The organism is Mesorhizobium sp. M1295, from assembly GCF_040318135.1.
Taxonomy (GTDB): domain Bacteria; phylum Pseudomonadota; class Alphaproteobacteria; order Rhizobiales; family Rhizobiaceae; genus Mesorhizobium.
In genome coordinates, this window is record NZ_JAMYLU010000002.1 from 168036 (window position 1) to 279254 (window position 111219).

Annotated in this window: 119 protein-coding genes, 1 tRNA gene, 1 other RNA gene and 1 pseudogene (2 of these 122 running past the window's edge); 82 read left to right on the top strand and 40 right to left on the bottom strand. The window is 63.0% G+C overall.

The genetic code is table 11. The annotated features are described in order from the left end of the window. Positions 1-145, top strand: partial view of an LPS assembly lipoprotein LptE gene (locus tag NKH29_RS03825; protein WP_023719713.1) — the end only. 437 nt of this gene lie to the left of the window's left edge; 145 of the gene's 582 nt are visible here — the last part of the coding sequence; the start codon falls outside the window, past its left edge; its stop codon occupies positions 143-145. 101 nt (positions 146-246) lie between these two features. Here the strand turns inward: NKH29_RS03825 and fsa are convergent, their stop codons facing one another. Further along, positions 247-900 carry a fructose-6-phosphate aldolase gene (gene fsa / locus NKH29_RS03830; protein ID WP_023719712.1) on the bottom strand — a complete coding sequence of 218 codons (654 nt, stop codon included), beginning with the start codon at positions 898-900 and terminating at the stop codon, positions 247-249. Between the two features lie 90 nt (positions 901-990). Here fsa and NKH29_RS03835 point away from each other — a divergent pair, with 90 nt between their 5' ends. Continuing rightward, positions 991-3174 carry a primosomal protein N' gene (locus NKH29_RS03835; protein ID WP_352999066.1) on the top strand — a complete coding sequence of 728 codons (2184 nt, stop codon included), beginning with the start codon at positions 991-993 and terminating at the stop codon, positions 3172-3174. Between the two features lie 8 nt (positions 3175-3182). Here the strand turns inward: NKH29_RS03835 and NKH29_RS03840 are convergent, their stop codons facing one another. After that, positions 3183-3638, bottom strand: a complete 456-nt coding sequence (locus tag NKH29_RS03840; RefSeq protein WP_023719710.1) for a type II toxin-antitoxin system VapC family toxin — start codon at positions 3636-3638, stop codon at positions 3183-3185. Beyond that, positions 3635-3880, bottom strand: a complete 246-nt coding sequence (locus NKH29_RS03845; RefSeq protein ID WP_023719709.1) for a type II toxin-antitoxin system Phd/YefM family antitoxin — start codon at positions 3878-3880, stop codon at positions 3635-3637. Before NKH29_RS03845 ends, NKH29_RS03840 begins: the two co-directional genes overlap by 4 nt. Positions 3881-4095: 215 nt before the next feature. Here NKH29_RS03845 and NKH29_RS03850 point away from each other — a divergent pair, with 215 nt between their 5' ends. From NKH29_RS03850 to lepB, 7 genes are all read left to right on the top strand, one after another. Then, the gene (locus tag NKH29_RS03850; protein WP_352999068.1) at positions 4096-4491 is read left to right on the top strand and encodes an AGROH133_08824 family phage infection protein; all 396 of its coding nucleotides are present in this window, start codon (positions 4096-4098) and stop codon (positions 4489-4491) included. A 246-nt stretch (positions 4492-4737) separates the two neighbouring features. Beyond that, complete coding sequence (locus NKH29_RS03855; protein ID WP_352999070.1) at positions 4738-5298, top strand: F0F1 ATP synthase subunit delta; 561 nt, start codon at positions 4738-4740, stop codon at positions 5296-5298. Next, positions 5298-6827, top strand: a complete 1530-nt coding sequence (gene atpA, locus NKH29_RS03860) for a F0F1 ATP synthase subunit alpha (RefSeq protein WP_023719706.1) — start codon at positions 5298-5300, stop codon at positions 6825-6827. The genes NKH29_RS03855 and atpA overlap by 1 nt, the downstream gene beginning before the upstream one ends. Positions 6828-6855: 28 nt before the next feature. Continuing rightward, positions 6856-7740, top strand: a complete 885-nt coding sequence (locus NKH29_RS03865; RefSeq protein WP_352999071.1) for a F0F1 ATP synthase subunit gamma — start codon at positions 6856-6858, stop codon at positions 7738-7740. 67 nt (positions 7741-7807) lie between these two features. Continuing rightward, positions 7808-9373 carry a F0F1 ATP synthase subunit beta gene (atpD, locus tag NKH29_RS03870; protein WP_352494126.1) on the top strand — a complete coding sequence of 522 codons (1566 nt, stop codon included), beginning with the start codon at positions 7808-7810 and terminating at the stop codon, positions 9371-9373. Positions 9374-9475: 102 nt separating this feature from the next. Continuing rightward, complete coding sequence (locus NKH29_RS03875) at positions 9476-9883, top strand: F0F1 ATP synthase subunit epsilon (RefSeq protein ID WP_352856411.1); 408 nt, start codon at positions 9476-9478, stop codon at positions 9881-9883. 89 nt (positions 9884-9972) lie between these two features. Continuing rightward, positions 9973-10950: a signal peptidase I gene (gene lepB / locus NKH29_RS03880; protein WP_502911204.1), complete on the top strand. Its 978-nt coding sequence runs from the start codon at positions 9973-9975 to the stop codon at positions 10948-10950. Position 10951: 1 nt separating this feature from the next. Here lepB and uxuA read toward each other — a convergent pair whose 3' ends face one another. Both uxuA and NKH29_RS03890 read right to left on the bottom strand, forming a co-directional pair. Then, complete coding sequence (gene uxuA, locus NKH29_RS03885; protein ID WP_023719701.1) at positions 10952-12130, bottom strand: mannonate dehydratase; 1179 nt, start codon at positions 12128-12130, stop codon at positions 10952-10954. Further along, positions 12127-13629 (bottom strand): mannitol dehydrogenase family protein, encoded by a 1503-nt coding sequence (locus NKH29_RS03890; RefSeq protein ID WP_023719700.1) that lies wholly within the window; start codon positions 13627-13629, stop codon positions 12127-12129. The genes uxuA and NKH29_RS03890 overlap by 4 nt, the downstream gene beginning before the upstream one ends. Positions 13630-13804: 175 nt before the next feature. Here NKH29_RS03890 and uxaC point away from each other — a divergent pair, with 175 nt between their 5' ends. The 9 genes from uxaC to recQ all read left to right on the top strand — a co-directional run bounded on the left by uxaC (position 13805) and on the right by recQ (position 23143). Beyond that, positions 13805-15214, top strand: a complete 1410-nt coding sequence (gene uxaC, locus NKH29_RS03895; RefSeq protein WP_023719699.1) for a glucuronate isomerase — start codon at positions 13805-13807, stop codon at positions 15212-15214. A gap of 37 nt (positions 15215-15251) precedes the next feature. Then, the gene (locus tag NKH29_RS03900; RefSeq protein ID WP_023719698.1) at positions 15252-16229 is read left to right on the top strand and encodes a TRAP transporter substrate-binding protein; all 978 of its coding nucleotides are present in this window, start codon (positions 15252-15254) and stop codon (positions 16227-16229) included. 103 nt (positions 16230-16332) lie between these two features. Next, positions 16333-16860: a TRAP transporter small permease gene (locus tag NKH29_RS03905; protein ID WP_023719697.1), complete on the top strand. Its 528-nt coding sequence runs from the start codon at positions 16333-16335 to the stop codon at positions 16858-16860. 4 nt (positions 16861-16864) lie between these two features. Continuing rightward, on the top strand, positions 16865-18145 hold the full coding sequence (locus tag NKH29_RS03910) for a TRAP transporter large permease (RefSeq protein WP_023719696.1): 1281 nt from the start codon (positions 16865-16867) through the stop codon (positions 18143-18145). 10 nt (positions 18146-18155) lie between these two features. Beyond that, positions 18156-18932: a FadR/GntR family transcriptional regulator gene (locus tag NKH29_RS03915; protein ID WP_023719695.1), complete on the top strand. Its 777-nt coding sequence runs from the start codon at positions 18156-18158 to the stop codon at positions 18930-18932. Positions 18933-18960: 28 nt separating this feature from the next. Then, positions 18961-19818: a 5-dehydro-4-deoxy-D-glucuronate isomerase gene (kduI, locus tag NKH29_RS03920; protein ID WP_023719694.1), complete on the top strand. Its 858-nt coding sequence runs from the start codon at positions 18961-18963 to the stop codon at positions 19816-19818. Continuing rightward, positions 19815-20582, top strand: coding sequence for a 2-dehydro-3-deoxy-D-gluconate 5-dehydrogenase KduD (gene kduD / locus NKH29_RS03925; RefSeq protein WP_023719693.1), 768 nt, complete (start codon positions 19815-19817; stop codon positions 20580-20582). The genes kduI and kduD overlap by 4 nt, the downstream gene beginning before the upstream one ends. 24 nt (positions 20583-20606) lie before the next feature. Next, positions 20607-20945, top strand: coding sequence for a cupin domain-containing protein (locus NKH29_RS03930; protein ID WP_023719692.1), 339 nt, complete (start codon positions 20607-20609; stop codon positions 20943-20945). Positions 20946-21307: 362 nt separating this feature from the next. Then, positions 21308-23143, top strand: coding sequence for a DNA helicase RecQ (recQ, locus tag NKH29_RS03935; RefSeq protein WP_023719691.1), 1836 nt, complete (start codon positions 21308-21310; stop codon positions 23141-23143). Positions 23144-23164: 21 nt separating this feature from the next. Here recQ and NKH29_RS03940 read toward each other — a convergent pair whose 3' ends face one another. Together NKH29_RS03940 and NKH29_RS03945 are read right to left on the bottom strand one after the other, a co-directional pair. Then, on the bottom strand, positions 23165-23419 hold the full coding sequence (locus NKH29_RS03940) for a hypothetical protein (protein WP_245278615.1): 255 nt from the start codon (positions 23417-23419) through the stop codon (positions 23165-23167). 197 nt (positions 23420-23616) lie between these two features. Next, positions 23617-24510, bottom strand: coding sequence for an alpha/beta fold hydrolase (locus NKH29_RS03945; protein ID WP_023719689.1), 894 nt, complete (start codon positions 24508-24510; stop codon positions 23617-23619). A gap of 741 nt (positions 24511-25251) precedes the next feature. On the opposite strand from NKH29_RS03945, the gene NKH29_RS03950 reads away from it, so the two are divergent. Both NKH29_RS03950 and NKH29_RS03955 read left to right on the top strand, forming a co-directional pair. Further along, positions 25252-25851, top strand: coding sequence for a TetR/AcrR family transcriptional regulator (locus NKH29_RS03950; protein ID WP_023719688.1), 600 nt, complete (start codon positions 25252-25254; stop codon positions 25849-25851). Positions 25852-25927: 76 nt separating this feature from the next. Further along, positions 25928-26503 carry a DUF308 domain-containing protein gene (locus NKH29_RS03955; protein ID WP_023719687.1) on the top strand — a complete coding sequence of 192 codons (576 nt, stop codon included), beginning with the start codon at positions 25928-25930 and terminating at the stop codon, positions 26501-26503. A gap of 128 nt (positions 26504-26631) precedes the next feature. On the opposite strand, the gene NKH29_RS03960 is transcribed toward NKH29_RS03955, so the two are convergent. The 3 genes from NKH29_RS03960 to NKH29_RS03970 form a co-directional block, all read right to left on the bottom strand. Beyond that, on the bottom strand, positions 26632-27429 hold the full coding sequence (locus NKH29_RS03960) for a DUF2182 domain-containing protein (protein ID WP_352999073.1): 798 nt from the start codon (positions 27427-27429) through the stop codon (positions 26632-26634). Between the two features lie 61 nt (positions 27430-27490). Then, entirely contained in the window at positions 27491-28129 is a 639-nt protein-coding gene (locus NKH29_RS03965) for a DUF1326 domain-containing protein (RefSeq protein WP_352588206.1), read from the bottom strand. A 430-nt stretch (positions 28130-28559) separates the two neighbouring features. Continuing rightward, positions 28560-28649, bottom strand: a tRNA-Ser gene (locus tag NKH29_RS03970). Between the two features lie 338 nt (positions 28650-28987). Between NKH29_RS03970 and NKH29_RS03975 the strand changes: the two genes are divergently transcribed. From NKH29_RS03975 to NKH29_RS03985, 3 genes are all read left to right on the top strand, one after another. Beyond that, positions 28988-29680: a 50S ribosomal protein L21 gene (locus NKH29_RS03975; RefSeq protein ID WP_352999075.1), complete on the top strand. Its 693-nt coding sequence runs from the start codon at positions 28988-28990 to the stop codon at positions 29678-29680. Between the two features lie 98 nt (positions 29681-29778). Next, on the top strand, positions 29779-30048 hold the full coding sequence (rpmA, locus tag NKH29_RS03980; protein WP_023678077.1) for a 50S ribosomal protein L27: 270 nt from the start codon (positions 29779-29781) through the stop codon (positions 30046-30048). Positions 30049-30163: 115 nt separating this feature from the next. Further along, positions 30164-30751 carry a GNAT family N-acetyltransferase gene (locus tag NKH29_RS03985; protein ID WP_352999077.1) on the top strand — a complete coding sequence of 196 codons (588 nt, stop codon included), beginning with the start codon at positions 30164-30166 and terminating at the stop codon, positions 30749-30751. A 10-nt stretch (positions 30752-30761) separates the two neighbouring features. Here the strand turns inward: NKH29_RS03985 and NKH29_RS03990 are convergent, their stop codons facing one another. After that, positions 30762-31631 carry an endonuclease/exonuclease/phosphatase family protein gene (locus NKH29_RS03990; RefSeq protein WP_352588214.1) on the bottom strand — a complete coding sequence of 290 codons (870 nt, stop codon included), beginning with the start codon at positions 31629-31631 and terminating at the stop codon, positions 30762-30764. A gap of 171 nt (positions 31632-31802) precedes the next feature. Between NKH29_RS03990 and obgE the strand changes: the two genes are divergently transcribed. From obgE to NKH29_RS04015, 5 genes are all read left to right on the top strand, one after another. Then, positions 31803-32834 (top strand): GTPase ObgE, encoded by a 1032-nt coding sequence (gene obgE, locus NKH29_RS03995; protein ID WP_023719681.1) that lies wholly within the window; start codon positions 31803-31805, stop codon positions 32832-32834. A gap of 2 nt (positions 32835-32836) precedes the next feature. Beyond that, the gene (gene proB, locus NKH29_RS04000) at positions 32837-33991 is read left to right on the top strand and encodes a glutamate 5-kinase (RefSeq protein ID WP_023719680.1); all 1155 of its coding nucleotides are present in this window, start codon (positions 32837-32839) and stop codon (positions 33989-33991) included. Positions 33992-34004: 13 nt separating this feature from the next. Continuing rightward, on the top strand, positions 34005-35291 hold the full coding sequence (locus NKH29_RS04005; protein WP_352480953.1) for a glutamate-5-semialdehyde dehydrogenase: 1287 nt from the start codon (positions 34005-34007) through the stop codon (positions 35289-35291). A 249-nt stretch (positions 35292-35540) separates the two neighbouring features. After that, the gene (locus NKH29_RS04010) at positions 35541-36128 is read left to right on the top strand and encodes a nicotinate-nucleotide adenylyltransferase (RefSeq protein WP_031194203.1); all 588 of its coding nucleotides are present in this window, start codon (positions 35541-35543) and stop codon (positions 36126-36128) included. 72 nt (positions 36129-36200) lie between these two features. After that, complete coding sequence (locus tag NKH29_RS04015) at positions 36201-37490, top strand: MFS transporter (RefSeq protein WP_023719677.1); 1290 nt, start codon at positions 36201-36203, stop codon at positions 37488-37490. A gap of 29 nt (positions 37491-37519) precedes the next feature. On the opposite strand, the gene NKH29_RS04020 is transcribed toward NKH29_RS04015, so the two are convergent. Next, complete coding sequence (locus tag NKH29_RS04020) at positions 37520-38377, bottom strand: mechanosensitive ion channel family protein (RefSeq protein ID WP_352999079.1); 858 nt, start codon at positions 38375-38377, stop codon at positions 37520-37522. Between the two features lie 240 nt (positions 38378-38617). On the opposite strand from NKH29_RS04020, the gene rsfS reads away from it, so the two are divergent. The 8 genes from rsfS to NKH29_RS04060 all read left to right on the top strand — a co-directional run bounded on the left by rsfS (position 38618) and on the right by NKH29_RS04060 (position 46887). Continuing rightward, complete coding sequence (gene rsfS / locus NKH29_RS04025) at positions 38618-38995, top strand: ribosome silencing factor (RefSeq protein ID WP_023678068.1); 378 nt, start codon at positions 38618-38620, stop codon at positions 38993-38995. 61 nt (positions 38996-39056) lie between these two features. Continuing rightward, on the top strand, positions 39057-39539 hold the full coding sequence (rlmH, locus tag NKH29_RS04030) for a 23S rRNA (pseudouridine(1915)-N(3))-methyltransferase RlmH (protein WP_352999081.1): 483 nt from the start codon (positions 39057-39059) through the stop codon (positions 39537-39539). A 151-nt stretch (positions 39540-39690) separates the two neighbouring features. Next, complete coding sequence (locus NKH29_RS04035; protein WP_352494137.1) at positions 39691-41034, top strand: murein hydrolase activator EnvC family protein; 1344 nt, start codon at positions 39691-39693, stop codon at positions 41032-41034. Beyond that, entirely contained in the window at positions 41035-42360 is a 1326-nt protein-coding gene (locus tag NKH29_RS04040; RefSeq protein ID WP_352494138.1) for a S41 family peptidase, read from the top strand. It abuts the gene before it with no gap. A 198-nt stretch (positions 42361-42558) separates the two neighbouring features. After that, positions 42559-43770, top strand: a complete 1212-nt coding sequence (locus NKH29_RS04045) for a divergent polysaccharide deacetylase family protein (RefSeq protein WP_352999083.1) — start codon at positions 42559-42561, stop codon at positions 43768-43770. 1 nt (position 43771) lies between these two features. Continuing rightward, positions 43772-44293: an RNA pyrophosphohydrolase gene (locus NKH29_RS04050; RefSeq protein ID WP_352480951.1), complete on the top strand. Its 522-nt coding sequence runs from the start codon at positions 43772-43774 to the stop codon at positions 44291-44293. Positions 44294-44322: 29 nt separating this feature from the next. After that, positions 44323-45492, top strand: a complete 1170-nt coding sequence (gene alr / locus NKH29_RS04055; RefSeq protein ID WP_352917744.1) for an alanine racemase — start codon at positions 44323-44325, stop codon at positions 45490-45492. A gap of 138 nt (positions 45493-45630) precedes the next feature. After that, positions 45631-46887, top strand: a complete 1257-nt coding sequence (locus tag NKH29_RS04060) for a D-amino acid dehydrogenase (protein ID WP_352494141.1) — start codon at positions 45631-45633, stop codon at positions 46885-46887. A gap of 38 nt (positions 46888-46925) precedes the next feature. Here NKH29_RS04060 and NKH29_RS04065 read toward each other — a convergent pair whose 3' ends face one another. Continuing rightward, positions 46926-47807 (bottom strand): LysR family transcriptional regulator, encoded by an 882-nt coding sequence (locus NKH29_RS04065; protein ID WP_352480948.1) that lies wholly within the window; start codon positions 47805-47807, stop codon positions 46926-46928. A 375-nt stretch (positions 47808-48182) separates the two neighbouring features. Between NKH29_RS04065 and NKH29_RS04070 the strand changes: the two genes are divergently transcribed. From NKH29_RS04070 to NKH29_RS04080, 3 genes are all read left to right on the top strand, one after another. Beyond that, the gene (locus tag NKH29_RS04070; protein ID WP_023719667.1) at positions 48183-49679 is read left to right on the top strand and encodes a CoA-acylating methylmalonate-semialdehyde dehydrogenase; all 1497 of its coding nucleotides are present in this window, start codon (positions 48183-48185) and stop codon (positions 49677-49679) included. Positions 49680-49986: 307 nt separating this feature from the next. Next, on the top strand, positions 49987-50286 hold the full coding sequence (locus NKH29_RS04075) for a hypothetical protein (RefSeq protein WP_023719666.1): 300 nt from the start codon (positions 49987-49989) through the stop codon (positions 50284-50286). Positions 50287-50590: 304 nt separating this feature from the next. Next, positions 50591-50905: a hypothetical protein gene (locus NKH29_RS04080; protein WP_023719665.1), complete on the top strand. Its 315-nt coding sequence runs from the start codon at positions 50591-50593 to the stop codon at positions 50903-50905. A gap of 14 nt (positions 50906-50919) precedes the next feature. Here the strand turns inward: NKH29_RS04080 and NKH29_RS04085 are convergent, their stop codons facing one another. Further along, positions 50920-51573 (bottom strand): GntR family transcriptional regulator, encoded by a 654-nt coding sequence (locus tag NKH29_RS04085; RefSeq protein WP_023719664.1) that lies wholly within the window; start codon positions 51571-51573, stop codon positions 50920-50922. A 103-nt stretch (positions 51574-51676) separates the two neighbouring features. Between NKH29_RS04085 and NKH29_RS04090 the strand changes: the two genes are divergently transcribed. The 13 genes from NKH29_RS04090 (at position 51677) to NKH29_RS04150 (ending at position 66530) form a co-directional block, all read left to right on the top strand. After that, positions 51677-52570 carry a dihydrodipicolinate synthase family protein gene (locus NKH29_RS04090; RefSeq protein ID WP_352999084.1) on the top strand — a complete coding sequence of 298 codons (894 nt, stop codon included), beginning with the start codon at positions 51677-51679 and terminating at the stop codon, positions 52568-52570. A gap of 48 nt (positions 52571-52618) precedes the next feature. After that, entirely contained in the window at positions 52619-53869 is a 1251-nt protein-coding gene (locus NKH29_RS04095; RefSeq protein ID WP_352815015.1) for an NAD(P)/FAD-dependent oxidoreductase, read from the top strand. A gap of 28 nt (positions 53870-53897) precedes the next feature. Then, complete coding sequence (locus tag NKH29_RS04100; protein WP_352480944.1) at positions 53898-54899, top strand: 4-hydroxyproline epimerase; 1002 nt, start codon at positions 53898-53900, stop codon at positions 54897-54899. A 334-nt stretch (positions 54900-55233) separates the two neighbouring features. Further along, positions 55234-56136 (top strand): branched-chain amino acid ABC transporter permease, encoded by a 903-nt coding sequence (locus NKH29_RS04105; RefSeq protein WP_023719660.1) that lies wholly within the window; start codon positions 55234-55236, stop codon positions 56134-56136. A gap of 4 nt (positions 56137-56140) precedes the next feature. After that, complete coding sequence (livM, locus tag NKH29_RS04110) at positions 56141-57736, top strand: high-affinity branched-chain amino acid ABC transporter permease LivM (RefSeq protein WP_352999085.1); 1596 nt, start codon at positions 56141-56143, stop codon at positions 57734-57736. Next, on the top strand, positions 57736-59247 hold the full coding sequence (locus NKH29_RS04115; protein WP_352999087.1) for an ATP-binding cassette domain-containing protein: 1512 nt from the start codon (positions 57736-57738) through the stop codon (positions 59245-59247). Before livM ends, NKH29_RS04115 begins: the two co-directional genes overlap by 1 nt. Further along, positions 59247-59975: an ABC transporter ATP-binding protein gene (locus tag NKH29_RS04120; protein WP_023719657.1), complete on the top strand. Its 729-nt coding sequence runs from the start codon at positions 59247-59249 to the stop codon at positions 59973-59975. The genes NKH29_RS04115 and NKH29_RS04120 overlap by 1 nt, the downstream gene beginning before the upstream one ends. Positions 59976-59992: 17 nt before the next feature. Beyond that, on the top strand, positions 59993-60340 hold the full coding sequence (locus tag NKH29_RS04125) for a DUF6867 family protein (RefSeq protein ID WP_023719656.1): 348 nt from the start codon (positions 59993-59995) through the stop codon (positions 60338-60340). Between the two features lie 140 nt (positions 60341-60480). Then, complete coding sequence (locus tag NKH29_RS04130; protein WP_023719655.1) at positions 60481-61599, top strand: branched-chain amino acid ABC transporter substrate-binding protein; 1119 nt, start codon at positions 60481-60483, stop codon at positions 61597-61599. 174 nt (positions 61600-61773) lie between these two features. Further along, positions 61774-65232 carry a pyruvate carboxylase gene (gene pyc, locus NKH29_RS04135; protein WP_352480942.1) on the top strand — a complete coding sequence of 1153 codons (3459 nt, stop codon included), beginning with the start codon at positions 61774-61776 and terminating at the stop codon, positions 65230-65232. A gap of 161 nt (positions 65233-65393) precedes the next feature. After that, a complete protein-coding gene (locus NKH29_RS04140) occupies positions 65394-65654 on the top strand; it encodes a DUF2312 domain-containing protein (protein ID WP_023719653.1) in 261 nt (86 codons plus the stop codon). A gap of 50 nt (positions 65655-65704) precedes the next feature. Further along, a complete protein-coding gene (locus NKH29_RS04145) occupies positions 65705-66145 on the top strand; it encodes a hypothetical protein (RefSeq protein ID WP_023719652.1) in 441 nt (146 codons plus the stop codon). A gap of 70 nt (positions 66146-66215) precedes the next feature. Next, positions 66216-66530: a hypothetical protein gene (locus NKH29_RS04150; RefSeq protein WP_023719651.1), complete on the top strand. Its 315-nt coding sequence runs from the start codon at positions 66216-66218 to the stop codon at positions 66528-66530. A gap of 3 nt (positions 66531-66533) precedes the next feature. On the opposite strand, the gene msrB is transcribed toward NKH29_RS04150, so the two are convergent. From msrB to NKH29_RS04175, 5 genes are all read right to left on the bottom strand, one after another. After that, positions 66534-66938, bottom strand: a complete 405-nt coding sequence (msrB, locus tag NKH29_RS04155; protein WP_023719650.1) for a peptide-methionine (R)-S-oxide reductase MsrB — start codon at positions 66936-66938, stop codon at positions 66534-66536. Between the two features lie 108 nt (positions 66939-67046). Beyond that, positions 67047-67868, bottom strand: coding sequence for an MBL fold metallo-hydrolase (locus tag NKH29_RS04160; RefSeq protein ID WP_352480939.1), 822 nt, complete (start codon positions 67866-67868; stop codon positions 67047-67049). After that, a complete protein-coding gene (locus tag NKH29_RS04165; protein ID WP_023719648.1) occupies positions 67869-69059 on the bottom strand; it encodes a vWA domain-containing protein in 1191 nt (396 codons plus the stop codon). Between the two features lie 8 nt (positions 69060-69067). Further along, entirely contained in the window at positions 69068-69514 is a 447-nt protein-coding gene (locus NKH29_RS04170) for a GNAT family N-acetyltransferase (protein WP_023719647.1), read from the bottom strand. Between the two features lie 118 nt (positions 69515-69632). After that, positions 69633-70472, bottom strand: coding sequence for an AAA family ATPase (locus NKH29_RS04175; protein WP_352999089.1), 840 nt, complete (start codon positions 70470-70472; stop codon positions 69633-69635). Between the two features lie 176 nt (positions 70473-70648). Between NKH29_RS04175 and ssrS the strand changes: the two genes are divergently transcribed. The 4 genes from ssrS to NKH29_RS04195 all read left to right on the top strand — a co-directional run bounded on the left by ssrS (position 70649) and on the right by NKH29_RS04195 (position 73213). Further along, a non-coding RNA gene (ssrS, locus tag NKH29_RS04180) (6S RNA) lies at positions 70649-70804 on the top strand. 80 nt (positions 70805-70884) lie between these two features. After that, on the top strand, positions 70885-71472 hold the full coding sequence (locus NKH29_RS04185; RefSeq protein WP_352640126.1) for a 5-formyltetrahydrofolate cyclo-ligase: 588 nt from the start codon (positions 70885-70887) through the stop codon (positions 71470-71472). An 81-nt stretch (positions 71473-71553) separates the two neighbouring features. Continuing rightward, positions 71554-72378, top strand: a complete 825-nt coding sequence (locus NKH29_RS04190) for a TIGR00282 family metallophosphoesterase (protein ID WP_023678036.1) — start codon at positions 71554-71556, stop codon at positions 72376-72378. 70 nt (positions 72379-72448) lie between these two features. Continuing rightward, the gene (locus NKH29_RS04195; protein WP_352494148.1) at positions 72449-73213 is read left to right on the top strand and encodes a TerC family protein; all 765 of its coding nucleotides are present in this window, start codon (positions 72449-72451) and stop codon (positions 73211-73213) included. A gap of 21 nt (positions 73214-73234) precedes the next feature. Here NKH29_RS04195 and NKH29_RS04200 read toward each other — a convergent pair whose 3' ends face one another. From NKH29_RS04200 to NKH29_RS04215, 4 genes and pseudogenes are all read right to left on the bottom strand, one after another. Then, positions 73235-73702, bottom strand: a complete 468-nt coding sequence (locus NKH29_RS04200) for an SRPBCC family protein (protein ID WP_352999090.1) — start codon at positions 73700-73702, stop codon at positions 73235-73237. 31 nt (positions 73703-73733) lie between these two features. Next, positions 73734-74096, bottom strand: a complete 363-nt coding sequence (locus tag NKH29_RS04205; protein ID WP_352640128.1) for a hypothetical protein — start codon at positions 74094-74096, stop codon at positions 73734-73736. Positions 74097-74151: 55 nt separating this feature from the next. Further along, entirely contained in the window at positions 74152-74544 is a 393-nt protein-coding gene (locus tag NKH29_RS04210; RefSeq protein WP_352640129.1) for a VOC family protein, read from the bottom strand. Between the two features lie 28 nt (positions 74545-74572). Then, positions 74573-75054, bottom strand: a pseudogene (locus tag NKH29_RS04215) (SRPBCC domain-containing protein). 51 nt (positions 75055-75105) lie between these two features. Between NKH29_RS04215 and NKH29_RS04220 the strand changes: the two are divergent. From NKH29_RS04220 to NKH29_RS04230, 3 genes are all read left to right on the top strand, one after another. Next, positions 75106-75429 (top strand): ArsR/SmtB family transcription factor, encoded by a 324-nt coding sequence (locus NKH29_RS04220; protein WP_352640131.1) that lies wholly within the window; start codon positions 75106-75108, stop codon positions 75427-75429. Between the two features lie 232 nt (positions 75430-75661). Beyond that, entirely contained in the window at positions 75662-76411 is a 750-nt protein-coding gene (locus NKH29_RS04225; protein ID WP_023678028.1) for a YebC/PmpR family DNA-binding transcriptional regulator, read from the top strand. Continuing rightward, the gene (locus NKH29_RS04230) at positions 76408-76719 is read left to right on the top strand and encodes an Rdx family protein (RefSeq protein WP_023719638.1); all 312 of its coding nucleotides are present in this window, start codon (positions 76408-76410) and stop codon (positions 76717-76719) included. The genes NKH29_RS04225 and NKH29_RS04230 overlap by 4 nt, the downstream gene beginning before the upstream one ends. 20 nt (positions 76720-76739) lie before the next feature. Here the strand turns inward: NKH29_RS04230 and NKH29_RS04235 are convergent, their stop codons facing one another. Next, positions 76740-77219: an anthrone oxygenase family protein gene (locus NKH29_RS04235; protein WP_352999091.1), complete on the bottom strand. Its 480-nt coding sequence runs from the start codon at positions 77217-77219 to the stop codon at positions 76740-76742. 1 nt (position 77220) lies between these two features. Beyond that, positions 77221-78054, bottom strand: a complete 834-nt coding sequence (locus tag NKH29_RS04240) for a Rossmann-fold NAD(P)-binding domain-containing protein (protein WP_352640132.1) — start codon at positions 78052-78054, stop codon at positions 77221-77223. Between the two features lie 112 nt (positions 78055-78166). Here NKH29_RS04240 and NKH29_RS04245 point away from each other — a divergent pair, with 112 nt between their 5' ends. Next, positions 78167-78808, top strand: coding sequence for a TetR/AcrR family transcriptional regulator (locus NKH29_RS04245; protein WP_352480932.1), 642 nt, complete (start codon positions 78167-78169; stop codon positions 78806-78808). Positions 78809-78824: 16 nt separating this feature from the next. Here NKH29_RS04245 and NKH29_RS04250 read toward each other — a convergent pair whose 3' ends face one another. Beyond that, positions 78825-79898 carry a helix-turn-helix domain-containing protein gene (locus tag NKH29_RS04250; protein WP_352999092.1) on the bottom strand — a complete coding sequence of 358 codons (1074 nt, stop codon included), beginning with the start codon at positions 79896-79898 and terminating at the stop codon, positions 78825-78827. A 160-nt stretch (positions 79899-80058) separates the two neighbouring features. Between NKH29_RS04250 and NKH29_RS04255 the strand changes: the two genes are divergently transcribed. Then, positions 80059-80766, top strand: coding sequence for a hypothetical protein (locus tag NKH29_RS04255; protein ID WP_352640134.1), 708 nt, complete (start codon positions 80059-80061; stop codon positions 80764-80766). A 70-nt stretch (positions 80767-80836) separates the two neighbouring features. Here NKH29_RS04255 and rpmE read toward each other — a convergent pair whose 3' ends face one another. Continuing rightward, positions 80837-81058 carry a 50S ribosomal protein L31 gene (gene rpmE, locus NKH29_RS04260; RefSeq protein ID WP_006327661.1) on the bottom strand — a complete coding sequence of 74 codons (222 nt, stop codon included), beginning with the start codon at positions 81056-81058 and terminating at the stop codon, positions 80837-80839. 204 nt (positions 81059-81262) lie between these two features. On the opposite strand from rpmE, the gene NKH29_RS04265 reads away from it, so the two are divergent. Further along, complete coding sequence (locus tag NKH29_RS04265; RefSeq protein ID WP_352480929.1) at positions 81263-83065, top strand: ABC transporter transmembrane domain-containing protein; 1803 nt, start codon at positions 81263-81265, stop codon at positions 83063-83065. Between the two features lie 25 nt (positions 83066-83090). Here NKH29_RS04265 and NKH29_RS04270 read toward each other — a convergent pair whose 3' ends face one another. Beyond that, complete coding sequence (locus NKH29_RS04270; protein WP_352845220.1) at positions 83091-85118, bottom strand: DUF3857 domain-containing protein; 2028 nt, start codon at positions 85116-85118, stop codon at positions 83091-83093. A 206-nt stretch (positions 85119-85324) separates the two neighbouring features. Next, positions 85325-86809 carry a carboxypeptidase M32 gene (locus NKH29_RS04275; RefSeq protein WP_352884009.1) on the bottom strand — a complete coding sequence of 495 codons (1485 nt, stop codon included), beginning with the start codon at positions 86807-86809 and terminating at the stop codon, positions 85325-85327. Between the two features lie 184 nt (positions 86810-86993). Between NKH29_RS04275 and NKH29_RS04280 the strand changes: the two genes are divergently transcribed. Beyond that, positions 86994-87344: a DUF1304 domain-containing protein gene (locus tag NKH29_RS04280; protein WP_023719631.1), complete on the top strand. Its 351-nt coding sequence runs from the start codon at positions 86994-86996 to the stop codon at positions 87342-87344. 79 nt (positions 87345-87423) lie between these two features. Here NKH29_RS04280 and NKH29_RS04285 read toward each other — a convergent pair whose 3' ends face one another. The 7 genes from NKH29_RS04285 to NKH29_RS04315 form a co-directional block, all read right to left on the bottom strand. Further along, positions 87424-87822 carry a hypothetical protein gene (locus tag NKH29_RS04285; RefSeq protein WP_023719630.1) on the bottom strand — a complete coding sequence of 133 codons (399 nt, stop codon included), beginning with the start codon at positions 87820-87822 and terminating at the stop codon, positions 87424-87426. Between the two features lie 262 nt (positions 87823-88084). Next, complete coding sequence (locus tag NKH29_RS04290) at positions 88085-89116, bottom strand: peptidoglycan -binding protein (protein ID WP_352480924.1); 1032 nt, start codon at positions 89114-89116, stop codon at positions 88085-88087. A 1-nt stretch (position 89117) separates the two neighbouring features. After that, a complete protein-coding gene (locus tag NKH29_RS04295) occupies positions 89118-90143 on the bottom strand; it encodes a MotA/TolQ/ExbB proton channel family protein (protein WP_023719628.1) in 1026 nt (341 codons plus the stop codon). Positions 90144-90258: 115 nt separating this feature from the next. Continuing rightward, entirely contained in the window at positions 90259-90966 is a 708-nt protein-coding gene (trhA, locus tag NKH29_RS04300; RefSeq protein ID WP_352480923.1) for a PAQR family membrane homeostasis protein TrhA, read from the bottom strand. A gap of 99 nt (positions 90967-91065) precedes the next feature. Then, entirely contained in the window at positions 91066-91866 is an 801-nt protein-coding gene (locus NKH29_RS04305) for an inositol monophosphatase family protein (RefSeq protein ID WP_023719626.1), read from the bottom strand. Positions 91867-91947: 81 nt separating this feature from the next. Further along, the gene (gene efp / locus NKH29_RS04310; protein WP_023678016.1) at positions 91948-92514 is read right to left on the bottom strand and encodes an elongation factor P; all 567 of its coding nucleotides are present in this window, start codon (positions 92512-92514) and stop codon (positions 91948-91950) included. A 138-nt stretch (positions 92515-92652) separates the two neighbouring features. Then, positions 92653-93525, bottom strand: coding sequence for a LysR family transcriptional regulator (locus NKH29_RS04315; RefSeq protein ID WP_352480922.1), 873 nt, complete (start codon positions 93523-93525; stop codon positions 92653-92655). A 95-nt stretch (positions 93526-93620) separates the two neighbouring features. Here NKH29_RS04315 and NKH29_RS04320 point away from each other — a divergent pair, with 95 nt between their 5' ends. After that, complete coding sequence (locus NKH29_RS04320; RefSeq protein ID WP_352999094.1) at positions 93621-94637, top strand: zinc-dependent alcohol dehydrogenase family protein; 1017 nt, start codon at positions 93621-93623, stop codon at positions 94635-94637. Positions 94638-94682: 45 nt separating this feature from the next. Here the strand turns inward: NKH29_RS04320 and NKH29_RS04325 are convergent, their stop codons facing one another. The 3 genes from NKH29_RS04325 to NKH29_RS04335 all read right to left on the bottom strand — a co-directional run bounded on the left by NKH29_RS04325 (position 94683) and on the right by NKH29_RS04335 (position 97424). Next, positions 94683-95714, bottom strand: a complete 1032-nt coding sequence (locus tag NKH29_RS04325; RefSeq protein ID WP_023719623.1) for a tetratricopeptide repeat protein — start codon at positions 95712-95714, stop codon at positions 94683-94685. Position 95715: 1 nt separating this feature from the next. Further along, on the bottom strand, positions 95716-96363 hold the full coding sequence (locus NKH29_RS04330) for a thiamine phosphate synthase (RefSeq protein WP_023719622.1): 648 nt from the start codon (positions 96361-96363) through the stop codon (positions 95716-95718). A 176-nt stretch (positions 96364-96539) separates the two neighbouring features. Next, positions 96540-97424, bottom strand: coding sequence for a DMT family transporter (locus tag NKH29_RS04335; protein WP_023719621.1), 885 nt, complete (start codon positions 97422-97424; stop codon positions 96540-96542). 133 nt (positions 97425-97557) lie between these two features. On the opposite strand from NKH29_RS04335, the gene NKH29_RS04340 reads away from it, so the two are divergent. Further along, positions 97558-98007 carry an Lrp/AsnC family transcriptional regulator gene (locus tag NKH29_RS04340; protein WP_023719620.1) on the top strand — a complete coding sequence of 150 codons (450 nt, stop codon included), beginning with the start codon at positions 97558-97560 and terminating at the stop codon, positions 98005-98007. Positions 98008-98102: 95 nt separating this feature from the next. Continuing rightward, positions 98103-98873, top strand: a complete 771-nt coding sequence (locus NKH29_RS04345; RefSeq protein ID WP_023719619.1) for a sulfite exporter TauE/SafE family protein — start codon at positions 98103-98105, stop codon at positions 98871-98873. Between the two features lie 40 nt (positions 98874-98913). Here NKH29_RS04345 and NKH29_RS04350 read toward each other — a convergent pair whose 3' ends face one another. Next, on the bottom strand, positions 98914-99465 hold the full coding sequence (locus tag NKH29_RS04350; RefSeq protein ID WP_023719618.1) for a DUF2269 family protein: 552 nt from the start codon (positions 99463-99465) through the stop codon (positions 98914-98916). A 578-nt stretch (positions 99466-100043) separates the two neighbouring features. Between NKH29_RS04350 and rcdA the strand changes: the two genes are divergently transcribed. From rcdA to ybgF, 16 genes are all read left to right on the top strand, one after another. Next, positions 100044-100571, top strand: coding sequence for a protease adaptor protein RcdA (gene rcdA, locus NKH29_RS04355; protein WP_023719617.1), 528 nt, complete (start codon positions 100044-100046; stop codon positions 100569-100571). A 307-nt stretch (positions 100572-100878) separates the two neighbouring features. Then, complete coding sequence (gene ruvC, locus NKH29_RS04360; RefSeq protein ID WP_352999096.1) at positions 100879-101391, top strand: crossover junction endodeoxyribonuclease RuvC; 513 nt, start codon at positions 100879-100881, stop codon at positions 101389-101391. Between the two features lie 56 nt (positions 101392-101447). Next, entirely contained in the window at positions 101448-101717 is a 270-nt protein-coding gene (locus tag NKH29_RS04365) for an AbrB/MazE/SpoVT family DNA-binding domain-containing protein (RefSeq protein WP_023719615.1), read from the top strand. After that, entirely contained in the window at positions 101695-102117 is a 423-nt protein-coding gene (locus NKH29_RS04370; RefSeq protein ID WP_023719614.1) for a type II toxin-antitoxin system VapC family toxin, read from the top strand. Before NKH29_RS04365 ends, NKH29_RS04370 begins: the two co-directional genes overlap by 23 nt. A gap of 13 nt (positions 102118-102130) precedes the next feature. Further along, positions 102131-102751 (top strand): Holliday junction branch migration protein RuvA, encoded by a 621-nt coding sequence (gene ruvA, locus NKH29_RS04375; protein ID WP_352494155.1) that lies wholly within the window; start codon positions 102131-102133, stop codon positions 102749-102751. A 67-nt stretch (positions 102752-102818) separates the two neighbouring features. Next, entirely contained in the window at positions 102819-103103 is a 285-nt protein-coding gene (locus NKH29_RS04380; protein WP_352494156.1) for an AbrB/MazE/SpoVT family DNA-binding domain-containing protein, read from the top strand. Next, a complete protein-coding gene (locus NKH29_RS04385; protein WP_352494157.1) occupies positions 103100-103504 on the top strand; it encodes a type II toxin-antitoxin system VapC family toxin in 405 nt (134 codons plus the stop codon). Before NKH29_RS04380 ends, NKH29_RS04385 begins: the two co-directional genes overlap by 4 nt. Then, complete coding sequence (ruvB, locus tag NKH29_RS04390; RefSeq protein WP_352494158.1) at positions 103501-104541, top strand: Holliday junction branch migration DNA helicase RuvB; 1041 nt, start codon at positions 103501-103503, stop codon at positions 104539-104541. Before NKH29_RS04385 ends, ruvB begins: the two co-directional genes overlap by 4 nt. Positions 104542-104666: 125 nt before the next feature. Next, positions 104667-105137 (top strand): tol-pal system-associated acyl-CoA thioesterase, encoded by a 471-nt coding sequence (gene ybgC / locus NKH29_RS04395; RefSeq protein ID WP_023719610.1) that lies wholly within the window; start codon positions 104667-104669, stop codon positions 105135-105137. Between the two features lie 297 nt (positions 105138-105434). Beyond that, the gene (gene tolQ / locus NKH29_RS04400; protein WP_023719609.1) at positions 105435-106145 is read left to right on the top strand and encodes a protein TolQ; all 711 of its coding nucleotides are present in this window, start codon (positions 105435-105437) and stop codon (positions 106143-106145) included. 9 nt (positions 106146-106154) lie between these two features. Continuing rightward, positions 106155-106613, top strand: a complete 459-nt coding sequence (tolR, locus tag NKH29_RS04405; RefSeq protein WP_352909911.1) for a protein TolR — start codon at positions 106155-106157, stop codon at positions 106611-106613. 7 nt (positions 106614-106620) lie between these two features. Beyond that, on the top strand, positions 106621-107778 hold the full coding sequence (gene tolA / locus NKH29_RS04410) for a cell envelope integrity protein TolA (RefSeq protein WP_352494161.1): 1158 nt from the start codon (positions 106621-106623) through the stop codon (positions 107776-107778). An 80-nt stretch (positions 107779-107858) separates the two neighbouring features. Continuing rightward, the gene (tolB, locus tag NKH29_RS04415; RefSeq protein WP_502900346.1) at positions 107859-109130 is read left to right on the top strand and encodes a Tol-Pal system beta propeller repeat protein TolB; all 1272 of its coding nucleotides are present in this window, start codon (positions 107859-107861) and stop codon (positions 109128-109130) included. Positions 109131-109174: 44 nt separating this feature from the next. After that, complete coding sequence (locus NKH29_RS04420; protein WP_352480916.1) at positions 109175-109552, top strand: four helix bundle protein; 378 nt, start codon at positions 109175-109177, stop codon at positions 109550-109552. Between the two features lie 231 nt (positions 109553-109783). Continuing rightward, positions 109784-110290, top strand: a complete 507-nt coding sequence (gene pal, locus NKH29_RS04425; protein WP_352480915.1) for a peptidoglycan-associated lipoprotein Pal — start codon at positions 109784-109786, stop codon at positions 110288-110290. 187 nt (positions 110291-110477) lie between these two features. Next, positions 110478-111219, top strand: the 5' portion of a protein-coding gene (gene ybgF / locus NKH29_RS04430; RefSeq protein ID WP_352999097.1) for a tol-pal system protein YbgF. 368 nt of this gene lie beyond the right edge of the window; only the first 742 of its 1110 coding nucleotides appear in the window; it begins with the start codon at positions 110478-110480; its stop codon lies beyond the right edge, outside the window.

The following is a 111219-nucleotide window of genomic DNA, read 5'->3' on the forward strand; positions in this document are numbered from 1 at the left end:
CTCATACGATAGGCCGCGCCAGGAATTCGCGTCGTATCGGGCGCAGATCGACGCCGAGAACCGCGCGGCGCGCGAACTGGCGGATGTGCTGCGGCTGTCGATCGCCCAAGATCTGATCAAGCACGGCAAGCCGGCGGCAAGCTAGGTCTTTCCATCCTGGATTGAAGCGCTCCGTCTGTGGCGGATTGCGCTGTCAGCAAAAGGCCGATTGCTCGGCCTTTTTTGTTCGACGTAGGACATTTCGCTTCAGCCGATCTTCTGGCCGGTCTTTGCCCAGTCGGCGAGAAACTGCTCCAGGCCCTTGTCGGTCAGCGGGTGCTTGACCAGCGCCTTGAGCGTCGCCGGCGGGGCGGTGATGACGTCGGCGCCGATCAGCGCCGCCTGTTTGACATGGTTCACCGTGCGCACAGAAGCGGTCAGGATTTCGGTCTGGAAATCATAATTGTCGTAGATGGTGCGGATATCGGCAATCAGTTCCATGCCGTCCCAACCGCTGTCGTCGATGCGGCCGACGAAGGGCGAGATGAAGGAGGCGCCGGCCTTGGCGGCGAGCAGCGCCTGGGTGGCCGAGAAGCACAGCGTGACGTTGACCATGCGGCCGTCCGACCGGATGTCCTTGCAGGCTCTCAGGCCGTCGAGCGTCAGCGGCACCTTGATGCAGACATTGTCGGCGATCCTGGCCAGGATCTTGGCCTCCGCCATCATATCCTTGTACTCGGTGGCAACGACTTCGGCTGAGACCGGTCCCTTGACGATCTCGCAGATCTCTCTGGTGACGTCGGCGATCTTGCCGCCCGATTTCAGGATCAGCGACGGATTGGTGGTTACGCCGTCGAGCAGCCCCAAATCGTTCAGCTCACGGATTTCCTTGACATCGGCGGTGTCGACAAAAAATTTCATGGCGGTCTCCTGAAGATTTTTCATGTGCAGGTCATGCACATTCGGGGTCGGACTTTGATCTAGACCAAAGTCGGGGCAAGGTCACGCCTCATGATCGAAGATTCGCCCTTTGTCGCGGCCGCACCGGTGCTGGTCCCAATGCCTGCTGAGCGCCCCTACACCTATGCTGTGCCGGCTGGCATGCGCGTGGTGCCGGGCTCGATCGTGCGCGTTCCGCTTGGGCCCCGCCAGGTCGCCGGCATCGTCTGGGACGGCGCCGTCGAAAAGGTCGACGCGAAGAAATTGCGGCCGATCGAGCAGGTTTTCGACTGCCCGCCGATCGACCGCGCGATGCGGCGTTTTGTCGATTGGGTGGCGCAGTACACGCTGTCGCCGCCCGGCATGGTGGCGCGCATGCTGCTCAGGGCGCCGGAGGCGTTCGATCCGGAGCCGTGGATCGAAGGGCTGCAGCGCACCTTCGCCAAGCCCGACCGGATGACGGAGGCGAGGACGCGCGTGCTGGAAACGGCCGAAGGTGGGCTCGCCTGGACGCGGTCGGGCCTGGCGCATGCGGCAGGCGTGTCGTCGACGGTGGTGGACGGGCTGAGGGCGCAGGGGGTATTCGAGACGGTGATGATCCCGCCGCGGCCGGTGGTCGCAGCACCCGATCCCGGCTACGCCGTGCCGGCACTGATGCCCGACCAGAGCGATGCCGCCGAGATGCTGCGCGCCAATGTCGCGGCCGGCATATTCGGCGTCACCCTGCTCGACGGTGTAACCGGATCCGGCAAGACGGAGGTCTATTTCGAGGCGGTTGCGGCCGCGCTCGATCGCGGCACGCAAGTGTTGATCCTGCTGCCGGAAATCGCGCTGACCCACGCCTTCCTCGAGCGCTTTCAGGAGCGGTTCGGCGCCAAGCCGGCTGAGTGGCACTCGGACCTGCCGCCAAGAATGCGCGAAAAGGTCTGGCGGCAGGTGGCGGAAGGCGGCGTGCGGGTGGTCGCAGGCGCGCGCTCGGCGCTGTTCCTGCCGTTCAGGGAGCTTGGGCTGATCGTCGTCGACGAAGAGCACGACCCCGCCTACAAGCAGGAGGATCGCGTCTTTTACAACGCGCGCGACATGGCCGTGGTGCGCGGCCATATCGGCGGGTTTCCGGTCGTGCTCGCCTCGGCGACACCGTCGGTCGAAAGCCGGGTCAATGCCAGCCAGGGCCGCTACAGCAGGGCGGTGCTTTCGGCGCGCTTTGCCGAGGCGGCACTTCCCGATCTCAAGACGATCGACATGCGCCGTGCGCTGCCTGCACGCGGCGGCTTCCTGTCGCCTGTACTGCTCGGCCATATACGGCAGACGCTGGAAAGAAAGGAACAGTCGCTGCTGTTTCTCAACCGGCGCGGCTATGCGCCGCTGACGCTCTGCCGGGTCTGTGGCCACCGCTTCGGCTGTCCGGTCTGCTCGGCCTGGCTGGTCGAGCACCGCTTTCGCGGTCAGCTCGTCTGCCACCATTGCGGGCACAATGAACGCCGGCCCGAGGCCTGCCCGGAATGTGGCACGCTCGATCATCTGGTCGCCTGCGGGCCGGGCGTAGAGCGCATCGCCGAGGAGGTCGTCGCGCATTTCCCTGATGCCCGCACCATCGTACTGTCGTCCGACCTGATGGGCGGCGTGCGGCGGCTGCGGCTCGAGCTCGAAGCCATAGCCAATGGCGAGGCCGACATCGTCATCGGCACGCAACTCGTCGCCAAGGGCCACAATTTCCCCAACATGACGCTCGTCGGTGTCGTAGATGCCGATCTCGGCCTGGCCAATGGCGACCCACGCGCCGCCGAGCGCACCTTCCAACTGCTCAGCCAGGTGACCGGCCGCGCCGGCCGCACCGGCAAGAAGAGCCTTGGCCTGCTGCAGACTTTCCAACCCGACCACCCGGTGATGCGGGCGATCGTCTCCGGCGATGCCGAGGCCTTCTACGAGCGCGAGATCGCCGAACGCGAGCGGGCGGGGCTGCCGCCCTTCGGCCGGCTCGCCGGCGTCATCGTCAGCGCGGCGACTCGGGCGGAAGCCGAAGGGCACGCCCGCGGCCTGCGCCGTGCCGCGCCGCAAGCCATCGACCTGTTCGTCCTCGGTCCGGCCGAGGCGCCGCTGTCATTGATCGGCGGCCGCCATCGCTTTCGCCTACTGATCCAGGGCGAGCGGCGCGCCGACATGCAAGGGTTCATCCGCACCATGCTGGCCGAGGGACCGAAGATAAGGGCCTCGGTGCGGGTCCAGGTCGATATCGACCCGCAAAGCTTTTTGTAAGGTGTCGATTACCCTTTCGAGACGCGTTCGGTGAATGGGTTCAGGTAAGGCACGTCGAGAATCGCAAAATGCCGGGTGTTGGCCGTCAAAACTGACAGGCCGTGCAAACGGGCGGTAGCTGCGATCAGAATGTCCGCCAGTCCCGGATTGGCGCCTCTGGCGATAGTGGCGTCTTCCAGTTTTCCGGCTTCTCGCGCGATTGCTAAATCGATGGGAAGGATGCGCTGGTTGAACTCTAGAAGCAACCTTTCGAACCACTCATTGATGCGCTCCGCCTTCATATGCCCGCCCGCCCGCTTCAGTTTCGCGATTCCTCGTTCCACCTCCAAGATGACGATCGACGAGAGCTGCCAAGAGCCGCGTTCTCCTTGTACAGCAACCCAGTTCTGCACGTGTGACGGAAGCAGAGGCCGACCAGGTGCAAATGCCGAGAGAAAAGACGTATCAAGCAGATAGCCGGTCAAAACTCCACTTCCCGCGACGGCGATTCGTTTCGCTCAAGCTCGATGCCGCCTGGATACCGAAGCAGGAAATCCACGAAGTCTTTTTGGCTGTTCTGCGGATAAAGTTTCCGTCCCTCACCGATTGGCACCACCATGACTGCGGGCTTGCCGTGCTTGGTGATAACCGTGGGCTCACCGTTCTCAGCGGCCTCCACGAGCGCGGAAAGGCTGGCCTTTGCCTCTCGCAGTTGCATCGTCTTCATGCGCGGAACCCCTTGTGGTCTCATGTAGTCACAATATAGGAATTGTGCAGAAAAAAACAGCCCATTGTTTAACGTCCTGTTAGCCCGGTCGAGACAACGGTCGCGCTCGCGTTGAGCTGACGCGCCCTGCAAATTGCCGACGGCCCATCTGGCGCATGTCAGTTGCTTCGCTAGAATGCCCGAAATTTTGAATATCCATTTACGAGGGGACAAGGATGGAATTTGCGTTTCCATGGCCGATGAGCCAGGGCGAGTGGCTGGCATGGTCGAGCGCGGTCGCGACTCTATTGCTCGGCCTGTTGCTATTCCTGGCTCCACAGCTGGCGTTCCGCATCCTGCGGCTGCAGGTCAGACCGGAGAAGGCAGCGGCGATCGCCGAGGGGCGCGGCCGGATGTCGGGCTTCTATCTCGGCGTCAGCCTGTGCTGCATCCTCTTGGCGCAGCCGCTGCTCTACATGGTGCTCGGCTTCTCCTGGCTATTCACCGCCTTCGGCCGGCTGCTGTCGATGATGTCGGACGGCGCCAATACGCCGTTCAACTGGGCATCCATCGTCGTCGAGCTGGTGCTGGCGGCGCTGCCGCTCGCGTTCGCCTTCGGCTTTTTGCCCTGAATCACAGAGCAATCCGGGGTTGGTTGCTGAACTCGGCGAGCGGATGCGACAATAGTGCCTGAAAACCATGCCGGACGACGCATTGCGGTCTGAAAATGCCTGTGCTAGACGGCAATCGACTTTCGACCGGGGATAGCGGAAGCCGCGCCTCCGTGCTTGGAAAAATGCAGTAAGGTCAAAGATTTAGCCAGAGTTTTTGCTCGCGCCAACAATCTGCGGCCTGTCAGACAAGAGAAAAGACGGTCCGTGGCCCAATCGTCATCGCCAATCTCAGGTGTCGCAGAACGCTATGCGGGTTCGCTGTTCGAACTCGCGCTGCAGGCCAATTCGGTGGCCAGCGTCGAGACCGACCTCAACAGTTTCGAAGCGATGCTCGAAGGCAGCGCTGACCTTTCGAGGCTGATCAGGAGCCCGGTTTTCTCCAGCGAAGACCAGGCCAAGGCGATCGCCGCGATCGCCGACAGACCGGGGATCACGGGCCTCACTGGCAATTTCCTGCGCGTCGTTGCCCAGAACCGCCGGCTTTTCGCCGTGCCAGGAATGATCAAGGCGTTCCGCCAGATCGCCGCCGAACACCGCGGCGAGACCGCCGCCGAGGTCACCTCGGCGCATGCGCTGACGCCTGCCCAGGAAACCGAGCTGAAAGCGGCGCTGAAAAGCGTCGCCGGCAAGGATGTGGCGATCACCGTCACCGTCGATCCGTCGCTGCTCGGCGGGCTGGTGGTCAGGATCGGCTCGCGCCAGATCGATACGTCGCTCAAAACCAAACTCAATTCGCTCAAGCTTGCACTGAAAGAGGTCGGCTGATGGACATCCGCGCCGCGGAAATTTCCGCAATTCTGAAAGACCAGATCAAGAATTTCGGCAAGGAGGCCGAGGTCTCCGAAGTCGGCCAGGTGCTGTCCGTCGGTGACGGCATCGCCCGCGTCTATGGCCTCGACAATGTCCAGGCCGGCGAGATGGTCGAGTTCCCCGGCGGCATCCGCGGCATGGCGCTCAACCTCGAAGCCGACAATGTCGGCGTCGTTATCTTCGGCGCCGACCGTGACATCAAGGAAGGCGATACCGTCAAGCGCACCGGCGCCATCGTCGATGCGCCTGTCGGCATGGGCCTGCTCGGCCGCGTCGTCGATGCGCTCGGCAACCCGATCGACGGCAAGGGCCCGATCCAGGCCACCGAACGCAAGCGCGTCGACGTCAAGGCGCCCGGCATCATCCCGCGCAAATCGGTGAACGAGCCGATGTCGACCGGCCTCAAGGCCATCGACGCGCTGATCCCGGTCGGCCGCGGCCAGCGCGAGCTGGTCATCGGCGACCGCCAGACCGGCAAGACCGCGATCATCCTCGACACCATGCTCAACCAGAAATCGGTGCACGACAACGGCCCGGAGAAGGAAAAGCTGTACTGCGTCTATGTCGCCGTCGGCCAGAAGCGCTCGACCGTGGCGCAGTTCGTCAAGGTGCTGGAAGAGCGCGGCGCGCTCGACTATTCGATCATCATCGCTGCGACCGCGTCTGATCCGGCGCCGATGCAGTTCCTGGCGCCGTTCACCGCCTGCACCATGGGCGAATATTTCCGCGACAACGGCATGCACGCGCTGATCAGCTATGACGATCTGTCGAAGCAGGCCGTCGCCTATCGCCAGATGTCGCTGCTGCTGCGCCGTCCTCCGGGCCGCGAGGCCTATCCGGGCGACGTTTTCTACCTGCACTCGCGCCTGCTCGAGCGCGCCGCCAAGCTCAACGACGACAATGGCGGCGGGTCGCTGACGGCGCTGCCGATCATCGAGACGCAGGCCAACGACGTGTCGGCCTATATCCCGACCAACGTCATCTCGATCACCGACGGCCAGATCTTCCTGGAAACCAATCTGTTCTTCCAGGGCGTCCGTCCTGCGGTCAATGTCGGTCTGTCGGTGTCGCGCGTCGGCTCTTCGGCGCAGATCAAGGCGATGAAGCAGGTTGCCGGGTCGATCAAGGGCGAGCTCGCGCAGTACCGCGAAATGGCTGCTTTCGCGCAGTTCGGCTCCGATCTCGACGCCGCCACGCAGCGCCTGCTCAATCGCGGCTCGCGCCTGACCGAGCTTTTGAAGCAGCCGCAATTCTCGCCGCTCAAGGTCGAGGAGCAGGTCGCGGTGATCTTCGCCGGCGTCAACGGCTATCTCGACAAGCTGGCGATCAACCAGGTCGGCAAGTTCGAGCAGGGGCTGTTGTCGCACATGCGCTCGGCCGGCAAGGACGTGCTCGACGGCATCCGCAAGGAGAAGGCGCTGTCCGACGATCTGCGCGCCAGGCTGAAGGCAGAGATCGACGCCTTCGCCAAGACCTTTGCTTGAGTGGGCCGGACGGGATCAGGTTTGAAGCATGCCTTCGTTAAAAGACCTTCGTAACCGTATCGCCTCGGTCAAGGCGACGCAGAAGATCACCAAGGCGATGCAGATGGTCGCCGCGGCGAAGCTGCGCCGCGCGCAGGAAGCGGCTGAAGCGGCGCGTCCCTATTCGGAGCGCATGGGCGCGGTGCTGGCCAACATCACCCAGGCGATCGGCGGTGGCGGCGATGCCCCGGCGCTGATGACCGGCACCGGCAAGGACGACGTGCATCTGCTTGTCGTCTGCACGGCCGAACGCGGCCTGTGCGGTGGCTTCAATTCGCAGATCGCCCGCTTTGCCCGTGACCACATCCGCAAGCTTCTGGCCGACGGCAAGCAGGTCAAGATCATCTGCGTCGGCAAGAAGGGGTTCGACGTATTGCGCCGCGACTACGGGGCGCTGATCATCGAGCGTGTCGATCTGCGCGAGGTCAAGACGCTGGGCTTCGTCAATGCCGATGCCATCGCCAAGAAGGTGATCCACCTGTTCAACGAAGGCGGCTTCGACATCTGCACGCTGTTCTATTCGCAGTTCAAGTCGGTGATCAGCCAGATCCCGACAGCGCAGCAAATTATCCCGGCGGGCGTGGTTTCGGATGCTGCTGAAGCGAAGGATGGTGGCAGCGCTGTCTACGAATACGAGCCGGAGCCGGGCGAAATCCTCTCCGATCTCATCCCGCGCAACATCTCCGTGCAGGTCTTCCGCGCGCTGCTCGAGAATGCGGCCGGCGAGATGGGCGCCAAGATGAGCGCCATGGACAATGCGACGCGCAATGCCGGCGACATGATCAACAAATTGTCGATCACCTACAACCGCCAGCGGCAGGCGCAGATCACCAAGGAATTGATCGAAATCATTTCGGGCGCCGAGGCGCTCTAGGCACGCTCCCAAGGAGGTCATCGACCTCAAGCGTGTGAGAAACAAAGAGACGAAAAGGGTAAAGACGATGGCGAAAGCAGCGACCCCGAAGACGGCAGCCCCTAAGGCCGCGGCACCAGCAAAGGCTCCGGCGGCAGCAAAGGCCGCTCCGGCCAAGAAGGCGGCAGCAACCAAGGCCGCCGCCGTGAATACGCCGGCCGCTACCATCAAGAAAACCGGCTTGGCGGGCAAGGTTCGCCAGGTCATCGGCGCTGTTGTCGACGTGCAGTTCGGCGAACATCTGCCGGCGATCCTGAACGCGATTGAGACGATCAATGTCGGCAATCGCCTGGTGCTCGAAGTGGCCCAGCATCTCGGCGAAAACACCGTACGCTGCATCGCCATGGACTCCACCGAAGGTCTGGTTCGCGGCCAGGACGTCTATGACACCGGCGCGCCGATCACCGTGCCGGTCGGCCCTGGCATGCTCGGTCGCATCATCAACGTCATCGGCGAGCCGGTCGACGAGGCAGGCCCGGTCGACGGCATCGAGATGCGCTCGATCCACCAGCCGGCGCCGACCTATGTCGAGCAGTCGACGGAAGCGCAGATCCTGGTCACCGGCATCAAGGTGCTCGACCTGCTGGCCCCCTATGCCCGCGGCGGCAAGATCGGCCTGTTCGGCGGCGCCGGCGTCGGCAAGACGGTGCTGATCCAGGAACTGATCAACAACGTCGCCAAGGCGCATGGCGGCTTCTCGGTGTTCGCCGGCGTCGGCGAGCGCACCCGCGAAGGCAACGACCTCTATCACGAGTTCATCGAGTCCGGCGTCAACAAGAAGGGCGGCGGCGAAGGCTCCAAGGCCGCGCTCGTCTATGGCCAGATGAACGAGCCGCCGGGCGCGCGCGCGCGCGTCGGCCTGACCGGCCTGACGGTTGCCGAATACTTCCGCGACCAGGGCCAGGACGTGCTGTTCTTCGTCGACAACATCTTCCGCTTCACGCAGGCGGGCTCGGAAGTGTCGGCGCTGCTCGGCCGCATTCCTTCGGCCGTGGGCTACCAGCCGACGCTGGCCACCGACATGGGCGCGCTGCAGGAGCGTATCACCACGACGACCAAGGGTTCGATCACCTCGGTGCAGGCGATCTATGTGCCGGCCGACGATTTGACCGACCCGGCACCGGCGACTTCATTCGCCCACCTCGACGCGACGACCGTGCTCAACCGCGCGATTTCGGAAAAGGGCATCTATCCGGCGGTCGATCCGCTCGATTCGACTTCGCGCATGCTCGACCCGATGGTTGTCGGCGAGGAGCACTACCAGGTCGCGCGCCAGGTGCAGTCGATCCTTCAGCGTTACAAGTCGCTGCAGGACATCATCGCCATCCTGGGCATGGACGAGCTGTCGGAAGAGGACAAGCAGACGGTTGCCCGCGCCCGCAAGATCGAGCGCTTCCTGTCGCAGCCCTTCTTCGTCGCCGAAGTGTTCACCGGCGCGCCGGGCAAGTTGGTCGACCTCGCCGACACCATCAAGGGCTTCAAGGGCCTTTGCAACGGCGATTACGACCACCTGCCGGAGGCCGCCTTCTACATGGTCGGCGGCATCGAGGAAGCGGTCGAGAAGGCACAGCGCCTGGCGGCTGAAGCGGCGTAAGCCAAAGCGAATAGCGAATAGGGAGTAGCGAATAGGGGTCTATGAGCCGGACGAGTTTCTTCACTACTCGCTACTCACTATTCCCTATTCGCTAAATTGATCATGCCTGAAGCTTTCAAGTTCGAACTGGTCTCGCCGGAGCGCCTCTTGGTTTCCGAGCAGGTCGAATCCGTCGTCATCCCAGGCGCCGAGGGCGAAATGACCGTGATGGCGCATCACGCACCGGTCATGACCACGATCAAGCCGGGCGTCGTCACGTTGAAGACCGCTTCCGGCAAGGAAGAACGCTACGTGGTGTTCGGCGGCTTTGCCGACATCGTTCCGGCCGGCTGCACGCTGCTGGCGGAATCGGCTGTGGCCGTCGGCGACATCGACCGCGCCGAGCTTGCCCGCCGCATCCAGGAGGCGAGGGAAGACGCCGCCGACGCCAAGGACGACCAGGCCCGCAGCAAGGCCGAGCAGTTCCTTAACCAGCTCACCACGCTTGAAGGCGCCATCCTGCCGGCTTAACGCGAAGGATCAGTTCGGCGTCGAGAAAGCGAGGCTTGCCTCGCTTTTTTATTTGGTGAACAGTCAGGCTGCCTTGGCGTGGGGGGCCGATGATAGAACAAACAGTGCAACAAGAAACAGTCTCGCGATCCAGATGGTCGACGGCCCTGGTGTCGGCCCTTGGCGGCCCGTTTGGCGGATTTCTATGGATTGGCGCTGGCAAACTGGCTGTCATAAGCCTGTTTGTGATCAGTGCTGTCAGCATCGCGCTTTGCTACATCGGAATTCCGGTGGTGCCGGGCATGGATCTTGCGGCGGCGGGCAACTTTTCAGGTATCGGCTTGATGATCCTGTGGGCGACGCTCGTTGTTCCCTTTGCGCATCGGTTCAAGCCGGACAAATGGTATGCGCAAGGGGTGTCGGTGTTCGTGTTGGCGTTTTACGCCTCCATCGTGGCTGCGTTTGTAATCCGCTCGTTGGTGTTCCAATCGTTTTCGATCTCGTCTGGCAGCATGACGCCGACGTTGCGGGAGGGCGACTATCTCTTCGTGTCCAAATCCGCATACGGCTACAGTCGCTACAGCGTGCCCTTCAACGTGCTCTCATTTGACGGGCGCCTATTGGGCGCGGAACCCAAAAGGGGAGATGTGGTGGCATTCAAGTTCCCGCCCGATCCGAGCGTGAACTACATCCAGCGGATCGTCGGCTTTCCGGGCGAAAAGATCCAGATCATCGACGGGATGCTTTACATCAACGAGGTAGCGGTGGGGCTCGAGGATATCGGCTCTTTTTCGTCCGAAGAGTTCCCCGATCCAGTCAAACTTCAACGTGAAACTTTGCCAGAGGGCGTGTCCTACACCGTTCTCAACCTGACAGATTCATCCATCGGGGACAACACGAACTCGTGGATCGTGCCCGCAGGCCACTATTTTGCACTTGGCGACAATCGGGACAATTCCTCCGACAGCCGATTCAGCGTCGGGTTTATTCCCAGTGAAAATCTGGTCGGCAAGGCCGTGCGGCTGTTCTGGAATTCTAAAGGCGTCGACTATTCTTCCCGGCAAGTATTGGATCCGTCAGGCAAATAGCTCACACCGTCAGCGCTTCCACGGCGCGCATGACGCCGCGCAGTTCGGCGAGGCCCTTCAGGCGGCCGATGCAGGAATAGCCGGGGTTCACCTTCTTGCCGATGTCGTCGACAATGGCATGGCCATGGTCCGGACGCATCGGAATCTGCCAGTCCGCCCTGCCTGCCGCCTTGCGCCGCCGCTCCTCGCCAATCAGCGCCGACACGACCGCCACCATGTCGGTGTCGCCGTCGAGGTGCTCGGCTTCGTGGAAGGAGCCGTCGGGCTCCTTGGTGACATTGCGCAGATGGGCGAAATGGATGTTCTCGGCGAAAGCCTTCGCCATTGCCGGCAGATCGTTCTGCGCGCTCGCGCCGTAGGAGCCGGTACACAGTGTCAGTCCGTTAGCCGGCGAAGCGACGGCGTCGAGCAGCGCGCGGGCATCGGCTGCCTTGGAAACGATGCGCGGCAGGCCGAACAACGAAAAAGGCGGATCGTCGGGGTGGATCGCCATCCTGACGCCGGCCTCTTCGGCAACCGGCACGATCTCGCGCAGGAAGGCAAACAGGTTTTCGCGCTGTCCTTCGGTAGAGACGTCCTTGTAGAGGTCGAGGGCGCGGCGGAAGCTCGCTCGATCGAAGATGAATTCGCGCGCCGGCACCCAGCCGATCAGGTTGAGCTCCAGTCTCGCCTTGTCGCTTTCGCTCATGCCTTGCAGCCGCACACGCGCCGCCTCGACACGGGCCGGCGGGTGATCGGCCTCCGCCCGTTTTCGCTCGAGGATGAAGACGTCATAGGCGCAGAGCTCGACGACATCGAAGCGCAGCGCCGTGCCGCCATGCGGCATCGGATAGTCGAGGTCGGTGCGCGTCCAGTCGGTGATCGCCATGAAATTATAGCAGATGGTGTTGATGCCGGCGGCAGCGACGGCGCGGATCGAGGCCTTATAATTGTCGATCAGGGTGCGCCAGTCGCCACTGCGGGTCTTGATGTCCTCGTGGACGACGATGCTCTCGACCACGTCCCAGGTCAGGCCTGCTGCCTGGATCTCTGCCTTGCGCCTGGCGATCTCGTCCGCCGGCCAGGCGCGGCCGTCATTGAGGTGATGCAGCGCGCTGACGATGCCGACGGCGCCGGCCTGACGGACATGGGCAAGCGTCACCGGGTCGTCGGGCCCGAACCAGCGCCAAGTCTGTCTCATGGCTTCTCACTCCCTATGCCAAGCGCCGCCAAGGCAGCGGCAGGCCCGCCCCGCCGCAGGCGCTCGAGATGGGCTGTCGTCAGATCAATCAGTGTCATGCGCTGGGAATGGTCCCTGGCGAAGCCGGCGAGATCGAACATCGCTGTCACAGCTTCATCAGCCGGCCGGCTGCCGAGCGCCGTAAGCCGAGTGTCGATCGGGTCGGTGAAATGGGCTTCGGGCAAGGTCTTGCCGCGCGCCTCGCAAGCGGCGATCCAGGCGGCCACCACCAGCATCAGATGGGCTGGGGGATCACCGGCACTCAGCCGCTCGACGGCCGAGGCGACGATGCGCTGTGGCAGTTTCTGGCTGCCGTCATTGGCGATCTGCGCCGTGCGATGGGCCAGCGCCGTGTTCGAGTAACGTTCGGCGAGCTGGGCCGTGTAGCCGGCCGTATCGAGCCCGGCGTCCGGCGGCAGCGTCGGGATCGCCTCGGCCCACAAGCCGTCGACGAATTGCCGGATCGCCGGATCGGCAAAGGCGCGGTCGACCGTGTCGTAGCCGCTGAGCAGGCCGAGATAGGCGATTGCCGAATGCGAGCCGTTGAGCAGCCGCAGCTTCATGTCCTCGAACGGCCCGACGTCGCCGACCATGGTGACGCCGAACTTTTCCCAGGCCGGCCTGCCCGCCGGAAAGTCGTCCTCGACCACCCATTGGCAGAACGGCTCGGTCATCACCGGCCAGGCATCCTCGACGCCGAGCTCGACGGCGATACGCGCCCGGTCGGCATCGGTGGTCGCCGGCACGATGCGGTCGACCATGCTCGACGGAAAGGCGACGCCGTCGGCGATGTGTGCGGCGAGCCTGGCATCGCCTGAAGTGGCGAGCCTGGCATCGCGCAGTGCGGCGAATTCGACCAGCAGGCGGTGCAGCGTGGCGCCATTGGCCGGAAGGTTGTCGCAGCAGAGCACGGTGAAAGGCTGGATGCCGGTGGCACGGCGGCGCGACAGCGCCTCCGTCAGGAAACCATGCGCCGTTCGTGGCATTTGCGGGTTAGCCAGATCATGGACGATGTCGGGGTGGGTATTGTCCAGTCCGCCGCCGGCTGCCCTCAGATAGGCCTTTTCGGTGATCGTCAGCGTGACGATACGGGTGAGCGGATCGGTCAGAGCGGCGAGCACCGCAGCCGGATCTTCCGGCGCCACCAGCAGCGACAGGATCGAACCGACGACGCGCAGCTCTTCTTCGACGCTGCTCCTGATCGCCAGTGTGTAGAGGCCATCCTGCGGCGCCAGTGCGTCGCGCGTGTCTGGACTACGCAAGGACACGCCGACAATGCCCCAGCCTGTCTCTCCAGCCGCCAGACAGTCGTCGACATAGGCCGCCTGGTGGGCGCGGTGGAACGCGCCGACGCCGAGATGGACGATGCCTGGCGCAATAGCGCCGCGGTCGTAGCGGGGAACCGCGACCGAAGCCGGCAGTGCCTTCAGCGTGCTGTTGGAAAGGCGTCTATTGGTCATTGCGCGGCGTGTCTGATCGAGGTTGCTGGGTCACTGTTGGCAGGCGGCGTAACACCCGTTGCCGTCACGCACAATGGGCAATGGCCGACGAAAAGTCATCATACAACAACCCATTTTTTGTATGTTGACATTATTTCTTTCCAACCCTACCGATGTCCGGATTGGGAGGATTTACGTGGCCGCATTGACGGATCCGGACTTGCTGTTTGCCGCCGAGGCGCGCCCGCTTTCGCTGGCCCGCGATCTCTACGCCGCGGTCAAGGACCTGCCGATCGTCAGCCCGCACGGCCACACCGATCCCCGCTGGTATGCGCTCAACGAGGCGTTTCCCGATCCGGCGCAGTTGCTGATCGTACCGGACCACTACATTTTCCGCATGCTGTTCAGCCAGGGCGTTCGGCTTGAGGAGCTTGGCGTGCCGACACTTGACGGTTCGCCGGTGGAAACCGACGGCAGAACGATCTGGCGGCGCTTCGCCGAGCATTATTACCTGTTCCGCGGCACGCCGACCCGGCTGTGGTTCGACCATGTGCTTGCCCATCTGTTCGGCATCGACGAGCCGCTGAATGCCAAGACGGCCGACCGCCACTACGACACGATCGCGACGCTGCTGCAGTGGGAGAATTTTCGCCCGCGAGCGCTGTTCGAGCGCTTCAACATTGAGGTCATCGCGACGACCGAAGGCGCGCTCGACGATCTCAGATGGCACCAGATGATCCGCGACAGCGGCTGGGACGGCCGCGTCGTCACCGCCTATCGGCCGGATGCGATCGTCGATCCCGACTTCGAAGGCTTTTCGGCCAATCTCGACCGGCTTGGCGAGATCACCGGCTGCGACACCGGCAATTGGGCCGGCTATCTCGATGCGCATCGCCAGCGGCGCGCCTTCTTCAAGAGCTTTGGCGCGACTTCCTCCGATCACGGCCATCCAACAGCCGAAACCGCCAATCTCTCGGATGCCGCCGCCGAGGAGCTGTTCAACCGCATCCGCCGGGGCTCGAACGACGAGCGCGAGCGAAAGCTGTTTCGCGCCCAGATGCTGACCGAGATGGCCAAGATGAGCCGTGACGACGGGCTGGTCCTGCAAATCCATCCCGGCTCCTGGCGCAATCATTCGCCGGCTGTCTTTCAGAAGTTCGGCAGGGACAAAGGCTTCGATATCCCGACTCGAACCGATTATGTGACGGCGTTGAAGCCGCTGCTCGACTGTGTCGGGCTGGAGCGCGATCTCACCATCATCCTGTTCACCCTCGACGAGACCAGCTATGCGCGCGAGCTGGCGCCGCTCGCCGGTGTCTACCCGGCATTGAAGCTCGGGCCGGCCTGGTGGTTCCACGACAGCCCCGAAGGCATGCGCCGGTTCCGCGAGATGACCACCGAAACGGCCGGTTTCTACAACACCGTCGGTTTCAACGACGACACCCGCGCCTTTCCATCCATACCGGCCCGCCATGATGTGGCGCGCCGGGTCGATTGCGCATATCTGGCGCGTCTCGTCGCCGAGCATCGGCTCGGCGAGGACGAGGCGCACGAGCTGGCGCAGGAACTTGCCTATACGCTCGCGAAAAAGGCGTACCGGCTCTAACGGCGCTTGCCGCCATCGTTCAAACGGGAGGAAACCAATGCTGCATTTTTCAAGACGGGCGGGAGCTACGCTACTTGCCGCCGCACTGCTGGCCGGAACGGCAAGCGCCCAGACGGTCCTGCGCTCGTCTGACACACACCCGGACGGCTATCCGACGGTCGAGGCGGTCAAATATTTCGGCGAGCTCGTGAAAGAGCGCACGGCCGGCCGCTATGTGGTCGAACTCTATCCTTCCGCGCAACTCGGCGAGGAAAAGGACACGATCGAGCAGGTGCGCACCGGCGTGATCGATCTCAACCGCGTCTCGATGGCGCCGTTCAACGGGCTCATCCCGGAGACCACCGTACCCTCGCTGCCCTACATCTTCCGTTCGGAAGACCATATGCACAAGGTCATGGACGGGGCGATCGGCGACCAGATCGCGGCGGCGTTCGACCAGGTCGGGCTGGTGCTGCTCGCCTTTTACGATGGCGGCTCGCGCTCCTTCTACAATTCGAAGAAGCCGATCAACACTGTAGCCGACATGGCCGGCATGAAGTTCCGCGTCATCCAGTCCGACATCTTCGTCGATATGGTGGCGGCACTCGGCGCCAACGCGACGCCGATGCCGTATGGCGAGGTGTATTCGGCGATCGAGACCGGGGTGATCGACGGTGCGGAGAACAATTTTCCGAGCTACGACACCGCCAAGCACGCGGAAGTCGCCAAATACTATTCGCTCGACGAGCACACGATGGTGCCGGAAGCCTTCGTCATGGCGAAGTCGAGCTGGGACAAGCTGACGCCGGAAGACCAGGCGATCTTCAAAGCGGCCGCCAAGGAGAGCGTCGCCAAGCAGCGCGAGCTGTGGACCGCCAAGGTCAAGGAATCGCGCGCCAAGGTCGAGGCGGCCGGTTCGCAGATCACGACGCCGGATAAGCAGCCCTTCATCGACGCGATGGGCCCGGTCTACGAGAAGCACGTCAAGGACGACAAGCTGAAGGCCATGGTCGAAGCCATCAAGGCCGTGCAGTGATCAAGCGGCGGCGCGGACATCCCGCGCCGCCGTCCTCTTGCGGAGAAAACCGGTGACTTCCAGCCTAAAACCAAGACCGCTCCTGTCCGGCGTCGCGCAAGTGATGTCGCGCGTCAGCACGGCGGCGCTGTCGATCGCCGGCATCGGGCTGGTGCTGATGACCGCCTTCGTCGCCTGGCAAGTGTTCGGCCGCTATGTTCTGAATCGTTCGCCGAGCTGGACCGAGCCGGGCTCGGTGATGCTGATGAGCTGGTTCATTTTCCTCGGCGCTGCCGTCGGCGTGCGCGAGAACTATCATCTCGGCTTCGACGTCCTGCTCTACGTGCTGCCAAAAGGCGGCAAGCGCTGGCTGCGGATGATTTCGGACCTCGTCGCGCTCGCCTTCGGCATCGGCATGATCTGGTATGGCAGCCAGCTGGTCGCATTGACCTGGGGCTCTGTCTTGCCGTCACTCGGCATATCGGGGGGCTGGGACTATGTCCCGCTTGTCGCGGGAGGCGCGCTCATCGTGCTCTTCACGCTGGAGCGCATCGTGCTTCGCCTCTCCGGCGCGCCGATCGACGATGCCCTCGATGAATTGCCGCCGGCCGAAGTCGCAGCCGAACTCGACACCGCCAACGTGAAGGTCTGACGCCATGGAACTGTGGATTCTCTTCGGCGTCTTCACCCTGCTGATGCTTATCGGCACGCCGATCGCTTTCTGCCTCGGCGTCGCAAGCCTGGCCACCGTCCTCTATATGGGCCTGCCGCCGCTGATCGTCTTCCAGCGCCTGAATTCCGGCATGAGCGTCTTTTCGCTGCTGGCCATTCCGTTTTTCATCTACGCCGGCGACTTGATGGTGCGCGGCGGCATCGCCAGCAAGATCGTTGCCTTCGCCGGCTCGCTCGTCGGCCATTTGCGCGGCGGCCTCGGGCAGGTCAACATCGCGACCGCTACACTATTCGGCGGCATTTCGGGCTCCGCGGTGGCGGAGGCAGCCGCGGTGGGCGGCCTGATGATCCCGCAGATGAAGGCGCGTGGATATGGAGCGGACTACGCCGTCAACGTCACGTCGATGGCGGCGCTGATCGCGCTGCTGCTGCCGCCGTCGCACAACATGATCATCTACGCGATCTCGGCAGGCGGAAAGATCTCCATCGCCGATCTGTTCACGGCCGGCATCATCCCGGGCCTGCTGCTGGCCCTGTCACTGATGGTCACCGCTTATTTCGTGGCGCGCTCCCGCGGCTATCCGACCGAGCCGTTTCCGGGCTTCACCGCGGTCGCGCATCTTTTCGCCGTCGCGGTGCCCGGCCTGCTGCTGATCGCGATCATCTTCGGCGGCGTACGATCGGGCGTCTTCACGGCCACCGAGAGTTCCTGTATCGCCGTCATCTATGCGCTGCTCGTGACCGTCTTCGTTTACCGGCAGATGACCTGGGAAGGGTTCGTTCATGCCACCCATGGCGCCGTGCGCACCACGGCCATGGTGCTGCTTATCATCGGCATGGCGGCGGCATTCTCGTGGCTGATGGCCTTCCTGAAAGTACCGGCAGCGCTGATAGCCTCCATGAACGCGATCTCGGACGATCCGCTGGTCGTGCTTCTGCTGCTCAACCTCTTGATGCTGTTCCTCGGCACGTTCATGGACATGGGGCCGACGATCATCATTTGCACGCCGATCTTCCTGCCCGTGGCGCAGGCCTACGGCGTCGATCCGGTGCATTTCGGCGTCATCATGATCCTCAATTTCGGCATCGGGCTGAACACGCCGCCGGTGGGCGCAGTGCAGTTCGTGGCGTGCGCAGTGGGCAAGATATCCGTCTGGGAATCGATGCGCTCGATCTGGCCGTTCTATGGCGCAGGCCTCGTGGTGCTGGCGCTCGTCACTTACATTCCAGCCATTTCGCTATGGCTGCCGAGCGTCTTCAAATAGGGGTTGCGACATGGCATCGGACACCGCAGTCGGGCTCCGCGTCGAACGAAGACCGAAGCTTTCGGAAACCGTCGTCGCCGCGATCCGCAAGCAGTTGCAGGCGGGCGAGATCCAGCCTGGGCAAAAGCTGCCGACCGAGGGCCAGTTGACTGAAACCTTCGGGGTCAGCCGCACCGTGATACGCGAGGCGCTGGCCAAGCTTGCCGCGGACGGCCTGGTCGAGCCGCGCCAAGGCGCCGGCGTCTTTGTCACCGAGCATATCTCGACAGCGTTCGGGGCTCTGGCAGCGGAGATGGGCAGCAAGGATTCAATTGCCCTCAACGTGCTCGAAGTCAGGTTGGCGATCGAGATCGAATCCGCCGGGCTCGCCGCCCTCCGCCATAACGCCGCACAGGAAGCGGCGATCCAGGAAGCCTTCTTCGAGTTCGAACGGCTGCTCCTCAACAGCGAGCCGACGGGACCGGCCGACCTCGCCTTCCACCGCGCAATCGCCAGCGCCACCAACAATCCGTTCTATGTCGAGATGCTCGATGTGCTCGGCCGGCGCGCCATCCCTTGCGATGTGACCTCGCCCTGGTCGACCGAATTCGCGCAGTCCGACGCCTACCAGCGCGGCCTGCAGCGCGAACACCTGATGATCCTTAATGCCATCTCGGCAGGCGATGCCGAGGCGGCACGGGAGGCGATGCGCGCGCATCTCGGTGCCAGCCAGCAGCGCTATCGCGAACGCCTGCACGCGCGTCAGGTGTTTTATGCCGACTCGGTCAAGGCCGCGGCAACTGAATAAGCAATTGAGGCAGCTCCATGGGACAGCAATGAATCACACTGACAATCATACGGATTTCACCTCGCGCTTTGCCATCGATCCTGTTTCTGCCGCGGCGATGGGCACGGACGAACTGCGTCACAATTTTCTGATCGAGGACTTGTTCCAGCCCGGCCGTATCAGCCTGACCTACACCCATTACGACCGCATGATCGTCGGCGGTGCCATGCCCGCCGGCGCGCCGCTGCCGCTGCAGGCGATCAAGCCAACCGGGACCAAGAATTTTCTCGACCGCCGCGAGATGATCATCGTCAACATCGCCGGTGCAGGCGTCGTGAAAGCCAGCGGCCAATCCTACGAGCTGCAGGCGCGCGACATGCTCTATCTAGGCATGGGCACCGATGAGGTGTCGTTCGCTGCGACCAATCCGGCTGAGCCGGCTAAGTTCTACCTGCTAAGCGCGCCGGCGCATCAGAGCCATCCCAACCGGCTGATCCGCATCGGCGATGCCAAGCGGCTCGATCTCGGCAGCCAGGCGACCTCCAACGAGCGCTCGATCTTTCAGTTCATCCATGCCGACGGCGTGAAGACCTGTCAGCTGGTCGTCGGCATGACCCAGCTTGCCCCCGGTTCGGTCTGGAACACCATGCCGTGCCATGTGCATGACCGGCGCATGGAGGCCTATCTCTATTTCGACCTGCCGGAGACGGCGCGGGTGTTTCACTTCATGGGCGAACCGGACGAAACGCGTCATCTCGTCGTGCGCAACGAGGAGGCGGTGCTGTCGCCGGGATGGTCGATCCATTCGGGCGCCGGCACCTCGAACTACGCCTTCATCTGGGCGATGGCCGGCGACAATGTCGACTATACCGATGTCGACCTGGTGGCGATGGAGGAGCTCAAGTGAGCGACCCCTCGGCCTTCAGCCTTGCCGGCAAGCGTATCCTCGTCACCGGCGCCAATACCGGCATCGGCCAGGGCATCGCCGTGTCGATCGCGCGTGCCGGCGGCGCGGTCGTCGGCGTCGGTCGCTCGGCGATGGACGAGACGGCGGAGAAGATTGCGGCGGCCGGCGGACGCTTCGAGGCGGTCCGCTGCGACCTTGGCGATGATGCCGCCGCCCAGGCGATGCTTGACCGCGTCTGGGACGATACGGGGCCGCTCGACGGCCTGGTGAACAATGCCGGCATCATCCGGCGTGCCGATGCGGTCGACTTGACCGAAGCCGACTGGGACGACGTCATCGGCGTCAACCTCAAGACGGTGTTCTTCCTCAGCCAGAGTTTTGCCAGGCGCGTGCTTGCCGACCCGGGACGGCGTGGCAAGATCGTCAACATCGCTTCGGTGCTGAGTTTTCAGGGTGGCATCCGCGTCGCCTCCTACACCGCCTCCAAACATGGCGTGCTCGGCATCACCCGACTGCTCGCCTGCGAATGGGCGGCAAAGGGCATCAACGTCAACGGCATTGCGCCAGGCTATATCGAGACCAACAACACCGAGGCGCTGCGTGCCGATCCCGACCGCAGCGCTTCGATCCTGGCGCGCATTCCGGCCGGGCGCTGGGGCGCGCCGGAAGACATCGGCGACGCAGCCGTCTTCCTGCTGGCGCCGGCGTCGAACTATATGCACGGCGCGGTGATGCCGGTGGACGGTGGCTGGCTGGCGCGATGAACAACAAAAGATGAGAGTTTGGCGATGACCGGAACCAAGATCTTCTCGCATGCCGGCGAGGGTGCGTGGACGCCGACGCCGGATGGCAACCGCAGGCGCGTGCTCCTGCACACGGACGAACTGATGATGGTCGAGTTCGCCTTCGACAAGGGCGGCGTCGGCGCGCTGCATTCGCATCCGCATGTCCAGGCGAGCTACGTCGCCGAAGGCCGCTTCGAGGTCACCATCGACGGCAGGACCGAGATCTTGGAAACCGGAAGCAGCTTCATCGTTCCTTCCAACCTGGTCCATGGCGTCAAGGCACTGGAGGCGGGACGACTGGTCGACAACTTTACGCCGCCCCGCGCCGATTTCCTCGACTGAGCTGCGGGCCCGAAGATCAGGCTGTCAGTTCTCGGAACGAAAAACCCGCGCCTCCGGAGAGACGCGGGCGTGTTGCCTGGGCGCTTGTGGCGCCGCGGTACTCAAAACATCACCGCAGAACCTGAACCTGCCGAATGATGGTGAAGATAGGATTAACCGCTCCGAGGCGGCGCGATATTCACAGCCAAGGCGAATAGGGGCTGGAACGACGGTCTGATATCGGCCAATGAGAGAGAAGTTCGCTTCAGGCGGTGCCGAGGACAGGACCAGAGGGGTCGATAAATGTTCGAATCTGCTGTCCAGGCAATCACCCGGCGATTCGCCGGGGAATTTCGGCAGGTCGTATCCGCGAAAGTTCTGTAATGCAGATTGCGGCGAGCATGCCGGCAGAGGATTCCAAGCGGCGCGTCCTGAAGGATGTCTTCGGCTTCGATGATTTTCGTCTCGGCCAGGCGGCCGTGATGGAGGCGCTGCTGGCCGGGCATCATGTACTGGCCGTCATGCCGACGGGTGCGGGCAAATCGCTCTGCTACCAGGTCCCGGCGCTGGTGCTGGGCGGGCTCACCATTGTCGTTTCGCCGCTGGTAGCGCTGATGCAGGACCAGGTCGCCGCATTGCGCCTTGCCGGTGTGGCGGCCGATACGATCAATTCCTCGCTCGATCGCGATGCCAATGTCGCTGCATGGCGCCGCGTCGCGGCAGGGCAGACACGGCTGCTCTATCTTGCGCCGGAGCGGCTGATGACCCCGCGGATGCTCGAGGCGTTGACCAAGCTCGATGTCCGGCTGATCGCCATCGACGAGGCACATTGCATCTCGCAATGGGGACCGGCGTTCCGGCGCGAATACGAAGAATTGTCGCGGCTGCGCGGCATCTTCCCCGATGTGCCGATCATTGCGCTGACGGCGACTGCGGACGAGACGACGCGCACCGACATTGCCGCGCAACTGTTCGACGGGCGCGTCGATACCGTGGTGCTCGGCTTCGACCGACCGAACATCAAGCTAAGCATCGAGCCCAAGCAGGACAGCAAGCGCCAATTGCTGAATTTCGTGCAGCGCCATGCCGGCCGAAGCGGGATCGTCTATTGCCTGTCGCGCAAAAAGACCGAAGAGATGGCGGCGTTCCTCGAGCGGAACGGCGTACGCGCGCTCGCCTATCATGCCGGCATGAGCAAGGACGCGCGTGAAGCGAATCAAAACGCTTTCATGACCTTGTCCGGGGTGGTGATGTTGGCGACCATCGCCTTCGGCATGGGGATCGACAAGCCGGACGTCGCCTATGTCTTCCACACCGACCTGCCGGGCAGCTTGGAAGCCTACTATCAGGAAATCGGGCGGGCGGGCCGCGACGGGCGGGCGGCCGAGGCGCATATGCTCTTCGGTCTCGGCGACATCCGTATGCGCCGGCTTTTCATCGACGACGAGGGCGCACCGGCGGAGCACAAGAGGCGCGCGCATGGCCGGCTCGATACGTTGATCGGCTATTGCGAGACGGCGCAGTGCCGCCGCCAGATCCTGCTTGGCTATTTCGGCGAAAGTGCTTCGCCTTGCGGCAATTGCGACAACTGCCTCGACCAGGCGCCGCATGCGGATGGCGACGCCGAGGCGCGGATCATCCTGGCAGCGATCACACAGACCGGCGAGCGCTTTGGCGCTGCCCACGTTGTCGATGTCCTGCTCGGCCATGAGACCGAGAAGGTCCTGGCCAGGAACCACCACAGGCTTGCCAGCTTCGGCACCGGTGTGGCGCATAAGAAGAGTCTCTTGCTGTCGCTGCTTCGCCAACTCGTCGCGGGAGGGTTCCTGACATTGGACTCAGCCGGCCATGGCGGCCTCGCCGTCGCCGAGAAAGGCCGTGAACTCGCCCGGGGCGAGGCTTCATTCCGGTATCGCGTGGACGCGCGCCAGTCATCGCGAGGCAAGATACGTCCTGTGGATACCGCAGCAGGCACGGAAGGTCTGGATTCGGCGCTGCTGGCCGCGCTCAAGGCGGTACGGCTGCGTCTTGCCCGGGAACGCCAAGTGCCGGCCTTCGTGATCTTTTCGGATCGTACGCTGATCGATATGGCTGAACGCTGCCCGCGTGATCTGGACGCCTTCGCCGCGGTCAACGGCGTCGGCGCCGCCAAGCTCAAGGATTTCGGCGAGATATTCCTCGGCGCGATCGCTGCGCATCAGTCCGGTCTCTCGGGTTGAAGACCCACTCCAGCGACGCAATCAGCACCTGCTTCGTCTCGCCGCTGCAATCGCAGCCTCCTGCTGCCGCAAGCGCTCGATCTTCGCGCTTTGGCGGGCAGCGACGGTCGAGGCGACACGCTGCCCTCCCCACAGCCAGTCCGGAATGTTGGTGTGGACGACTTTGCCGCGAGCGATGGCTGTTGCCGACATCTCGTCAGCGACCGTGCCGATCGCCACGTTGAGCTCGACGCAACTCATCTTGTCGTATTTCGCAGCATCAAAGGATGCAGGCAAAGGCGATGCACAACTTCCGACAAACATCAGGCTGCATATCACAGGCGTGGCCGTGGAGATCGGCTTCATTCTCTTATCAAGCACGTTGATGCCGGACAGACGAATATCGGAGGATTCTCGACCTCGGGCCGCTAAGCACTCCCGAGGTTCCGCGTAACTGAAGCATGTGACCTCTACAACCCTCTGTCCTGACCGTCCTATTTGTCCTCGAAGAATTCCGAGAGAACCGCTGCTATCGTGTCGGGGTGCTCTTCTGGGAAAAAGTGCCCGCCTTGGACAGCGCGTCCTTCCACTCTGTCAGCCCATTTCCTCCAGATAGCCAGCGGCCCGCCTTCTTGCGCATACCAGTTCTCCAGGGCGCCTTCGCCACTCCATAGCGCCATTAGCGGGCACTCGATGCGACGACCGTTTGCCTGGTTCAGCGCGTCATGTTCACGATCGATCGTCGCAGCGGCGCGATACTCTTCGCAGATCGCATGAATATGCGCGGGATCGCGAAGCGCATCAACATAGGCGTCCCTGACCTCTTTGGAGACCATTTTCGTCGACGATCCCCATTGCGTTATTGCATCGTCGACGACTGCATCGGGAGCCGCGCCGATCAGACGTTCCGGCAGGGGCTCCGGCTGGGCAAGCAGGCTCCAGGGCCAGAAGCCGAGCGCCAGTCTGGCATCCGCCCGATCCCATGTTGCGGCGGTGGGGACGATGTCGAGGACGGCGATTTTGAGCACTTTGTCGGGATGGTCGAGCGCCAGGCGATAGGCAACCCGCCCGCCGCGATCATGCCCGGCAACCATGAACCGCTCAAACCCCAGTTGCTTCATGGCTTGAACCATGTCGCCGGCCATGGCGCGCTTGGCGTATTGGCTATGATCGGCAGAGGAAACCGGGCATCCGCTTTGGCCATAGCCTCGAAGGTCGGCGGCGACCACCGTGAAGCGGGGCGCCAAGGCTGCGGCGATATCCCTCCACATCAGATGCGTCTCTGGAAAACCGTGAAGAAGCAGCAGCGGCGGACCGGTGCCACCGACCCTTGCGAAAATGGTCGTATAGTCCAGTCGCAAGCTGGTGGCTCTGAAACCTGCAAACACCGTCAGCCTCCTCCGGCGCCGTCAGACAAACTCTCTAAGGGCGCTAACGGTCGCCTGAGGCGAAAACCCCGGCCGCGATGGCCAGGGTTCAAGCCGGCCAATTGCTAGAATCGAAACCAGACCCAGACGCGCCTGCGGAAGCACCGCCTGCGCCGATAGCCATTCCGCCAGTAAACGCGACAGACCCTTCTCCAAGCACGCCGGCGGCGCCGGCGCGGCCGGTGCCACCGGCGATGATAGACTGGTTGCAACTCTGCTTGAGTATCGTCGTCGAAGGTCTCGACGTCCGGCGCCTCGAGTTCATCGAGAATGCCGTTTCTGGCAGTTGGAACGCCGGCCACTGCGTTGATTGGCCGAACCGTGCTTGCAAGGGCCGCGGCCCCGGCAATGCCAAACATTCCTGTCAAAAATAGTCGCCGATCCATGGAAACCTCCCAATCTTCAACCAGCGATAGAACAAGGCTAACGATGGGGAGATAGCGCAGTCGGTGCAAACGCCTAGTGCCGCGCGGCGATTAGCGGTGGTCCGGTCGGCCGGAGGGTGTTGCCTTCTCGTCGAAGTGGGACGGCTACTTCGATCGACAAACACCGGACGCTTTTTTGAATTGATGGCGGCCGAGACACAAGGAACATCGAATGACGTCTGCGCCATAGCCACCCAATTCCACGCTACTGCTCTCGCTTTGGTCGTTGCGTTGCAAGAGGGCTTGACTGCCATCCTACCAGAAGGTAGGTAGCGGCATGGGCAACGTGTCTACTACCTCCGACGACATCCTGGCTTGTGCGCGTTCTCTGATCGTCGCTGGCGGCTACAACGGTTTCAGTTATGCCGACATCGCTGATGTGGTCGGGATTCGTAAGGCGAGCATCCATCACCATTTCCCAAGCAAGGTCGATCTGGTCCGAACGCTGGTTGCGCGGTATCGGGAAGAAGCTGAAGCGGGGATGGCGAATCTCGAACTTCAGGTCTCCGATCCGCTCGAACAGCTTCAGGACTACGCTGGCTATTGGGAAGTCTGCATCGCGGATGCCAGCGCTCCGTTTTGTATCTGCGCGCTGTTGGCAAGCGAACTCCCCGTGCTGCCCGAGGAAGTTGGCCTTGAGGTCCGGGCGCATTTCCGCTCCCTGTCGGCTTGGCTGACATCCGTGCTGGAGCGCGGTGCGCGGCTCGGCCGATTCCAACTGATGGGTACCCCTCGTGCCGAGGCTGAAGCGTTCATGGCGACTGTCCACGGCGCGATGCTTTCGGCACGGGCCTATGGCGATCCGAAGATATTCGCCGTCGTGACACGCCCGCTCCTGGAGCGGCTCGCTCCGCGTTCCCTCCAGATACAATCCTAAGATCTCAACTAACCATAGCCGTAACGGCTCTGCGACGTTCGTCGAGAGCCCTACCTACTAGTCGAAAGGACATCCAATGACGGTTCACAATAGCGATCTTTCCCGCGCCAGCCAGGAACAATGGCTCAAGCTCTATTACTTCGCACGGACGGCGGTCTCGGCTGTCTGGGTGGCGGCTGCCTTTACAGTGGGACAGAATTCCGGGGTGGCGGCGGCGGTTTTGCTCGTGGCTTATCCTGCATGGGATGCCCTCGCCAATTTTGTCGACGCATCGCGCAGCGGAGGATTGGGACAGAATCGCACCCAGACCATCAACGTCGTGGTCAGTGTGGCGACAACGCTCGCGGTCGTTGTTGCGCTGAAGATGAGCATGAATTGGGTGCTCGGGGTGTTCGGCCTATGGGCGATCCTGTCTGGCCTGCTTCAACTCGGCACCGCGGTCCGCCGTTGGAAGAGCTCTGGCGCGCAGTGGGCGATGATCCTGAGCGGAGGGCAATCAGCGCTGGCAGGCACGTTTTTCATCGCGCAGGCGCGGATGCCGATGCCGCCATCCATCACCAACGTGGCCGGCTATGCCGCAGTAGGCGCCCTCTACTTCCTGGTTTCGGCGGTGTGGCTGAGTGTGAGCCAATTGCGGCGGAAGGCTGCATAGCCGCCATCTTGAGCCATCACCGACCCGATCAGAGGGCTGCCAGCTGCTAGTATCGGTTCGCCAAACACAACGACCCGCCCTTATCCTTAAGGACCGATATGTTTGGAATTTCACCACCCGGCTGGGGGCTAGCCGCTCATCCAAGGCATCTCGATCGCGCCGAACGATACAGCGATCCCGAGGGCCATCAGCGCAATGCCCAAAGCAACTTCGAAGCGGCGGCCGCGCTGCAGCAGCTTCTCGACGAAGACGACCAGCGTCAACAGCAGCATCCAGGCGACGCTCATGATGCCCACCGCGACCAGCACGGCAAACAGCGCCCAGCAGCAACCAAAGCAATAGAGCCCGTGCCGCAGCCCCATCTCGAGTGCGCCAACCCGCCCGTCGCGCCAATGCTGCGCAACGAAAGCGAGCGGCGAACGGCAATGGCTGAGGCAAATGTGCTTGAGGGTCGTGAATTGGTAGAGTCCGGCGACGCCAAGCGTGATACCGAGCGCGAGCGGCGCCCATTTCGAACGCTGAGGCGGATCGAGGCTGGTCGCAAACTCGCTTCCGAACTGGACCAGGACATACACGAGAAGGCCCGCCGCCGCCCAGACGAGCATGTAACCCGCGACGAATATCCACGTCGGGATGGCAACGTGCTGTTCGCGCATGGCCTGCGCCGCCGCGAACATAAAGATCATGGGCGCGGCCGCCGGCAGCATCATGGCAGCCATCATCACCGTCCATACAGCAAGAAAGGCGGCGGCGCCGGCGAGTGACCAGCCGTCGGCGGCAATTCCGGCCATCGCCATGCCGGCCATGCCTTCCATACCCTCCATCCCGCCGCGCACCGCAATGGCCATAGGCATATCCATGCTGAGGGTCAGCGCCCACGCCGCCGCTGTTAGCACGACGAGCGATGCGAGAAGGCCGAGCGGCATGCCACGCAAATTCCGGAGCCGCGACGATTTCCCGGGGAACGCGTCAGGCATCGGCACGTCCCTAGTTCGGGCCGGTCCAGTCGAACGGAATGTGTTTGCTCGAGCGCGCCGTGCCCGTCCAGTCGAGCCCGAAGCCTTTGGTGCTCACCTCGACCGAACGCCCCCAGGTGGCAACCTGGCCCGGGCCGACCTCCGAGCCCGGCGGGTTGATCGTCTGCACCCGCTTGCCGGGTGGTGTTGTGGGACCTGAAAGCGCTTCCGCATGCCCGACGACGAGGCCAGGAATCTCGACCCGCCAGGTGGCAAGGTCGCCCGCCACCTCGAAAGTGATCGGCACGAACTCCATGCCACGCATCTCGCCGATGTTGGCGGCAAAACCCGCCGGCCAGCCGCCAGCCTGCCCGCCGAAGATCGCCTGCAGGGCTTCACGTTGCCGCTCGTTCGCCTTCTCGTCGAGGTACATGCCCATCACAGCCTTTGCCTCGCCGGCCCATAGATTGCCTTCGAACTCGCCGAGCGCCACCAGCGACAGGCCGTCGAGCTTCACGTCGCCATACTGACCCTCGCGTACATGCCAGGCGAGCACGCCCTGGCAGTGATTGCCGGTCGGCCGCTGGGCGAACTCGCAAGGGCAAGGGATATCGCAGCTGCAGATGTCGAACCAGTCGCCTGCAAGCCACCATTGAGGCACTGCATTCATGGCTCTTCCTCCCGGAATGTAGCGCCATTTATACGTCGAAGGCGGGGCGCACTCCAGCAGTTAGTGCATCGCTCGGTGATTTTTGGTGAACTTGCCGACCCAGACACAAGTCACCGCGTTGATCAGCAACTGCTCGCGACGGAACCCAGCCACCATCCAATGCGACCACGAAAGTGGTTTCTTGCTCCGTTCCATGTGCTCGACGAGGTCGTGGGTAGGTTCGCGACGGGTCGATCACCAAATACACGATCCAGCTGACGCTCGCTTGACCCACATTGCGAACCGACAACCTTCCGCAACACCGCTCGGTTGCTTGGTCAACGACCTAGCGGGCCAAGGGTTAACGCCGGGCTGCAATTGAGCTCCGCGGCTTCACGAGCATTTATGGCTGAGTTCGGCAGGCCAAATCAAAAAATGAAGTTAGTATCACTGGCGGAGAGGGAGGGATTCGAACCCCCGATGGGCTTGCACCCATGCCGCATTTCGAGTGCGGTGCATTCGACCACTCTGCCACCTCTCCGCGGTCATGGTCCGCCGTTGCCGGCGCGGCGCACTAGATAACGGCTGGACAGACAGGTTACAAGGGCCAATCTGCCCCGGCGCCGCAGGTTCCCGTCCGTGCTGCGTTCAAAGCTGCGGTGCCCGATGTTCCATGTTTGCCGGACTGGGCTCAGCCCATTCGCAGCTTGCCCGCGGCGCTTGCCTTGACTCAAGCCGAACCTTCGGTTAGGGACAGCGCGCAATCGGCGTGGAGGGATCTTCCGCGCCGCTTGTTTTTTGAACCCGCAGACTGACAAAAAGACGGCCGAACCGCCTCAGGCGGTTCATCAAGGCCGACCGAACAGCGAAAGGCAAAAAATGTTCGCAGTCATCAAAACGGGCGGCAAGCAGTATCGCGTTGCCGCCAACGATCTCCTGAAGATCGAAAAACTCGAAGCCAATGTCGGCGACATCGTCGAAATCGGCAATGTGCTCGCGCATGGCGAAGGCGAGAACGTCACGTTCGGCGCGCCGTTCGTCGATGGTGCGATCGTCACCGCCGAAGTCGTCGAGCAGGGCAAGAACCGCACGGTCATCGCCTTCAAGAAGCGTCGCCGGCAGAATTCGCGCCGCAAGATCGGCCATCGCCAGCTTTTGACCACTGTCAGGATCGCCGAGATCCTGCTGGGTGGCGCCAAGCCGGCGAAGAAGACCGCCGCCAAGACCGAAGCGAAGGCCGAAGTTGCCGCCAAGACCGAGGCGAAGGCTGAAGCTGCGCCGAAGGCCGCAGCCAAGGCAGAGGCTGCGCCGAAGAAGGAAGGCAAGGCCGAGGCAAGTGAAGCCGCCGCGCCGTTGTTCAAGGCGCCGAAGGGCGAGCCGGATGACCTGACGGTGATCAAGGGCATCGGCCCGGTTGCCGCCGGCCAGCTCAACGAACAGGGCATCACCACCTTCGCCCAGATCGCCAAGCTGTCCGACAAGGATGTCGCCAAGATCGACGAGCACATGCCGTTCAGCGCCGACCAGATCAAGGACTGGCGCGAGCAGGCCAAGGAATTGGCGAAGAAGTAGAACGAACCGGCGCAATCGTCGCCGGATCGGACTTGAAACGGAACGCGAACGCGTTCATAAGATCGTTTAGGCGCCTTGCAGCGCATCGGAGTAGTTAGATGGCACACAAGAAAGCTGGCGGATCGTCGCGCAATGGTCGCGACTCCCATTCCAAGCGGCTCGGCGTGAAGAAGTTCGGCGGCGAAGCCGTGATTCCGGGCAACATCATCATTCGTCAGCGTGGCACGACGTGGCATCCAGGCACCAATGTCGGCATTGGCACGGACCACACGCTGTTTGCGCTGGAAGCTGGCGCAGTCACCTTCAACAAAAAAGCCAATGGCCGAACCTACGTATCGGTGAACCCGATGACGAAGGCAGCGGAGTAGCCGGTTCCGCAAGAGAACACCGGCACCCATCTCGGGACCGGTGTCTGGCCAAGCCAGGAAATGGATCAGGGGAGATGGGTTTCCATCTCCCCTTTTTCTTGCCTGGAGGACTGACATGGTTGCCGAAGCGGAAGCGACAGACGACGAAAGTTACGCGATAGATTGCCCGGTCCTGGTCACCGAGCGGCTGGTCATGCGGACCCCGCGTGAAAGCGACATCGAGCAATTGGTGGCGCTCGCCGATAACCGCCATGTCGCGGAAATGCTGGCCCGCATGCCGCATCCCTATGGCGACGCCGAGGCACGCGCTTTCCTGGCTATGACGGCATCGCGCCGGGCCGGAATCGCCTATGCGTTGACGCTGGCCGGCACCGAGACCTTCGTCGGCTGTGCCGGGCTCAACACCACGGATCGCGGGCTGGAGCTCGGCTATTGGATCGGCGAGCCGTACTGGAAACGCGGCTACGCGACGGAGGCAGCGCACGCACTGGTCGACCTTGCCTTCCAGAGAACCACGATCCAGGTGCTGCACGCCTCGACGCGGGTGATCAATCCGGCCTCGCGCCGGGTCATCCACAAATGCGGCTTCCAGTATGCCGGCCAGGGCATGCTGAATTCGATCGTTGCCGGCCAGGTGCCGGTCGAGCGCTACCGCCTCGATCGCAAGACCTGGACCAGCCTCAGGAATTGGGTGCATTTTTGATGGATGCGGCTCACGCCATCTCGACCCAGACCGGCAAGTGATCCGAACCGGCCGCTTGCCGGTCGACCCACAGGCGCCTCAGCGATTTGGTAAGCGAGGCGCTGGTGAAGATGTAGTCGATGCGCTTGTGGCGGCTGGCATCGCCCGGCCGCTTGGGGTCGACCCAGGTGACGAGATCGGCGCCGGCCGCGCCGAGGCGCGCGGCGGCATCGACGGCGAGGTCGGCGGTCACCGGCATGCCGAATTCATGGTCAGGCTGGCCGGCGAGTTCGACGTGTTCCGGCGATCCGGCGAGCATGTTGAAGTCGCCCATGACGACGAAGGCTTCGGGACAAGGCAAGTCCGGTAAGCCGATCTCGGCGACGCCGGAGAGCCCACCGCCCTCGAGCGGGTAGTTCAACAGGCGTTCGCGCAGAAAGCGGATCTGGCTCAGGCGTTCGACCGGGCTGCGATGGTCGAGATGAGTGGAATAGAAGCGGACGAAGCCAAGCGGCGTTTCGATCAGCGCCTCCAGCGCGCCGCGCTGGAAGTTCATCGCCTCGAAACTGCGGCTGCGCGGCAAAAGGAGATTGCGCGACAGATGGATCGGCGTTCTCGACAGCACCATGTTGCCGAGCTGGAAGGTGGTCGTGATGGCGCGGCCGTTCTCCAGGCGCGATCCGGCGTCGGCTTCGAAATTGCTGCCGTAGACGGCAAAATAGTCGGGCAGCGCCTCGCCGAGCTCGGCCACCATGTCGCGGCCGCCATTCTTCGGGTTGGCGCGGGTGACCTCCTGCAGCGCGATCACGTCGGCGCCGCGCACCGCATCGGCGATGCGACCGACATCATAGCGGCCGTCGAGGCCGATGCCGTAGTGGATATTGTAAGTTACCAGCTTCATTCCGACATCTCGCGCTTGGAAAGCCGAAGATCGATTTTCGGCAAGGGTCAACCAAATGCTACGCGTCCAGAGATACGCGCGACGTTACAGTAGCAAAAACGGCCCTCGCCCTTCGACCCGCCTTGCTTTAGAGCAATCCCGCAAAGCCAATAGCAGAAACCATACAATCCGATGAAATTTCTCGATCAAGCCAAGGTCTACATCCGCTCCGGCGACGGCGGCGCCGGTTCGGTGTCGTTCCGGCGCGAAAAGTTCATCGAGTTCGGCGGCCCGGACGGCGGCGACGGCGGCCGCGGCGGCGATGTCTGGGTGGAGGCGGTCGACGGACTAAACACGCTGATCGACTATCGCTACCAGCAGCATTTCAAGGCCAAGACCGGGACGCACGGCATGGGCCGCAACATGACCGGCGCCAAGGGTGCCGACGTGACGCTGAAAGTGCCGGCCGGAACACAGGTCTTTGCCGAGGACAATGAGACGCTGATCTGCGATCTGACGGTCGTCGGCCAGCGCTTCCTGTTGGCCAAGGGCGGCAATGGCGGCTTCGGCAACCAGCATTTCAAGACCTCGACCAACCAGGCGCCGCGCCGCGCCAACCCCGGACTGCCGGGCGAAGAGCTCAATATCTGGCTCAGGCTGAAGCTGATCGCCGATGCCGGCCTGGTCGGGCTGCCCAATGCCGGCAAGTCGACCTTCCTGGCGGCCGTCACCGCGGCCAAGCCGAAGATCGCCGACTATCCCTTCACCACGCTGCATCCGGGCCTTGGCGTGGCCCGCATCGACGGGCGCGAATTCGTCATTGCCGACATTCCCGGCCTGATCGAAGGCGCGCATGAAGGCGTCGGCATCGGTGACCGCTTTCTCGGCCATGTCGAACGCACGCGCGTCCTTCTGCACCTTGTCTCGGCGCAGGAAGAAAATCCGGGCAAGGCCTACAAGACCGTGCGCGCCGAACTCGACGCCTATGGCAACGGGCTGACCGACAAGGTCGAGATCGTCGCTCTTTCGCAGGTCGACATACTCGATGCCGACGCACGCAAAAAGAAGGCCGCCTCGCTGAAACGCGCCGCCGGCCGCGCGCCGATGCTGCTTTCGGCGGTCACCGGCGAGGGCGTCGAGGCGGTGTTGCGCGCGCTGATGGCTGTGGTGGCGGAGGCGCGCGAAGCTGTCGCTGCGCCGGTCGAGACGCGCTGGAACGCATAGCCATGGCCGCGCAATCGCTGAAAAATTATCGGCGCATTGCCGTCAAGATCGGCTCGGCGCTGCTTGTCGACCGCACGACGGGCCTGAAGCGCGACTGGCTGGCCTCGCTTGCCGACGACATCGCCGTGCTGGCCAATGGCGGCGCCGAAATTCTCGTTGTGTCTTCCGGTGCGATTGCACTTGGCCGCACCATCCTCGGCCTCGGCAAGCGGGCGCTGAAGCTCGAGGAGAGCCAGGCGGCGGCCGCCGTCGGGCAGATCGCCTTGGCCGGCGCCTGGTCGGATGCGCTCGGCAAGAATGGTTTGAAATCGGGCCAGATCCTGTTGACGCTCGGCGACACGGAAGAGCGCCGCCGTTATCTCAACGCGCGGGCGACGATCTCGACGCTGCTCAAGATGAAGGCGGTGCCGGTCATCAACGAGAACGATACGGTGGCCACCTCCGAAATCCGTTATGGCGATAACGACCGGCTGGCGGCGCGCGTCGCCACCATGATGGGCGCCGACCTTTTGGTGCTGCTCTCCGACATTGACGGGCTCTACACGGCACCGCCTGCGCGTGACCCGCACGCTCGGTTCATTCCGATCGTCGACCGCATCACCCCCGACATCGAGGCGATGGCGGGTGCCGCCGCTTCGGAATTGTCGCGCGGCGGCATGCGCACCAAGCTCGATGCCGGCAAGATTGCAACCGCCGCCGGCACCGCCATGATCATCACATCAGGCACGCGGCTGTCGCCGCTGCTGGCAATCGAGCGCGGCGAGCGCGCCACCTTCTTCCGGCCGAGCAGCAGCCCGGTCAAAGGTTACAAGACCTGGATCGCCGGGCAGCTCGAACCGGCTGGCCGGCTGACCGTCGATGCCGGCGCCATCGGCGCGCTGCTCTCCGGCAAGTCGCTGCTGCCGGCCGGCGTCAAATTGGTCAGCGGCAATTTTGCGCGTGGCGACACGGTGGCGATCCTGTCGCCCGAGGGCCGCGAGATAGCGCGCGGGCTGGTTGCCTATGATGCCGCCGATGCCGTAAGGATCGCTGGGCTGAAGACGACCGAGATCGAAACCGTGCTCGGCTACGAGGCGCGTTCGGCGATGATCCACCGCGACGACCTTGTGGTGAGCCATGCCGGTGGTGAGCAAGTAGTCGGTGACCAGGTTACATAGCGGAGGATGAGCCATGCTGACGCTGCATGAAAAATCCCGGGATGATACCGTCGCGCTGATGGCCGATATCGGCCGCCGCGCGCATGCCGCGGCCCGACCGCTGGCCATCGCAGCGGCCGAGCGCAAGCACAAGGCGCTGGTCGGCATGGCTCAGGCGATCCTTCGGCATGAGCAGGATATCCTCGACGCCAACGCAATCGACATCAGAAATGGCGAGGAGGCTGGCCTATCGGCAGCGTCGATGGATCGGCTGAAGCTCGATCCGGTCCGCATCCGCGCCATGGCAGACGGCATCAGCGAGATCGCCGAGTTGCGCGACCCAATCGGCGAAATCATTGCTGGATGGGACCGGCCGAACGGGTTGCACATCGAACGGGTGCGCACGCCGCTAGGCGTCATCGGCGTCATCTATGAGAGCCGGCCGAACGTGACCGCCGATGCCGGTGCGCTCTGCCTCAAGGCGGGCAATCCGGTGATCCTGCGCGGCGGCTCGGATTCAGCGAATTCTTCCGCCGCGATCCATGCCTGCCTGGTCGAGGGGCTGAAGGCAGCCGGGCTGCCGGAGGATGCCATACAATTGGTGCCGACCACCGATCGCGCCGCCGTCGGCGAAATGCTGAAAGGGCTTTCCGGCAATCTCGAGGTCATCATTCCGCGCGGCGGCCGCAGCCTGGTCGAGCGTGTGCAGAAGGAGGCGCGGGTGCCGGTCTTCGCCCATCTCGAGGGCATCTGCCATCTCTATATCGACCGATCGGCTGATCTCGACATGGCGGTCAAGATCGCGGTCAATGCCAAGATGCGGCGCACCGGGGTGTGCGGCGCTGCCGAGACGCTGCTGGTCGACCGTGCCGTCGCCGTCACGCACCTGGTGCCGATCCTCGAGGCCCTACGGGCGGCAGGATGCGAGATCCATGCCGATGCCGAGGTGCTGAGGCTTTATGCCGATGCCCAGCCCGCGACCGATGCAGACTGGGTGACCGAATATCTCGACGCGATCATCGCTGTGAAGCTGGTCGACGGCATTGGCGGCGCGATCGAGCATATCGAGACGTTCTCCTCGCATCACACCGAGGCGATCGTCGCCGAGGACGCCACAGCGGTCGACCGGTTCTTCAACGAGGTCGATTCGGCGATCCTTCTGCACAACGCCTCGACCCAGTTTGCCGATGGCGGCGAATTCGGCATGGGCGCCGAAATCGGCATCGCCACCGGCAAGATGCATGCCCGCGGACCGGTCGGCGTCGAGCAACTGACGTCGTTCAAATATCGTGTACGCGGGTCGGGACAGGTGAGGCCTTGAAGCTTTGTGTTCAAAGAACCTGAAGCCTTGCGCCCAGCCACCCCCCTCTGTCCTGCCGGACATCTCCCCCTCAAGGGGGGAGATCAGCTCTCGTTCGCGATTTCGCCAATTGCCGGGCGGGCAGGATTCAAGCTGTCATTGAAGCTGACAATCTCCCCCCTTGAGGGGGAGATGCCCGGCAGGGCAGAGGGGGGTGCCTGACGCATGCTTGCCTTGTCCGAACATGCCATATCCTCCCGTTACCTCAAGATGCCGCATGCCGGGAAAGGCGTGGCGGTCGGGCTGTTTGGCGGTTCGTTCAATCCGCCGCACGCCGGGCATGCGCTGGTCGCCGAGATCGCACTCAGACGCCTTGCTCTCGACCAGCTGTGGTGGATGGTGACGCCCGGCAATCCGCTCAAGAACGCTGGTGAACTTGCGCCGCTGGCCGAGCGGCTGCAGCTGTCTGAAAAGATCGCCAAGAACCCGAAGATCAAGGTCACCGCCTTCGAGGCGGCCCACCACGTCCGCTTCACCGCCGACACGCTGGCGTTGGTCAAGGCGCGTAACCCCGGCGTCGATTTCGTCTGGATCATGGGGGCCGATTCGCTTCGCGACTTCCACCGCTGGCAGCGCTGGCGCCGTATCGTGATGACGTTCCCGATCGCGGTGGTCGACCGGCCAGGTGCGACGCTGTCGTTCCTGTCGTCCGTGGTCGCCAAGACTTTCGACTATGCCCGCGTCGACGAAGGCGACGCACCGCGGCTCGCCCGCATGAACGCGCCGGCCTGGACCTTCATCCACGGCCCGCGTTCGTCGCTGTCGTCGAGCGCGATCCGCAATGTGGCAAAGGGCTGAGCGGGCGGAAGGCAAGTCCAGCCATGTCGCATTTGCCGCTGCCTTGACCTGCTTGATGGGCGATCCTCGGTCATGACGATTCTCGAGCGCGACCAGGACAAGAACGGTCTAGGGCAGCCGGCGCCCTCGATCGCCATTGCCAGCATCCTCTTGTCGATGGCGCTGATCGCCGTCGGCAATGGGCTCATGTTCGCCTATATCCCAGTCCGGCTCGGCGCCGAGGGCTTCGATCCGACTTGGGCGGGGCTGATCGTCACCGGCCTTTCGGCTGGCGGCCTCGCTGGCTGCATCCTGACCGGGCCGCTGGTGCGGCGTGTCGGCCATGCCCGCGTGTTCATGGTACTGTCGGCGCTGATCGTGCTGTCCAACGCCGCGGTCGGCGCCGGGCCGCACCCATTGCCATGGATCGCTGCACGGGCGCTCTACGGCTTTGCCATATGCGGCCTGTTCATTGTCGCGCAGAGCTGGCTGAACGATGTCGTCGCAAACGCCATCCGCGGCCGGGTCATGGCTATCTTCTACGTTGCCTATGTCGCCGGACTCGGCGTCGGCTATTCGACGCTGGCGTTGATCGATATCCGCGCGGCCGATGCGCCGCTGATCGGCATTGCCTTCACCGCGCTGTCGATCCTTCCCGTCGGGCTGACGCGGCTCGCGCAGCCACCGGCGCCGCAAGCGGCGTCGGTGGCGCTCGGCCGCGCCTGGCGAATCTCGCCGGTCGGCGTTGCCGGCATGCTTGCCGTCGGCGGCCTGTCGATGACGATTTCGGGTTTTGCGCCAATCCATGCCACCGCCAGAGGCTACAGCCAGGCCGACGTCGCCTTGCTGCTTTCGGCAATGCCGGTCGGCACGCTGATCCTGCAGATTCCCCTCGGCTGGATTTCCGACCGCACCGACCGGCGCTTTGTGCTGATCGCGGCGTCGGCGCTTGCCGCCGCGGCGGGCCTGTTTGCACTGGGTTTCGACGGTGGCGCTCTGGCGACGCTGCTCGTCATCTACGTGGTCTGGGACGGCGCCTCGGAATCGATCTATTCGCTGGCCAGCGCCCATGCTGGCGACCGCGCCGGCAAGGACGACATGGTGGCGCTGTCGAGCTCGCTCTTGTTTGCCTGGTCGCTGTCCGGCTTCGTCGTGCCCGGCATTGTGACCGGGCTTTCCGCCATCTATGGCACGCAGGCCTTCATCTATGTGGCAATCGTCATTGCCGCCGCCTACTGCTTGTTCGTTCTCTGGCGCGTCGGCATGGTGCGGCCCGTGCCCGCCACCGAGACCGGCAGTTTCGCGCCGATGACGGCGCAGGCGCCGTTGCCTGTCGATCTCGCCTTCGCGCCCGAAGATCAGCGCGGGCGCGGAGAGCTTTGAGGGCCATCTGCGGGCTGGCTTCAAATGCTCTATTGCTGCGTGGCTGAGGCCTCCGGCTGCGGCGCTTGCGGCGCCGGCGCCGGAATTGAAAGGCCTTCGGCATCGAACGCCTGCTTGACACTCTTGGTGAGGTCGATCTGGGCGGCGAAGAAATCGGCAGCCGCCGTCCAGTAGCGCAAGGTGATGGCGACGGTGCTGTCCCCGACAGTCGCGACAAAGGCGATCGGCGCCGGCTGCCGCCTGACGCGCCGGTCGGCGGCGGCGACACCGAGCATGGTCTTTTGCGCGAAATCGATGTCGTTCCACGAGCCGATGCTGAGCGTGATGTCGCCGCGGCGCACACCATTGCGGGTGAAATTGCGGACCGGCTGGTTCCACAGGGTCGAGTTAGGTGCAAGCACGTAGACACCTTCGACCGTCCTCAGCGTTGTTGCAAACAGCCCGATCTCCTCGACGGTACCGGATATGGCGCCGACCTCGACATATTCGCCGATGCGGAACGGCCGCAGCGCCAGCAGCATGATGCCAGCGGCAATGTTCTGCAGCGTGCCTTGCAGCGCCAGACCGATGGCCAGGGCGGCGGCACCGATGGCGGCAATGATCGAAGCCGTCTGCACGCCGAACTGGCCGAGAACCATGATCACGACAAGCCCGAGGATGGCGTAGCGGACGACCTGCGAGAAGAAATGGCGGAGCGTTTCGTCGAAGCCGTGAACGTGGCCGAGGCCGGCATAGATCGAACGCTCGGCGAGGCCGGCGACGATGTAGCCGATGACCAGCAGGATGACGGCGCCGACCGCCGAAAGCGAGTAGGAGACGATCAGCGTGCTGAGTTGCGCCAGGCCGGATTGCACGGTGAGGAGGGCGTTCTGAGGATCGATCGGCATGTCGGGATTCCGGTTCGTGGATGAGCCGATAACCGCTGCGGGGCGAGGCGGTTCCGAATTTCTGGCCCGGAAAAGCCGCATATTCGGCCGTTACCGGGCGTCTGCTTGCGAGCGGTGTCTTGAAACTGCAACCTAACTCTGCCTATCTAAGCAGTGTCACCTGATTTGAAAGGTGATTTGGTTGTTCTTGCTGCGAAAGGAAATACACTGAGAACAGCACTGCGGAAGAAGGCCGACATCGTGCCTTCGCCGGCCGGGATCAGCGTAAACGACGCCGTGTCCCGCGCCATCAAGACAGTCCTTGCCAGTCTGGAAGACTCCAAGGCCGAAAACATCGTCTCAATCGACATTCAGGGGAAATCGAGCCTCGGCGACTACATGGTCGTCGCGTCGGGCCGATCGCACCGTCATGTCTCGGCTGTCGCCGATCATCTCCTCAAGGCGCTCAAGGATGCCGGGCTCGGCACGGCGCGCGTCGAGGGGCTGGCTGGCGCCGACTGGGTCCTGATCGATTCGGGCGACATCATCGTCCATGTCTTCCGTCCCGAGGTCCGCGACTTCTACAATCTCGAAAAGATGTGGCAGGCGCCGGATCTTGAGGAAGAGACCCTCCACTGAGCCGTATTCGTCTTGATGCATGTCGTTGTGCGACACGCATCAGCGGCTCTCCGAGGCAGGGATGAAGATTACCGTTAATGCCGTGGGCCGAATGAAAGCCGGCCCCGAGAAGCAGTTGGCCGACCGCTATTTCGAGCGTTTCGCCAAGAGCGGCCCTGCCGTAGGCCTCGAATTCGCCGGGATCGCCGAGATTGCCGAAGGCCGCGCGCAGACGGCCAATGAGCGCCGGCGCGAGGAAGGCCAGAAGCTGCAGACGCACTTGCAACCGGGCACGGCGCTGATGCTGCTGGATGAGCGCGGCAAGAACCTTTCCTCCGAGGATTTCGCCGGCCGCATAAGCTTGCTGCGCGATGGCGGGCGCAAGGCGCTGGTGATCGCCATTGGCGGCGCCGACGGCCATGACCAGTCGCTGCGTGACTTGGCTGATCTGACGGTGTCGCTCGGCGCGCTGACCTGGCCGCATCAGCTGGTCCGCGTCATGCTGGGCGAGCAGCTTTACAGGGCGGCCACGATCCTTTCCGGCCACCCCTACCATCGTTCATGAAGCCGGTTCGATCAGCGAATTGACGCCAGCCGCCCGGATTTCTGCCCCAATGCTCATCGACAGTTTGGGCTCATAGGGGTTTGCGGATGGCGGCCGGGCTCGAACATGGTTGATGGTTCGTTAACGAAGCCGCGCATAGAGTTGGGCTTCAATGTCTGAAGACTGGAAATCACGAACGGGCTCCTGGCGCGTGCGCTACGGCATCGCAGCGGCGGTGATCGTGGTTTCGCTCGGGATCGCGCGGGCTGAGAACACGCTCGACCTGGCGCCGGACCCGGACCAGAGCCGCGCCGAATACGAAAAGGTATCGAAAGAGATCACGCTGTCGTCCGAGCGGCTGGCCAAGCTCGCCGCCGACATAGCGGCGGTCAAGAAGGACCATGCCTCGATCACCGCGGCACTGATCCAGTCGGCGATGACCGAGCAGAAGCTCGGCCAGGACATCGAGGACATTGGCGGCAAGCTGGAAGGGCTGAAGGCGCAGGAGCAGAAGATACGCGCCTCACTGGCCGCCAGACGTGACGTTCTGGCCGAAGTGCTCGGCGCGCTGCAGCGCATGGGGCTCAATCCGCCGCCGGCGATCCTGGTCAAGCCGGAGGACGCATTGTCGTCGGTGCGCAGCGCCATCCTGCTCGGTGCCGTGGTGCCGGAACTGCGCCAGCAGACCGACATGTTGCTGGCCGATCTCAAAGAGCAGTCGCGGGTGACGGCCTCGATCGAGGCCGAGCGGGCGCGGCTGACGGCAGCGGTCGGCGAGCAGGCGGCGGAAAAAAAGCGGCTCGGCATGCTGCTCGAAGCCAAGCAGAAGCTCGCCGCCGATACGCAAACCGCGCTGGCCGCCGAAAAGCAACGGTCCGCGACGCTGGCGGCCAAGGCCGGCAGCCTGAAAGAGCTGATCGCATCGCTCGAGGCCGACAGGGCCCGCAAGGCGGCGGATGCGGCCAAGGCAGCCGAGCAAAAGACGGTGGACGCCGACAAGGGCCCGGCATCGGCCCCGGCGCCAACGGAACTGGCCTCGCTGCCGGTGCCGGAGAGCAACAGGCTCACCGCTGCTGCGCCGTTTTCCGCGCTTCAAGGGCAGATCGCGCTGCCGGTCACCGGCAGGATCAAGCGGCGCTTCGGGGCCAACGACGGTAACGGCGCGGTGATGCTCGGTGACATGGTTGCGACACAATCGGGAGCCATCGTCACAGCGCCGGCGGATGGAAACGTGCTTTATGCGGGGCCTTTCCGCTCTTACGGTCAACTCTTGATCCTGAATGCGGGTGACGGCTATCATGTCGTCCTAGCGGGGATGAGCAGAATCAGCGTCGCGTCTGGCCAGTCGGTGCTCGCAGGTGAGCCGGTCGGCGCGATGGGAGAGGCCCGGGTGGCGAGCACCTCGGCATCGAAGAATGGAAATGCCACGCCGGAGCTCTATGTCGAGTTCCGCAAGGATGGAAAACCCGTCGATCCGGCCCCATGGTGGGCGGACCGTTTTTCTGGAAGGACGTGAATGATGCGGAAACTGTCGCTTCTGTTTGCCGGTGCGCTGATGGGTGCATCGGCGATGAGCCTGGTCTATGGCGCGCCCGGCTCGACGGCGAAGGCTGCGGGCTCCGAGACCTATAAGCAACTGGCGATCTTCGGCGATATCTTCGAGCGGGTGCGGGCGAATTATGTGACGCCGCCCGACGACAAATCGCTGGTCGAAAATGCCATTAACGGCATGCTGTCCTCGCTCGACCCGCACTCCTCCTACATGAATGCCGAAGAAGCGCAGGACATGCGCGTGCAGACCAAGGGCGAGTTCGGCGGCCTCGGCATCGAGGTCACCATGGAGAACGACCTGGTCAAGGTGATCACGCCGATCGACGATACGCCGGCCGCCAAGGCTGGCGTGCTCGCCGGCGACTATATCGCCAAGATCGACGGCGAGGAGGTTCGCGGCCTGACCCTCAACGACGCCGTCGAGAAGATGCGCGGGCTGGTCAACACACCGATCAAGCTCACCATCCTGCGCCAGGGCGCCGACAAGCCGATCGAACTGACGGTCGTGCGCGACATCATCAAGGTAAAGGCGGTGAAGTTCCGGGTCGAAAACGACATCGGCTACATGAAGATCACCTCCTTTACCGAAAAGACCTATGACGACCTCGAGAATGCCATCGACACCATCAAGAAGCAGGTGCCGAACGACAAGCTCAAGGGTTACGTGCTCGACCTGCGCCTCAATCCGGGCGGTTTGCTCGACCAGGCGGTGAGTGTGTCGGATGCCTTCCTCGACCGTGGCGAGATCGTCTCGACGCGCGGCCGCGATCCGAAGGACGTCACCCGCTTCGACGCGCGGGCCGGCGACGACGTCGGCGGCAAGCCGCTGATCGTGCTCGTCAATGGCGGCTCGGCCAGTGCCTCGGAAATCGTCGCCGGCGCGCTGCAGGATCTGCGCCGCGCCACGGTGGTCGGCACGCAGTCCTTCGGCAAGGGTTCGGTGCAGACCATCATTCCGCTTGGCGAGAACGGGGCGCTGCGGCTGACGACGGCGCTCTATTACACGCCGTCCGGCAAGTCGATCCAGGGCAAGGGCATCACGCCCGATATCAAGGTCGACCAGCCGCTGCCGGCGGAACTGCAGGGCAGGGACCTGACGCGCGGCGAATCGGACCTCAAGGGCCATATCAAGGGCGCCGACGAAGGCACGACCGGTTCGGGCTCGGCAGCCTATGTGCCGCCGGAACCGAAGGACGATTTGCAGCTCATCTATGCCGAGCAGCTGCTGCGCGGCCAGAAGACCGATCCGGCGTTCCCACCGAATCCGCAGAAGGCCGTGTTGAACCAATAAGGGCAGGCAAGCCGGGCCAAACAGGTCTGGCTGCCTGAGCGAAGCGATGCGATGCTGCCGGGGCCGCGAGGCTCCGGCAGTTTGATTCGGGGCCGCGGCCGGCATGCTGCGCGTCCAGTGAAGCGAGGGGACGCGCCGACATTTTGGATTTGCGCCTCCGGAGGTTTCACTTCGGAGATGCGCGCCGGGGGTGCGGGCTTGGCTGATATCGGCAAGGACATAGAACGACCTCTCGGACAGGCGATCCGGGCGCCGCGCCCAGGCAGCAGGATCAGCGCCGGTGCAGTCGCGGCCGCGCTCGTCGTGCTGGCCGTGGTCGGCGTTTCCGGCGCGATCGCCTTGCGCGACAAGCCGTTCCGCAAGCCGCAAGAAGTCGCCGTTTCGACGCCGAAGATGCCGGCAGCGGCGGATCCCGCCGCGGCGCCGGCCAAGGCGACGCCCGCAACGGAAGCGCCAAGCAACGCAAGCGAACAGAAGACGGGCGAACAAACGACAAGCGGGAAGATGGGCGGTCCGCAGATCATCCATGTCCAGACCGAAGAGGGCGACGGTCCGCCCAAGGCGGCCATTGTCATCCGCGACCCTTCGACGATCGGCCAGAACCTCAGGATCGCGCACATTCCCGACAAGGCGCTGATCGAGGCCAGCGAGACCGGTCCGCTGCCGATCCGCGCCGCCGACGGCCGGCGCCCGTTCGATGTCTATGCGCGGCCGTGGTCCGGCGCACGCGGTGCACGCGTGGTGCTCGTCATCGGCGGGCTTGCCGTGTCGCAGACCGGCACGCAGGCAGCCATCGCCAAGCTGCCGGCGGAAGTGACGCTGGCCTTCGCGCCGCAAGGCAACAGCATCGGCCGCTGGATGCAGGTGGCGCGGCAAGGCGGCCATGAGGTCATCATGCAGGTGCCGCTCGAGCCGTTCGACTATCCGAACGTCAACCCCGGCCGTAACACGCTGACCGTGGCAGCGGCGCCGGACGAGAATTTGAAGAATTTACGCTGGGCGCTGTCGCGAACGACCAACTACACCGGCGTCATGAACTATATGGGCGCCCGCTTTTCGGCCGACGCGACGGCGATGGGGCCGTTGATGGCCGAGCTTGGCAAGCGTGGTCTGGCCTATGTCGACGACGGTTCGTCGGCGCGCAGCCTGGCATCCGAATTGGCGCTGAAGGACGGCGTGCCGTTCGTCGGCGGCGATACGGCGATCGACGCGGTGCAGGACCGCGGCGCCATATTGAAGAAACTGGATGGGCTGGAAGCGACGGCACGGGCGAAAGGCTTTGCCGTCGGCATCGGCTCGGCCTTCGACCTGACAGTCGATACCGTGTCGTCCTGGGTGACCGAGGCCAAGAAGCGCGGCATCGAGATCGTGCCGATTTCGGCGGTGGCCATAGATCCGGAAAAAGGCTGACATGGCAAAGAACAAGCTCGTTGACGCCGAGACACTGCCCTACCGGCCCTGCGTAGGGGTGATGGTCCTCAATGGCGATGGCATGGTCTGGGTCGGCCATCGCATTGCCGAGCCGGACAGCGAATTCGCTGGAACCACGCAGCTCTGGCAGATGCCACAGGGCGGCATAGACGATGGCGAGGAGCCGCTGCCCGCGGCGGAGCGCGAGCTTTACGAAGAGACCGGCATGCGCTCGGTGTCGCTGCTGGCCGAGGCGCCGCACTGGATCAAATACGACCTGCCGGCCCATCTGGTCGGCGTCGCCTTCAAGGGACGATATCGCGGCCAAACGCAGAAATGGTTTGCCTTCCGCTTCCACGGTGACGAAAGCGAGATCGAAATCAATCCGCCGCCGGGTGGCCACAAGGCCGAGTTCGACCGGTGGGCGTGGCGGCCGATGCTGGAACTGCCCGGTCTGATCGTGCCGTTCAAGCGCAAGGTCTACGAAGACGTGGTGGCAGCGTTCCGGCACCTGGTGGCGTAGCCGCCGGCCTTCCGCTAAAACAGGTCGGCATGACCGACATCTCCAGCAAATCCCTTCCGCAGACCGTCTCTCTACCGCAGGCCGGCGCCCCGAGTGAGCCGATCAGCGAAGCGGCGGCGGGGGCGATCCTGACCGTCGATCTTGGCGCCGTCCGTGAGAATTACCGGCGGCTGAAGGCGCGTCTGGGCGGCGTCAGCTGTGCCGGAGTGGTCAAGGCCGACGGTTACGGGATTGGCGCGGCGCCGGTGGCGGCGGCGCTGATGGCTGAAGGCTGTGATATTTTCTTCGTCGCGCATTTGGCCGGCGGCGTCTTGCTGCGCAAGGCGCTCGGCTCAGACCCGGCCATCTACGTGCTGAACGGCATTCCGCCAGGTGCGGAACGGGAAGCGGTTGCGGCGGGGCTTTGCACTGTCGTCAACAGCGCCAGCCAACTTGCGGCATGGCGCGAGATGGCCGGGCGGGTGGGCCATAAATTGCCTGCCGCCGTCCAGGTCGACAGCGGCATGTCGCGGCTCGGCATGGCGCCCGAGGAGGTGAAAGCCATCGCGCAGGATCCGCAGGCTTTCGATGGTGTCGAACTGACCTTCGTGATGAGCCATCTCGCCTGCGCCGACGAACCCGAGCAACCGGCCAACGAGCAGCAACGGCTGGAATTCGAACGGCTGCGCCGGATGCTGCCGGGAGCGCCGGCGTCGCTTGCCAATTCATCAGGCATTTTTCTCGGGCAGCGCTATCACTACGACCTCGTTCGTCCGGGTGCCGCTCTCTATGGCATCAATCCGACGCCGGCGAAGGACAACCCGATGCTGCCGGTGGTGCGATTGCAAGCCAAGGTCATCCAGACGCGGATGCTGGAGGCTGGCGCCGGTGTCGGCTACGGCCACACTTTCCACACCAAGGCCCCGCTTGCCGCGGCGACGATTTCGCTCGGCTACGGCGATGGCTGGCATCGACGCGCCGCTTCCGCTGCCTGGTTCGAAAATGTGCGGCTGCCCTTCATCGGCCGGGTTTCGATGGATTCGATCATCCTTGACATTTCCGCATTGCCGCCCGGCAAGCTGAAGGCCGGCGACCTCGTCGAACTGATCGAGCCGTCGTCGCAGACCGTGGACCAGGTAGCCGGCCAGGCCGGCACCATCGGCTATGAGGTCTTGACCAGCCTCGGCCACCGCTTCCACCGGCGCTATGTGAATGGCTAGGACGCAAGCTTGTTGTCCTCACGCATGTCGTTTCCCTCAGCATCGGCACTTGGCGGACGCCGCAGAATCCGGCAGACAGAAGGCGGCGATGATCCCGGACCCGAACCCTGACGAGACGCCGTTGCGGAGAACTAAGCGATGAAGATCTTCGTGCTGGGCGGCGGTGTGATCGGGGTCACCACCGCCTATTTTCTTGCCGAGGCCGGCCATCAGGTGACGGTGATCGACCGCCAGAAAGGCCCGGCGCTGGAAACCAGCTTTGCCAATGCCGGCGAGATCTCGCCCGGCTATGCCTCGCCCTGGGCCGGGCCCGGCGTTCCGCTGAAGGCCGTCAAATGGCTGTTGATGAAGCATGGTCCGCTGGTGGTGCGGCCGGCGCTCGATCCGCATATGTGGATATGGCTGGTCAAGATGCTGCGCAATTGCACGGCTGAACGCTACGCGCTGAACAAGGCGCGCATGGTGCCGCTGGCCGAATACAGCCGCGACACGCTGAAGGCGCTGCGCGAGGCGACCGGCATCGCCTATGACGAGCGCGCCAAGGGTACGCTGCAGCTTTTCCGAACGCAAAAGCAGCTCGATGGCGTCGGCGGCGATGTCGAGGTGCTGAAGACCTATGGCGTCCCTTATGAGGTCCTCGACCCCGACGGCTGCATTGCTGCCGAGCCCGCGCTGGCTGGCGTGCGCGAGAAATTCGTCGGTGGCCTGCGGTTGCCCGGCGACGAAACCGGCGACTGCAAGATGTTCACCGACAGGCTTGCGGAGCTTTGCGCGGCACGCGGCGTCACCTTCGAATACGACACGGAGATACGGCGCGTCGTCAAGAAGCGCGATCGCATCACCAACATCAGCACCAGCAAGGGCTGGATGGTCGCTGACGCCTATGTGATGGCGATGGGCAGCTATTCGGCGCGGTTCATGCGCATGCTGAAGCGGCCCATCCCGGTCTACCCGGTCAAGGGCTATTCGATCACCCTGCCGATCAAGGACGCCGCCGCCGCGCCGGTGTCGACGGTGATGGACGAGAGCTACAAGGTGGCGATCACCCGCCTCGGCGACCGTATCCGGGTCGGCGGCACGGCGGAAATCTCCGGCTTCGACATGCGGCTGCACGAATCGCGGCGCCGCACGCTCGAACATTCGGTCGGCGACCTTTTCGCGGGCGGCGGCGACATGCGGTCGGCCACCTTCTGGTGCGGGCTGCGGCCGATGACGCCGGACGGGCCGCCGCTGATCGGGCGCACCGATTTCTCCAATCTCTATCTCAATACCGGCCACGGCACGCTCGGCTGGACCATGGCCTGCGGCTCGGCCAAGGTTCTGGCCGACATCATCTCCAGCCGGGTGCCAGACATCGACGTCGGCGATCTCGGGCCGGGACGATACGCCAAGTAAGACCCCCAGCAGCTAAGACAGCCAGCGGCCGATAGATCTCACGCGAACAATCCCCGATCCCGTTCGACGGCCTTGGTGATGAAGCTCGCGACGATCTGAACGCGGCGCAGCGGCCTGACCGATTCATGATAGACCAGCCAGTAGGCGCGGCGGATGGGTGCGACGATATCGAGAGGCACCAACTCCGGCATCGAGTGGGCAACGAAGGTGTGCAGTATGCCGATGCCGGCGCCGGAACGCACCGCTTCGGCCTGGCCGAGCGCTGAGGAAATGGCGAAGCTGGTGCGCCAGTCGGCGCTGAATTCGGCCGCGTAGTCGAGCGAGGGACTGACGATCAGGTCCGGCACGTAGCCGATCAGCGTGTGCTGGCCCAGCTCGGCGGCGCTTCCGGGCAGGCCATGCGTGTCGGCGTAGGCCCGCGACGCGAACAGGCCGAGCGTGTAGTCGACCAGCTTTCCCGCCACCAGCCGGCCTTCCGTCGGCCGTTCGACGGTGATGGCAATGTCGGCCTCGCGCCGGGATAACGAGAAGGAGCGCGGTACCGGCACCAGCTGGATGGTGAGTTCACGGTGCAGAGCGGTCAGCGCGCCGAGGCGCCTGGCCAGGAAGGCGACGCCAAAACCGTCCGGCGCGCCGATGCGCACGGTGCCCGAAACGTCGTCGCCTTCGCCTGAAACGGTCGAGCGCGCGGCGATCATGTCGCCCTCCATGCGTTCGGCGATTTCGAGGAAACGTTCGCCTGCCGGCGTCAGCTCGCTGCCGGTGGTAAGCCGGCGAAACAGTTTTGTCCTGAATGCATCCTCGAGGGCGGCAATGCGGCGCGAGACGGTCGCGTGATTGAGCTCCAACCGCCTGGCGGCGCCGAGGATCTGGCCGGCGCGCGCCACGGCAAGGAAGATGCGAACGTCATCCCAGTTCATGGGGATGGTCCGTTTCGATAAAGAGCGCCGTGTTCCCGCCCACCCCCCTCTGGCCTGCCGGCCATCTCCCCCGCAAGGGGGGAGATCGGATGTCCGGTCGGCTTTCGCCAATCTCCAACGTCGCAAAAAGGGCGGTAAGGCCGAAGTCGCCAATCTCCCCCCTTGCGGGGGAGATGTCCGGCAGGACACAGGGGGGTGTGAAGAAACTCAACTCAGCAATCCAAGCGATAGGAGTACACTCCCTACCATTTGCGCCATTTGATGCACAATCGCGCGCCGCTATCTATTTTCTGCACAACGGTTGCGTTTTCACTCGCGTTGCCATCGCTCCCGCAAAGGCGGACAATGCCTCATCACGAACCAGGGAGAGAGACCATGATCGAATACGGTCATTTCATCGGCGGCAAGCGTGTCGCCGGAACCAGCGGCCGCAAGCAGGACGTCATGCAGCCGATGGACGGCACGGTGCGTGGCACGGTGGCGTTGGCTTCGCAGGCGGAATTGCGCGCAGCGGTCGAAAACGCCAAGGCGGCACAGCCCGGCTGGGCGGCAACCAACCCGCAGCGGCGCGTGCGCGTCTTGATGCGGTTCCTCGAGCTGGTCGCCAAGGAGTATGATGCGCTGGCCGAGATATTGGCGCGCGAACACGGCAAGACCGTCGCCGACGCCAAGGGCGACATCCAGCGTGGCCTCGAAGTGGTCGAGGTCTGCATCGGTGCGCCGCATATGATGAAGGGCGAGTTCACCGATGGCGCCGGCCCCGGCATCGACGTCTATTCGATGCGCCAGCCGCTCGGCGTCGTCGCCGGCATCACGCCGTTCAATTTTCCAGCGATGATCCCGTTATGGAAGATCGCGCCGGCCATCGCCTGCGGCAATGCCTACATCCTCAAGCCGTCGGAGCGCGATCCGGGCGTGCCGATGCGGATTGCCGAACTGTTCATCGAGGCCGGCCTGCCGGCGGGCATCCTCAATGTCGTCAACGGCGACAAGGAAGTGGTCGACGCCATCCTCGACGATCCCGACATCAAGGCTATCGGTTTCGTCGGCTCGACACCGATCGCCCAGTACATCTATTCGCGCGGCTGCGCGGCCGGCAAGCGCGTGCAGTGCTTCGGCGGCGCCAAGAACCACATGATCATCATGCCCGATGCCGACATGGACCAGACCGTCGACGCGCTGATCGGCGCCGGCTACGGCTCGGCCGGCGAGCGCTGCATGGCGATCTCGGTGGCCGTCCCGGTCGGCAACGACACCGCCAACCGCCTAATGGAAAAACTGGTGCCGCGCGTCGAGAGCCTGAAGGTCGGTCCGTCGACGGATTCTTCCGCCGATTTCGGCCCTCTGGTCACGGCGCAGGCGCTGGAGCGGGTCAAATCCTATGTCGACACCGGCGTCAAGGAAGGCGCCAAGCTGGTGGTCGATGGCCGCGGCTTTTCCATGCAGGGCTACGAGAACGGCTACTATATGGGCGGCTGCCTGTTCGACAACGTGACTGCCGACATGCGCATTTACAAGGAAGAGATCTTTGGGCCGGTGCTGTCGGTGGTGCGCGCGCCGACTTACGAAAACGCCATCAAGCTCGCCAACGAGCACGAGATGGGCAATGGCGTCGCCATCTTCACCCGCGACGGCGATGCGGCGCGGGATTTCGCCTCGCGAGTCCAGGTCGGCATGGTCGGCATCAACGTGCCGATCCCGGTGCCGATCGCCTACTATACGTTTGGCGGCTGGAAGGCGTCCTCGTTCGGCGACCTCAACCAGCACGGGCCGGACGCGTTCCGCTTCTACACCAAGACCAAAACGGTGACGTCGCGCTGGCCGTCCGGCGTGAAGGACGGCGCCGAGTTCGTCATCCCGACGATGAATTAGCCGGACGGTTTCCTGTCTGCGCGTCCTCGCTTCGGCTGCGGGCGCGCGGGCCGGCGTGAAGGACGGCGCCGAGTTCGTCATCCCGACGATGAACTGATCCAAATCGCAGAAAGCAAGAAAAGGCCCGGGCTTGGAGCCCGGGCCTTTTTTGTCGCCGTCCTCATCGGCATGAACACGAATGTGATGGAACCAAGAAGGCAGCAATCCTCTTAGGTTGCAGTCCTGCCGCGAAGGAGGAGTTGGCAGATCAACCAACGGCGCTGGTGACGGCTCCGGGGGATATCGTCCGGCGCAAAGGAGATGTCAGATGACACGTCTCATGGCGATCATAGCTTGCGCGGCAACGGCGGCGCTTTCCGCCATCCCGGCAATGGCTGCCGAGCAATGCGCGGCACGCGCCGATATGGTCAAGGCGCTCGGCGAGAAGTTTCATGAAAACCCGAGCGCGGTTGGCGTCGTCAATCCGAATGTGGTGCTTGAAGTCTTCGTTTCCGACAAGGGCACCTGGACCATCCTCGCCAGCGATACAAAAGGTCAAAGCTGCGTGATTTCAGTCGGCGAAGGCTGGGAGAGCGCGATGACGATAGCGGCGCTGCCCGGTACCTGAAGTAGGCCTTCCTATTCACCTGGCCGCAGCCTCGGCACGACAGCCGGGCTGCGGCCCTGTTCTCGGCGACCTTGAAACGGATCTCCCCGCGCCCACTTGAGGCGCGCACGGCTTGCTATTTTTCGTTAGCGATACCATATATGGAACATAGCGAGAACATCCAGAATCGTTCCCGCTGGCGGCAGACCGGAACACGGAAAGGAGCGACGCGATGATGACGTCGGAACCGGCCTGGATCGCTCCGGCAAAATGAGGCCGTCAATCACCTCCCTTTGCCGGATCGTGATGGCAAAGGAGGTGCCCTATGGCACGCAAATCGCTGTTAGGATGGGTGAAGACCGTAGCTTTTGCTGGCTTATTCGCGGTGGGTACGAATGCCGCAAGCGCCCAATATCAATACTGCGTTGAACATGGCGACCTCGTCGCCCACCTGGCCGAGAATTTCCAGGAAAGACAGTTTGCTCTCGGACTGATCGGTCAGGAGGCGGTCATGGAAGTTTTTGTCGCCGATAGCGGAAGCTGGACGGTCATCGTGACCGACGTCGCCGGCAGAAGCTGCATTGTCGCAGCCGGCGAAAATTGGGAAAGCGTGGACGCCCTGCCCGGCCAAAACTCATGAGGGAGCGGGCGGCGTCAGCGCGTAGCAGCTGCCTCAGCGTGGCCGCGCAGCAACGCCATCAGCCGCTTGGCGTCCTTGGCCGCGGCCTCTTCGTCGCCGGCGAGGATCGAGCGGATCAATGCGACATGGTGCTCGGCGGATTCGGCCAAGCCGGTATCGGCCTTGTAGCGGAACCAGAAGCGGCGGCTGTGGGTTTGCAAGGGCGCCGCCAGGCGCGCCGCGAACGGGTTGTCTGCAGCCAGCGCCAGCGCCTCATCAAGCGCCTTGTCGGCTTGGATGAAGCAAAGAACATTTTCCGAAATCACGGCCTTTTGCATGGCCAGCGCTGCGTCATGAAACAGGTCGGCGGCCTCGCGGGTGACGAAGCGGGCGGCCGAGCGGGCAAGCACGACCTCGACGCCGCGGCGGGCGTCGAGGACGCGCAGCCAGTCGCCAGGGTGAAGCGGGGCAATGGCAATGCCGGCACGCGGCCGGACCTCGAGCAGCCCCTCCCAGGCCAGCCGCTGGATCGCTTCGCGCACCGGGGTGCGGCCGAGGCCGAGCCTGTCGATCAGCGCCCCCTCGGTGATGAAGCTCGCGGGCGCCAGTTCGAGCGTCACGATCATATGCTCGAGCCTGCGGTAGGCCTTCGCAGTCGCCGGCTCGGAGCCTGGGTTGTCATATACCAATGCGGCATCTCCTGATATATTTTTGATATATCATATCAGATTCAACGTTGACAGCCGGCTTCTTAAGAAATATACGACTGATATATCAGATGGAGCAACCGACATGTGGGCCGGAGTTTTCCCCGCCGTTACGACCAAATTCACCGAGGATGATCGCCTCGACCATGCCGAGATGGAGCGCTGCTTTGCGCTGCAGATGGAGGCCGGCTGCGACGGCATCATCGTCTGTGGCTCGCTTGGCGAAGGACCGATGCTGTCGCATGACGAAAAGATCGAGGTGCTGAAGACCGCGCAGAAGATCGCCGGCAACAAACCGGTGCTGTTGACGGTCAACGAAGCCGGCACACGCGAGGCGGCGACGATCGCGCGCCGCGCCGCAAAAGAAGGCGCCAACGGTTTGATGGTGGTGCCGAGCCCGATCTACCATACCAATGCCGAGGAGACAGTCGCGGCACTCAGCGCCGTCGCCGCGGCCGGCGACCTGCCGGTGATGATCTACTCCAACCGGTTTGCCTACCGCGTCGACGTCACCGTCGACCAGATGGAGGAACTGGCGAAGGACCAGCGCTTCGTCGCCATCAAGGAGTCCTCCGACGATATCCGCCGCTCGACCGAGATCATCAACCGCCTCGGCGACCGCTACGATTTGTTCACCGGCGTCGACAATCTCGCCTTCGAGGCGCTGTCGGTCGGCGCTATCGGCTGGGTGGCGGGCCTGGTCACCGCGTTCCCGCGCGAGACGGTCGCTATCTACCAGCTGATGAGACAGGGCCGCCGTGAGGAGGCGCTGAAGATCTACCGCTGGTTCCGGCCGCTGCTCGATCTCGACGTATCGACCTATCTGGTGCAGAACATCAAGCTCGCGGAAGTCTTCGCCATCGATACCAATGACCGGGTGCGCATGCCGCGCCAGCCATTGTCGGGCGAGCGCCGCAAGGCTGTCGAAAAGATCGTCAGGGATGCGCTGGCGGTGCGGCCAGAGCTGCCGACATTCTGATCCAGTCACTTTGAGGCTATTTGCAGATGTGCAGCGCGGCGCATGGCAATGAATGATGATGCTACGCTCGATGTTGCCATCATTGGTGGCGGCATCATCGGCATCTGCGCCGCCGCCTTTCTGGCCGAGGCGGGGCGAAACGTCACGATCTTCGATCGGACGGGGATCTGCGAGGAAACCAGCTCCGGCAATGCCGCTGCCTTTGCCTTCTCCGATGTGCTGCCGCTCGCCCACAAGGGCATGATCAGGCAGCTGCCGAAATGGCTCGCCGACCCGCTCGGCCCGCTCAGTATTCCGCCCGCCTATTTGCCGAAGCTGTTGCCTTGGCTGGTCCGCTTCTGGCGGGCCGGCCGAAGCGACCGCTATGAAGCCGGCCTTGCCGCGCAGGCCGGGATGATGAAGCTCGCCGAGGCGGAATGGATGGGCTTGCTCGACCGTTCCGGCACACGGCCGATGCTGCACGAGGACGGCTCGCTCGAACTCTACGAAAGCGAGGCCGAGTTCAAGGCGTCGCTGCCCGGCTGGGCGGCAAGGCAGCGCTTCGGCATCGGCTTCAACCATGTCGAAGGCAGCGCTCTCGCCGCCTTGCAGCCCGGCCTGTCGCCGCGCTTCGCCAGGGGCACGTTCGTGCCGGGGTGGAAGACCGTCGCCGACCCCAAGCTGCTTGGAAAGGCCTTATGGGCCTATGCCGAGAGGTTGGGCGCGGGGTTCGAAAAGGCCCGGATCGAGCGTATCGAGGCGGGACAGGGCGACGCGATCCTGACCATGGCCGACGGTACGACGCGTCGGGCAAAGCATGTCGTCATCGCTGCCGGGGCCTGGTCGCATCTGCTGGCAAGACATCTCGGCGACGGCATCCCGCTGGAGACCGAGCGTGGCTACAACACGACGCTGCCGAAGACTGCGTTCGACGTAAAGCGGCAATTGATCTTCTCCGGGCATGGCTTTGTCATCACGCCGCTCGAGACCGGCCTGCGCGTCGGTGGCGCGGTCGAGCTCGGCGGCCTCGAAAGGCCGCCCAATTATGCGCGCTCGAAAGCACTGCTCGAAAAGGCGCAAAAATTCCTGCCAGGGCTGGATCCGGCCAATGGCCGCGAATGGATGGGGTTCCGGCCGTCGCTGCCGGATTCGTTGTCGGTGATCGGGCGGTCGCAAAAAACGCCGTCGGTGGTGTATGGCTTCGGCCATGGTCATCTCGGCCTGACCCAGGCCGCGGCGACCGGACGCTTGATCCGTGAGCTCGTTCTCGGGCAGAGTCCATCGCTCGATCTCGGTCCGTTCAGTCCGCAACGGTTTTGAGATCGAAGACATTCAGTTGGGAGCCGGCATGGCCAAGAATTCCTTCTTCTGCATAGACGGCCACACCTGCGGCAATCCGGTGCGGCTGGTCGCCGGCGGCGGACCGCTGCTCAACGGCTCGACGATGATGGAGCGGCGAGCGCATTTCCTGGCCGAATATGACTGGATCCGCACCGGGCTGATGTTCGAGCCGCGCGGCCATGACGTGATGTCCGGCTCGATCCTCTATCCGCCGACGCGCGAGGATTGCGACATCGCCATCCTGTTCATCGAAACCTCCGGCTGTCTGCCGATGTGCGGCCACGGCACAATCGGCACTGTGACCTTTGCCGTCGAACATGGGCTGATCAAGCCGAAGACGCCGGGCGTGCTCAGGCTGGATACGCCGGCGGGCCTGGTCGTCGCCGAGTACAAGCAGGTCGGCGACTATGTCGAGGAGGTGCGCATCACCAATGTGCCGTCCTTCCTCCATGCCGAGGGACTGACGGTCGAATGCCCCGGGCTCGGCGAGATCAGCGTCGATGTCGCCTATGGCGGCAATTTCTACGCCATCGTCGAACCGCAAACGAACTATCGCGACATGGCCGACCATTCGGCGGGCGAGCTGATCGCCTGGAGCCCGGTGGTGCGGCAGCGGCTCAACGAGAAATATTCCTTCGTCCACCCGGAGAATCCCGGCATCGACAAGCTGTCGCACATATTGTGGACCGGTGCGCCGACCAACCCGCAAGCCGATGCCCGCAACGCCGTCTTCTACGGCGACAAGGCGATCGACCGCTCGCCCTGCGGCACCGGCACCTCGGCGCGGATGGCGCAGCTTCACGCCAAGGGCAAGCTTGGGGTTGGCGACGACTTCGTCCATGAATCGATCATCGGCTCGCTGTTCAAGGGCAGGGTGGAAAAAGAGGTCACCGTCGCCGGCAAGCCGGCGATCATTCCGTCGATCGGCGGCTGGGCACGGATGACCGGATTGAACACGATCTTCATCGACGACCGCGACCCGTTCGCGCACGGCTTCGTCGTCAAATAGAAAAAACGCTGACGCAGGGGAAGAAAGAGAGCGTAAACGGATTGCGATCAACGACGCAACGATCCCGCTCATCAACTTATTTTGACGGCGATTTCTTCGAAACGAGGCGCATGGTGCGGTTGAATCGTCAAAGACATTGCGTTAGGCCAATGGTAGGGTCCGCGATGGTCCAGGGGCCGGACGGGAATAAAACGGGCAATCGGACGGCGTGCGGCGAAAACACGCATAGCCATCGAAAAATCACGTTGCAATCCGGGCTCGAAACTTTACGACTAGGGGAAATACGAAAAGGAATGCGTCTGCATGGGCGACATTCCAGGGGAGCCACGACAGCATGCAGTATTTTGTCCAGCAGCTTATCAATGGGCTGACGCTGGGATCGATCTATGGGCTGATAGCGATCGGCTATACGATGGTCTACGGCATCATCGGCATGATCAATTTTGCCCATGGCGACATCTTCATGGTCGGGGCATTCACCGCCCTCATCGTTTTCCTCATTCTCGGCGCATTGTTCTATTCCTTGCCGGTGGTGATCGCGCTGCTGATCATGATGATCGTCGCGATGCTGCTGACCAGCCTGTATAATTGGACGATCGAGAAGGTGGCCTACCGGCCTTTGCGCGGTTCGTTCCGGCTGGCCCCGCTGATCACCGCGATCGGCATGTCGATCGCCCTGTCGAACTTCGTCCAGGTGACGCAAGGGCCGCGCAACAAGCCGATCCCGCCGATGGTGTCCACGGTCTACAACATCGAGGGCATCAGCGTATCGCTGAAGCAGATCATCATCGTCATCGTCACCGCGCTGCTGCTGGCGCTGTTCTGGTATTTGGTCAACAAGACCTCACTGGGCCGGGCGCAAAGGGCATGCGAGCAGGACCGCAAGATGGCGGCGTTGCTTGGCATCGACGTCGACCGCACCATCTCGATCACCTTCGTCATGGGTGCGGCCCTTGCTGCCGTCGCCGGCACGCTGTTCCTGATGTATTACGGCGTCATCGCCTTCTCCGACGGTTTCACGCCCGGCGTGAAGGCGTTCACCGCGGCGGTGCTCGGCGGCATCGGCTCGCTGCCCGGCGCCGTGCTCGGCGGGCTGATGATCGGCTTCATCGAAAGCATGTGGTCGGCTTATTTCTCGATCGACTACAAGGACGTCGCCGCCTTCTCCATCCTGGCGATCGTCCTGATCTTCCTGCCTTCCGGCATATTGGGCCGGCCAGAAGTCGAAAAGGTCTGAGGTCATGGCGGTCACTGTATCTCCGGAGCGCGGCGTCGTCGCCACCCCAGTGCAACGCGCCACGCGCGAGGCGCTTTATGCTGGTGCCATCGCGCTCGGCCTGTTCGTGCTGTTCATCGGCCTGCGGACCGATCAGAACATCTCCAACGAGCTGATCCTCGTACAGCGCTGGGGCCTGCTCGCCGCCGTGGTGATCGCCACCATGCTCGGCCGCTTTCTCTACGTTGCCTACGGCCAGCCCTTCATGGCCAACCAGAAGATTGCCGACATCGCCACCGGGCTGTTGCCGGAAAGCGTGGCGACGCGGTTCTTCCGGTTGCCGTATTTCATTGCGGCCGTCGTCGTAGTGGCTGTGCTGGCGCTGCTGGCCGGCTCGCTCGATGGTCTGCTGGGGCCGGGTCTCGCCGGTTATGCGCGCTTCGCGCGGGCGCTGGCGATCATCTATGCGCTGGCCTCGGTGCTGTTCTATTTCCGCACCTTCATCCTCGCCCATTTCTCGGCGTTGGGCATAACCGCACTGGCGCTCTACCCGATCATCGTCGTGGCGGTGCTTGCCGTGTACGCAGGGTCGATGGCCGGCGGGTTCCAGGGTTCACTGAAATGGGTCGACAATTTCGGCATCCAGATCCTGATCTATGTGATGCTGGCCTGGGGGCTGAACATCGTCGTCGGCCTCGCCGGCCTGCTCGATCTCGGCTACGTCGCCTTCTACGCGGTCGGCGCCTATGCCTATGCGCTGCTCGGCACGCATTTTGGCCTGTCGTTCTGGATCCTGCTGCCCGCCGCCGGCGCCATGGCCGCCTTCTGGGGGGTATTGCTCGGGTTTCCGGTGCTGCGTCTGCGCGGCGATTATCTGGCGATCGTGACGCTTGCCTTCGGCGAGATCATTCGTCTCGTGCTGATCAATTGGCGCGAGGTTACGAACGGCTCGGCCGGCATCTCCGGCATCCCCAAGGTCACCTTTTTCGGCCTGATGACGTTCAACGTTTCGGATCCGAATTATATCGCCAAGGTGTTGGATATCGCCACATCGAGCGCCTACTACAAGATATTCCTCTACTATCTGATCCTGGGGCTCTGCCTGCTCACCGCCTTCGTCACGATAAGGCTAAGGCGCATGCCTGTCGGCCGCGCCTGGGAAGCGCTGCGCGAGGATGAGATCGCCTGCCGCTCGCTCGGCATCAACACCACCACCACCAAGCTCACTGCCTTTGCCACCGGCGCCATGTTCGGCGGCTTCGCCGGCTCGTTCTTCGCGGCACGGCAAGGTTTCGTCAGCCCCGAATCCTTCATCTTCCTGGAGTCGGCCATCATTCTGGCTATGGTCGTGCTTGGCGGCATGGGTTCGCTGGTTGGCATCGCCGTCGCCGCCATGGTGATGATCGGCGGCACGGAGGTGCTGCGCGAACTCGATTTCCTGAAGCAGGTCTTCGGCCCCGACTTCACCCCGGAACTCTACCGCATGCTTTTATTCGGCATGGCCATGGTCATCGTCATGCTGTGGAAGCCGCGCGGCTTCGTCGGCAGCCGTGAACCGACAGCCTTCCTCAAGAAGAGCAAGGCCGTATCCGGCTCCTTCACCAAGGAAGGCCACGGCTGATGAGTGATACGAACCCATCTCCCATGAACGATGCCATCCTGCAGGTCGACCATCTGTCGATGAAATTCGGCGGTCTGGTCGCCATCGGCGATCTCTCCTTCCAGGCCAAGCGCGGCGAGATCACCGCGCTGATCGGACCGAACGGCGCCGGCAAGACCACGGTGTTCAATTGCATCACCGGTTTCTACAAACCGTCGGAAGGCATGCTCACGCTCAATAGGCGCGACGGCTCGAGCTATCTGCTCGAACGCCTGCCGAACCATGAAATCCCGGCACGCGCCAAGGTGGCGCGCACCTTTCAGAACATCCGCCTGTTCTCGGGCATGACGCTGCTCGAGAACCTGCTGGTAGCCCAGCACAACAAGCTGATGAAGGCGTCCGGCTACACCGTGCTCGGCCTGTTCGGCTTCAGCGGCTACCGGAAGGCATCGGCCGAGTCGGTCGAACTGGCCAGGCACTGGCTGGAGAAGGCCGATCTCGTCGACCGTGCCGACGACCCGGCCGGCGACCTGCCCTATGGCGCGCAACGACGCCTCGAGATCGCGCGGGCGATGTGCACGGGTCCGGAGTTGCTCTGCCTCGACGAGCCGGCTGCCGGCCTCAATCCGAAAGAATCAATGGCGCTCAACGCGCTGCTGATGGACATCAAAGACAACACCGGCACCTCGATCCTGCTGATCGAGCACGACATGGCGGTGGTCATGCAGATTTCCGACCACGTCGTGGTGCTCGAATACGGGCGCAAGATATCGGACGGCAGCCCGCATTCGGTACGCACGGACCCGCGCGTCATCGCTGCCTATCTCGGCGTCGAAGACGAGGAAGTCGAGACGGTACTGACCGAAGTCGGCGACGAGGACGTCATCGAGCAATTGGACACCGGTCCCGATTCCGCGCACGGCCCAGGCACATCGTCTTCGTATCTCGCCGGACCGGTGACCGATACGATCGGCCACAGCGAGGGCGAGCGCGTGACCGTGTCGAAAGGCGCCTCGAAAGCCGGGCAGTTCGATGCAAAGTCGAGTGCCGCGGCAAGCAAGGCAGCAGCGCAAGCCGCCGCTCCCCCGGCCAAGGCGGAACCCGCTGCAGCTAAGCCGACCGCGAAACCCTCCACGGCTAAGGCGCCGGCCAAGTCGAAGGTCGCGGGCGTTTCGAACCGGCTCACAGCGCCACGTGGCGGCGAGGCCGACAATCTGACCTGCATCAAGGGCATCGGCACGGTCAACGAGAAGAAGCTTAACCAGCACGGCATCTTCCATTTCGACCAGATCGCGGCATGGAAGAAAGCCGACGTCGCGGCCGTCGAGGCCTATCTCGCCTTCGACGGACGCATCGCCCGTGAGGACTGGGTTGGTCAGGCCAAGCTTCTCGCCGCCGGCAAGGAGACGGAATTTTCGCGCCGCGTCGACGCCGGGAAAGTGGAAACGAGCCACGCTTCCGGGAAAACTGCGAAAACAGTTGCCGGCAAGACTGCTGCCGCACCTGCGGGCAAGCGCGGAGGGCGCAAGTGATGGCCGGCACAACGCTGCTCGATATCAAAGGCGTCCAGACCTACTACGGCAACATCAGGGCGCTGAACGGTGTCGACGTCACCGTCAGGCAGGGCGAGATCGTGGCGCTGATCGGCGCCAACGGCGCCGGCAAGTCGACGCTGATGATGACCATTTTTGGTGCTCCGCGGGCCCGGGCGGGCACGATCACCTTCGCCGGCACCGATATTACCCAGATGCCAACGCATGAGATCGCGCGCATGCGGATCGCCCAGTCGCCGGAGGGCCGGCGCATCTTCCCGCGCATGACGGTGATGGAAAACCTGCAGATGGGCGCCAGCCTCGACGGCCTCAAGCATTACGACGAGGACGTCGAGAAGGTGTTCACGCTGTTTCCGCGCCTGAAGGAACGCATCGCCCAGCGCGGCGGCACCCTGTCGGGCGGCGAACAGCAGATGCTGTCGATCGGGCGTGCGCTGATGGCACGGCCGAAGCTGCTCCTGCTCGACGAGCCGTCGCTCGGCCTGGCGCCGCTGATCGTGAAGCAGATCTTCGACGCCATCCGCGAGTTGAACCGGACCCAAGGGCTGACAGTGTTCCTGGTCGAGCAGAACGCCTTCGGCGCGCTGAAGCTCGCGACGCGCGGCTATGTCATGGTCAACGGCAATGTGACGATGAGCGGCACCGGCAAGGAGCTGCTCGCCAATCCGGAAGTGCGCGCCGCCTATCTCGAAGGCGGCCACCACTGAGTTCAGGAGACTTCATCATGCAGGGCATTCTCTACGAGGAACCCTCGATCTGGCAGTTCTTCTTCGTCACCTGCCTGCTCGGCGGCTGGGCGGCATGGATGACCGGCAAGGCCAGCGCCCAGACATGGCGCAGCTTCCTCCAATTGTTCGCCTACATGCTCGGCCTTGGCATTGGCGTAAGGTTCATTCATCACGCGCTGTTCGGCGGCACGATGTTCTCGCTGCATTACTATATCGTGGATACGATCGTACTGATGATATTGGGCTTCATCGGCTATCAATACACGCGCACAAACCAGATGGTGACACAGTATAATTGGCTCTATGAAAGAGCATCGGTTTTGAGCTGGAAGCCGAAAGGTTGACGTTCATGATTAACGCCGTTTCGGGGATGAATCGGCGTGACAAGTGCCTGAAAATCGGCAAAGTACGTTTTCTGCGAGTAAAAGTGGGCATCGCATGAAAGCATCATCCAACGCCCACTCCGTAAATGGGAGCGTTTTACATGAAAAAATCACTTTTGTCCGCCGTCGCCCTGACCGCGCTGATCGCGTTCAGCGGCAGCGCGTGGGCTGACGTCCTGGTTGGCGTCGCCGGTCCGATCACCGGTCCGAATGCCGCCTTCGGCGCGCAGCTGCAGAAGGGTGCCGAACAGGCCGTCGCCGACATCAATGCGGCCGGTGGCATCAATGGCGAGCAGATCAAGCTCTCGGTCGGCGACGACGTCTCCGATCCGAAGCAGGGCATCTCGGTCGCCAACAAGTTCGTCGGCGACGGCGTCAAGTTCGTGGTTGGCCACTTCAACTCGGGCGTCTCGATCCCGGCGTCGGAAGTCTACGCGGAAAACGGCATCCTCGAGATCACGCCGGCCGCGACCAATCCGAAGTTCACCGAACGCGGCATGTGGAACACGTTCCGCACCTGCGGACGTGACGACCAGCAGGGCAGCATCGCCGGCGCCTATCTCGCGGCGAACTTCAAGGATGCCAAGATCGCGGTCATCCACGACAAGACGACCTACGGCCAGGGCCTTGCCGATGAGACCAAGAAGGCGATGAACGCAGCCGGCCTGACGGAAGTCATGTACGAAGGCGTCAATGTCGGCGACAAGGACTTCTCGGCGCTGATCGCCAAGATGAAGGAAGCCGGCGTTTCCATCATCTATTGGGGTGGCCTGCACACCGAAGCCGGCCTGATCATCCGCCAGGCGGCTGACCAGGGCCTCAAGGCGACGCTGGTTTCCGGCGACGGCATCGTGTCGAACGAGCTGGCCTCGATCGCTGGCGACGCAGTTGCGGGCACGCTGAACACGTTCGGCCCGGATCCGCGTCTGATCCCGACGAACAAGGAACTCGTCGAGAAGTTCCGCGCGCAGGGCTTCGAACCGGAGGCCTACACGCTTTACTCCTACGCCGCCATGCAGGCGATCGCCGAAGCAGCCACCGTTGCCAAGTCGAACGACCCGCAGGAAGTTGCCAAGGCGCTGCATGAGAAGGGTCCGTTCAAGACCGTTCTGGGCGACCTCTCCTATGACGCGAAGGGCGATCCGACGTTGCCCGGCTACGTCATGTACGAGTGGAAGAAGGGCGACGACGGCAAGTACACCTACATCCAGAAGATGTAAGCCTGTCGACGACGATAATTTTGGAGATGCCCGGCGCTTGCGCCGGGCATTTCCGTTTTGACGGCATCGAGTTGATTTAAATCGGTTTAGCCGCTGCCCGATTTTGTTTGCACTGCAGCATTTTCGCGCTAATCATGTCCGGCAGTTCCCTTCCCCGTGTCCGGAGCCCTGACCTTGGCAATCTCGAAGATCCTTGTCGCCAACCGCTCCGAAATTGCCATCCGCGTCTTCCGCGCGGCTAATGAACTCGGCCTCAAAACCGTGGCGATCTGGGCGGAGGAAGACAAATACTCCCTGCATCGCTTCAAGGCCGACGAAAGCTACCAGGTCGGGCGCGGGCCGCACCTGACCAGGGATATGGGGCCGATCGAAAGCTATCTGTCGATCGAGGAGGTTATCCGCGTCGCCAGGCTTTCGGGCGCCGATGCCATCCATCCAGGCTACGGCCTGCTGTCGGAGAGCCCGGAATTCGCCGAGGCCTGCGCCACGGCCGGCATCATCTTCATCGGGCCAAAGCCGGATACGATGCGCAGGCTGGGCAACAAGGTCGCCGCCCGCAATCTCGCAATCGAAGTCGGTGTGCCGGTAATTCCCGCCACCGATCCCTTGCCGGACGACATGGCGGCGGTGAAGGAACTCGCCAGGACGATCGGCTACCCGGTGATGCTCAAGGCGTCCTGGGGCGGCGGCGGCCGCGGCATGCGCGCCATCCGCTCCGAGGCCGATCTCGCCCGCGAGGTGATGGAAGGCAAGCGTGAGGCGAAGGCGGCTTTCGGCAAGGACGAGGTCTATCTCGAGAAGCTGATCGAGCGCGCCCGCCATGTCGAGGTGCAGGTGCTGGGCGACACGCATGGCAATGCGGTGCATCTGTTCGAGCGCGATTGTTCGATCCAGCGCCGCAACCAGAAAGTGGTCGAGCGGGCGCCGGCTCCCTATCTCGAAATGTCGCAGCGCGAGGAGCTTTGCGCCTATGCGCTGAGGATCGCGCGCGAAACCAGCTATATCGGCGCCGGCACGGTCGAGTTCCTGCAGGATGCCGATACCGGAAAATTCTATTTCATCGAGGTCAATCCGCGCATCCAGGTCGAGCACACCGTCACCGAACAAGTGACCGGCATCGACATCGTCAAAGCACAGATCCACATACTCGACGGCTTTGCCATCGGCACGGCGGAATCGGGCGTGCCGACGCAGAAGGACATCAGGCTCAACGGGCACGCGCTGCAGTGCCGCATCACCACTGAAGACCCCGAGCATAATTTCATCCCCGACTATGGCCGCATCACCGCCTATCGCGGCGCCACCGGCTTCGGCATCCGCCTTGATGGGGGCACCGCCTATTCGGGCGCGGTCATCACCCGCTTCTACGATCCATTGCTGGAAAAGGTGACGGCGTGGGCGCCGACGCCGGCCGAGACCATCGCCCGCATGAACCGGGCGTTGCGCGAATTCCGAATCCGGGGCGTGGCGACCAATCTCACCTTTCTCGAGGCGATCATCAATCACCGGAGCTTCGCCGACAATTCCTACACCACCAAGTTCATCGACACGACGCCGGAACTGTTCGCCAGCGTGAAGCGGCAGGACCGCGCGACCAAGCTGCTCAACTATCTTGCCGACGTTTCGGTCAATGGCCATCCCGAGACGCGCGGCCGGCCGCAGCCAAAAGCAGATGCGGCGCCACCGGTGGTGCCATATCTCAACGGCAATGTGCCTGACGGCAGCAAGCAGAAGCTCGACGTGCTCGGGCCGGAGAAATTCGCGGCGTGGATGCGCGAGCAAAAAGAGGTGCTGGTCACCGACACGACAATGCGCGACGGGCATCAATCCTTGCTCGCGACGCGTGTGCGCACCTATGACATCGCCGGCATCGCCGGCACCTATGCGCGCGCTCTGCCGCAGCTTTTGTCACTCGAATGCTGGGGCGGCGCAACATTCGACGTCGCCATGCGCTTCCTCACCGAAGATCCATGGGAGCGGCTGTCGCTGGTGCGCGAGGCAGCACCCAATCTTCTGCTGCAGATGCTTCTGCGTGGCGCCAACGGCGTTGGCTATACTAACTATCCCGACAATGTCGTCCAGCATTTCGTCCACCAGGCCGCTGCTGGCGGCATCGACCTGTTCCGCGTCTTCGACTGCCTGAACTGGGTCGAGAACATGCGTGTGGCCATGGATGCGGTCGGCGCCGAGGGCAAGCTGATCGAAGCGGCGATCTGCTATACCGGCGACATACTCGATCCGGCGCGGGCGAAATACGATCTGAAATACTATGTCGGCCTGGCCAGCGAATTGCAGGCGGCGGGCGCCCATATCATTGCCGTCAAGGACATGGCGGGGCTTCTAAAGCCGAGTGCTGCCCGCGTGCTGTTCAAGGCACTGCGCGAGGCGACAGACCTGCCGATCCACTTCCACACGCACGACACATCCGGCCTGTCGGCGGCCACCGTGCTGGCAGCGGTGGAGAGCGGTGTCGACGGCATCGACGCGGCGATGGATTCGCTATCTGGCAACACCTCGCAGCCATGCCTGGGTTCGATCGTCGAGGCGCTGAAGGGCACCGAGCGCGATCCGGGCCTCGACCCGCAATGGATCAGGAATATCTCGTTCTACTGGGAGGCGGTGCGCAACCAGTACGCCGCCTTCGAAAGCGACCTGAAGGGGCCAGCATCGGAGGTCTATCTGCACGAAATGCCTGGCGGGCAGTTCACCAACCTCAAGGAACAGGCGCGCTCGCTTGGGCTGGAGACGCGCTGGCACGAAGTGGCGCAGACCTATCACGACGTCAATCTGATGTTCGGCGATATCGTCAAGGTGACGCCGTCGTCCAAGGTCGTCGGCGACATGGCGCTGATGATGGTCAGCCAGGACCTGACCGTCGCCGACGTCGAGAATCCGGCGCGGGACATCGCCTTCCCGGATTCTGTGGTGTCGATGTTGCGCGGCGACCTCGGCCAGTCGCCGGGCGGCTGGCCAAAGCCATTGCAGAAGAAGGTGCTGAAGGGCGAAAAGCCGATCACGGTGCGGCCGGGTTCGCTGCTCAAGGCGGCGGACCTCACGGCCAGCCGCAGGGAGGTCGAGGAAAAGCTCGAGCGCAAGCTCAGTGAGTTCGAGTTCGCGTCGTGGCTGATGTATCCGAAGGTGTTTTCGGATTTCGCCGCCGCGCAGGAGACCTACGGCCCGGTCAGCGTGCTGCCGACACCGACCTATTTCTACGGCATGAAGCCGGAAGACGAGATTTTCGTCGACATCGAGAAAGGCAAGACGCTGGTGGTGCGCTGCCTTGCCATGGGCGATGTCGACGAAAAGGGCATGGTCACCGTGTTCTTCGAGCTCAACGGCCAGCCGCGCCGCGTGAAGGTACCGGACCGGGCGCATGGCGCGTCCGCTGCCAAGGCACGGCGCAAGGCGGAGCCGGGCAATGAGGCGCATGTCGGCGCGCCGATGCCCGGCGTCGTCTCGGCGCTTGCGGTCGCTGCCGGCCAGGCGGTGAAGGCCGGCGACGTGCTGCTGTCGATCGAAGCGATGAAGATGGAAACGGCGCTGCATGCCGAGCGCGACGGCACCATCGCCGAGGTGCTCGTCAAGGCCGGCGACCAGATTGATGCCAAGGATCTGCTGATCGCATTCGGGTGAAATAGGCCGGCATCAGACAGCCTTGTCGGCGCCTGGCAGCAGCCCTTCATGCCGCATCGATAGCACCTTGACCCGCCGCGCCCGGTCGGGCATCGAACCGCTGCAATTCGCCGCTCGGGTCACCCCGAGTCGCGGTGAGAAAACGACGCGGAGAGAAGAATATGGCCGACGACATCACCGAGACCAGCCAGACTGTTGCCGCCGGCCAGTTGCGCGCCTTCATCGAGCGTATCGAGCGGCTCGAGGAAGAGAAGAAGACGATTGCCGACGACATCAAGGAAGTGTTCGCCGAGGCCAAGGGCACCGGCTTCGACACTAAGGCGATGCGGTCGATCATCCGGCTGCGCAAGAAGGACCAGGCCGAGCGGCAGGAAGAGGAGTCCATCCTCGATCTGTACAAGGCCGCGCTTGGAATGGTGTAGGCCGGTAATAGCCTTGGGCGCCGGTTGCGGCGCCCCTCAACGGTTCGAACATGAGCGAATTCGATTTTGGCGCCCGCCGCGCCTCTGAATTCCGCCAACGCAGCTTCTGGACGCTGTTCGCGGAACGGCATCCGGATGAAAGGGCTCTGCTGGCGAGGCGTGGACCGTGGTTCTGGCAGCGTGGGCTGCCCGACTTCGCATTGGTCCTTTCCATGTACGTCGCGCCTGCGCAGAATCATGTCGGCGTCTTCTTCGGCCGCAACGAGAAGTTCGGTGCCACGCAAGCCTGGTCGCGGCTGAAGCCGTTCCAGCCGGCCATCGAAGACAGGCTGAAGCTCAGGCCAGAACAAAGTTGCGACGGCCTCGGCATCAATTCGATGTGGCGGGTGAATTGTTTTGCCGAAGACAATTGGCCGGCGATGACCGACTGGCTGGTGACGGAAGCCTCGCGTTTCGAGCGCGCGATTGCCGAAGTTCTGGGTCAGGAATAAAGCAGGGTTTCCAGACGCAATCCTTGTGGAAGGGTTGCGCTGGTGAGCAGAGCGAGGAGCCGGTCGATCGATGACGATCATGTCGCGCGTTGCCGCCTTCTTCCGCTCACGCTGGCTCGGCGGCGTGCCGCTCGATCGGCTGTTCTGGCGCGACCTGGTTGTTGTCGGCACAGCGATCAACGTCGCGTCGTCGGTGGTGGCGCTCATTCTGCTCGGGCTGAAGCTGCCGCTTGCGCTGGTTCTGGCGGTGCATTTCGCGCCGGTGCCCTACAACATCTTCCTGACTTTTGCCGTTTGGCGAACTGCCGGAAAATCAAGTGGCGCCAAGGCCTCGCTGATGACGCTTGGCGCCACGTTGTGGCTGATCCTGGTGGTCGTGGCCTGACGATCAGGCGGCCGGCTCGAATTTGAGCGCCACGCCGTTGATGCAATAGCGCAGGCCGGTCGGCGGCGGGCCGTCCTCGAAGACGTGGCCGAGATGGCTGCCGCAGCGGGCGCAATGGCATTCGGTGCGGACCATGCCGTAGCTGCGGTCGACAGTAGTCTCGAGCGAACCCGGCACCGGGTCGTTGAAGCTCGGCCAGCCGGTGCCGCTCTCGAATTTCAGCTTGGATTCAAACAAGGGTTGGTCGCAGCCGACGCAGGAGAAGGTGCCGGCGCGCTTCTCGTGCAGCAGGGCGCAGCTTCCCGGCCGCTCGGTGCCGTGGTTGCGCATCACCGCATATTGCTCAGGCGTCAGCCGGGCGCGCCATTCGGCGTCGGTGCGGGTAACGGGGTAGGTGTGGCTGTCCATTTTTTCCTCTTAGCTTAGGTCGCTATTTGGGTTGCCTTCCCAACTTCGCCTGAAATAGGGATTTGTTACCGCGTTTGCCCGTATTTCTATCCTGTCGCGAAGAATTCCTCAGGCGATGGCGGCGAGATAGCGCGCAACCGATGCTGAAAATGCCGCCTTTGCATCTCCGATGACGTTCTGGTTCCACCACGCGCCATAGATATGGTCGAACGCGAAAGGCTCCAGCGCGGCCTTGATGCCGAGCACTTTCGAAGCGTTGAGCGGGATGTAGTTCGGGTAGCTGTACATGAAGCTGAGATGGCGGCGAGTCGGCGTCACCTGCACGATGTCGCCGGCCAGGATGGCATTGCCGCCGTCGCGCTTCCAGTGCAGCACCTGGCCACCGGCAAAGTGGCCGCCGCAGCGGATGAGCGTCAGCGACGGGTTTATGGCGCGCGTCTCGCCTTGCCAGCTGATGATCGCCGGATGCGGCCGCATGATCCACTGACAATCATCGGCGTGCAGATAAATCGGCACGCCGCCAAACGCCTCGCTCCACTCGACCATTGCCGAATAATAATGGCAGTGGGAAATGGCGATCGCGGCGAGGCCGCCCCGGCGGTTGATCTCGGCCACCGCCTCGTCGCTGACCATCGAAATGCAGTCCCACAGCACATTGCCGTGCGGCGTTTGCGCCAGCAATGCCCGCTGGCCGATGGCGAAGCGCGGCTCGATGCCGAAGGCGAGCACGCCGGCGTCGTCTCTCATCGCGAGCCGATGGCCGGCGGCGAGCTCTTCCGGCGTGGTCCAGGCCTGGCCCTCCCAACGCACATATTGCCGCTCGTCCTCGCAGATCGGGCAATGTCGCGGCGGCGTCGCTGTCGCCGCGAACTGGACACCGCATTGCAGGCAAAGGAAACAGGTCGACCTTCCTGTTTTGCGTGGATCCATTCAGTGCTTCCTTGAAAGTTGCTTCGTCGCGGCTTCGAGGCCGGCGAGCGTCAGTGGAAACATGCGGCCGTCAAAAATATCGCGGATCATGGCAATCGAATGGGTAAAACCCCAGTTCTTCTCGGCTTCCGGGTTGAGCCATATGGCATTTGGCCATTGCTGCAGCAACCGCCCAAGCCAGACGGCGCCGGCCTCCTTGTTCCAGTGCTCGACCGAGCCGCCGGGATGGGCGATCTCGTAGGGGCTCATCGAGGCGTCGCCGACGACGATCACCTTGTAGTCGGGGCCATATTTATGCAGGAGATCGAAGGTCGGAATCACCTCGGCATGGCGGCGGCGATTGTCCTTCCACACGCCCTCGTAGAGGCAGTTGTGGAAATAGAAATATTCGAGCTGGCGGAATTCGGCGCGGGCAGCCGAAAATAGCTCCTCGACGCTCCTGATGTGGTCGTCCATCGAGCCGCCGACATCGAAGAACATCAGCAGCTTGACCGCATTGCGACGTTCGGGTTGTGTCTTAACGTCGAGATATCCGTGCTCGGCGGTGGCGTGGATGGTCCCTGGCAGGTCGAATTCCTCTTCGGCGCCTTCGCGCACCCAGCGGCGCAAGCGCTTCAGCGCGACCTTGATGTTGCGGGTGCCGAGCTCGACGGCATCGTCGAAGTTCCTGAACTCGCGTTTGTCCCAGACTTTTACCGCGCGGCGGTTGCGGCTTTCGTGCTGGCCGATGCGCACGCCTTCGGGATTGTAGCCATAGGCGCCGAAGGGCGAGGTGCCGCCGGTGCCGATCCATTTCGAACCGCCCTGATGTCGGCCCTTTTGCTCCTCCAGCCGCTTCTTCAGCCTCGCCATCAGCTTTTCGAAGCCGCCCAGCGCCTCGACCAGCTTCTTCTCCTCATCGGTCAGGTGCTTTTCGGCGAGCCTCCGCAGCCATTCCTCCGGGATGTTTGCGACATCGACCGGGTTTTCGCCAGCCCGCGCCTCGACACCTTTGAAGATGTGCGAAAAGACCTGGTCGAAGCGGTCGATGTGGCGCTCGTCCTTCACCAGAGCGGCGCGGGCGAGATAGTAAAAGCCCTCAACATCATAGTCGACCAGCCCGGCCTCCAGCCCCTCCAGCAGCGACAGATATTCGCGGAGCGAGACCGGAACCCGCGCTGCCTTCAGTTCGAGGAAGAAGGGGATGAACATCTCACGGTCTACAGCAGATCATACTCGATGAAGCCGGTCCTGCGCGCCACATGGTCGTAGAGCTTGCGTGCGGTGGTGTTGGTCTCGTGCGTCATCCAGTAGACGTTCTTGACGCCGATCTTGCCGGCTTCCTGCCTGACCGCTTCGATCAGGGCGGCGCCGACGCCCTTGCCGCGCACATCGGGGTCGGCAAACAGGTCCTGCAGATAGCAGTTGTTTATCTCCGACCAGCAGGAGCGATGGTAGAGATAGTGCGTCAGGCCGACGGCCTTGCCATCGAGGGTGGCGATGAAGCCTTTCGGCTCGAACTCGCCCGCCGTGAACAGCCGCTTCCAGGTGACGGCGTAAACCGCTTCCGGCAACTTGGTTTCGTAGAAGGTGAGATAGGCGGTCCACAGACGCCGCCAATCGGCATGGTCGGATTGCGCCAATGGGCGGACGGTGATCTCGGTCATTTCATTTCCCTCTGAACTCGGCAACCCGAAGCTGCCTCCGTCCCTGACCAAGGGCAACGGTCCAGCGACGGGAAACCGCTGTCCGAGGGCTTTCGTCGGCTTCCGACTGACCAGCCCCTCACCCCTGCCGTCTCGCCATGAAGGCCAGGCGCTCGAACAGATGCACGTCCTGTTCGTTCTTCAGCAACGCGCCATGCAGTTTCGGCAACGCATTCTTCGGGTCGGCGCGCAGGTCCTCGGGCGCGATGTCGTCGGCGACCAGCAGGCGGATCCAGTCGAGTGCCTCGGAGGTCGACGGCTTCTTCTTCAGGCCGGGCACATCGCGGATCTCATAGAACTGGGTCAATGCCGCTCGCACCAGTTTCTGCTTGATGCCGGGATAATGCACGTCGACGATTTTGTGCAAAGTGTCGACGTCGGGGAAGCGGATGTAGTGGAAGAAGCAGCGGCGCAGGAAGGCGTCCGGCAATTCCTTCTCGTTGTTGGAGGTGATGATGACGATCGGCCGGACGGTGGCGCGGATGGTCTCGCCGGTCTCGTAGACGAAGAACTCCATCCTATCCAATTCCTGCAACAGATCGTTGGGGAACTCGATATCGGCCTTGTCGATCTCGTCGATCAGAAGCACGACTTTCTTGCCGGCCGCAAAGGCATTCCATAATTTGCCGCGCTTGATGTAATTGCGAATGTCGTTGAAGCGCTCGTCGCCGAGCTGGCTGTCGCGCAGCCGCGAGACGGCATCGTATTCATAGAGACCCTGCTGCGCCCGCGTGGTCGATTTGACGTGCCATTCGATCAGATTCAGACCGAGCGCTGCCGCCACCTGGCGGGCAAGTTCGGTCTTGCCGGTGCCGGGCTCGCCCTTGACCAGCAACGGCCGCTCCAGCGCGATCGCCGCGTTGACCGCCACCATCAGATCCTTGTCGGCAACATAGGCTGCCGTGCCTTCGAAACGCATTTTTGCTCCCGGGTTCATCGCGCGACCCTAAGGACGCGGCCTTCGCTGTGCAAGGCGCTGCTGGCGAAGCGGGGATCTTGCCGGCGCTGACCTCGTTGAGGGGTTCTGCGTCGATTTAAGACTCGAACCGTGTCGTCTCTCTGGCGCTGGGCCTGCCGTCTGCCTATATTGGCGGGGACGGTCTGCGCTTCCCGGCAGGAGAACATTTTCCCCGGGGCCTTAATGATCCCTAGGGAGCTGTCCCTGGGAAGACCCGTGGGTTTTCTCATACGGCGCCCACCTACTTTGTAGGTTCCCGGGATCGCTCTCTCCACCGGTTGTGTGGATCGTCACTCACATTTCAGTGGGCCATGCGGTAGGAAACGTCGCTCCCAAAACCCCGTCCAGATCCGACTTTTTCTATCTTGACTCCATGACCTTCCGAAAAGACCTGAAAAAAAATCTCCGCAACGAAGCCCTCGGCCGCCGCGATGCGCTCGATCCGTTCTGGCGGGTAGAGGCAGCACTCGAAATGGCCGAGACGGCGCGCGACTGGATCACCGTCGAGCCGGGCCAGATCGTCTCAGGCTTCTGGCCGATGCGCTCGGAAGTCGACGTCCGGCCGCTGATGTTTGCCTTGCGCGAAAAGGGCGCGAGGCTCTGCCTGCCGGCCATTCTCGACAAGACCACCATCGTTTTTCGCGAACTGGTGCGCGGCGCGCCAATGATCGACATGGGCTTCGGCACCGTCGGGCCGCATGAGGAAGCCGAGGTACTCGATCCGCAGGTGATGCTGGTGCCGCTTGCCGCCTTCGATGCGCGCGGCCACCGCATCGGTTACGGCGCCGGCTATTACGACCGGGCGATCGCGCGGCTGGCCGACAACGGACAGCAGCCGCGGCTGATCGGCATTGCCTTCGACTGCCAGGAGGTGGCCCTGGTGCCGGACGAGCCGCATGACGTGATCATTCCGGAAATACTCACCGAGAGCGGGTTGCGCCTGTTCGCGCCGAAATTGTAGATAAGTTCCTGGACGCATGGTCTTTTCCGAAAGTCATGCAGCTTTTTGCTTCGCTGACCTTCAGTTCAGGATCACGCTTATATGAGACTTCTCTTTCTCGGCGACATGGTCGGCAAGACAGGACGTACGGCGGTGTGGGAACAACTGCCCGGCCTGATCTCGGATTTCAAACTCGACTTCGTCATCGTCAATGGCGAGAACGCCGCCGGCGGCTTCGGCATCACCGAGGAGATTTTTCGCGAGACGATCTCGGCCGGCGCCGATGTCGTCACCACCGGCAACCATGTCTGGGACCAACGCGATGCGCTGATTTTCGCGCCGCGCGAGGAACGCTTCCTGCGTCCGTCCAACTTCCCGAAAGGCACGCCGGGGCGCGGCTCAGGCGTCTACATCGCCAGGAACGGCGCGCGCGTGCTGGTCGCCAACATCATGGGCCGGGTGTTCATGCATCCCGAGCTCGACGATCCGTTCCAGGCCGGCGAGCGCGAACTTGCCGCTTGTCCGCTTGGCGAGCAGGCCGATGCGATCGTCATCGATTTCCATGCCGAGGCGACCTCGGAAAAAATGTGCTTCGCCCATTTCGTCGACGGCCGTGCCAGCCTTGTTGTCGGCACCCACACGCATCAGCCGACCGGCGATCACCAGATCCTCAATGGCGGCACCGGTTATATTTCCGATGCCGGCATGTGCGGCGATTACGATTCCTCGCTCGGCATGGACAAGGAGGAGCCGCTCAACCGGTTTTTGTCCAAGGTGCCGAAAGGCCGTTTCGAGGCGTCGACCGGACCGGCGACATTGTGCGGCGTCGGCGTCGACATTTCCGACCGTAGCGGCCTGACTGAACGGATCGCGCCGTTTCGCCGCGGCCCGCGGCTGGAGGAAACGGCTCCTTCCTTCTGGTCGTGACATTGATATGGACGCTTGCAATACCCAATTGCCGGCGAAACTGCTCTAGATCGTAGAGGGGACGACCTCCATGCAGCTAGTCGAATTCCTGGCGCCGCATTTCGCCTTTGTCTCCGACCCGACGGCATGGGTCGCGCTGCTGACGCTGATCGTGCTGGAGGTCGTGCTCGGCATCGACAATCTGATCTTCATCTCGATTTTGACCAACAAATTGCCGGTAGCGCAGCGAGCCCGCGCCCGGCGGCTCGGCATCTCCGCCGCGCTGGTGATGCGGCTGATCCTGCTGGCCACCATCTCGATCATCGTCCAGTTGACGATGCCGATATTCACCGCCTTCGGCCACGGCTTTTCATGGCGCGACCTGATCCTGATTGCCGGCGGCCTGTTCCTCGTCTGGAAGGCGACCAAGGAGATCCACCACACGGTCGATCTCGATGATCACCAGGACACGATGATGGGCGAAACACTGCAGCTGTCGCTGGCCGGCGCCATTTTCCAGATATTGCTGCTCGACCTCGTCTTCTCGATCGACTCGATCATCACCGCCGTCGGCATGACCGACGAAATCGCGATCATGTACATCGCGGTGATCGTGGCGGTGAGCGTGATGATGCTGGCGGCCGGGCCGCTGGCCGATTTCATCGCCAGGAACCCCAGCATCGTCATGCTGGCGCTAGGGTTCCTGCTGATGATCGGCATGACGCTGATCGCCGACGGCATGGGTTACCACGTTCCGAAGGGCTACATCTACGCTGCCATGGGTTTTTCGGCACTGGTCGAAGGGCTCAACATGCTGGCCCGGCGGCGGAAGAAGGCAAAGGGCGGCGGGCACTGAGGATGGCCCACCGCGGTTGACCTAATGCCCCGGCAAACCCTTCGGATGGCGGTCGCCGGTCAGGCCAAGCGTCAGGCCTTGCTCGAGCCACGCCTTGGCGCCGGCGAGCACCAGCGCAAAACCGCCGGTCGAGTCGATCGCCTGCTTGACCTGCTCATCGGGGCTGCCGGCAAAGCCGAAATTGCGGACCTCGAGAAAGGTCGTGCCGCCCGGCATCTCGGTAAAGGTCCACACCACCGTGGTCGGCGGATCGCTCCATTGCATGACGATCTTCTCGTTCGGCACGATCTCGCTGACCGTTACCGTCGTCGAGACGCCATACATGCGCCATTCCCAATGGATTTCCTTGCCGCTGTCCAGCCTGTCGCTGCCGTGGGTGAACCAGAATTTTGTCGTGATCGCCGGATCAACGATAGCTTCGAACACGTCGGCGACCGGCCGCCTTATCAGCATGCCGGCTTCGGCGGTCGGTGTTTCACGGATTTCCATAGCGTCCTCCTTTCCACGGCGCCGCCCCGGTTCACCAAGCATCGGGTTCGCGCACGAGGTGAATGATGTTGGCCGGGTTGGTGATCCAGCCGCCGCGAAAGCCTTCACCCAGTGCCTCGATGGCGTCGCAGCGCACGACGCCGGCCTTGGCGAGATGGTCCGCCGCGCCTGGAAAATCATCGGTGAACAGTTCCAGCCAGACCTCGGCCTGACTAAGCATCGGCGCCTCGTCGATCCACAGGCGATTGGGACCGAGTTCAAAGCCGATAGCGGGCGCCTTGGCCGTGAATGGCTTCAGGCCGATGACGTCGCGATAGAAGGCGATCGTTGCCTGGTATTGATGTGGCGGCACTTTCATGGCGATGTTGATGCCGCCGCTGATCTTCGCGGTCATTTGCTGGCTCCATTCCCGTGTTCAGGTTCGATTGGCCGGTTCGGTCCAGAACCCGCTATGCCAAATTGATTTGCCAGGAGACTCCGAACCTGTCGTTGAGCCATGCAAACCGGCGGCTGAAACCATAATTGTCCAGCGGCATCAGAAATTTGCCGTCCTTGGCCAGGGCCTCGACAATGCCGTTCAGCTCTGCCTCCGTGGAGCAATCCACATACAGCGAGACCGACGGCGTGAATGTGAAGGCATGGTGCACGGGGCTGTTGTAGACCATCACTTCCAGACCGCTTATGGACACGCGCGCCAGCTTGACCGTCCCTTCCGGGCCGTCTTCGCCGGAGCCGTAACGTGTGACGTCAAGGACGCTGCTGTCGGGGATCGTCTCGCAATAGAAGGTCATTGCCTCTTCGGCCTTGCCCTCGAACATCAGAAATGGCGTCACTTGCTTCATCGCAGGCCTCCGTCATCTTGGTGGTTTTTCAGATGTTGTTCTCGTTGGCCGGCTCGCCCTTCATCTCGCTGCGGTAATAGCCGTCGCGCAGATTGATGCCGTATTCGACATAGGCCTTATGCAGGCCAGCATCTGCGACCAGCCCTCGCAATTGAGATAGGACTTCTTCAGGCCGACCGCGTCCTCGCGCCAGCCGGTCTCGGCGATGGTGACAAAGGTGCCGCCATCATCGAGCGGTTCGAAATTCATCTCGATGCGGGTCTTGTAGGCTGGCTTGCCGTCGGCATCGGAGGCGTCCCAGTGCAGCACCATGCGGCTGTCCTTGATCACTTCGTCGACCTCGACGGGGACCTTGCCCCACCAGACAACACCGGCACCAGCCACCAGCGGCGCGCTGGCGCCGCCGATCGTAGTGAAATAGCCGCTAAGCTTCTTCGGATTGACGACCGCGTCGAAGACTTCGGCGACAGGTTTGCCGATGCGGCCCGAAACCCTGAATCCAAGAGACATATCCACAGCTCCTTCCTTGAATGGCTCAACGATATGTTATAGAAAAATAACATGTCAAGCCATTCGCAGGACGACAATGTTTTCAAGGCGCTGGCGCATCCGCGCCGGCGTGAGTTGCTGGACCGGCTGAAGGATGCGCCGCAGACCACCGGCATGTTGTGCGATGCCTTCCCCGACATGGACCGCTGCACGATCATGCTGCATCTGAAAGTGCTGGAGGAGGCAGACATGGTCGTGGCGCGGCGCGAGGGCCGCGAGCGTTGGAACCATCTCAACGCCCTGCCGATCAAGCACATCCACGACCGCTGGATCAGCCAATATGCCACGCACGCGATCAGCATTCTCGACCGGCTGGAGTCCGATCTGGAGGGGTGAACGGCCGCCGAAGCCTGCCTTTTCGGGTCTCAAGCCCTTGCGTGTCGTCTGCCACGGCGCGGCTGGACGAATTGAGCCGATTTATCTATAAGCCGGCCATTCCGACATAGAGCGCCGTACGTCCGTCCGGACGCAGCAGGACGTTCTGAGATTTTGAATTCGAGCACTTTGCAAGGCGCCGGGTGGTTCACCAGGCCGCGGATGCTCTAGCCGAGAAGACGACAGGGGTGCCATGGCTGGCCATTCACAGTTCAAGAACATCATGCACCGCAAGGGCCGTCAGGATGCGGTGCGATCGAAAATGTTTTCCAAGCTGGCGCGCGAAATCACCGTCGCCGCCAAGAGCGGCACGCCCGATCCATCGATGAACCCTCGCCTGCGCCTTGCGGTGCAGAACGCCAAGGCGGTGTCGATGCCGAAGGACAACATCCAGCGCGCCATCAACAAGGCGTCGATGGGCGATGCCGAGACCTACGAGGCCGTGCGCTACGAGGGTTATGGGCCGGGCGGCGTCGCGCTAATCGTCGAGGCGCTGACCGATAACCGCAACCGCTCGGCGTCGAATGTGCGCGCTGCCTTCACCAAGGCCGGCGGGGCGATGGGCGAGACCGGCTCGGTGTCGTTCATGTGGGACCGCGTCGGTGAGATCTACTATCCGGCATCGGCCGGCAGCGCCGAAAAGGTGATGGACGCGGCGATCGAGGCCGGCGCCGACGACGTCCAGTCGGACGAGGAAGGCCACACGATCTACTGCGCCTTCGAGAACCTCGGCGAGGTGTCGAAGGCGCTGGAAGGCGCGCTCGGCGAGGCTGAATCGGTGAAGCCGATCTGGAAGCCGCAGACCAATATCGCGGTCGACGAGGAGCGGGCACAATCGCTGATGAAGCTGGTCGCGACGCTTGAAGATGACGACGACGTGCAGAGCGTCTACGCCAATTTCGAGGTCGACGAGGAGACCTTGGCGAAGCTCAGCGCGGCATGACCCAACACGCGCTGCCTACAGTCCGCATCACCTATTGCACGCAGTGCCTGTGGCTGCTCAGGGCCGGCTGGATGGCGCAGGAGCTGCTGTCCACCTTCGGCACCGATCTCGGCGAAGTGACGCTGGTGCCCGGTACCGGCGGCATCTTCACCATTTCCTGCAATGACACGCTGGTCTGGGACCGCAAACGTGACGGCGGTTTTCCCGACGCCGCAAAGCTCAAGCAACTGGTTCGCGACGTCATCGATCCGGATCGCGATCTCGGCCATGCCGATCGCAAGGGTCATAAGTCGAAGGACCCTGCCTGAGGGTCTTCTTGCCCCGGCATTCACCGGCACGCGAAGATAAAGCAGCCCAGCGCCACGATGGCGGTGATGGTGCGGACATGGTTCCACATCACCCAGTCCTTGAGATAAGTGGCCCATACCGCGGCGCCGTTGGCGCTTGCCGGATCGACTGCGGCCAGGGCGTTGTTGAGCGGCACGTTGAACATCATCGTCACGATCGGGTTGCCGACGAGATAGATCAGGGCGCCGGCGAGAAGCCAGAACGCGCCCGGCTGGCTCCAGCCGATAAGAGCGCCGGCGGCAAGCACAAGACAGACCAGCCCGGTGCCGAATAGCGCGGTCATGAATGCCGGCGTAATCACGGTGATGTTGATCGAATTCATGGCGGCGATGCCGCCTCCGGCAGGCAAGCGGGCGAGCGCCGGCATGATAAAGTTGGAGAAGGCGAAGAAAACGCCGCCGACAACGCCTGAGCCAATGGCAGCGACGAAGGTGAGGGTGGGAAGCAGTTTCATGATCATGTCAGTTCCTCCAGATGCCCGTGGCGGCGGTTTCGGTTGCGTAGGTGGAAAAGTCTTTTGGGGCGCGGCCGAGCACGCGCTGGACGCCGTCGGTCAGCGTTTCGTTGCGGCCGTCGAGCACTTCGGTGAACAGCTCGTTGAGCAGCCAGGCGAACTCGGCCGGCAACTCGTGCTCGGCTATGGCGGCGGTGAACTCGGCATGGGAAACCCGCTTGAAACGGATGTCGCGGCCTGCGGCCCTGCCGATCTCGGCGACCGCGTCGGCAAAGCTCAGCAGCCGCGGCCCGGTCAGCTCATAGAGCTCTCCGACATGTCCTTGCCGGGTTAGCACGGTAAAGGCGGCCTCCGCGATATCGTCGGCATCCACAAATGGTTCGCCCACACTGCCGACCGGCAACGCCACCTCGCCCTCCTGCAAAGATTCGACGAGGAAGCCTTCGCTGAAGTTCTGGGAAAACCAGGCGCAGCGCAGGATCGTCCAATCGGCGCCTGAAGCTTTGAGCATCTCTTCGGCGCGCTGTGCTTCCGTTTCGCCGCGCCCCGACAGCAGTACCAGCCGGCGCACACCACACTCCACGGCAAGACGAGAGAAGGCGCCGACGGTGTCGGCCGCGCCGGGCACCGCAAGATCAGGATAGTAGCTGATGTAGACGGCGCCGACACCATCAAGCGCGGGTTCCCAGGTCGTGCTATTTTCCCAGTCGAAGGGCGGCGTACCCGAGCGCGAGCCGATCTGCACCGGCAGGCCCCGCGCCGTCAGCCGCTCGGCGAGACGGCGGCCGGTCTTGCCGGTGCCGCCGAGGATCAAAGTTGGTTTCGTTACAGTAGGGTTCATGTCGATTTTCCTCAGTTTGCAAATGTGAACAATCCTCACATTTGCCAAACGTGATAAACCCTCGTATTTTGCGAGTCAAGCCAATTTGTTGATTGTTCGCCTGGAGACAGTGATGGAAGGCTCTGCCGTATCGGATTCACAGGATGGCCAGATCGCATCGCCGCGCCGAACGCCGAGCCAGCAGCGTAGCCGCGAGCGGGTCGAGCGCATGCTGGCCGCAGCGTCGGCGCTGATCGCCGAGCAAGGCAGCGATGCGATGCGCATGGGCGAGGTGGCCGAGAGGGCCGGCGTGTCGATCGGCTCGCTCTACCAGTTCTTCCCGGACAAGCGGGCAATCATTTGGGCGCTGGCCGAACGCTACACCGCCGAAAGCCAGGCCTGCATCGCGGCGGCACTTGCCGACGTCAGTGACGCCGACGGCTTGCGCCAGGCGTTTTCGGAGCTGGTGGATATCTACTACCGGTTATTCCTGGCCGAGCCGGTGATGCGCGACATCTGGTCGGGGACACAGGCCGACAAAGCATTGCGCGAGCTTGAGCTTGCCGACAGCCGGGCCAACGCCGAATTCCTCACCACGGTGCTGAAGCGGTTGCGGCCGTCCGCCGATCCGGAAGCGCTGGAAACCACGGCATTTCTCATCTGGCAGATGGGCGAGGCCGCAATGCGGCTTGCGATTTCGGTCGACCGGCAAGAGGGTGACAGGCTGGTTGCGGCCTACAAGCGGATGGCTCTGCGAGAGTTGCTCGGCGCCTGACCGGCGCCGCGCGCATTCATTTTCCCTTGCCTGGCAAGGAGATGGCCGGCATCGTGCCCTTCGGCGGCCGATACTTCCGCCGCCATGCCTTCGGGCTCAGGCCGGTGATGCGCAGGAACTCACGGTTGAAGTTCGATTTGCTGAGGAAACCGGCGTCGAGCATGATGCGGGTGATCGGTTCGTCGGTCGCCGCGAGCAAGCGGCGGGCCTCATCGATCCTCCTGCCGTTGACGTATTGGGATACGCTCGATCCGTGGACGCGATTGACCGCCGATGACACTTGCCGTGCGGGGAGGCCGAGCCGCCTGGCGATGCGCCCGAGGTTGAGATCGACATCCTTGTAGAGATATTTCGATGTCATCAGCGCGTCGACCGCCGCCGCGACAGCGGAATCTTCGCTGGTCACCCGTGGCGTGGTTTGGGCGTGCGACACATCCACTTCCTCTTCGTCGGAAGCAGCGGTTTCGCTGGCAACAGCGGCCGCGCCGCCGAGCAGCAGCAGCGCCAGGACGTTGGCGGCGGCAATCACCGCGCCGGAATGAGTGCCACCTGTCCATTCGAGGTCGAAGCTGATGATGATGTCGGTGACCGGCGATGCAAGGATCGCCAGCGCCGTCACCAACAGCGATCGGTAGGACCGCAAGACGCCGTCGAGACGCGATTCGACAAGAACATCCGGACCGGCCAGCGCCAGCCAAAGAAGGGCGGCGCCATAGGACAGGAAAACGAGGATGATCACCGGCCCGACCGGCTCGCGCCAGAAGATCAGGAGCAGGACAACCAGGCAGGCCGGCAGCAAATGCGGCCAGAGTGATGCCAGGCGATGCGCGGACGGTTCCTTCGTCAAACCGCTGAAGGCTATCCAGGCAAGGGGTGCGATCAGTGTCGCCAGGACCGACTGGAACGGCATGATTGCCCTGACATCATAACCCCAGCGAATGCCGATCAGCACCGACTGCAAGGCATAGGCGGCGATCAGCAGCATGAAGGCGATGTTTTCACGCAGATCGGCCTCGTTTCGGCGGACCATCTGCACGAGCAGGATGACCAGCAACAGGGCAACGACGAATGGCAGGGGAATGAAGATCATGATCGCAAGCGTGGTTCCAAAGCGGGCAGCGGCCGACAATGACCCGGATTGCGTTCGCGGTCGTCCCGGATCGCGATCAAGGTCGCGGAAATCGACGTTTCAGATCATCTCGACAACGCCACGGTCCAGTCGCGACCGCCCAACATGATCGGAGACAATGATGAAATCCGCAATTCTCGTCTTGCTGCCTTTTGCCGGCGTTGCCCTGGCATCGCCGGCGACCGGTGAGGCCTCCAAGACGCTCGATCTCGTCGGGGTGAGCGCCGTCGTCATCACCGGCGAAGCCAGTTCCGTCAAGCTCACCACTTCGTCCGCGGCACCCTACCACGCGACGATCAGCGGCCGCCGTGAAGGCTGGTTTGCGAGCTGGTATTCGAGTTGGTTCGCCAGTGACTGCCGTTCCGCCAGCGACATGAAGCTGGTGGCCTCGACGCTACGCATCGATGTTGCTCCCTCCTCGTGGCTGGATCCTTCGGACTGCGTGGTCGAGATCAACGCCAACATCCAACCCGAGAGTTCCGTGTCGATCGACCAAGCGGCGCTGCAAGCCAACATGGCGGGGAATTTCTCTACTATCGCCATCGCGGGCAAGGCCGCCGATGTTTCACTCGACGGGCATGCTTCGAGCATCGATCTCAAGGGCGAGGCGCTGAAGGTCAATCTCTTCTATGGCAGCATCCGGCAGGACGAAAACATCGCGATTGCCGGCAAGGCGCTGGATGCCACGCTGTCCTTCGGCCAGCAGGTTCCGATCAGCTATTCGGTGACAGCATTGGCGTCCTTCGTCGACAGTTCGCTTCCCAACACCGCCGGCGCCAAACCCTCGATCGTCATCAAGGGCGATTTCGTTCGCGCGACGATCCGCTGAATAAAAAACCCGCCACAAGGGCGGGTTTTTTATCTGCAGGCAGCCAATGCGGCTTGAGCGTTCTTCGACCTTACAGGCCAAAACCTTCGAAGCGCTTCTTGAACTTCGACAGGCGGCCGCCGCGGTCGAGCAGGGTCTGCTGGCCGCCGGTCCAGGCCGGATGGGTCGTCGGGTCGATATCGAGGTTCATCGTATCGCCTTCCTTGCCCCAGGTCGAACGGGTCATGTATTCGGTGCCGTCGGTCATGACGACCTTGATGGTGTGGTAGTCGGGATGGATGTCGGTCTTCATGGTTCTGTTCCTGGCTTGCCGGGTGCTGCCGACGGGCTGAAGCCTGCGTCGATGCGCCCCTTTTTAAAACTCGAAGCCGCAGCTATTGAGGAGCCACGGCTTCTAAAACGGTCGGCGAGCCTATACATCAGCCGGAATTGAATCACAAGGCCGCGGCAAGCGCATATTGATGGCGCAAACCTCAAAAGGCCAAAGGACACGGTCATGGCGAACATCAGCGGCGATGCAGACGAGCGCAGGCGCTCGCTGAGGCCGCTGCAGCGCCTGTTTCCCTACATCACCCATTACCGCAAAATGGTCATCGGCGCGATCATCTCGCTGGCCGTCGCGGCGGCGACGACGCTGGCGCTGCCACTGGCCGTGCGGCGGATGATCGATCACGGCTTTTCCGCTTCCGATTCCAGCTTCATTGCCGAATATTTCGCCATGCTGGTGGTGATGGCCGCCGTGCTGGCGGCGGCGTCTGCCAGCCGCTACTATTTCGTCATCACGCTGGGCGAGCGCGTCGTTGCCGATATCCGCCGCGATGTCTTTGCCCACGTCACGACGCTGTCGCCCTCCTTCTTCGACACGGCCCAGTCGGGCGAGATCGTCTCGCGGCTCGCCGCCGACACGACACAGGTCAAATCGGCCGTGGGTGCTACCGCCTCGGTGGCTTTGCGCAACGTCATCCTCGGCCTTGGCGCCGTGGCGATGATGGTCTTCACCAGCCCAAAACTGTCCGGCCTGGTCATCGCGGCCATTCCGTTAATCGTGCTGCCGCTGGTCGCCTTCGGCCGCTCGGTGCGGCGCAAGTCACGGCTGGCGCAGGATACTCTGGCCAATGCCACCGCCTATGCCAGCGAGCAGATCGGCGCGGTCCGCACCCTGCAGGCCTTCACCAACGAGAAGCTTGTCACCGGGTATTTTTCATCCGCCGTGGAAGCAGCGTTCGAAGCGGCGCGGGCCTCGATCTTTGCCCGCTCCTTTCTCACCTTCTTCGCCATCTTCATGATCTTTTCCTCGGTGGTGGCGGTGCTGTGGTTCGGTTCGCGCGACGTGCTCGACGGCACGCTGTCGCCAGGTACGCTTGGCCAATTCCTGCTCTATTCGGTGTTCGCTGCTGGCGCGCTCGGCGCCTTGTCGGAGGTCTGGGGCGAACTGTCCCAGGCAGCAGGCGCTGCCGAACGGCTGACCGAGATCCTGGCCGAGAAACCCGCGATCCAGGCGCCCGCCGATCCGAAGCCGCTGCCGGCAAAGGCGAGAGGCGCGATCAGCTTCGACGATGTCTCCTTCTCCTATCCGGCCCGGCCCGACCGCGCCGCCGTCCATGGCCTCAGCTTTCAGGTCAAACCCGGCGAGACGGTGGCGATCGTCGGACCATCCGGCGCCGGCAAGAGCACCGTGTTTTCGCTGCTTCTGCGCTTCTACGATCCGGAAGCCGGCAGGATCGTCATCGACGGAGTCGATCTGCGCGAGGCCGATCCGGCCGCGATCCGCGCGCGCATAGCCATCGTGCCGCAGGATGTCACCATCTTTGCCGCAAGCGCGCGCGACAATATCGGCTTTGGCCGGCCCGGCGCCAGCCAGGCCGAGATCGAGGCGGCGGCGAAAGACGCGCTTGCCGACGAGTTCATCCTGAAACTCGAAAAGGGCTATGACAGCCAGGTCGGCGAGCGCGGGGTGACGCTGTCGGGCGGCCAGCGCCAGCGCGTGGCGATCGCCCGCGCCATTTTGCGCGATGCGCCGATCCTTCTGCTCGACGAGGCGACCTCGGCACTCGATGCCGAAAGCGAGACGCTGGTGCAGACGGCGCTCGACCGGCTGATGCAGGGGCGTACCACGATCGTCATCGCCCATCGGCTGGCAACCGTGCTGAAGGCCGATCGCATCCTGGTCATGGATGGCGGCCGCATCGTCGAGGAAGGCACGCATCAGAGCCTGGTCGCCAAGGGCGGCATCTATGCGCGGCTGGCCAAGCTGCAGTTCGAAACCGGGGCGAATGCCTTCAGGGGCGCGGCCGAGTAGGTCCCCCAGCGACCGCTGGGATTCTTCAGCTACCGAAAGCTCGGCGTTTGCCGCGTCGATAGGCGATGAACAGGGGAACGCCGACAAGCAACGACAACAAAAGCATGCTGGCGACGGTCTGGCGCTGCTCCTTTGCCGGATCGCTGAGCTGCACATCGGCAGGCGGCTCTTCATAGGTAAAATCGTACTGCCACCGGATTTCGTCCGCGACGTCATCGACGGTTTTCAGATAGTCGGCAATCGCCTTGGCCGGCACTTCAGTTGCCAGGCTCTGAAAGTTCCATTCGACTTGAAATTCGGTGGGCGTGTTGGACCAGGACGCCTTGAGAGACAGATAGGGCGTCACGACGTTTTTCATCGACTCGCCGGAAAACCTCGCCTTGAGGTTGCGCACCGTTATCTTGTGACGCCGGTAGAACTGGGGGCCGATGGAGACGGGCCCGGTTCGGTCGACGATTGTCGGGGTTGGAAGAGAGTTGTTGCCGAGATCGGCCGCGCGGATCGGGAAATTCTTTGCCAGATCGTTGGCCGCCAGCGCCTCTGCCGGCAAGCGATAACTTTCCTTCACGCTCACTATGTTGTCGTCGCGGCGATCCACGATTTCCGGCTTGGCGACGGTTTGGATGCCCGGATATTGCTTGTTGTAGTATTTCAGGTAGGCGTCCGACACCTCGCTCAGCGACCGGCTGGCCAAATTGCCGCGCATCCAATCGGCATCGGCGTCCTGATATGTCGAGAAGACCGTCAGCACGAGGGGATCGCCCGGTTTCCGCGGAAAATCGAAGTCCTCGGCGATCTGGATCGATGGGCTGGTAAGCACAGGACTCGGCATCTTCTCCAATCCGCCGGTGCTGGAAAGCGGCAGCGCGAAGCCGTAGTCCGACTGTGCGAGATTGGGCGCCTTGCCGCCCTGAAGATAGTCGGTAGCATCCAGCCAATATGTCTTTGTTCCGATCCTCGCCTTGACGATGGCATGGTCGAAATCGCGAAGCGCCGGCAGATGCTGGTCCAGGGCCCGCCCTTCGTCGAGATCGGCCAGGGCAACCTCGGCAGCAATGCCAAGCCGCACAAGCGAAGAAACCAGCAGCAGTGCCTTGTCCTTGCAGTCACCAAACCCGCTCAGGATGACGGTCGCGGGATCACGCGGAATGTAGGAACCGGCACCCATCGACAGGCTTACATAGCGGATCTGGTCCTGCACCAACCGCATTGCCTCGACCATCCGGTCTTCGGGCACGGGATGCCGCAGTGCGATGTCGTCGAGCTTTGCGGCAAAAGCCGAGGGAAAAACGGTCGCTGGCTTGTAATAGGGCGCAACAGCATCGACCACACTTTGCCAATTCGCGGTCGATGCGACATCGATAGAGCCCCAGCCTGGATATGTCACGGGCAGGTTGTCCTCGACATTGACCGGTTTCGGGTTTGGAATTTCCCACAGATAGGTCGTGTCCGGCCCTGTCGACGAGATCGAAGGCTTGAGTTGGGTCCCCCTTGTCTTGGTCTCGAGCGGCTGGCCCGAAGGCCAAATGATGCTCGTGCGGATAAGCGCTACCGGCTCTTCCCATTCGGTGGAGAAATTCTTGAAGAAGAGATCCTTGCCGACGAGCGGCGTTATCTCATAGGTCGATCCGTAATCAACGATGTCGCCGGCGCGCACGTCATCGATGTTGACATGTGCTGTCAGCCAGCCGTCGAAGACGCCTTTCTCGGCATCTCTTTCCCTGCGGAAGATGTCGAATTCGACGTCTTCCAGCCGGTCCAAAACGGCGCCGTCGCGGATGATGTGAAGATGGTTGAGCGTGACCTTGTGCCGGGACGGATCGAATTGCAGATCGATACTCGCGCCCCGATCCAGCCCGGGACGGTCAACGATTCTATAGACTGTGCGCGAGTACTCGACATAGCCGCCGGCGCGATGCTTGATCTGGTCGTCCGAGAGCAGCCATGAAACGCCATTCTTGATTTGATCCGATCGGGTGGGATCGGCAGCCGGAGTATCAACCTGCGTTACCCAGCTTTCCGCGGGGCCCTTGAGAACCATGTCGTCGGACATGGCCGGAGAACTCAGGCCGATCAACAAGATGAAAAATACCAAGCGGGGCCAGAAAGACTTCATCCCATGAAAACTGTAATAGGCAGACATCTACGCTCGCCCAACTTGGAAGAACTCCTTTTTCAGAGGCTTTCCCACCAAAGTAAAGGCCAGTTTCGCGGATTTCTGCGGTCACCGCAGCAAGAACCAGGAACAGACGAAGCGACTCAGTTACCGTACCGCTTCTTCAGGTGATCGGTGAAATGCACGGCATTGAGCTTTTCGCCGGTGGCGCGTTCGAGCAGTTCCGGCGTCGACCAGCGCGAGCCTTGCGACCAGATCCTTTTGCGGCGCCAGTCGTTGATCGCGGCGAAATCTCCCTTGGCGAGGTCTTCGTCGGCTGAAGGATGATCTCTGGTCAGCGCCGCCCATTGCTGCGCCGCCATCATGGCGCCCAGCGTGTAGGAGGGGAAATAGCCGAAGGCGGCACCCGGCCAGTGGACGTCCTGCATCGGACCATCAGCCGGATTGTCTGATGTCGACAGGCCGAGATAATCGCGCATCTTGGCATCCCAGGCCTCGGGCAGGTCGGCTGCTTCCAGCCGCCCCGAGACAAGCTCCTGCTCCAGCTCGTAGCGCAGGATGACATGCAGCGGGTAGGTGACCTCGTCGGCATCGACGCGAATCAGACCGCGCTCGACCCGGTGCACATGCGGCAGGATGTCGTCGATCGTCCAGCTCTCACCAAGGTGTCTTTCGACCACCGGCAGTGCCCAGCGCCAGAATTCTGGATTGCGGCCGATCTGCTTTTCGACGAACAGGCTCTGGCTTTCATGCACCGCCATGCCGCGCGCTCTGCCGAGTGGCCAGTGCGCCCACGCCTTCGGCAGGTTCTGCTCGTACAGCGCATGGCCGGTCTCGTGCAGCACGCCCATCAGCGCCGACAGGAAATCCGAGGTCTTGTAGCGGGTGGTTATGCGCACGTCGCTCGGCACACCGCCGCAGAAGGGATGGTGCGAAACCGACAGCGAGCCGTGGGTGAGGTCGAAGCCGACTGCGGCCATCATGGCGAGGCCGAGCTCGCGCTGCTTGTCCAAGGGGTAGCTGCCGGAAAGCGGCTTCAGCGGATGTTTCGCCAGCCGCTCCTCCTGCACGGCAAGTGCCTCCGGTACGAAGCCTTTCAAGAAAGTCTTCAACTCAGCAAATAAAGGCGTGATGTCGGCGGTGCGATTGCCCGGGTCATATTGCTCCATCAGCGCGTCATAAGGCTCGAGCCCGAGCACCTCGGCGCGAAATGTCGCCTCCTCGCGCACCAGCGCCACGACGCCTTCGAGCGCCGGCAGGAAGCCGGCCCAGTCGTTCTTGGCGCGCAGGTCGCGCCAGAGTTGCTCGGAGCGCATGCGCACAGTCGTCTGGCGCTCGACGAACTCGACCGGCAGGCAGGTCAGGTTGGTGTATTGCCGGCGGAACTCCCTGACCGCGGCCTGCTGCTCTTCGTTCAACGCCTCCTGCTCGGCCGCCGCGATCCAATCGGCAATCTCCGGCGCAGTCGCCTGGGCGTGGTGCATGCCGGCAAGCGCCGACATTGCCTCTGCGCGCTTCTCGCCGCCGCCGACCGCCATATGGGTCGCCTCGTCGGCGCCGAGAATGGCGAGGGCATGTTCCAGCGCTTCGAGCTTGTGGCCGAGGTCGTCGAGATTTTGAAAGGACATGGTGGGTTCCGCTGATTTGACGGCGGGAAAAGATACCAATGGAAAAGTGTTGGCAACCCCTGAAAACCGTCTGCGACCGATGCATCGACTGCCGGCCGCAACGGCCGAAAGGCATCTTGCGGAAGCGGTGGCGTGCGTGATCAATGTCGTTGGCGGCGGCAGACCGCAATGGGGGAGACGAAACATGATCGCCAATGTACTGGTCGGGCTGGTGGCCGTGATCCACCTCTGCATCGTCTATCTGGAGATGGTGCTGTGGGACACGCCGCGCGGTCACATGGTATTCAAGCTGACGCCGGAATTCGCCAGTGCCTCGAAAGTGCTTGCGGCCAATCAGGGACTTTACAACGGTTTTCTCGCAGCTGGGCTGATCTGGGGGCTTTACCTCGGCGAAGCCGGTTTCCAGTTCAAAGTCTTCTTCCTGCTCTGCGTCGCCGTCGCCGGCCTCTACGGCGCGGCGACGGCGGGCCGTAAAATCCTGTTCATCCAGACAGTGCCGGCAATGCTGGCGCTGATTGCGTTGGCGTTGTGCTAGCGCATGATCCCTGAACCGAAAACTGGAAAAGGATCATACGCAAAATCAATTGCCACAGCGCCGGGCGCTGCGGCCGATCTCAGCCGCCTGGATAGTTTGGGCCGTAGCCGTTAGGATAGTATCCGCCATCGCCGCCGTTGCCGATGAGGAAGGCACTGCCGGTATCAGCGCGTAGCTTTTGGCTGACATCGTCGAGCTGCGCCAGCAACTGCTGATATTGCGTGCTCGGCATCGTTCCCTCGCGCGCGGCCCTCTGGGCGGCCCGATCGAGTTGAGCGACCTGCGTGCGCAAGTCACGCGCCTCGCCCGGCTCGAGCTTGTTCGCCCGGATGGCGCCCTGGATACCCGTCTCCACGCTCTGGATCTGATTGATCAAGGCCGTCTCACGCGGGCCGGCGTAAGCGCCAGCAAACGGAACGGCGAGGAGAAGTGTGGCGAGCGTAGCAGTCCTGAGGTTCCTGGGAGCGAAGAAGCGCATGGTTGCGTCTCCTTTACTGGGGAAGGCGATGGTTGGGTTTTCCTGCCTTCCGGCCGCGGGCCGTCAGGTTCCGTCGCGTCGCGATGAGCGGTTCCACCGCCGGCGGTTCTCGGCCCAGACCAAGGCTAAAAGGCGGTGGCGGCAAAGTGTAATTAAAAAAAGGTAATTTTTTCAGCTCTTGCGGCTGCCGCACCAGTGCCCTAGATGCCGCCGACTTGAGCCGGCTCGATCCGGTGCATGTAACGAGCCAAAGGCTTGCAGATCACCGCTCGGTCAGCTTCAGCTCGATGCGGCGGTTCTTGTTGCGCGCCTCTTCGGTATCGGCGGGGTCGAGCGGCTGGAATTCGCCGAAGCCGGCCGCGACCAGCCGGTTGGCCGGCACGCCGTTCTCGATCAGGAACTTGACCACCGATGTCGAGCGCGCCGTCGACAATTCCCAATTGTCGCGGTAGCGGCCGGTGCCGGAGAGCGGCTTGTTGTCGGTGTGGCCGTCGACGCGCAGCACCCAGTTGATCTCCGGCGGGATCTCCTTCTGCAATTCGATGATGGCATCGGCGAGCTTCTTCATTTCGACCTTGCCGGCATCGTTGATCACTTCGGAGCCGGTCGGGAAAAGCACTTCCGACTGGAAGACGAAGCGGTCGCCGACGATGCGGATGTTCTCGCGGTCGGCGAGAATTTCACGTAAGCGGCCGAAGAAATCGGAGCGGTAGCGGTTCAGTTCCTGCACGCGTTGCGCCAGCGCGACGTTGAGGCGGCGGCCGAGATCGGCAATCTTGGTGTTGGACTCGCGATCGCGCGTTTCGGACACGTTGAGCGCTTCTTCGAGCGCTCCGATTTGCCTGCGTAGCGCCGCGATCTGCTGGTTGAGGATTTCAACCTGGCTCAGTGCCTGTTGACTGATCTGGCGCTGGCTGTCGAGCTCGCCGGAAAGTGCCGTTGCGCGCTGGTTGGCGGCGTCGCCGGCGCCAGCGCCTTGCGCCAGCAATTGTTCGAGCCGGCTCTTTTCCGCCTCCGATGCAGACAGCGAGGCCTGCAAATTGGCAAGGGTGTCCTCCTTGTCCTGCGTCGTCGAGCGCTCCAGCGCCAGAAGCTGGGTCAACTCATTGATCTGGGAGTTGAGGCGGTTGAGCACCGTGTCCTTGCCGGAGATCTCGCGGCCGAGCAGGAACTGCGCCAGCACGAAAACCGTGAGCAGGAACATGATCGCCAACAGCAGCGTCGACAGCGCATCGACGAAGCCAGGCCAGTAATCGATGCGGCGGTCGGAGCGCCGGCCTCGTGCCAACGCCACGTCAATGCACTCCAGGTTTCTTCAAGGCGTCGGCGATCTTCTCCAGGGTGTTGCGCATCGCCTTCTGCTCGTCGGACTGGGCCTCGACCCAGTCGCGCATGATCTGCTGTTCCGAGCGCATGTTCTTGACCAGGCCAGAAATGCCGTCGGCGAGATTGGCCATGGCGGTGGCGACGCGCGGATTGGAGCCGCCGCCATTCTCCTGCAGGGTGCGCAGCTTTTCCGACAACAGACGGATTTCATCGGAGGGTTCGCTCTTGGCCGCGTCGGCAACGACGATGTCGGAGGACAGGTCGGTGACCGAGGACAGCCAGTTCTCGAGCTCGGTATAGAAGCGCGTCTGGGCGCGGCCGGCCTGCAGGTCGAGGAAGCCGAGCACCAGCGAGCCGGACAGGCCGAACAGAGACGACGAGAAAGCGGTGCCCATGCCGGCCAAAGGGGCGGAAAGCCCCTGCTTCAGGGATTCGAGCACGGCCGCTGCGTCGCCGGTGCCGGGATCGAGCGACTCGATGGTTTCGCGGATCGAGCCGATCGTGTTGAGCAGGCCCCAGAAGGTGCCGAGCAGGCCGAGGAACACCAGCAGCCCGACAAGGTAGCGCGAGGTGTCGCGGCTTTCGTCGAGGCGGGTGGCGATCGAATCCAGCATGGTGCGCATCGAACTGGTCGAGAAGGCAATCGTCGAGGAGCGGCCGATCATCGCCTTCATCGGCGCCAGCAGCACGGGTTCGGTGGTTTCGGAACCGGCGCGGAACGAATTGACCCAGCGCACCTCGCGGAACAACCGGCCGACCTGGACGAAGGCCAGCAGGATGCCGACCGCCAGCACGCCGATGATCAGGCCGTTGAGGCCGGGATTGGTGACGAAGGCGGTCGAGATCTGGCGGGTCAGGATGGCGGCGATAAAGGCCACGATGAACAGAAAGATCACCATGGTCAGCAGAAAGACCTGCGGGCTCGACAATTTGTGCGGGTCGTAGATCAGAACGTCGGAGCGCCTGCCCATGCCGAAGGATCTGAGTAAAGTCATCCGTGCCCCGTTTCCGATGCCATCGCCGCCGATCACATTGTGTTTGCGACTCTAAACGGAATTGTGACGAAATTGAATGGCGCTTGGCAATATTGCCACTGTCCGCGACCGGAGGTCAAAGCCGGTTAATGACCAGGCAGTCGACCATGGCGGCCAGATGCAGGCCGGCGCCGGTGACGACAAAGCCGTGCCACAGCGCATTGTGGAAGCGCAGGCCTTTCCAGGCGAAGAAGATCACGCCACAGGAATAGACGATGCCGCCGGCAACGATGAGGGCGATCGATGTCGCCGGCAGCGTCCGTAGGAGCGGCTCCACCAGAACGATGCCGCTCCAGCCGATGGCGAGATAGAACACGATTGCCAGCCGGTCGAAACGGCCGGGGAGAAAGACCTTGATGGCGATGCCGACCGTCGCGGCGATCCAAACCAGGACGATCATCGAAACAGCCAGCGGCGAGCCGCCGAGCTGGGCAAGGAACGGCGTGTAGGTCGCAGCGATCAGCAGGTAGATCGCCGCATGGTCGAAGCGCCGCAATATCCATTTCGCCGGCGACGATACCGGCCACAGATTATAGGCCAGCGAAACCGACAGCACGGTGAGCAGCGAGACCACATAGAAGGCGGCGGCGACATATTCGCCGGGGCCGGTCCGATAGGCGGCCAGTGCCAGCAACGTCGAGCCGGCAGAGATCGCCAGCACGATGCCCACGGCGTGGACGATACCGTCGGCGATGATCTCGGCGCGCGAGTAATGCCAGCGCCCCATGAAGGGGATGTCGAGCTGGGATAATTCGCTCTGGGATGTGGGCCGGCTGTTCGTCATCGATGATCCTGCGTCGCCTTATCTGGGCGGCCGCGGGACAGTATTTCAAGCTTTGGTTGCGGTTTTGCGACTGCGGCGCTTCAGCGCGGCGCGACTACATCAGCGCGCTGGGAGCGGCTTCTTCACCGTCTTCAACAGCGCGCGTTGCATGAGTTCGTTGCCGGCAACGACCGAACCGGCGGTCAGCATGTCCTGGCCGCCGGCAAAATCGGAGACGAAGCCGCCCGCCTCGCGGATCAGCAACATGCCGGCGGCAATATCCCAGGCCGACAGGCCGATTTCCCAAAAACCGTCCATGCGGCCGGCGGCGACGTAGGCGAGATCGAGCGAGGCGGAGCCGAGGCTGCGCACGCCCGAGACCTCGGCCATGACATTGCGCAACTCGACAAGGAAATTGCCGTGCTGGCCACGCCCGAGATGCGGCACGCCGCAGCCGATCACCGCATCGACCAGCTTGGTGCGGCCGGCGACGCGCAACCGTCGATCGTTCATGAAGGCGCCGCCGCCACGCTCGGCGGTGTAGAGCTCGTCCATCGCCGGATTGTAGATGACACCGGCGACGATCTGGCCCTGGCGCTCCAGCGCGATCGAGATAGCGAAGAGCGGAATGCCGTGCAGGAAATTGGTGGTGCCGTCGAGCGGATCGACGATCCAGCGGTGCTGGCCGTCGTCGCCCTCGATCACGCCGCGTTCCTCCATCAGGAAGGCGTAGCCGGGCCGCGCCTTGGACAGTTCGGCAAAGACGATGTCTTCGGCCTTGCGGTCGGCCTGGCTGACATAGTCGCCCGGCCCCTTCATCGAGACCTGCAGGTTCTGCACTTCGCCGAAGTCGCGCGACAGCGAGCGGCCGGCCTTCATTGCGGCCTGGACCATGACATTGAGGATCGCGGAACGCGCCATTGCTCTTCTTCCTGTCGCTGCGCCTATCTGCTTTGACGCGTGATCCTATCCAAAAAGTCTGCCACTTTTCGGGATCACGCCTCAATCGGCGCGGCGCACGTAAGTGATTTCATTGGTGTCGACGATGATGCGCTCGCCCGAGCCGATGAACGGCGGCACCAGCACACGGATGCCGTTTTCGAGTATCGCCGGCTTGTAGGACGAGGCTGCCGTCTGGCCCCTCACCACCGGGTCGGCCTCGGTGATGGTCAGCGTCACCTGGTCGGGCAGCGAAATGCCGATCGGCCTTTCGTCATAGAGCTGGACCGTCACCATCATGCCGTCCTGCAGGAAGGCGGCGCGATCGCCGACGAACTCCTTCTGCAATTCGAGCTGCTCGTAGCTTTCGGTGTCCATGAACACCAGCGCGTCGCCCTGCTCGTAGAGGAAGGAAAAATCCTTCAGATCGAGCCGGATCTGCTCGACCGTCTCGGCCGAACGGAAGCGCTCGTTGAGCTTGGTGCCGTTGATCAGGTTCTTGAGCTCGACCTGGTTGTAGGCGCCGCCCTTGCCGGGCTTGACGGTGTTGGTCCTGACCGCCACCCAAAGGCCGCCATCATGCTCGATGACGTTGCCGGGACGGATTTCGTTGCCATTGATCTTGGCCATGGTGAGGTGATCCGGAAATGAGATGATCGCCGCAAAGGGCAATTTGGCGCCTCCAAGACCACAAATCGCTAGCAGAGGCAAGGAGCGCCTTCCGATGAAGCGGGAACGAAGCTCGCCCGGCAGCGCGGCGCGGCAGCCTCAGTCCGTCCTGACGATGGCGGTTACGGCCGCGCTCATGGCGTCGGCTACCTCTGTTAAAAGATGCAGGTGCGGCGAACGCAAGACGACAATTCGCAGCGACAGCTCGAGGCCGGGAGCGTCGACCAGGGCAATGCCCTCCGGCAGCTTTTCCTGCAGCAGCCGCTTGGGCAGCAGGCCAAGGCCTTGGCCTCGACGAACCCAGTCGATCTGCAGCGCGCTGTCCTGAATCTCGGCGCCGACCATCAACCTGTGGCCGCCCTCGGCAAGGGCAGCCGCCAGCCGCCGGCGCGCGTCGCAAGGTTCAGGACTGAGAACCCAGGGCATGGTCTTGACGTCGGCTTGCCGGCCGGTGTTTTCGGCGGCGATGATGGCGAGGGGCTCGGTTCCGACAACGCCGTCGCCAGTTTTGGAATTGCCGCCGTCCAGGATGAAGGCGAGGTCGAGCTGTCCGCGCTTGTGCTGGTCGGCCAGCTCAAGGCTCCAACCGCTCTTCAGACGCAGCGAAACCTTCGGAAACCGCGCCACGGCATCAGCAATGGCGGCGGCCACGGCTTTGTCGCAAAGTCCATGGGCGAGGCCGAGCCGCAGCAGACCCTCCGGCTCGTTGCCCCTGGCGAATGATCGCAGCGCGTCGACGGCGGCGAGAATGTCCTTGCCGCGTGCCAGCACCTCTACGCCGGCCGGGGTCAGTCGCGACGGCTTTAGCCGGCGGTCGAGCAATTCCGTGCCGAGCATCTCCTCCAGCCGCTGGATCTGGCGGGTGACGGCCGGCTGCGTCAACGGCAGGCGTCGAGCCACCTTCTGAATCGAACCCTCCTCGGCAAAGAGGGCCAGTGTTTTCAGTTCTTCGAGCACGAGACACCTGAACATGTCAGAGAGGCATAATTATGCTGAACATTATGAATTTGAAATCCGATGGATGGCAAGCGATTTTCCTCCGGCAGGACCAGCAGAGAAGGAACACGATGAAAGCGATCGAATTGCAGAGCCCGGGCGGCCTCGAGAATCTCAGAATGGTCGAGCGGCCGATGCCTGAACCAGGGCGCCAAGAGATGATTGTGAAGGTGAAGGCGACGGCGCTGAACTACCGCGATGCCGAGATCGTCCGCGGCAGCTATCACACGAAATTTGCATTGCCGCTGGTGCCGCTGTCGGACGGCGTCGGCGAAGTCGTAGCCGTCGGCGCCGAGGTCAGCCGGTTCAAGATCGGCGACCGGGTCTGCGGCACGTTCTGGCAGCGCTGGGTCGGCGGCAGTTTCGCGATGGCCGAGCCCTCCTATCAAGGTGGCGGCCCGATCGACGGGCTGCTCAGCGAATTTGCTCGGCTCGATGAACAGGCGGCGGTGCTGGCGCCGGCCAATCTGAGCGACTTCGAGGCGGCGACGCTGCCCTGCGCCGGCGTGACGGCATGGCACGCGCTGTTTACAGAGGGCAGCGTCAAGCCCGGCGACACCGTACTTTGTCTCGGCACCGGCGGCGTTTCCTTGTTTGCGATGCAATTCGCCGCCGCTGCCGGGGCGCGCGTCATCGTGACGTCGAGCAGCGACGAGAAACTTGCACGGGCAAAGCAACTGGGCGCGCATGATGGCGTGAACTATCGCAGCGTCCCGGACTGGGCATCGGCCGTGTTGGGATTGACGGATGGGCGCGGCGCCGACCATATCATCGAGGTTGGCGGACCGCAGAGTTTTACACAATCGCTGAGGGCAGCGGCGCGCGGCGCCCAGATCAACGTCATCGGCTATCTCGGCGGCAGTGACGGCGCCATCAACCCGCTCGACATCTTCCGCCGGCAGGTCAGGGCGCGAGGCATACCGGTGGGCTCACGCGAATCCTTCGAGGCGATGAACCGCGCCATTGTCGTCAACCGATTGAGACCGGTGATCGACCGGGTCGTACCGTGGACCCAGGCCGCCGAAGCCTTTCGGTACCTTGAACACGGCTCGCCCTTCGGCAAGGTCGTGCTCGATCATACGCAATGAGCCTCGCGCTTGCGAGTCCGGGTGCAATGAGTCGCGAGATCACAGTCAGGGCAGGCGATTGGCCCGTTGCAGCGCCTGCTGCGTCTGCTCGTCGGTCAGGCCCTGCAGGAAATCGTCCATCTCTTGGTCGATGAGCCCAGCGCGGCGGGCGACAACATACCAGGCGCCGGCGAGGATCAGATCCGGATCGGTGCCGATGCCGTTCATGTAGAGCTTGGCGAGACGGTTCTGGGCGGCGACGTTGCCGCCTTCTGCGGCCTGCTTCATCCAGTTAAAGCCCGATTTCAGGTCGCGGGCGCCGCCGCGCCCCTCGATCATCCAGGTGGCGAGATCGATCTGCGCCGTGTCGTAGTTCTGCCGCGCAGCCTGTGCCAGCAGGCCGCGGGCGCGGACATCGTCGCGCGGCTTGCCGCCGGCGCCATTGGCGTAGACCTGTGCCATCGCATATTGTGCGTCGGCAAGCCCGGTCGCGGCGGCGCGCTCGTAATAGGATACGGCTTTGGCAATACCGGCATCGCCGGGCTCCTGTTCGACCATCAGCTGGGCAAAATTAAACTGCGCCAGGCGGTTGCCGGCTTCGGCGGCGGCCTGCATCAGCGCATAGGCCTCCTTCTCGTCCTTTTTGACGTAGCGGCCATCGAGCAGCATCAGCGCATACTGGAATTGCGATTCCGGGATGCCCTGCTCGGCGGCAAGCGCATACCACTTCGCCGCCCCTGCCGCGTCGACCGGCACGCCGAGGCCGCGCGACAATATCTCGGCCACCAGCGTCTGTGCCGCCGGATCGCCGTTTTGAGCACGGGAAATCGCAAGGTTGTAGGCCGTCTTGTAGAGGCCGCGCTGAAAGGCGCCGTAGGCGGCGTCGGACGGTTTTGCGCCGAAGCGGTCGGGGTTGATGGTATCGGCCGACGGCAAAGGGGCCGTGGTGGCGGGCTGCGGCAATGGTGGGAGAAACGGCTTGTCGGCAGGCTCGCTGGAATCCGGCCTCGGCTGCGGCAGCGGAACGGGTTCCGCCGCTATCGCCTGGGTTACGGCCGTTGCGAGAAAAGCGCTGAAAAGGATCGTCCGAGAGAGCACGTCAGTCCTCGAAGCGCGGTGCGGTTTCGTCGAGCAGCGCGTTGGCGGTGGCAACCGCCGTCTTCGGATCGACGTCGCCGGCGAAAACCGCGCTGGAAAGCGCCACGAATTCGGCACCGGTGGCGGCGACAGCTTCCACCGAGGCAAGATCGGATCCGGCCATGACGATGCAAGGGATCTGGATCACGTCCGCCCACCATTGCCCGAGCGACAGGTTGCGGGGATGCGGCTCCGGCTTGTTGTCGTAGCCGAAGCGACCGAAGAAAATATAATCGGGCCTGACCTCGCCAAGTTCCAGCGCGTCGTCGCGGGTCTTGGCGCCGCCGGTGCCGACCATCATCCTGGCCTGGAAGTGTTCGATCGTTTCGGCGAGCTCGTCCTTGCCGACCTCGACATGGATGCCGTCGGCCTGGACGCGGCCGGCGATGCGGGTGTCGCCAGCAATGATGACGGCAATGCCGGCCGCTTGCGCCACCGGCACGATCTGCTCGGCAAAGGCCTGGAAGGCGGCCTCGTCCATGCCGTTTTCCGGCAGGATCAGCGAGGCGACGTCACCGCCGTCGAAGGCTGCGGCGATGCGCTCGGCCGGCACGTTCGGCGGCGCGATCAACACGATACGGCAGCGGTTGGGGGGCGTTGCGTCATTCATTGGTGTTCGGTCCCGGTTATCGCCTATGCCGGGCGAAGATGGTTGCATTGCGGCATAGAGCAAAGTGCGGGGATTGAACAGGCGGCAGGGGGATCACGATTGCCGGCTAGATCTATCGGGGCTCGGCGCATGACTACCGTTGGCCGAAATTCTCCTCGCCTGGTCGCTTGCGGGCTCTACGCAGGCACTTTCGATTTCCAAAGCGACCAGCCGAGGTTCATGCCGGCGGCGGCGACCAGGATGGCGGCGGCGCCGGCGATCTGCGCCGGATGCAGCCGGTGGCCGAAGGCGACGACGTCGACGAGGATGGCGACGACTGGATAGATGAAGGACAGCGACCCCTGCAGATGCGTCGGCAGTTTCTGGATGGCGCCGTACATGAGGATGTACATCAGGCCGGTATGGACGATGCCGAGCGTCGCCAGCATGACCCAGCTCCGCGCATCGGCGGGAAGGTGGGTGAGATTGGCGAAAGGTGCCAGCATGAGAACGCCGACGCAGACCTGGATCAGGGCGATCAGGTGCGGCGGCGTGCCTTTGAGCTTCTTGGTGACGATAGCCGCAACGGCCCAGAAGAAAGCCGCGGCCAGCGCCATCGCAATGCCGGTAAAGTAATCCGTACCATGATCGCCTGCATCGGGCGCGGCCTGCACGATCAGCAGCATGCCGGCGAAGGCGATGCCGAGCCAGGTCAGCTTGGTCACCGTCAGCCGTTCGGAGAAGAAGAGCGCGCCAAAACCGACCAGCATGAAGGGTTGCGTATTGTAGACAGCCGTGGCGATCGAGATCGACGCGCGGGAAAACGCGCTGAACAGCAGCAGCCAGTTGATAACGATGGCAGCACCGCCGAGAGCCGCGATCGCGACAATGCGAAGCGACAGCCTGCCGCGCAGCAGTCCCAGCGCCGTGCAGATAACCAGCAGCGTTACCGCACCGAAGGCGCAGCGCCAGAACACCACGTCCATGATGGGTTGGCCGGACAGGACGACGAACCAGCCGATCGTGCCGAGGATCGCCATCGCCGCAGTCATTTCGATCGTGCCGCGTACCGTGTTGTCCATGGATGCTCCCGAAACCCGTTGAGATTCTATAATCCCACGGCAGATATGGGCCTTTCCATGACTTGTAGCTGGTGATATGCAGAACGAACCTAATTTAATTAGGTAAACATCGGCTTTTTCTTGGAATTGTAAAATGCTGGACGAGCTCGATAGAAAGCTCCTCGATATCCTGGTCAGGGATTCACGGACCTCGCTGAAGGAACTGGCGCTGCAGGTCGGGTTGTCGTCGCCAAGCGTTTCGGAGCGGCTTCGGCGGCTTGAGGATCGCGGCGTCATTCGCGCATTCACCATCGACATCGATCCGCAGGCGCTCGGCTACGCCTTGCAGGCGATCGTTCGCATCCGGCCGTTGCCCGGTAAGCTGCACATCGTCCAGAAGCTGATCGAGGAAATCCCGGAATTCGGCGAATGCGACAAGGTGACGGGCGATGACTGCTTCGTCGCCCGGCTGTTCGTCCGCTCGATCGGCGAGCTCGACGGGATTCTCGACCGCATCGCCGACAAGGCCGAAACCAGCACCGCCATCATCAAGGCGCAGCCGATCCGGAGACGCCCGCCGCCGCTCGACATGCCAAATATGTGACGGGCTCCGGTGGCGTGGCCCACGTATTTGCGGTCGCGGTCTGGCCATTTCTGGTCTATTCCAGAGTTCAACTTTCCCTCCAGCCTCCTTTCCCCATGTCAGGCCTGCTCATCGATCCCTGGTTCTATGCCGCGGCCATGCCGGCCGTCATCCTCGTCGGCCTGTCGAAAGGCGGCTTCGGCGGCGCCGTCGGCTTTGTCGGCGTGCCATTGATGGCGCTGACCATGCCGCCGGTTCAGGCTGCCGCAATTCTTCTGCCAATTCTGTGCCTGATGGACATTGTCTCGGTGTGGACATGGTGGGGTATCTTCGACCGCAAGATGCTGGCCGACATGATGCCGGGTGCCGTGATCGGCATTGCCCTTGGCTGGCTGACGGCGGCACTTGTAACCGAAGAGATGGTCCGGCTGATCGTCGGCGCGGTCGCCCTGATCTTCGTGCTGCGCTGGCTCTATTTGCAACTCCGCCACGGTGCCGGCCACGCGGCGGAGCCCAACCGCGTTGCCGCCGGCTTCTGGGGTACCGTTGCCGGGTTCACCAGCTTCGTCGCCCATGTCGGCGGCCCGCCTTTTCAGGTCTATGCGTTGCCGATCAGGCTGGATCCGAAGGTGCTGTCCGGCACCGCGGCGATCTTCTTCGCCGTCACCAATGCACTGAAGCTCATCCCCTATTTCGCGCTCGGCCAGTTCGACACCACCAATTTGACCGCGTCGGCGGTGCTGATGCCGCTGGCGCCGCTGTCGACAATCGCCGGCGCCTGGCTGGTGCGGCGGATGCGGCCGGAGCTGTTCTATCCCTTCACCTATGCGACCGTGGCGGTCGTCGCGGTCAAGCTTCTGTGGGACGGCATCGCCGGCCTTCTGTAAGACGGCGGCCCCAGGCGGCCGCCGCCGGATTCCTTAAACCTCAGGCGGCACTCGGCAGCAGCGGCCGCGTCCTGCCAAGCGCGAGAGCAGCGCCGGTTGCCAGCACGAACGCCATGCAGCCAAGAATGGTGATGTCGTGCAGTGTCGGCTTCAGCACCATGTCCGCGATGATCATCAGCATCACCGAATAGTCGAAGCGCGCGGCATTGAGGACGCGCTGGCCCTGGGCAAGCACCGCCGGCGTCACGCCATCCTTGGCGATCATGCCTGCCATGCGGTCGGCAGTCGGCTTGAAGACGAACATGCCGATGCAGAAGGTCGTCGCATAACCGGCAAGGCCGATCAGCACCCACAAATCGGAAAAGCCGACCCAGAAGCCGCACATGATGAGGCCGAAGAGCAATGTCAGCATCGACATCGGCGCGAAGAACCGGTTACCGAGCTCGCCAGTGGCGCGCATCGCCTGCAACATGCCTTCGACGTTTCCAGCGCGGTCGGCGCGTACCGCAAGCAGCATCAGGGTGAAGCCGCCGCCGACCCAGAGGATCGCCGAGACGATGTGCAGAAATTTAACGGCCGAGTACCAGTCCATTGTTCGCTCCTTGAGAAATTTTGATGATTGCCGGAGCGCAATTTTGCTCCGCCTCGTTGCGAGGAGCGGGCGTTTAGCGCGGCGCCTGTTTCGGAACGATGTCGCGCGGCGAGCGGATCTGTTTCGGTATGTCGGTCACGATCTGGAGGAACCGTGGCGCAAGCGCGTCGCCCCCACTTTCCAGCCGGTGGTGAGAGCGGCGGCTTAGCCGGCCATCTGTGCTGTTACGGCACAGATGCTGGGCGCTTGATCGAAAAATATGCCCTGCGTTAAGGCTTTGTTAAGCTTTACAGGCGTTTACTATGTCCATCCAGTGATCTGGATTCTTACCGAGTGGTTGGAGCCACTTTGTTTGACGCCTCCCTGTTAAACTCCTGAGAGCCGCCTTATCCGCGGCTCTTTTTTTGTTCGCCGGCATGGAGCCCCTTGGGCCAAATGCGGCCGTTAACCGTTTGTTAAACATGTGCTTGCCTTCGCCGGCAGCGAAGCGCATTTTCAAGCTTCAGTCGTTTAGGCTGCCGGATATGGCGGCCAAGAGCCGAATCGGCCGGCTGTCAGGCAAGTGCAGGGGCGCAGCGATGAACGAGCCTTCGAAGGCGAGCGCGAACACCATCAAGCTGGCGGAGCGCCGGGTTTTCTCCCAATCCTTCAAGCCGCTCTATCAGGAAGGCATGGGCTTGGTCGAGCAGGCGGCCGAATATCTCGACGGCAAGGGCCGCGCCGAGGCCAAGAAGCTGTCGAGGCTGGCGGCGACGCTTTATGCGGCCGAGTCGATGCGGCTGACCACCAGGCTGATGCAGGTCGCCTCGTGGCTGCTTTTGCAGCGGGCGGCGAATTCCGGCGAGATGACCCGCGATCAGGTGGCTTCCGAAAAATCCAAGGTGCGTCTCGACACCGCCTCCGCGCATGACGAGGCGCCCGGCTGGGCCGAGCTGCCGACGGATTTCGTCGACCTCGTCAACCGCTCGCTGCGCCTGCAGGCGCTGGTGCGCCGCATGGACGAGGAGATCTATGGCGGCCTCGCCGAGGTGCCTCAGTCGAGCCGTCGCCTCAATCCGGTCTCCGACCAGATCACGTTGCTCAACACGGCTTTCGCCCGCGGCTGAGAGACCGTTTGGAAACTCTACTCCAGCGGCCATCTGGCGGCGTTTTCTCCGCTTACCTGCAGCGCCGCGTCCTTTTGGACGCGCAAAGGACGCTGCAGCACTTTGATTGCGCATGATCCCCTCGGGATCACGCGTGGGCTCACGGACCCAAATGTCCGCTGCGCTCCGGTTCTCGAAACCACCACCATATGACTCGCCGGAGCGACCTTTCGAAACGGTCTCAGAGGCTTTGTGGACATCACGAGCCCCGTTTCTGGTTTGTTCACATTTCGCTGGCATCGCTGCCCGCTGAAGGTAGACTTGGCGGATGGGGAAAGCGATTCGCATCATCGGCATCGATCCGGGGCTTAGGCGCACCGGCTGGGGCATCGTCGAAAGCCTTGGCAATTCGCTGCGCTTCGTCGCTTCCGGCACAGTACGGTCCGACGACAAGGCGGCGCTGGCGGTGCGTCTTTGCCAATTGCATGACGGGCTTGCCGAGATCCTGCATGCCACGATGCCGCACGAGGCGGCGGTGGAGCAGACCTTCGTCAACAAGGATGCCGCGGCGACGCTGAAACTCGGCCAGGCACGCGGCATCGCCATGCTGGTGCCGGCGCGCGCCGGCCTTGCCGTTGCCGAATATGCGCCCAACGCCGTCAAGAAGGCGGTGATCGGTGTCGGCCATGGCGACAAGAAGCAGATCCATATGATGGTCAAGGTGCTGATGCCGAAGGCGACTTTCGACACCGACGACGCCGCCGATGCGCTGGCCATCGCCATCTGTCACGCGCATCACAGGCAGAGCATCGCCTACAGGATGGCGATGCTGGCCGAATAAGTTTGTTCTTGACTTGTTCTCCAGTGAACAATAAGTAATACCAACGAGGTATTACCATGCGCGTTACCACCAAGGGCCAAGTGACCATCCCGAAGGAAATACGGGATCATCTGGGTATCGGCCCGGGCTCGGAGGTGGAGTTCGTCCCCACCGAGGACGGTGCTCGTGTCATTGCGGTCGACGAAAACATGTCGAAGGAGGAAGCCTCGCGCAGATTCAGCCAGATGCTCGGCCGTATGGCTGGTACGCTGGATCTGGGGGGCATGACGGCGGACGAATATGTGGAATGGCTGAGGGGCCCGCGTGAAGACCTCGACATTGATTGACACAAACGTCCTGATCGACGTTTGGGGTCCTGCCGGACGGGAGACGAAATGGTCGGCATCAGCAATTACCGCATGCCGGCGCGACGGCGCACTCGTAATCAATGCAATCGTCTGGTCCGAACTCGCGCCGTTGATCGCGACCGAACAGGCCCTTCGCCAAGCAGTCGACATGCTCAAGATGGATCGCGAATTCCTGCCGTGGGAAGCGGCCTTCCTTGCTGGTGTCACGCACTCCCGCTATCGCCGCGCCGGCGGCCTCCGCGAACGAACGCTGCCGGATTTCTTTATTGGAGCCCATGCGGTTGTCGCTGGGCATCGCCTGCTGACGCGCGATGCCGCGCGCTATCGCAGCTATTTCCCGGACCTCGATATCATCTCTCCGGAAACCCACCCGGCATGATCGGCAAGCTCAAATGATCGGCAAGCTAAAAGGCACGCTGGACGAGATCGACGAGGATTTCTGCATCGTCGACGTGCATGGCGTCGGCTATGTCGCCTATTGCTCGGCGCGCACGCTTGCCGCATTGCCGCCGCCCGGCGAGGCGGTGATATTGTTCATCGAGACCTATGTGCGCGAGGATATGCTGCGGCTCTATGGGTTCCAGTCGGTGCTGGAGCGCGAATGGTTCCGGTTGTTGATGAACAATGTGCAGGGCGTCGGCGCCAAGGTGGCGCTGGCCATCCTGTCGACGCTGGCGCCGGCCGACCTCGCCAATGCGATTGCGTTGCGCGATATCGCCATGGTCAGCCGCGCGCCGGGCGTCGGCAAGAAGGTGGCGGAGCGCATCGTCACCGAGTTGAAGAACAAGGCGCCGGCCTATGCGGGCACTGCCTCCGGCACCATCGGCCTGAGGCAGGAGCTCGGCGAGGGCGTTGCTTCGGCGCCGATTACAGACGCCGTCTCGGCGCTGGTCAATCTCGGCTATTCGCGCGACACCGCCGCCAATGCGGTGGCGGCGGCGCTGAAGACGGCAGGCGAGGAAGCGGACGCATCGAAGCTGATCCGCTTCGGGCTGAAGGAGCTGGCACGGTGAGACGTTGCTGGAAAGTGAAATTCCGACTACTATGTGATCGGTAAGAATTTTCTCCAGGAGTAAGAATATGGGCGCATATGCCAGTCTGACCTCCAAGGGACAGCTTACGATCCCAAAGGACGTCCGCGACGCCTTGTCGCTCAAGACAGGCGACACGATCGCCTGGACAGTCATGGATGGTTACCTGATCGGAACGCCGCGCAACCTCGGATTTGCCGACCTCGCCGGGTTCTTGGGAGATCCGCCTGGCGGTCCCGCTACGCTGGAGGAAATCGACGCCGCTGTGCGGGATGCGGTCGGCCGGCATGTTGTCGGGGATAGACCAAATGACGGACAAGAGGGTGCCGCTTGACGTCGATCGGCATCGATACCAACGTTCTGCTTCGCATGGTGCTCAACGATGATCCGGAGCAGCGGGCGAAGGCGCTTGCGTTCGGCCGCGGCCTCAGTCTGGAAATGCCCGGCTTCGTGAGCTTGATCGTGCTGGTCGAATTCAGCTGGTCGTTGGCTTCGCGCTACAGGCAGCCCAAGGAACAGGTGCTGGCCGCGATCCAGAGGCTGCTCAAGATCAAGACGCTGGAGTTCGAAGACTTCGATGCCATCGTCATCGCGCTCGAACGATCGAATTCAGTGCAGGTCGACTTTGCCGACGCGTTGATTGCGGAGCACAATCGAAAATTAGGTTGCACGCACACGGTCACCTTCGATCAGCGCGCTGCCAAGGCCATTCCCGGTATGGAACTGCTCGCATGAGCCTTTCGCCACGCCTCATTGCTCCCGACAAACGCGGCGAGGATGCCGAGCAGACCTTGCGGCCGCAGACGCTCGGCGACTTCGTCGGCCAGGCGGCGGTGCGGGCCAATCTCAAAGTGTTCATCGAAGCCGCCAAGGGCCGCAGCGAAGCGCTCGACCATGTGCTGTTCGTCGGGCCGCCCGGCCTCGGCAAGACGACGCTGGCGCAGATCATGGCGCGCGAGCTCGGCGTCAATTTCCGCTCGACCTCCGGTCCGGTCATCGCCAAGGCCGGCGATCTCGCGGCGCTGCTCACCAACCTCGAAGACCGCGACGTGCTGTTCATCGACGAGATCCACCGGCTCAACCCGGCGGTCGAGGAAATCCTCTATCCGGCGATGGAGGATTTCCAGCTCGACCTGATCATCGGCGAGGGGCCGGCGGCGCGCTCGGTCAAGATCGACCTGGCCCGCTTCACCCTCGTCGCCGCCACCACCCGGCTCGGCCTGTTGACCAACCCGCTGCGCGACCGCTTCGGCATCCCGGTCAGGCTCAATTTCTATTCCGTCGAGGAACTCGAGCAGATCGTGCGGCGCGGCGCCCGCATCCTTGCCATGCCGCTCGGTGACGACGGTGCTTTGGAGATCGCCCGGCGGGCGCGCGGCACGCCGCGCATCGCGGGCCGGCTGTTGCGCCGGGTGCGCGACTTCGCCAGCGTTGCCGGCGACGGCCATGTCGACCGCAGGATCGCCGACGAGGCGCTGACGCGGCTGGAGGTCGACGGGCTCGGCCTCGACGCGCTCGACCGCCGCTATTTGTCGATGATCGCCCGGAATTTCGGCGGCGGGCCAGTCGGCATTGAAACCATCGCCGCTGGGCTTTCCGAGCCGCGCGATGCCATCGAGGACATCATCGAACCCTTTCTGATCCAGCAAGGCTTTATCATGCGCACGCCGCGCGGCCGCGTGCTGGCGGCCAATGCCTGGCGGCATCTCGGCCTCGACGCGCCGAAGGACCTGGCGCAGCAGCAGATCAGCCTATTCCAGGAAGAGCCGTAAGTTCCGCTGCTTATGGCTTCGGTGCTGGCAGTTCCCGGCCCCGCCCTCCAGGTCTTGATCATCGCCGGTCTATGCGCAAAACAGGTGTTGCTTAAAACAGGGCCCGTCGGGCCAAAAGGACAGCAATGGACGATCACCGTGAATCGGCATTGTCCGCCGGGCTTTCCGGCGCGCTGACGGAATTCGGCCATCGATTGATGGCGCGGGTCTATTATGCAGACACCGATTTTTCCGGCGTCGTCTACCACGCGCGCTATCTCGAGTTCTTCGAGCGCGGCCGTTCCGATTATCTGCGCTTGGCCGGCGTCCACCACACCGAGCTTGCCGAGGGCAAACATGGCGAGAAAATAGTCTGGGTGGTGCGGCGCATGGAAATCGATTTCCGCGGTTCGGCCCGCATGGACGACATCCTGACCATCGATACGCGCACCGACGAGATTTCCGGTGCGCGGATCGTCATGGCGCAGCAATTGAAGCGCGGCAGCGAAGTGCTGGTCGAGGCGCGGGTCGAAGCGGCGATCGTCGGCGACAACGGACGGCCGCGGCGCTTTCCCAAGGACTGGATCGCAGCCTTCATGCCCAGAACGCGCAAATAAGGGTTCAGAGGCGGACAATCCCGGAGCTCTCGGTTAGGGGGCCAGGACCGCCGGCGGCTCGTCGGGGCGCGGCAATGCGCCGCGCTGTACGTCCTAACCCATCCTTAACCATAACGGTCCATGAAGGGATTGGTTAAGATTGGGAGAATCCAAGCGCCTTCCTTTCACCAATATTTGCCCCGAAAAGGCCGCCAATGGTGCATTTGGGGTTATTCCGCCAGCTTAACGCGAACGGACCACAAGGGATGCCCATGGGCCAGCCGCCAGCCACGCCCGGAAAATCTTTAAGGACGTAACATGGAAAACATCGCTCTCGCCGAACCGGGCGCGCATTTATCGATTTGGGCCTTGTTCATGCAGGCCGGTTGGGTGGTCAAGCTGGTCATGATCGGGCTGCTCTGCGCCTCGATCTGGACCTGGGCGATCATCGTCGACAAGCTCGTCGCCTATGCCCGCATGCGGCTGGCGCTCAATCGCTTCGAACAGGTGTTCTGGTCGGGACAGTCGCTGGAAGAACTTTACCGCACGCTCGCCGACCGCAAGACGACCGGCATGAGCGCGATCTTCGTCGCCGCCATGCGCGAATGGAAGAAGAGCTTCGAGAAGGGCGCGAAATCGCCGCTCGGCCTGCAGACCCGCATCGACAAGGCCATGGATCTGGCGCTGACCCGCGAGATGGAAAAGCTGGAAGGGCGGCTCGGCTTTCTCGCCACCACCGGCTCGGCGGCGCCCTTTATCGGCCTGTTCGGCACGGTTATCGGCATCATGACCTCGTTCCAGGCGATCGCCGCGTCGAAGAACACCAGCCTGTCGGTGGTCGCGCCCGGCATCGCCGAGGCGCTGCTGGCGACGGCCATCGGCCTGCTCGCCGCCATCCCTGCCGTCATCGCCTACAACAAGCTGTCGTCCGACGCGAGCAAGATCGCGGTGCGCATGGAAGGGTTCGCGGATGAGTTCTCCGCCATACTCTCGCGCCAAATCGATGAAAAAGTCGTGCAGAAGGCCTGAGGAACGATCATGGGAATGTCCGTAAGCGCAGGTGGCGGAGGACGCGGCGGGCGCGGCCACAGGCGGCGCGGCCGCCATCACGCCCTGATATCGGAGATCAACGTCACGCCGATGGTCGACGTGATGCTGGTGCTGCTGATCATCTTCATGGTCGCGGCGCCGTTGCTGACGGTCGGCGTGCCGATCGACCTGCCGGATACCCAGGCCAAAGCGATGAACGCCGATACGCAGCCTATAACCGTGTCCATCAACTCGGCCGGTCAGATCTACCTCCAGGAAACCGAGATCCCGATCGAGGAGCTGGTGGCAAAGCTGCAGGCGATCTCGAAGACCGGCTATGACGAGCGCATTTTCATCAGAGGTGACAAATCTACCGACTACGGCATGGCCATGAAGGTGATGGCTCGTATCTCGGCCGCCGGCTACAAGAATATCGGCCTGGTTTCACTGCAGGAACAGGATCAATAGACGCAAGATGAGGACCGGCCTCACCACATCGGTGATCTTGCATACGGTGGCGCTGGCCTTCGGCCTGTTCACGTTGTCCTCGCCGCCCGCGATGCCCGCGTCTGATGCGGAATCGGTGTCGGTCGAGATCGTGCCGATGGAAGCGACGGCACAGATCCTGCAAGGCGACAAGAAGGCTGTGATGCACGACAAGCCGGCGCCGGTGCCGACGCAGCGTCCCGACATCGTTCCCGACGCCCAGAAAGTCGGCGATAACAGCGTCGACACCGACAAGCCGCCGACACCTGAGCCCAAGCCCCAGCCGGTCGACATGACGGCGGCCCCGCCACCCGCGCCGACGCCGGTCGAAAAGCCCAAGCCCGAGGACGTGCCGAAGCCGAAGGAAGAGCCGAAGCCAATTCCCGCTACGGAGGTAGCGCCGGTGCCGCAGCCGAAGGAAGAGGTCAAGCCAGAACCGGTCAAGCAGACCGAGCCCAAGCCGACGCCGGCCAAGGAGCCGACGCCCACGCCGCCGCAGGACAAGACCGCCGCGATCGATCCACAGCCCGAGGTCAAGCCGGACGCCGTCGCCGAGGCGATTGCCAAGGAACCGCCAACCGAGGAGGCGCAGCTTCCCGACTCGGCCCCCGCGCCTGAGGCTCGGCCGAAGCCGCAGCCGGTCCAGGCCGAAAGCGCCAAGGCGCCGGAGCGCAAGGATGCCGACAAGCCGGTCAAGGAAGCCTCATCCAAGCCGAAATCGGACGACAAGCAATTCAACGCCGACGAGATTTCGGCTCTGCTCGACAAGCGGAAGCCGGCCGGTGGCGGCGCCAAGCGCTCGACCCAACAGTCTTCGCTCGGCGGCGACAAGGATCAGGGCCAGAAGCTCTCCAAATCGGAGATGGGAACCCTGGAAAATCAGCTTCAAGGATGCTGGACCCTGCCAGTCGGAGTGGAAGGCGCGGAGGATCTCGTCGCCGTGGTCCGCTTCAATCTTGACGCGTCGGGCAAGCTGGATGGCCGGCCTACTGTCGAAAAGTCGAGCGGAAACCGCCCGTTTGACGAAAGTGCCGTTCGCGCGGTTCAGAAATGCGACATGGCTGGCTTGCAGGTTCCCGCAGGCAAGCAGGACATCTGGTCCGACATCCAGGTCACTTTCGATCCGAGGGAGATGCTGGGCCTCTAGGCCGGCGCCCCCATAGAATCCTTGAAGAGAAGCGAGAAGACATGAAATCCATTCTCAAGCCGCTCCTGGCGATCGCAGCGATGGCGCTGGGCATGACCGTTGCTGCCACCCTGCCGGCGCGGGCGCTCGTTGAGCTCAACGTCAACAAGGGCAATGTCGAGCCGTTGCCGATCGCCATCACCGATTTCCAGGGCGGCGATGCGCTCGGCGCCGAGATTTCCGACATCGTCAGTGCCGACCTGAAACGCTCCGGCCTGTTCGCGCCGATCGACAAAAGCGCCTTCATCGAAAAGATCTCGAACCCTGATGCGACGCCGCGCTTCGAAGACTGGAAGGTGATCAATGCGCAGGCGCTGGTTACCGGCAGTGTCGGCAAGGAGGCTGACGGCCGTGTCCGCGCCCAGTACCGGCTGTGGGACACCTTTGCCGGCCAGCAGATGTCGGGCGAACAGTTCTTCGCCAACGACGCCAATACCAGGCGCGTCGCCCACATCATCGCCGACGCCATCTACGAACGGCTGACCGGCGAGAAGGGCTATTTCGACACGCGCGTCGTCTTCATCGACGAGTCCGGTGCCAAGAATGCGCGCAAGAAGCGGCTTGCCATCATGGACCAGGACGGCGCCAACGTCCGCTATCTCTCGAACGGCAAGTCGATCGTGCTGACGCCGCGCTTCTCGCCGAACCGGCAGGAAATCACCTATATGTCCTACGAGAGCGGTCAGCCGCGGGTGTACCTGCTGCAGATCGAGACGGGGCAGCGCGAGCTGGTCGGCAATTTCCCCGGCATGACGTTTGCGCCGCGCTTTTCGCCGGACGGCCAGAAAGTAATCATGAGCCTTCTGCGCGACGACGGAAATTCCAACATCTTCGCCATGGACCTGAGAAGCCGCTCGACGACCAGGCTTACCAATTCGACCGCCATCGATACCTCACCGTCCTACTCGCCCGACGGCAGCAAGGTGGTGTTCACCTCGGACCGCGGCGGCCGGGCGCAGATCTATGTGATGGGCGCCGACGGCTCGGGCCAGACCCGCATCTCGTTCGGCGACGGCGTCTATTCGACGCCGGTGTGGTCGCCGCGCGGCGATCTCATCGCCTTCACCAAGCAGACCGGCGGCGAATTCCAGATCGGCGTCATGCGCACCGACGGTTCGGGTGAGCGCATCCTGTCCACCGGCTTTCAGCAGGAAGGGCCGACCTGGGCACCCAACGGCCGGGTGGTGATGTTCTTCCGCGATTCCAATGGCGGACCAAAACTTGTGTCGGTCGACCTCACCGGCCGCAACGAACAGTCGATCCCGACAGCGAACTTCGCCTCGGATCCGGCCTGGTCGCCGCTGCTCGAATAGAGGAACTGAGGAATTGACGAACTGACGAGTTGAAGAACTGAAGAATGGAGAAGCCAGGGGCCTACATCGAGCACGCGAGGGATTTGGAAGTCTATAAGCGCGCCTATGCGGTTTCCCTTGGGGTACACAGAGCCACGCTTGCTTTTCCGAAAATGGAGCAATACGCGCTCGCCGATCAACTACGTCGTTCCAGCAAGGCGATCTGCGCCAATTTGGCTGAGGGTTTTGCCAAACAGACCCGCTCCAAGCCCGAATTCGCACGCTTCATTTCGATGGCCATAGGGTCATGCAGTGAAGTGGAGACGTGGATTTCGTATGCGTTCGACCTCGAGTATATCACACAGGTGCAACGCGACGACTGGTTGCAATCCTATGCCCGCATCTACGGAATGCTGGTCAATCTCAGAGAGAAGCTGAGGTGATCTCTTTCCTCAATTCCTCAACTCTTCAATTCTTCAATTCCCTCTTTTTCATGTTTTGGCCGCATTTCCGCCTACGGTCCGCGCTCATTGTCGCCCTTGAGTAGCCCTCGGCAGAACGGTTGTGGACGGCAGCCGAAACCAAATTTTAACCGTGTTTCTTGAGCGCCGGTTAACCCAAACGTGGTTACTGGACGATCAATGAAATCACTCGAATTGCGAAGGAGAGGCGGCATGGGCCGTATCGCAGCACTTACCACAAACCCGGTCATGATCGCGCTGGTCGCGATGCTCGCGATCACCGGTTGCGCCTCGAAGAAGACGCCAAACAGCGCCGCCGATCTCGGCCTCAACGGCGCTGGTGCGGCAACGCCCGGGTCAGCCCAGGACTTTACCGTCAACATCGGCGACCGCATCTTCTTCGACACCGATTCGTCGTCGATCCGCGCCGATGCGCAGACGACGCTGGCGCGCCAGGCACAGTGGCTGAACCAGTACAAGCAGTATGCCATCGTCATCGAAGGCCATGCCGACGAGCGCGGCACGCGCGAATACAATCTGGCGCTCGGCGCCCGCCGTGCTGCCGCCACCCGCGACTTCCTGGTCGCCAAGGGCGTTTCGGCGCAGCGCCTGAAGACCATTTCCTATGGCAAGGAGCGTCCGGTCGCGGTTTGCGACGACATCTCCTGCTGGTCGCAGAACCGCCGCGCCGTAACCACCCTGGGCGGCGCCGGCTCCTGATCGGCACAAATGCAACACTTGGTGCGAAAGGCGGCCAAAGGGCCGCCTTTTTCATATCTGCCCGCTCCAAACAAAATTTGGCCGAAGTCTCACGTCCTGTTAAGAGCCGAGAGCGTCTGGCTAGTCCCAGTTGGCTGGTCTACTTCGAGTGAGAGGCGCGCAACAACGGTTTCACGGCGAGAGGCACATGCATTTCAGATCGGTCTTGAGCGGCACGCTTGCGCTGCTGCTCGTATCAAGTATCGCGGCACTTGCTGACGGGGCAAGCGGCACCGGGCAGTCATCGGAAAGCGGCTTTTCCTTCCATCTGCCGACGATCAAACTGCCCGGCATTTTCGGTGAAAAGAAAAAGCCGGATCAGGTTCAACTCGCGCAACAGGATGGCACCGGCACTCCGGCGCTGGAGGAACAGCTCCGGCAGATGAACGGCAAGATCGAGGAACTCAACTTCCAGGTCCTGCAGATGCAGGAGCAGATCCGCAAGCAGCAGGAAGACAACGAATTCCGCTTCCAGCAGTTGGAAGGCGGTCCGCAAGGCGCGCAGCAGCCGGCCGAGCAGAAGAAGTCCGAGGCGGCGCCCAACAGCGACAACCCCAACGGCGACAGTAACGTGGCGGAGGCGCCTGCAACGCAGGCTCCGGCCGCTGCCGACACGCCGCCAGCCGGCGACAAGAGCGTCGAGGACGTCATCGTCGAATCGCCCAACGGCGATCCCGGCAAGCTGATCCCCGGCGCGCCGCCCAAGACGTTCGGCACCATCACCGTCGACAAAAACGGCAATGTCGTCGAAGCCGATGGCAATGCGCAGGCGAACGCGCCGGAGCAGAATACGGCCCCAGCCAACGGCGCCAACGCAGCCGGCAACAAGGCCGGCAAATCCGACGATACGGTGGTCGCGGCACTCCCCTCGACCAACGACCCGGAGGAGC

Bases quoted from the DNA above. Each gene is read 5' to 3' on its own strand.
- tolB (WP_502900346.1), top strand. From the start codon at position 107,859: ATGGCGCTGGGCATGACCGTTGCTGCCACCCTGCCGGCGCGGGCGCTC.
- NKH29_RS04075 (WP_023719666.1), top strand. From the start codon at position 49,987: ATGACACGTCTCATGGCGATCATAGCTTGCGCGGCAACGGCGGCGCTT.
- NKH29_RS04160 (WP_352480939.1), bottom strand. From the start codon at position 67,868: ATGGATCCACGCAAAACAGGAAGGTCGACCTGTTTCCTTTGCCTGCAA.
- atpD (WP_352494126.1), top strand. From the start codon at position 7,808: ATGGCGAAAGCAGCGACCCCGAAGACGGCAGCCCCTAAGGCCGCGGCA.
- proB (WP_023719680.1), top strand. From the start codon at position 32,837: ATGGCCGCGCAATCGCTGAAAAATTATCGGCGCATTGCCGTCAAGATC.
- NKH29_RS04065 (WP_352480948.1), bottom strand. From the start codon at position 47,807: ATGAACTGGGATGACGTTCGCATCTTCCTTGCCGTGGCGCGCGCCGGC.
- NKH29_RS04080 (WP_023719665.1), top strand. From the start codon at position 50,591: ATGGCACGCAAATCGCTGTTAGGATGGGTGAAGACCGTAGCTTTTGCT.
- NKH29_RS04285 (WP_023719630.1), bottom strand. From the start codon at position 87,822: ATGCGCTTCTTCGCTCCCAGGAACCTCAGGACTGCTACGCTCGCCACA.
- NKH29_RS04255 (WP_352640134.1), top strand. From the start codon at position 80,059: ATGAAATCCGCAATTCTCGTCTTGCTGCCTTTTGCCGGCGTTGCCCTG.
- NKH29_RS04275 (WP_352884009.1), bottom strand. From the start codon at position 86,809: ATGTCCTTTCAAAATCTCGACGACCTCGGCCACAAGCTCGAAGCGCTG.
- NKH29_RS04040 (WP_352494138.1), top strand. From the start codon at position 41,035: ATGATGCGGAAACTGTCGCTTCTGTTTGCCGGTGCGCTGATGGGTGCA.
- NKH29_RS03865 (WP_352999071.1), top strand. From the start codon at position 6,856: ATGCCTTCGTTAAAAGACCTTCGTAACCGTATCGCCTCGGTCAAGGCG.
- NKH29_RS04020 (WP_352999079.1), bottom strand. From the start codon at position 38,377: ATGCCGATCGATCCTCAGAACGCCCTCCTCACCGTGCAATCCGGCCTG.
- NKH29_RS03985 (WP_352999077.1), top strand. From the start codon at position 30,164: ATGGTTGCCGAAGCGGAAGCGACAGACGACGAAAGTTACGCGATAGAT.
- NKH29_RS04175 (WP_352999089.1), bottom strand. From the start codon at position 70,472: ATGCGTTTCGAAGGCACGGCAGCCTATGTTGCCGACAAGGATCTGATG.
- NKH29_RS04140 (WP_023719653.1), top strand. From the start codon at position 65,394: ATGGCCGACGACATCACCGAGACCAGCCAGACTGTTGCCGCCGGCCAG.
- NKH29_RS04230 (WP_023719638.1), top strand. From the start codon at position 76,408: ATGACCCAACACGCGCTGCCTACAGTCCGCATCACCTATTGCACGCAG.
- recQ (WP_023719691.1), top strand. From the start codon at position 21,308: ATGCAGATTGCGGCGAGCATGCCGGCAGAGGATTCCAAGCGGCGCGTC.
- NKH29_RS04060 (WP_352494141.1), top strand. From the start codon at position 45,631: ATGAAGATCTTCGTGCTGGGCGGCGGTGTGATCGGGGTCACCACCGCC.
- msrB (WP_023719650.1), bottom strand. From the start codon at position 66,938: ATGGACAGCCACACCTACCCCGTTACCCGCACCGACGCCGAATGGCGC.
- trhA (WP_352480923.1), bottom strand. From the start codon at position 90,966: ATGACGAACAGCCGGCCCACATCCCAGAGCGAATTATCCCAGCTCGAC.
- NKH29_RS04335 (WP_023719621.1), bottom strand. From the start codon at position 97,424: ATGGACAACACGGTACGCGGCACGATCGAAATGACTGCGGCGATGGCG.
- alr (WP_352917744.1), top strand. From the start codon at position 44,323: ATGACCGACATCTCCAGCAAATCCCTTCCGCAGACCGTCTCTCTACCG.
- tolR (WP_352909911.1), top strand. From the start codon at position 106,155: ATGGGAATGTCCGTAAGCGCAGGTGGCGGAGGACGCGGCGGGCGCGGC.
- NKH29_RS04295 (WP_023719628.1), bottom strand. From the start codon at position 90,143: ATGACTTTACTCAGATCCTTCGGCATGGGCAGGCGCTCCGACGTTCTG.
- NKH29_RS04010 (WP_031194203.1), top strand. From the start codon at position 35,541: ATGCCGCATGCCGGGAAAGGCGTGGCGGTCGGGCTGTTTGGCGGTTCG.
- NKH29_RS04130 (WP_023719655.1), top strand. From the start codon at position 60,481: ATGAAAAAATCACTTTTGTCCGCCGTCGCCCTGACCGCGCTGATCGCG.
- rpmA (WP_023678077.1), top strand. From the start codon at position 29,779: ATGGCACACAAGAAAGCTGGCGGATCGTCGCGCAATGGTCGCGACTCC.
- NKH29_RS04270 (WP_352845220.1), bottom strand. From the start codon at position 85,118: ATGTCCGACGACATGGTTCTCAAGGGCCCCGCGGAAAGCTGGGTAACG.
- NKH29_RS03975 (WP_352999075.1), top strand. From the start codon at position 28,988: ATGTTCGCAGTCATCAAAACGGGCGGCAAGCAGTATCGCGTTGCCGCC.
- fsa (WP_023719712.1), bottom strand. From the start codon at position 900: ATGAAATTTTTTGTCGACACCGCCGATGTCAAGGAAATCCGTGAGCTG.
- rlmH (WP_352999081.1), top strand. From the start codon at position 39,057: ATGAAGATTACCGTTAATGCCGTGGGCCGAATGAAAGCCGGCCCCGAG.
- NKH29_RS04185 (WP_352640126.1), top strand. From the start codon at position 70,885: ATGACCTTCCGAAAAGACCTGAAAAAAAATCTCCGCAACGAAGCCCTC.
- NKH29_RS04170 (WP_023719647.1), bottom strand. From the start codon at position 69,514: ATGACCGAGATCACCGTCCGCCCATTGGCGCAATCCGACCATGCCGAT.
- uxuA (WP_023719701.1), bottom strand. From the start codon at position 12,130: ATGAGACAGACTTGGCGCTGGTTCGGGCCCGACGACCCGGTGACGCTT.
- NKH29_RS04070 (WP_023719667.1), top strand. From the start codon at position 48,183: ATGATCGAATACGGTCATTTCATCGGCGGCAAGCGTGTCGCCGGAACC.
- ruvB (WP_352494158.1), top strand. From the start codon at position 103,501: ATGAGCCTTTCGCCACGCCTCATTGCTCCCGACAAACGCGGCGAGGAT.
- NKH29_RS04235 (WP_352999091.1), bottom strand. From the start codon at position 77,219: ATGATCATGAAACTGCTTCCCACCCTCACCTTCGTCGCTGCCATTGGC.
- pal (WP_352480915.1), top strand. From the start codon at position 109,784: ATGGGCCGTATCGCAGCACTTACCACAAACCCGGTCATGATCGCGCTG.
- NKH29_RS04150 (WP_023719651.1), top strand. From the start codon at position 66,216: ATGACGATCATGTCGCGCGTTGCCGCCTTCTTCCGCTCACGCTGGCTC.
- tolQ (WP_023719609.1), top strand. From the start codon at position 105,435: ATGGAAAACATCGCTCTCGCCGAACCGGGCGCGCATTTATCGATTTGG.
- NKH29_RS03835 (WP_352999066.1), top strand. From the start codon at position 991: ATGATCGAAGATTCGCCCTTTGTCGCGGCCGCACCGGTGCTGGTCCCA.
- NKH29_RS04050 (WP_352480951.1), top strand. From the start codon at position 43,772: ATGGCAAAGAACAAGCTCGTTGACGCCGAGACACTGCCCTACCGGCCC.
- NKH29_RS04195 (WP_352494148.1), top strand. From the start codon at position 72,449: ATGCAGCTAGTCGAATTCCTGGCGCCGCATTTCGCCTTTGTCTCCGAC.
- obgE (WP_023719681.1), top strand. From the start codon at position 31,803: ATGAAATTTCTCGATCAAGCCAAGGTCTACATCCGCTCCGGCGACGGC.
- NKH29_RS03845 (WP_023719709.1), bottom strand. From the start codon at position 3,880: ATGAAGACGATGCAACTGCGAGAGGCAAAGGCCAGCCTTTCCGCGCTC.
- NKH29_RS04315 (WP_352480922.1), bottom strand. From the start codon at position 93,525: ATGTTCAGGTGTCTCGTGCTCGAAGAACTGAAAACACTGGCCCTCTTT.
- NKH29_RS04210 (WP_352640129.1), bottom strand. From the start codon at position 74,544: ATGAAGCAAGTGACGCCATTTCTGATGTTCGAGGGCAAGGCCGAAGAG.
- NKH29_RS03890 (WP_023719700.1), bottom strand. From the start codon at position 13,629: ATGACCAATAGACGCCTTTCCAACAGCACGCTGAAGGCACTGCCGGCT.
- lepB (WP_502911204.1), top strand. From the start codon at position 9,973: ATGATAGAACAAACAGTGCAACAAGAAACAGTCTCGCGATCCAGATGG.
- NKH29_RS03905 (WP_023719697.1), top strand. From the start codon at position 16,333: ATGTCGCGCGTCAGCACGGCGGCGCTGTCGATCGCCGGCATCGGGCTG.
- NKH29_RS04165 (WP_023719648.1), bottom strand. From the start codon at position 69,059: ATGTTCATCCCCTTCTTCCTCGAACTGAAGGCAGCGCGGGTTCCGGTC.
- NKH29_RS03960 (WP_352999073.1), bottom strand. From the start codon at position 27,429: ATGCCGCTCGGCCTTCTCGCATCGCTCGTCGTGCTAACAGCGGCGGCG.
- NKH29_RS04100 (WP_352480944.1), top strand. From the start codon at position 53,898: ATGGCCAAGAATTCCTTCTTCTGCATAGACGGCCACACCTGCGGCAAT.
- NKH29_RS03990 (WP_352588214.1), bottom strand. From the start codon at position 31,631: ATGAAGCTGGTAACTTACAATATCCACTACGGCATCGGCCTCGACGGC.
- ruvC (WP_352999096.1), top strand. From the start codon at position 100,879: ATGGGGAAAGCGATTCGCATCATCGGCATCGATCCGGGGCTTAGGCGC.
- NKH29_RS04420 (WP_352480916.1), top strand. From the start codon at position 109,175: ATGGAGAAGCCAGGGGCCTACATCGAGCACGCGAGGGATTTGGAAGTC.
- efp (WP_023678016.1), bottom strand. From the start codon at position 92,514: ATGGCCAAGATCAATGGCAACGAAATCCGTCCCGGCAACGTCATCGAG.
- NKH29_RS04120 (WP_023719657.1), top strand. From the start codon at position 59,247: ATGGCCGGCACAACGCTGCTCGATATCAAAGGCGTCCAGACCTACTAC.
- NKH29_RS04305 (WP_023719626.1), bottom strand. From the start codon at position 91,866: ATGGCGCGTTCCGCGATCCTCAATGTCATGGTCCAGGCCGCAATGAAG.
- NKH29_RS04225 (WP_023678028.1), top strand. From the start codon at position 75,662: ATGGCTGGCCATTCACAGTTCAAGAACATCATGCACCGCAAGGGCCGT.
- NKH29_RS04250 (WP_352999092.1), bottom strand. From the start codon at position 79,898: ATGATCTTCATTCCCCTGCCATTCGTCGTTGCCCTGTTGCTGGTCATC.
- NKH29_RS04105 (WP_023719660.1), top strand. From the start codon at position 55,234: ATGCAGTATTTTGTCCAGCAGCTTATCAATGGGCTGACGCTGGGATCG.
- NKH29_RS04095 (WP_352815015.1), top strand. From the start codon at position 52,619: ATGAATGATGATGCTACGCTCGATGTTGCCATCATTGGTGGCGGCATC.
- NKH29_RS04320 (WP_352999094.1), top strand. From the start codon at position 93,621: ATGAAAGCGATCGAATTGCAGAGCCCGGGCGGCCTCGAGAATCTCAGA.
- NKH29_RS03850 (WP_352999068.1), top strand. From the start codon at position 4,096: ATGGAATTTGCGTTTCCATGGCCGATGAGCCAGGGCGAGTGGCTGGCA.
- NKH29_RS04240 (WP_352640132.1), bottom strand. From the start codon at position 78,054: ATGAACCCTACTGTAACGAAACCAACTTTGATCCTCGGCGGCACCGGC.
- NKH29_RS03955 (WP_023719687.1), top strand. From the start codon at position 25,928: ATGACGGTTCACAATAGCGATCTTTCCCGCGCCAGCCAGGAACAATGG.
- ruvA (WP_352494155.1), top strand. From the start codon at position 102,131: ATGATCGGCAAGCTAAAAGGCACGCTGGACGAGATCGACGAGGATTTC.
- atpA (WP_023719706.1), top strand. From the start codon at position 5,298: ATGGACATCCGCGCCGCGGAAATTTCCGCAATTCTGAAAGACCAGATC.
- NKH29_RS04245 (WP_352480932.1), top strand. From the start codon at position 78,167: ATGGAAGGCTCTGCCGTATCGGATTCACAGGATGGCCAGATCGCATCG.
- NKH29_RS04365 (WP_023719615.1), top strand. From the start codon at position 101,448: ATGCGCGTTACCACCAAGGGCCAAGTGACCATCCCGAAGGAAATACGG.
- NKH29_RS03950 (WP_023719688.1), top strand. From the start codon at position 25,252: ATGGGCAACGTGTCTACTACCTCCGACGACATCCTGGCTTGTGCGCGT.
- NKH29_RS03910 (WP_023719696.1), top strand. From the start codon at position 16,865: ATGGAACTGTGGATTCTCTTCGGCGTCTTCACCCTGCTGATGCTTATC.
- NKH29_RS04005 (WP_352480953.1), top strand. From the start codon at position 34,005: ATGCTGACGCTGCATGAAAAATCCCGGGATGATACCGTCGCGCTGATG.
- NKH29_RS04340 (WP_023719620.1), top strand. From the start codon at position 97,558: ATGCTGGACGAGCTCGATAGAAAGCTCCTCGATATCCTGGTCAGGGAT.
- NKH29_RS04280 (WP_023719631.1), top strand. From the start codon at position 86,994: ATGATCGCCAATGTACTGGTCGGGCTGGTGGCCGTGATCCACCTCTGC.
- NKH29_RS04115 (WP_352999087.1), top strand. From the start codon at position 57,736: ATGAGTGATACGAACCCATCTCCCATGAACGATGCCATCCTGCAGGTC.
- kduI (WP_023719694.1), top strand. From the start codon at position 18,961: ATGAATCACACTGACAATCATACGGATTTCACCTCGCGCTTTGCCATC.
- livM (WP_352999085.1), top strand. From the start codon at position 56,141: ATGGCGGTCACTGTATCTCCGGAGCGCGGCGTCGTCGCCACCCCAGTG.
- NKH29_RS04205 (WP_352640128.1), bottom strand. From the start codon at position 74,096: ATGACCGCGAAGATCAGCGGCGGCATCAACATCGCCATGAAAGTGCCG.
- NKH29_RS04035 (WP_352494137.1), top strand. From the start codon at position 39,691: ATGTCTGAAGACTGGAAATCACGAACGGGCTCCTGGCGCGTGCGCTAC.
- NKH29_RS03900 (WP_023719698.1), top strand. From the start codon at position 15,252: ATGCTGCATTTTTCAAGACGGGCGGGAGCTACGCTACTTGCCGCCGCA.
- NKH29_RS03915 (WP_023719695.1), top strand. From the start codon at position 18,156: ATGGCATCGGACACCGCAGTCGGGCTCCGCGTCGAACGAAGACCGAAG.
- NKH29_RS04015 (WP_023719677.1), top strand. From the start codon at position 36,201: ATGACGATTCTCGAGCGCGACCAGGACAAGAACGGTCTAGGGCAGCCG.
- NKH29_RS04190 (WP_023678036.1), top strand. From the start codon at position 71,554: ATGAGACTTCTCTTTCTCGGCGACATGGTCGGCAAGACAGGACGTACG.
- rpmE (WP_006327661.1), bottom strand. From the start codon at position 81,058: ATGAAGACCGACATCCATCCCGACTACCACACCATCAAGGTCGTCATG.
- NKH29_RS03930 (WP_023719692.1), top strand. From the start codon at position 20,607: ATGACCGGAACCAAGATCTTCTCGCATGCCGGCGAGGGTGCGTGGACG.
- rcdA (WP_023719617.1), top strand. From the start codon at position 100,044: ATGAACGAGCCTTCGAAGGCGAGCGCGAACACCATCAAGCTGGCGGAG.
- tolA (WP_352494161.1), top strand. From the start codon at position 106,621: ATGAGGACCGGCCTCACCACATCGGTGATCTTGCATACGGTGGCGCTG.
- NKH29_RS04090 (WP_352999084.1), top strand. From the start codon at position 51,677: ATGTGGGCCGGAGTTTTCCCCGCCGTTACGACCAAATTCACCGAGGAT.
- ybgC (WP_023719610.1), top strand. From the start codon at position 104,667: ATGGACGATCACCGTGAATCGGCATTGTCCGCCGGGCTTTCCGGCGCG.
- NKH29_RS04345 (WP_023719619.1), top strand. From the start codon at position 98,103: ATGTCAGGCCTGCTCATCGATCCCTGGTTCTATGCCGCGGCCATGCCG.
- NKH29_RS04330 (WP_023719622.1), bottom strand. From the start codon at position 96,363: ATGAATGACGCAACGCCCCCCAACCGCTGCCGTATCGTGTTGATCGCG.
- NKH29_RS03965 (WP_352588206.1), bottom strand. From the start codon at position 28,129: ATGAATGCAGTGCCTCAATGGTGGCTTGCAGGCGACTGGTTCGACATC.
- NKH29_RS03875 (WP_352856411.1), top strand. From the start codon at position 9,476: ATGCCTGAAGCTTTCAAGTTCGAACTGGTCTCGCCGGAGCGCCTCTTG.
- NKH29_RS04380 (WP_352494156.1), top strand. From the start codon at position 102,819: ATGGGCGCATATGCCAGTCTGACCTCCAAGGGACAGCTTACGATCCCA.
- NKH29_RS04220 (WP_352640131.1), top strand. From the start codon at position 75,106: ATGTCAAGCCATTCGCAGGACGACAATGTTTTCAAGGCGCTGGCGCAT.
- NKH29_RS04125 (WP_023719656.1), top strand. From the start codon at position 59,993: ATGCAGGGCATTCTCTACGAGGAACCCTCGATCTGGCAGTTCTTCTTC.
- NKH29_RS04350 (WP_023719618.1), bottom strand. From the start codon at position 99,465: ATGGACTGGTACTCGGCCGTTAAATTTCTGCACATCGTCTCGGCGATC.
- NKH29_RS04265 (WP_352480929.1), top strand. From the start codon at position 81,263: ATGGCGAACATCAGCGGCGATGCAGACGAGCGCAGGCGCTCGCTGAGG.
- NKH29_RS04145 (WP_023719652.1), top strand. From the start codon at position 65,705: ATGAGCGAATTCGATTTTGGCGCCCGCCGCGCCTCTGAATTCCGCCAA.
- NKH29_RS04200 (WP_352999090.1), bottom strand. From the start codon at position 73,702: ATGGAAATCCGTGAAACACCGACCGCCGAAGCCGGCATGCTGATAAGG.